This window comes from Paenibacillus barengoltzii G22, assembly GCF_000403375.2.
Taxonomy (GTDB): Bacteria; Bacillota; Bacilli; order Paenibacillales; family Paenibacillaceae; genus Fontibacillus; species Fontibacillus barengoltzii.
On the sequence record NZ_KE159652.1, the window covers coordinates 824,476 to 939,818 of the forward strand.

Annotated in this window: 107 protein-coding genes, 1 tRNA gene, 1 other RNA gene, 1 riboswitch and 1 other annotated feature (1 of these 111 running past the window's edge); of the genes, 85 read left to right on the forward strand and 24 right to left on the reverse strand. The window is 53.4% G+C overall.

Annotated features, from left to right (window positions below; translation table 11 throughout):
- The 12 genes from C812_RS03825 to C812_RS03880 form a co-directional block, all read left to right on the forward strand.
- Nucleotides 1-230, forward strand: partial view of a DUF58 domain-containing protein gene (locus C812_RS03825; RefSeq protein WP_016311369.1) — the 3' portion only. It extends 1,045 nt beyond the left edge of the window; only the last 230 of its 1,275 coding nucleotides appear in the window; the start codon falls outside the window, past its left edge; it ends in the stop codon at nt 228-230.
- Nucleotides 227-2,491, forward strand: coding sequence for a DUF4129 domain-containing transglutaminase family protein (locus tag C812_RS03830; protein WP_016311370.1), 2,265 nt, complete (start codon nt 227-229; stop codon nt 2,489-2,491). The genes C812_RS03825 and C812_RS03830 overlap by 4 nt, the downstream gene beginning before the upstream one ends.
- 142 nt (nt 2,492-2,633) lie before the next feature.
- Nucleotides 2,634-3,161, forward strand: a complete 528-nt coding sequence (locus C812_RS03835) for a YqeG family HAD IIIA-type phosphatase (protein WP_016311371.1) — start codon at nt 2,634-2,636, stop codon at nt 3,159-3,161.
- Nucleotides 3,158-4,285 carry a ribosome biogenesis GTPase YqeH gene (gene yqeH, locus C812_RS03840; protein WP_016311372.1) on the forward strand — a complete coding sequence of 376 codons (1,128 nt, stop codon included), beginning with the start codon at nt 3,158-3,160 and terminating at the stop codon, nt 4,283-4,285. Before C812_RS03835 ends, yqeH begins: the two co-directional genes overlap by 4 nt.
- 298 nt (nt 4,286-4,583) lie before the next feature.
- Nucleotides 4,584-5,489 (forward strand): shikimate dehydrogenase, encoded by a 906-nt coding sequence (aroE, locus tag C812_RS03845; protein ID WP_016311373.1) that lies wholly within the window; start codon nt 4,584-4,586, stop codon nt 5,487-5,489.
- 45 nt (nt 5,490-5,534) lie between these two features.
- Nucleotides 5,535-5,825, forward strand: a complete 291-nt coding sequence (gene yhbY / locus C812_RS03850; protein ID WP_016311374.1) for a ribosome assembly RNA-binding protein YhbY — start codon at nt 5,535-5,537, stop codon at nt 5,823-5,825.
- Between the two features lie 89 nt (nt 5,826-5,914).
- Entirely contained in the window at nt 5,915-6,508 is a 594-nt protein-coding gene (locus C812_RS03855; RefSeq protein WP_016311375.1) for a nicotinate-nucleotide adenylyltransferase, read from the forward strand.
- A complete protein-coding gene (yqeK, locus tag C812_RS03860) occupies nt 6,492-7,079 on the forward strand; it encodes a bis(5'-nucleosyl)-tetraphosphatase (symmetrical) YqeK (protein ID WP_016311376.1) in 588 nt (195 codons plus the stop codon). The genes C812_RS03855 and yqeK overlap by 17 nt, the downstream gene beginning before the upstream one ends.
- Nucleotides 7,080-7,427 (forward strand): ribosome silencing factor, encoded by a 348-nt coding sequence (rsfS, locus tag C812_RS03865; protein WP_016311377.1) that lies wholly within the window; start codon nt 7,080-7,082, stop codon nt 7,425-7,427.
- On the forward strand, nt 7,424-8,341 hold the full coding sequence (locus C812_RS03870; RefSeq protein WP_016311378.1) for a CvfB family protein: 918 nt from the start codon (nt 7,424-7,426) through the stop codon (nt 8,339-8,341). The genes rsfS and C812_RS03870 overlap by 4 nt, the downstream gene beginning before the upstream one ends.
- Before the next feature lie 39 nt (nt 8,342-8,380).
- Nucleotides 8,381-9,154: a class I SAM-dependent DNA methyltransferase gene (locus C812_RS03875; RefSeq protein WP_016311379.1), complete on the forward strand. Its 774-nt coding sequence runs from the start codon at nt 8,381-8,383 to the stop codon at nt 9,152-9,154.
- A gap of 247 nt (nt 9,155-9,401) precedes the next feature.
- The gene (locus C812_RS03880; RefSeq protein WP_016311380.1) at nt 9,402-10,052 is read left to right on the forward strand and encodes an SGNH/GDSL hydrolase family protein; all 651 of its coding nucleotides are present in this window, start codon (nt 9,402-9,404) and stop codon (nt 10,050-10,052) included.
- Nucleotides 10,053-10,103: 51 nt separating this feature from the next.
- Here C812_RS03880 and C812_RS03885 read toward each other — a convergent pair whose 3' ends face one another.
- Complete coding sequence (locus tag C812_RS03885; RefSeq protein WP_016311381.1) at nt 10,104-10,433, reverse strand: helix-turn-helix domain-containing protein; 330 nt, start codon at nt 10,431-10,433, stop codon at nt 10,104-10,106.
- Between the two features lie 315 nt (nt 10,434-10,748).
- Between C812_RS03885 and C812_RS03890 the strand changes: the two genes are divergently transcribed.
- The 4 genes from C812_RS03890 (at nt 10,749) to C812_RS03905 (ending at nt 16,771) form a co-directional block, all read left to right on the forward strand.
- Complete coding sequence (locus tag C812_RS03890) at nt 10,749-12,113, forward strand: helix-turn-helix domain-containing protein (RefSeq protein ID WP_016311382.1); 1,365 nt, start codon at nt 10,749-10,751, stop codon at nt 12,111-12,113.
- 223 nt (nt 12,114-12,336) lie between these two features.
- Nucleotides 12,337-14,046 carry a ribonuclease J1 gene (gene rnjA / locus C812_RS03895; protein ID WP_016311383.1) on the forward strand — a complete coding sequence of 570 codons (1,710 nt, stop codon included), beginning with the start codon at nt 12,337-12,339 and terminating at the stop codon, nt 14,044-14,046.
- A gap of 115 nt (nt 14,047-14,161) precedes the next feature.
- On the forward strand, nt 14,162-15,556 hold the full coding sequence (locus tag C812_RS03900) for a helix-turn-helix domain-containing protein (RefSeq protein ID WP_016311384.1): 1,395 nt from the start codon (nt 14,162-14,164) through the stop codon (nt 15,554-15,556).
- A gap of 234 nt (nt 15,557-15,790) precedes the next feature.
- A complete protein-coding gene (locus tag C812_RS03905; RefSeq protein WP_036624304.1) occupies nt 15,791-16,771 on the forward strand; it encodes a sugar kinase in 981 nt (326 codons plus the stop codon).
- A 111-nt stretch (nt 16,772-16,882) separates the two neighbouring features.
- On the opposite strand, the gene C812_RS03910 is transcribed toward C812_RS03905, so the two are convergent.
- From C812_RS03910 to kduI, 6 genes are all read right to left on the reverse strand, one after another.
- Entirely contained in the window at nt 16,883-17,719 is an 837-nt protein-coding gene (locus C812_RS03910) for an SPL family radical SAM protein (RefSeq protein ID WP_016311386.1), read from the reverse strand.
- Nucleotides 17,716-18,261, reverse strand: coding sequence for a methylated-DNA--[protein]-cysteine S-methyltransferase (locus C812_RS03915; protein ID WP_016311387.1), 546 nt, complete (start codon nt 18,259-18,261; stop codon nt 17,716-17,718). The genes C812_RS03910 and C812_RS03915 overlap by 4 nt, the downstream gene beginning before the upstream one ends.
- Before the next feature lie 5 nt (nt 18,262-18,266).
- A complete protein-coding gene (locus C812_RS03920) occupies nt 18,267-18,854 on the reverse strand; it encodes a bifunctional transcriptional activator/DNA repair enzyme AdaA (RefSeq protein WP_016311388.1) in 588 nt (195 codons plus the stop codon).
- Between the two features lie 130 nt (nt 18,855-18,984).
- On the reverse strand, nt 18,985-19,740 hold the full coding sequence (gene kduD / locus C812_RS03925) for a 2-dehydro-3-deoxy-D-gluconate 5-dehydrogenase KduD (RefSeq protein ID WP_016311389.1): 756 nt from the start codon (nt 19,738-19,740) through the stop codon (nt 18,985-18,987).
- 33 nt (nt 19,741-19,773) lie between these two features.
- Nucleotides 19,774-20,535, reverse strand: a complete 762-nt coding sequence (locus C812_RS03930) for a DeoR/GlpR family DNA-binding transcription regulator (protein ID WP_016311390.1) — start codon at nt 20,533-20,535, stop codon at nt 19,774-19,776.
- An 18-nt stretch (nt 20,536-20,553) separates the two neighbouring features.
- Entirely contained in the window at nt 20,554-21,387 is an 834-nt protein-coding gene (gene kduI / locus C812_RS03935) for a 5-dehydro-4-deoxy-D-glucuronate isomerase (RefSeq protein ID WP_016311391.1), read from the reverse strand.
- 233 nt (nt 21,388-21,620) lie between these two features.
- Here kduI and C812_RS03940 point away from each other — a divergent pair, with 233 nt between their 5' ends.
- The 3 genes from C812_RS03940 to C812_RS03950 are packed head-to-tail and all read left to right on the forward strand — an operon-like array spanning nt 21,621 to nt 24,806.
- Complete coding sequence (locus C812_RS03940) at nt 21,621-23,261, forward strand: hypothetical protein (RefSeq protein ID WP_244268271.1); 1,641 nt, start codon at nt 21,621-21,623, stop codon at nt 23,259-23,261.
- A 39-nt stretch (nt 23,262-23,300) separates the two neighbouring features.
- Nucleotides 23,301-23,969, forward strand: a complete 669-nt coding sequence (locus C812_RS03945) for a bifunctional 2-keto-4-hydroxyglutarate aldolase/2-keto-3-deoxy-6-phosphogluconate aldolase (protein WP_016311393.1) — start codon at nt 23,301-23,303, stop codon at nt 23,967-23,969.
- Nucleotides 23,970-24,023: 54 nt separating this feature from the next.
- On the forward strand, nt 24,024-24,806 hold the full coding sequence (locus C812_RS03950) for an SDR family NAD(P)-dependent oxidoreductase (protein ID WP_016311394.1): 783 nt from the start codon (nt 24,024-24,026) through the stop codon (nt 24,804-24,806).
- A 132-nt stretch (nt 24,807-24,938) separates the two neighbouring features.
- Here C812_RS03950 and C812_RS22760 read toward each other — a convergent pair whose 3' ends face one another.
- The 5 genes from C812_RS22760 to C812_RS03975 form a co-directional block, all read right to left on the reverse strand.
- Nucleotides 24,939-25,226 (reverse strand): hypothetical protein, encoded by a 288-nt coding sequence (locus C812_RS22760; protein ID WP_016311395.1) that lies wholly within the window; start codon nt 25,224-25,226, stop codon nt 24,939-24,941.
- 97 nt (nt 25,227-25,323) lie between these two features.
- Nucleotides 25,324-26,430 (reverse strand): Gfo/Idh/MocA family protein, encoded by a 1,107-nt coding sequence (locus tag C812_RS03960; RefSeq protein WP_016311396.1) that lies wholly within the window; start codon nt 26,428-26,430, stop codon nt 25,324-25,326.
- On the reverse strand, nt 26,430-27,161 hold the full coding sequence (locus tag C812_RS03965; RefSeq protein ID WP_016311397.1) for a ThuA domain-containing protein: 732 nt from the start codon (nt 27,159-27,161) through the stop codon (nt 26,430-26,432). Before C812_RS03965 ends, C812_RS03960 begins: the two co-directional genes overlap by 1 nt.
- A 238-nt stretch (nt 27,162-27,399) precedes the next feature.
- On the reverse strand, nt 27,400-28,560 hold the full coding sequence (locus C812_RS03970) for a Gfo/Idh/MocA family protein (RefSeq protein ID WP_016311398.1): 1,161 nt from the start codon (nt 28,558-28,560) through the stop codon (nt 27,400-27,402).
- A 150-nt stretch (nt 28,561-28,710) separates the two neighbouring features.
- Nucleotides 28,711-29,535: an AraC family transcriptional regulator gene (locus C812_RS03975; protein WP_016311400.1), complete on the reverse strand. Its 825-nt coding sequence runs from the start codon at nt 29,533-29,535 to the stop codon at nt 28,711-28,713.
- A gap of 153 nt (nt 29,536-29,688) precedes the next feature.
- On the opposite strand from C812_RS03975, the gene C812_RS03980 reads away from it, so the two are divergent.
- Both C812_RS03980 and C812_RS03985 read left to right on the forward strand, forming a co-directional pair.
- Nucleotides 29,689-30,732 (forward strand): YkvI family membrane protein, encoded by a 1,044-nt coding sequence (locus C812_RS03980; RefSeq protein ID WP_016311401.1) that lies wholly within the window; start codon nt 29,689-29,691, stop codon nt 30,730-30,732.
- A 163-nt stretch (nt 30,733-30,895) separates the two neighbouring features.
- A complete protein-coding gene (locus C812_RS03985) occupies nt 30,896-31,687 on the forward strand; it encodes a helix-turn-helix domain-containing protein (protein ID WP_016311402.1) in 792 nt (263 codons plus the stop codon).
- A gap of 68 nt (nt 31,688-31,755) precedes the next feature.
- On the opposite strand, the gene thiH is transcribed toward C812_RS03985, so the two are convergent.
- Genes thiH through C812_RS04005 form a run of 4 tightly spaced genes read right to left on the reverse strand, consistent with a single transcriptional unit; the run spans nt 31,756 to nt 34,512 of the window.
- Complete coding sequence (thiH, locus tag C812_RS03990; RefSeq protein WP_016311403.1) at nt 31,756-32,871, reverse strand: 2-iminoacetate synthase ThiH; 1,116 nt, start codon at nt 32,869-32,871, stop codon at nt 31,756-31,758.
- A 3-nt stretch (nt 32,872-32,874) separates the two neighbouring features.
- Complete coding sequence (locus C812_RS03995; RefSeq protein WP_016311404.1) at nt 32,875-33,654, reverse strand: thiazole synthase; 780 nt, start codon at nt 33,652-33,654, stop codon at nt 32,875-32,877.
- Nucleotides 33,655-33,658: 4 nt separating this feature from the next.
- Complete coding sequence (gene thiS, locus C812_RS04000) at nt 33,659-33,862, reverse strand: sulfur carrier protein ThiS (RefSeq protein ID WP_016311405.1); 204 nt, start codon at nt 33,860-33,862, stop codon at nt 33,659-33,661.
- A 5-nt stretch (nt 33,863-33,867) separates the two neighbouring features.
- Nucleotides 33,868-34,512, reverse strand: coding sequence for a thiamine phosphate synthase (locus C812_RS04005; protein WP_016311406.1), 645 nt, complete (start codon nt 34,510-34,512; stop codon nt 33,868-33,870).
- Between the two features lie 112 nt (nt 34,513-34,624).
- Nucleotides 34,625-34,727, reverse strand: a riboswitch (TPP riboswitch).
- A gap of 216 nt (nt 34,728-34,943) precedes the next feature.
- Between C812_RS04005 and C812_RS04010 the strand changes: the two genes are divergently transcribed.
- Both C812_RS04010 and C812_RS04015 read left to right on the forward strand, forming a co-directional pair.
- Nucleotides 34,944-35,873 (forward strand): FUSC family protein, encoded by a 930-nt coding sequence (locus C812_RS04010; protein WP_016311407.1) that lies wholly within the window; start codon nt 34,944-34,946, stop codon nt 35,871-35,873.
- A 182-nt stretch (nt 35,874-36,055) separates the two neighbouring features.
- Nucleotides 36,056-36,322, forward strand: a complete 267-nt coding sequence (locus C812_RS04015) for a MerR family DNA-binding protein (RefSeq protein WP_016311408.1) — start codon at nt 36,056-36,058, stop codon at nt 36,320-36,322.
- A 21-nt stretch (nt 36,323-36,343) separates the two neighbouring features.
- Here C812_RS04015 and C812_RS04020 read toward each other — a convergent pair whose 3' ends face one another.
- Complete coding sequence (locus tag C812_RS04020; protein ID WP_016311409.1) at nt 36,344-36,529, reverse strand: hypothetical protein; 186 nt, start codon at nt 36,527-36,529, stop codon at nt 36,344-36,346.
- 98 nt (nt 36,530-36,627) lie between these two features.
- On the opposite strand from C812_RS04020, the gene C812_RS04025 reads away from it, so the two are divergent.
- A complete protein-coding gene (locus C812_RS04025; protein WP_016311410.1) occupies nt 36,628-37,017 on the forward strand; it encodes a hypothetical protein in 390 nt (129 codons plus the stop codon).
- A 50-nt stretch (nt 37,018-37,067) separates the two neighbouring features.
- On the opposite strand, the gene C812_RS04030 is transcribed toward C812_RS04025, so the two are convergent.
- Nucleotides 37,068-37,141, reverse strand: a tRNA-Pro gene (locus C812_RS04030).
- A 164-nt stretch (nt 37,142-37,305) separates the two neighbouring features.
- Nucleotides 37,306-37,522: a binding site (T-box leader), on the forward strand.
- Nucleotides 37,523-37,633: 111 nt separating this feature from the next.
- Here C812_RS04030 and leuS point away from each other — a divergent pair.
- Nucleotides 37,634-40,075 carry a leucine--tRNA ligase gene (gene leuS, locus C812_RS04035; RefSeq protein ID WP_016311411.1) on the forward strand — a complete coding sequence of 814 codons (2,442 nt, stop codon included), beginning with the start codon at nt 37,634-37,636 and terminating at the stop codon, nt 40,073-40,075.
- Nucleotides 40,076-40,105: 30 nt separating this feature from the next.
- Here the strand turns inward: leuS and comER are convergent, their stop codons facing one another.
- Nucleotides 40,106-41,041, reverse strand: coding sequence for a late competence protein ComER (gene comER, locus C812_RS04040; protein WP_016311412.1), 936 nt, complete (start codon nt 41,039-41,041; stop codon nt 40,106-40,108).
- Between the two features lie 241 nt (nt 41,042-41,282).
- Between comER and C812_RS04045 the strand changes: the two genes are divergently transcribed.
- From C812_RS04045 to holA, 6 genes are all read left to right on the forward strand, one after another.
- A complete protein-coding gene (locus C812_RS04045; protein WP_244268272.1) occupies nt 41,283-41,849 on the forward strand; it encodes a ComEA family DNA-binding protein in 567 nt (188 codons plus the stop codon).
- A gap of 42 nt (nt 41,850-41,891) precedes the next feature.
- The gene (locus C812_RS04050; protein ID WP_016311414.1) at nt 41,892-42,410 is read left to right on the forward strand and encodes a deoxycytidylate deaminase; all 519 of its coding nucleotides are present in this window, start codon (nt 41,892-41,894) and stop codon (nt 42,408-42,410) included.
- Nucleotides 42,411-42,508: 98 nt separating this feature from the next.
- Entirely contained in the window at nt 42,509-45,307 is a 2,799-nt protein-coding gene (locus C812_RS04055) for a ComEC/Rec2 family competence protein (RefSeq protein WP_016311415.1), read from the forward strand.
- 171 nt (nt 45,308-45,478) lie between these two features.
- A complete protein-coding gene (locus tag C812_RS04060) occupies nt 45,479-46,027 on the forward strand; it encodes an RNA polymerase sigma factor (RefSeq protein ID WP_016311416.1) in 549 nt (182 codons plus the stop codon).
- Nucleotides 46,024-47,238: an anti-sigma factor family protein gene (locus C812_RS04065; RefSeq protein WP_016311417.1), complete on the forward strand. Its 1,215-nt coding sequence runs from the start codon at nt 46,024-46,026 to the stop codon at nt 47,236-47,238. The genes C812_RS04060 and C812_RS04065 overlap by 4 nt, the downstream gene beginning before the upstream one ends.
- Nucleotides 47,239-47,759: 521 nt before the next feature.
- Entirely contained in the window at nt 47,760-48,788 is a 1,029-nt protein-coding gene (gene holA / locus C812_RS04070) for a DNA polymerase III subunit delta (RefSeq protein WP_016311418.1), read from the forward strand.
- 86 nt (nt 48,789-48,874) lie between these two features.
- Here holA and rpsT read toward each other — a convergent pair whose 3' ends face one another.
- The gene (gene rpsT / locus C812_RS04075; protein WP_016311419.1) at nt 48,875-49,147 is read right to left on the reverse strand and encodes a 30S ribosomal protein S20; all 273 of its coding nucleotides are present in this window, start codon (nt 49,145-49,147) and stop codon (nt 48,875-48,877) included.
- Nucleotides 49,148-49,352: 205 nt separating this feature from the next.
- Between rpsT and gpr the strand changes: the two genes are divergently transcribed.
- From gpr to dnaJ, 11 genes are all read left to right on the forward strand, one after another.
- Nucleotides 49,353-50,366: a GPR endopeptidase gene (gpr, locus tag C812_RS04080; protein ID WP_016311420.1), complete on the forward strand. Its 1,014-nt coding sequence runs from the start codon at nt 49,353-49,355 to the stop codon at nt 50,364-50,366.
- A 158-nt stretch (nt 50,367-50,524) separates the two neighbouring features.
- A complete protein-coding gene (locus C812_RS04085; protein WP_016311421.1) occupies nt 50,525-51,919 on the forward strand; it encodes a stage II sporulation protein P in 1,395 nt (464 codons plus the stop codon).
- A 30-nt stretch (nt 51,920-51,949) separates the two neighbouring features.
- Nucleotides 51,950-52,483, forward strand: coding sequence for a hypothetical protein (locus C812_RS21470; RefSeq protein WP_016311422.1), 534 nt, complete (start codon nt 51,950-51,952; stop codon nt 52,481-52,483).
- Between the two features lie 89 nt (nt 52,484-52,572).
- Nucleotides 52,573-53,643, forward strand: a complete 1,071-nt coding sequence (locus C812_RS04095) for a LacI family DNA-binding transcriptional regulator (protein ID WP_016311423.1) — start codon at nt 52,573-52,575, stop codon at nt 53,641-53,643.
- Nucleotides 53,644-53,837: 194 nt separating this feature from the next.
- Nucleotides 53,838-55,655, forward strand: coding sequence for a translation elongation factor 4 (gene lepA, locus C812_RS04100; RefSeq protein WP_016311424.1), 1,818 nt, complete (start codon nt 53,838-53,840; stop codon nt 55,653-55,655).
- A 115-nt stretch (nt 55,656-55,770) separates the two neighbouring features.
- Nucleotides 55,771-56,976, forward strand: coding sequence for a radical SAM family heme chaperone HemW (gene hemW, locus C812_RS04105; RefSeq protein WP_036624660.1), 1,206 nt, complete (start codon nt 55,771-55,773; stop codon nt 56,974-56,976).
- A gap of 171 nt (nt 56,977-57,147) precedes the next feature.
- Nucleotides 57,148-57,615, forward strand: a complete 468-nt coding sequence (locus C812_RS04110; protein ID WP_016311426.1) for an N-acetyltransferase — start codon at nt 57,148-57,150, stop codon at nt 57,613-57,615.
- A 107-nt stretch (nt 57,616-57,722) separates the two neighbouring features.
- Nucleotides 57,723-58,751: a heat-inducible transcriptional repressor HrcA gene (hrcA, locus tag C812_RS04115; RefSeq protein WP_016311427.1), complete on the forward strand. Its 1,029-nt coding sequence runs from the start codon at nt 57,723-57,725 to the stop codon at nt 58,749-58,751.
- 103 nt (nt 58,752-58,854) lie between these two features.
- The gene (gene grpE / locus C812_RS04120) at nt 58,855-59,457 is read left to right on the forward strand and encodes a nucleotide exchange factor GrpE (RefSeq protein WP_051134924.1); all 603 of its coding nucleotides are present in this window, start codon (nt 58,855-58,857) and stop codon (nt 59,455-59,457) included.
- A 58-nt stretch (nt 59,458-59,515) separates the two neighbouring features.
- Nucleotides 59,516-61,351, forward strand: coding sequence for a molecular chaperone DnaK (gene dnaK, locus C812_RS04125; protein WP_016311429.1), 1,836 nt, complete (start codon nt 59,516-59,518; stop codon nt 61,349-61,351).
- Between the two features lie 308 nt (nt 61,352-61,659).
- Nucleotides 61,660-62,778 (forward strand): molecular chaperone DnaJ, encoded by a 1,119-nt coding sequence (gene dnaJ, locus C812_RS04130; protein WP_016311430.1) that lies wholly within the window; start codon nt 61,660-61,662, stop codon nt 62,776-62,778.
- A 70-nt stretch (nt 62,779-62,848) separates the two neighbouring features.
- On the opposite strand, the gene C812_RS04135 is transcribed toward dnaJ, so the two are convergent.
- The gene (locus C812_RS04135) at nt 62,849-63,133 is read right to left on the reverse strand and encodes a YxcD family protein (RefSeq protein WP_016311431.1); all 285 of its coding nucleotides are present in this window, start codon (nt 63,131-63,133) and stop codon (nt 62,849-62,851) included.
- A gap of 3 nt (nt 63,134-63,136) precedes the next feature.
- Nucleotides 63,137-63,571: a hypothetical protein gene (locus C812_RS04140; RefSeq protein WP_016311432.1), complete on the reverse strand. Its 435-nt coding sequence runs from the start codon at nt 63,569-63,571 to the stop codon at nt 63,137-63,139.
- Between the two features lie 218 nt (nt 63,572-63,789).
- Between C812_RS04140 and C812_RS04145 the strand changes: the two genes are divergently transcribed.
- From C812_RS04145 to C812_RS04180, 8 genes are all read left to right on the forward strand, one after another.
- Entirely contained in the window at nt 63,790-64,158 is a 369-nt protein-coding gene (locus C812_RS04145; RefSeq protein WP_016311433.1) for a hypothetical protein, read from the forward strand.
- Between the two features lie 65 nt (nt 64,159-64,223).
- Nucleotides 64,224-64,403, forward strand: coding sequence for a YfhD family protein (locus C812_RS04150; protein ID WP_016311434.1), 180 nt, complete (start codon nt 64,224-64,226; stop codon nt 64,401-64,403).
- 186 nt (nt 64,404-64,589) lie between these two features.
- Nucleotides 64,590-65,063, forward strand: a complete 474-nt coding sequence (tnpA, locus tag C812_RS04155) for an IS200/IS605 family transposase (RefSeq protein ID WP_016311435.1) — start codon at nt 64,590-64,592, stop codon at nt 65,061-65,063.
- 207 nt (nt 65,064-65,270) lie between these two features.
- Nucleotides 65,271-66,239 carry a 50S ribosomal protein L11 methyltransferase gene (gene prmA / locus C812_RS04160; RefSeq protein WP_016311436.1) on the forward strand — a complete coding sequence of 323 codons (969 nt, stop codon included), beginning with the start codon at nt 65,271-65,273 and terminating at the stop codon, nt 66,237-66,239.
- Between the two features lie 6 nt (nt 66,240-66,245).
- Entirely contained in the window at nt 66,246-66,929 is a 684-nt protein-coding gene (locus tag C812_RS04165) for a site-2 protease family protein (RefSeq protein ID WP_016311437.1), read from the forward strand.
- An 89-nt stretch (nt 66,930-67,018) separates the two neighbouring features.
- On the forward strand, nt 67,019-67,783 hold the full coding sequence (locus tag C812_RS04170) for a 16S rRNA (uracil(1498)-N(3))-methyltransferase (RefSeq protein ID WP_016311438.1): 765 nt from the start codon (nt 67,019-67,021) through the stop codon (nt 67,781-67,783).
- A gap of 3 nt (nt 67,784-67,786) precedes the next feature.
- Nucleotides 67,787-69,130: a tRNA (N(6)-L-threonylcarbamoyladenosine(37)-C(2))-methylthiotransferase MtaB gene (gene mtaB, locus C812_RS04175; RefSeq protein ID WP_016311439.1), complete on the forward strand. Its 1,344-nt coding sequence runs from the start codon at nt 67,787-67,789 to the stop codon at nt 69,128-69,130.
- Between the two features lie 239 nt (nt 69,131-69,369).
- The gene (locus C812_RS04180) at nt 69,370-69,807 is read left to right on the forward strand and encodes an NUDIX hydrolase (RefSeq protein WP_016311440.1); all 438 of its coding nucleotides are present in this window, start codon (nt 69,370-69,372) and stop codon (nt 69,805-69,807) included.
- 71 nt (nt 69,808-69,878) lie between these two features.
- On the opposite strand, the gene C812_RS04185 is transcribed toward C812_RS04180, so the two are convergent.
- The gene (locus C812_RS04185; protein ID WP_016311441.1) at nt 69,879-70,904 is read right to left on the reverse strand and encodes a Na/Pi cotransporter family protein; all 1,026 of its coding nucleotides are present in this window, start codon (nt 70,902-70,904) and stop codon (nt 69,879-69,881) included.
- Nucleotides 70,905-71,077: 173 nt separating this feature from the next.
- Between C812_RS04185 and C812_RS04190 the strand changes: the two genes are divergently transcribed.
- The 31 genes from C812_RS04190 to rnpB all read left to right on the forward strand — a co-directional run bounded on the left by C812_RS04190 (nt 71,078) and on the right by rnpB (nt 110,001).
- Nucleotides 71,078-72,451 carry a class I SAM-dependent rRNA methyltransferase gene (locus C812_RS04190; RefSeq protein ID WP_016311442.1) on the forward strand — a complete coding sequence of 458 codons (1,374 nt, stop codon included), beginning with the start codon at nt 71,078-71,080 and terminating at the stop codon, nt 72,449-72,451.
- 143 nt (nt 72,452-72,594) lie between these two features.
- A complete protein-coding gene (gene addB / locus C812_RS04195; RefSeq protein ID WP_016311443.1) occupies nt 72,595-76,137 on the forward strand; it encodes a helicase-exonuclease AddAB subunit AddB in 3,543 nt (1,180 codons plus the stop codon).
- Nucleotides 76,134-80,153 (forward strand): helicase-exonuclease AddAB subunit AddA, encoded by a 4,020-nt coding sequence (gene addA / locus C812_RS04200; RefSeq protein WP_016311444.1) that lies wholly within the window; start codon nt 76,134-76,136, stop codon nt 80,151-80,153. The genes addB and addA overlap by 4 nt, the downstream gene beginning before the upstream one ends.
- 105 nt (nt 80,154-80,258) lie before the next feature.
- A complete protein-coding gene (locus C812_RS04205) occupies nt 80,259-81,458 on the forward strand; it encodes an exonuclease SbcCD subunit D (RefSeq protein WP_036624667.1) in 1,200 nt (399 codons plus the stop codon).
- The gene (locus tag C812_RS04210; protein ID WP_016311446.1) at nt 81,455-84,931 is read left to right on the forward strand and encodes an AAA family ATPase; all 3,477 of its coding nucleotides are present in this window, start codon (nt 81,455-81,457) and stop codon (nt 84,929-84,931) included. Before C812_RS04205 ends, C812_RS04210 begins: the two co-directional genes overlap by 4 nt.
- A gap of 34 nt (nt 84,932-84,965) precedes the next feature.
- Nucleotides 84,966-85,709: a response regulator transcription factor gene (locus C812_RS04215; protein WP_016311447.1), complete on the forward strand. Its 744-nt coding sequence runs from the start codon at nt 84,966-84,968 to the stop codon at nt 85,707-85,709.
- Between the two features lie 3 nt (nt 85,710-85,712).
- Nucleotides 85,713-86,825 carry a sensor histidine kinase gene (locus C812_RS04220; RefSeq protein WP_016311448.1) on the forward strand — a complete coding sequence of 371 codons (1,113 nt, stop codon included), beginning with the start codon at nt 85,713-85,715 and terminating at the stop codon, nt 86,823-86,825.
- Between the two features lie 137 nt (nt 86,826-86,962).
- The gene (locus C812_RS04225) at nt 86,963-87,898 is read left to right on the forward strand and encodes an ABC transporter ATP-binding protein (RefSeq protein WP_016311449.1); all 936 of its coding nucleotides are present in this window, start codon (nt 86,963-86,965) and stop codon (nt 87,896-87,898) included.
- Nucleotides 87,899-87,941: 43 nt separating this feature from the next.
- The gene (locus C812_RS04230; protein ID WP_016311450.1) at nt 87,942-89,066 is read left to right on the forward strand and encodes an ABC transporter permease; all 1,125 of its coding nucleotides are present in this window, start codon (nt 87,942-87,944) and stop codon (nt 89,064-89,066) included.
- A gap of 1 nt (nt 89,067) precedes the next feature.
- Nucleotides 89,068-90,222 (forward strand): ABC transporter permease, encoded by a 1,155-nt coding sequence (locus C812_RS04235; protein WP_016311451.1) that lies wholly within the window; start codon nt 89,068-89,070, stop codon nt 90,220-90,222.
- Nucleotides 90,223-90,470: 248 nt separating this feature from the next.
- Nucleotides 90,471-90,836, forward strand: coding sequence for a histidine triad nucleotide-binding protein (locus C812_RS04240; RefSeq protein ID WP_016311452.1), 366 nt, complete (start codon nt 90,471-90,473; stop codon nt 90,834-90,836).
- A 131-nt stretch (nt 90,837-90,967) separates the two neighbouring features.
- Entirely contained in the window at nt 90,968-91,141 is a 174-nt protein-coding gene (rpsU, locus tag C812_RS04245; RefSeq protein ID WP_005547957.1) for a 30S ribosomal protein S21, read from the forward strand.
- Between the two features lie 16 nt (nt 91,142-91,157).
- Nucleotides 91,158-91,601, forward strand: a complete 444-nt coding sequence (locus tag C812_RS04250) for a GatB/YqeY domain-containing protein (protein WP_009225545.1) — start codon at nt 91,158-91,160, stop codon at nt 91,599-91,601.
- A 180-nt stretch (nt 91,602-91,781) separates the two neighbouring features.
- A complete protein-coding gene (gene yqfC / locus C812_RS04255; RefSeq protein WP_016311453.1) occupies nt 91,782-92,069 on the forward strand; it encodes a sporulation protein YqfC in 288 nt (95 codons plus the stop codon).
- A 3-nt stretch (nt 92,070-92,072) separates the two neighbouring features.
- Nucleotides 92,073-93,254 (forward strand): sporulation protein YqfD, encoded by a 1,182-nt coding sequence (gene yqfD / locus C812_RS04260; protein WP_016311454.1) that lies wholly within the window; start codon nt 92,073-92,075, stop codon nt 93,252-93,254.
- Nucleotides 93,255-93,260: 6 nt separating this feature from the next.
- The gene (locus C812_RS04265) at nt 93,261-94,232 is read left to right on the forward strand and encodes a PhoH family protein (RefSeq protein WP_016311455.1); all 972 of its coding nucleotides are present in this window, start codon (nt 93,261-93,263) and stop codon (nt 94,230-94,232) included.
- Between the two features lie 49 nt (nt 94,233-94,281).
- Nucleotides 94,282-96,573: an HD family phosphohydrolase gene (locus tag C812_RS04270; RefSeq protein ID WP_016311456.1), complete on the forward strand. Its 2,292-nt coding sequence runs from the start codon at nt 94,282-94,284 to the stop codon at nt 96,571-96,573.
- Complete coding sequence (ybeY, locus tag C812_RS04275; RefSeq protein ID WP_016311457.1) at nt 96,545-97,042, forward strand: rRNA maturation RNase YbeY; 498 nt, start codon at nt 96,545-96,547, stop codon at nt 97,040-97,042. Before C812_RS04270 ends, ybeY begins: the two co-directional genes overlap by 29 nt.
- Nucleotides 97,042-97,416: a diacylglycerol kinase family protein gene (locus C812_RS04280; protein WP_016311458.1), complete on the forward strand. Its 375-nt coding sequence runs from the start codon at nt 97,042-97,044 to the stop codon at nt 97,414-97,416. The genes ybeY and C812_RS04280 overlap by 1 nt, the downstream gene beginning before the upstream one ends.
- Nucleotides 97,417-97,502: 86 nt before the next feature.
- Nucleotides 97,503-97,913, forward strand: coding sequence for a cytidine deaminase (gene cdd, locus C812_RS04285; protein ID WP_016311459.1), 411 nt, complete (start codon nt 97,503-97,505; stop codon nt 97,911-97,913).
- A gap of 368 nt (nt 97,914-98,281) precedes the next feature.
- Complete coding sequence (gene era / locus C812_RS04290; protein WP_016311460.1) at nt 98,282-99,184, forward strand: GTPase Era; 903 nt, start codon at nt 98,282-98,284, stop codon at nt 99,182-99,184.
- Nucleotides 99,185-99,301: 117 nt separating this feature from the next.
- Complete coding sequence (locus tag C812_RS21785; RefSeq protein ID WP_016311461.1) at nt 99,302-99,439, forward strand: YqzL family protein; 138 nt, start codon at nt 99,302-99,304, stop codon at nt 99,437-99,439.
- Between the two features lie 39 nt (nt 99,440-99,478).
- Nucleotides 99,479-100,228: a DNA repair protein RecO gene (recO, locus tag C812_RS04295; protein ID WP_016311462.1), complete on the forward strand. Its 750-nt coding sequence runs from the start codon at nt 99,479-99,481 to the stop codon at nt 100,226-100,228.
- A gap of 415 nt (nt 100,229-100,643) precedes the next feature.
- Entirely contained in the window at nt 100,644-101,531 is an 888-nt protein-coding gene (gene glyQ / locus C812_RS04300; RefSeq protein ID WP_028537914.1) for a glycine--tRNA ligase subunit alpha, read from the forward strand.
- Nucleotides 101,524-103,605 (forward strand): glycine--tRNA ligase subunit beta, encoded by a 2,082-nt coding sequence (gene glyS / locus C812_RS04305; protein ID WP_016311464.1) that lies wholly within the window; start codon nt 101,524-101,526, stop codon nt 103,603-103,605. Before glyQ ends, glyS begins: the two co-directional genes overlap by 8 nt.
- 153 nt (nt 103,606-103,758) lie before the next feature.
- Nucleotides 103,759-104,208: a YaiI/YqxD family protein gene (locus tag C812_RS04310; RefSeq protein ID WP_016311465.1), complete on the forward strand. Its 450-nt coding sequence runs from the start codon at nt 103,759-103,761 to the stop codon at nt 104,206-104,208.
- 101 nt (nt 104,209-104,309) lie between these two features.
- Nucleotides 104,310-106,133 carry a DNA primase gene (gene dnaG, locus C812_RS04315; RefSeq protein ID WP_016311466.1) on the forward strand — a complete coding sequence of 608 codons (1,824 nt, stop codon included), beginning with the start codon at nt 104,310-104,312 and terminating at the stop codon, nt 106,131-106,133.
- A 46-nt stretch (nt 106,134-106,179) separates the two neighbouring features.
- Nucleotides 106,180-107,304 carry an RNA polymerase sigma factor RpoD gene (gene rpoD / locus C812_RS04320; protein ID WP_016311467.1) on the forward strand — a complete coding sequence of 375 codons (1,125 nt, stop codon included), beginning with the start codon at nt 106,180-106,182 and terminating at the stop codon, nt 107,302-107,304.
- Between the two features lie 311 nt (nt 107,305-107,615).
- Complete coding sequence (locus tag C812_RS04325) at nt 107,616-108,377, forward strand: tRNA (adenine(22)-N(1))-methyltransferase (protein WP_016311468.1); 762 nt, start codon at nt 107,616-107,618, stop codon at nt 108,375-108,377.
- A complete protein-coding gene (locus C812_RS04330; RefSeq protein ID WP_016311469.1) occupies nt 108,353-109,468 on the forward strand; it encodes a Nif3-like dinuclear metal center hexameric protein in 1,116 nt (371 codons plus the stop codon). Before C812_RS04325 ends, C812_RS04330 begins: the two co-directional genes overlap by 25 nt.
- Nucleotides 109,469-109,589: 121 nt before the next feature.
- Nucleotides 109,590-110,001: RNase P RNA component class A (gene rnpB, locus C812_RS21490), an RNA gene on the forward strand.
- A gap of 87 nt (nt 110,002-110,088) precedes the next feature.
- On the opposite strand, the gene C812_RS04335 is transcribed toward rnpB, so the two are convergent.
- Nucleotides 110,089-112,041, reverse strand: a complete 1,953-nt coding sequence (locus C812_RS04335; protein ID WP_016311470.1) for a S8 family peptidase — start codon at nt 112,039-112,041, stop codon at nt 110,089-110,091.
- Nucleotides 112,042-112,446: 405 nt separating this feature from the next.
- On the opposite strand from C812_RS04335, the gene C812_RS04340 reads away from it, so the two are divergent.
- The 4 genes from C812_RS04340 (at nt 112,447) to C812_RS04355 (ending at nt 115,292) form a co-directional block, all read left to right on the forward strand.
- Nucleotides 112,447-113,691, forward strand: a complete 1,245-nt coding sequence (locus tag C812_RS04340; RefSeq protein ID WP_016310842.1) for an IS110 family RNA-guided transposase — start codon at nt 112,447-112,449, stop codon at nt 113,689-113,691.
- Between the two features lie 314 nt (nt 113,692-114,005).
- Nucleotides 114,006-114,509 (forward strand): YpuI family protein, encoded by a 504-nt coding sequence (locus C812_RS04345; RefSeq protein WP_016311472.1) that lies wholly within the window; start codon nt 114,006-114,008, stop codon nt 114,507-114,509.
- Nucleotides 114,510-114,702: 193 nt separating this feature from the next.
- A complete protein-coding gene (locus C812_RS04350; protein WP_316010343.1) occupies nt 114,703-114,867 on the forward strand; it encodes a DUF1540 domain-containing protein in 165 nt (54 codons plus the stop codon).
- Nucleotides 114,868-114,896: 29 nt separating this feature from the next.
- Nucleotides 114,897-115,292 (forward strand): hypothetical protein, encoded by a 396-nt coding sequence (locus C812_RS04355; RefSeq protein WP_016311474.1) that lies wholly within the window; start codon nt 114,897-114,899, stop codon nt 115,290-115,292.
- Nucleotides 115,293-115,343 lie beyond the last annotated feature (51 nt).

A 115,343-nucleotide genomic window follows, 5' to 3' on the forward strand; every position in this document is an offset into this window, starting at 1 on the left:
CGCTGGCAGACGATAAAGTGTTGGCTATGCTTAGGTTAGCCAAATCCCGTCAGATGATCCCGTATCATATCCAAATCGGGGAAGAGGCTGTGGCCGCAGGTGCGTCTAACAGCTATCAAACCGTGAAACGTTCCGCATGGCAGGCAACCCTGCAGGAGCGGGGACTTCGCGGGATATATGTCACCTCTCTGCACGAGCTTCCTGCAGCGATGGGGGGTGCAAAGCAGTGAAACTATTGGCCAATTCTCAGCTTCCGAAGTCTTATCAGAACTTAACCCTGCTGTGGATCGTGATCATTGCGATGCAATGGATTGATTTTACGGAACCGCTGTGGTTCTCGGTCACGACCACTTTGGTGACGGTCACGATCATCTTGATGGCTCTGATTGAATGGCTGCTTCCGGTACAGGCAGCGTGGAAATGGACGATTAAGATCATCGCGCTGCTGCTCATTTGGAGGTTCATCCTCACCACTTACGGGGTTTATGTTCCGTTTGGCCCGTTATTTCCCGATCAGATTCGCGGTATGGCGTTAACCTTTACGCCGTATATCTGGTTTTCCTTAGTCGCTTGGGTGCTGCTTGAAGCGGCGCTGCGGCTGGTTGTTACTCGACTGAGAATTTTGGTGTTTCTGGCTGCCCATCTGGTTGCGTTTACGATTTTGGACTCTTTTACACGTTATTATTTATGGCAAAACGTAGCCTGGATTGTGTTCGCCGGTCTCGGATGGCTGGTTAGCGCCAATTTCTACGAGTATCGTCGGAAATATCCACAGGGCTGGCAACGATTGCGGCAAAGCCCATTCAAGATCGCAGTGAATGTCTTTATTGTCTCTGCCTGCGTGCTGTTGATCGGGATTAGCATGCCGTCGGTGTCGCCTACGCTGACCGATCCGTATACGGCTTGGATCAAGCGAAGCGGGGGAGGTGGCAGCGGTCCTTCCGCCTTGACCAGCGCGTTGGGGAATAGCCCAGCTGCTGTTCAGGAAGAAATCGTCTCCGGCTACAGCCGCGATGACAAAACGCTAGGCGACGGGTTCGAATTCAGTTACAGCCCGGTCATGTCCATTGAAACCCCGGTGAGATCCTATTGGCGCGGTGAGACCCGGCGCATCTACTCCGGGAAGGGATGGGCTGACCTGGAGCAGGAAGGCCGGGATACGGAGCGTTATCGCGGCGGACCGGAAGCCGAGCCGCTCGAGCATGAGCAGCCTGGCAAGGTGGAAACGATGCGGGTCGAACAGATCGTGACAATGAATACCGACAAGGAGTACCCGGTGTTGTTTGGCGGTTACGCTATCGAAAGCGTGGAATTACTGGACGAACGCCAGCAGGCAGATATGCGCTGGTCTGCCAAACAGGCGGAACTATTCTGGAACGGCTATCGTGATCCCGGGGATTTGCCGAACTATCCGAGGAAATATAAAGTGGTCGCCAATATCCCTCTGATCCCGCTTAAGGAGCTGGAGCGGGCCAGTTACGATACCTTGTATCCAGAAGGGGCGCCGGAGGAATATTTGCAGATTCCCAACAATCTGCCGCAGCGGGTCAAAGATCTGGCTGCGGAAATTACCGCAGAAGGCGAGACGCCCTATGCGAAAATGGATTTGCTGCAGCAGTACCTTCGGCAAAATTACGAATATACAAACAAGCCGGATTTGACTCGCAGACGCAGCGATGATTTCGTTGACAGCTTCCTGTTTGAAATTCGGCAGGGGTACTGCGACTACTATTCCACGGCGATGGTTGTGATGGCCCGCTCGCTGGGCATCCCTGCACGTTGGGTTAAAGGGTACGCTCCAGGCAGTCAGCCAAGCGACGAGATGATGATGCGCAATCCGGAGCTGGGGCGGGCATATAATGTAAGCAATGCGGATGCCCACTCTTGGGCGGAGCTCTACTTCGGCGATTACGGCTGGATACCGTTCGAGGCGACGCCGGGCTTTGTTTCCCCGATTATGGAGGCACCGGAAGAGAGTGAAGATACGCTTACGGTTGATACGAACACCGATACGGAGGTTGCGGCTGCCGAAGAGAGCTTCTTCTCGAAGCTGGATCCGGTGGTGATGCAGCGGATTTTTGTCTCGGCCGTCAGCGTCCTGTTGCTCTGGACCCTGTACCAACTGCGCTCAGAATTGTATTTCCTCTGGCTCCGGTTGCGGCTGGGCCGCCCGCTGACGCCAGAGGAAAAGACGGTATACGAAACGCTGCGACTCGTAAGACGGATGCAGCGGAGAGGCTTTACCCGCGGTGACCAGGAGACGCTAAGGGAAGCGTTTGAGCGCTGGAAGCTTGAACGTCCGCAGCTGGCGGAAGTGCTGGACCCGCTGCTTCTCTTATACGAGCAGGCGATGTACAGCTCGAGTCCAAGCCCGGCTGCTGCGAATTGGCGCGCCGCGCGGGAGCTGTCCCGAAGGGCAACCCGATTGGTTGGCGGGCACGGTTGGAAGCAGGCTTGGCCGCTCGGTCCTAAACGAACCTTAGGCCAATAATCCAATCGTAGAGCGATCGATTGATCTCTGATTAACGTCAACGCCCCCGTGCTTGCGCGGGAGGCGTTTTCTTTTTTAAAATAGAAGCATGTCGGGGGAATAATATGGTATAGTTTGTCGTATGAAACCGAGGTGAACGTATTTGTTTGAGAAGTTTATACCGAATATGCGCGTGGACAGCGTATTCGATATCGATCTGGAAGGACTCTATGCCCAAGGCTACCGCGGCATCATCACCGACCTCGACAACACTCTGGTCGGAGCCAAAGCGCCGCTGGCCACTCCCGAACTGATCGAATGGTTTGAGAAAGTGAAGAAATGCGGGTTTAAACTCGTGATTGTGTCAAACAATAATTTGGATCGGGTGTCGGTATTCGCCAACCCCTTAAATATTGAGTTTGTACACGCAGCCAGAAAACCGTCCGGCGCAGCTTTTCACCGAGCGATGGAAATGATGGGGCTTGGTCCGAAGGAGACGATCGTGGTAGGCGACCAAATGATGACCGACGTCTTTGGCGGGAACCGGCAAGGGTTGTTTACCGTGCTCGTACTCCCGATCGCCGTCCAGGATGAAGGGTTCGGTACGAAAATTAATCGGATGTTGGAACGCATCGTGAAGCGGCGGCTGGGCAAGGTTGGATTATGGCTCGAGGAGGACAAGAGGAAATGACGGAAGTACGGAGCGCAGAAGGCGCTCTTCGTTGCAGCGGGTGCGGCGCTGTGCTGCAAACGCAGGATTCAAGTAAACCGGGGTACGTCCCGGAGCAAGCTTTATCGAAAGAACCGGTGATTTGCCAACGCTGTTTCCGGATCAAGAACTATAACGAATCTTCATCGGTGACGGTGGAGCAGGACGAGTTCCTGCGGCTGTTGTCGCAGATCGGAAGCAAGGAAGCGCTGGTGATCCATATCGTGGATCTGTTTGATTTTCACGGCAGTGTGATTACCGGCTTGCAGCGGTTTGTGGGGAACAATCCTGTGCTGCTGGCGGTAAACAAAATCGATCTGCTGCCGAAAGTAACGAATTGGAACAAAGTTCGCAACTGGGTGCAGAAGGAAGCCAAGGACTTGGGGCTGAAAGTCGAAGATATCGTGCTGTGCAGCGCGAAGCAGAACAGCGGGTTCGACCGGCTGCTGGATGCAGTGGCGGCACGCCGCGGCGATCGGGACGTCTATGTCGTTGGCGCAACGAATGTGGGCAAATCAACGCTGATCAATCGGTTGATTCGGGACTACAGCGATCTGGATCAGGAGTTGACCGTTTCGCGTTATCCAGGCACGACGCTGGATATGGTGCACATTCCGTTGGATGATGGCCGGGCGATTATCGACACGCCGGGGATTGTGTATCCGTCTCGCTACAGCGAGCTGGTGGCTCCATCTGATTTAGGGGTGATCATGCCTGACAAGCCGTTAAAGCCGGCGGTGTACCAGCTGAATGAGGGGCAGACACTCTTTTTTGGCGGCTTTGGCCGGTTTGATTTCATTCAAGGGGAGCGTCAATCGTTCACCTGCTTTGTCGGCGGCCGGGTACCCATTCACCGCACGAAGCTGGCGCGGGCAGACGAGCTGTTCGCAGAGCATGCCGGGGAGTTGTTGTCACCGCCGAGCAAGGAGCATATTGAAGCGCTGCCGGAATGGACGCGCCATGAATTCCGGATTCCGAAGGGCAGCCGGAGCGATGTCTTTATTTCCGGCCTAGGCTGGATCAAAATCAATAACGATGCTGGTGCGGTCGTCGCGATGCATGTGCCGAAAGGCGTGAAGGTGCTCGTTCGGCCGTCGTTGATCTAGGGTTACATGGTAGAGCGGACGCTGGCATTGCGGGCAGGCAGGGCTAGCTTTTTGCTTTGCGACACAGATAAGGGTAATTAATGGCGCTATTTCATGGAAAACGTAAGGATGAAGCAAAATAGCGGACATTATGGGTGTTATTTTTGAGGCATGGCCTGAAGTCGGGGCGATTGTGGTGATTTCAGGTGGAATAAAGCCATAATTTACCGCTATTTTTGAGTGAAAACGGACTTAAGAGGACATAAGGCCCATTTGGACCGTTATGATTCGAAAAGTCTGGTGAGCAGGAGGAGAACCGATGGGAGATCGAGAGCAGACGAATCACGAAAAACGGGGAGAGGCACAGGCAAGTGAGTACGGAAGCGCGAAGCAACCGTTGCTGCTCGGCGTTATCGGCGATCCGATCCAGCATTCCAAATCTCCGGTGATGCATACCGCCGCCTTGCAAGCCTGCGGGCTTATTGGGGCTTACCTTCCGTTTCATGTCAAAGGGAACCGGTTAGAGGAAGCTATTCGGGGCATTCGCGCATTGGGGTTCCGAGGCATCAATGTCACGGTTCCGCATAAGGTGGAAGTGATGAACTACTTGGACCACATCGACGAAGGCGCGCGGCTGATCGGGGCGGTAAACACGATCGTCAATGATGGCGGCGTACTTACCGGTTACAATACTGACGGCATCGGGTATATCCGCTCGCTGAAGGAGGAGGCAGCTCCTGAGCTAAAGGGCAAGCGCGTGCTGGTGTTGGGCTGCGGCGGTGCCGCCCGAGGCATTGTGTACGCGCTGCTTCAGGAGGCGCCGGGGCGGGTGACGATCGCCAACCGTACGGCGGCGAAAGCACAGGAACTGGCCGCAGAATGGTCCCAGCTTGGCAACTTAACCGGCTGCAGCATGGAGGAACTGGCTGAGGTGCTGCCGGAAGTGGACCTGATCATTAACACCACCTCCGTTGGCATGCATCCGCACGTGAGCGATTGTCCGTTGGATATGCGACTCATCCCGGAAGGGATCGTGGTCAGCGATCTCATCTACAATCCGCTAAAGACCGAGCTGCTGGTGCAAGCTGAGGCGAAAGGCTGCACGATTCACAGCGGGCTGGGGATGTTCATTTACCAGGGGGCTTACGCATTTGAGCATTGGACTGGCTTGACAGCGCCGGTGGATGCGATGCGGGCAGCGGTCTTGGAGAGCATGAATCAATAACGCAAGTTATCGCATAATTGAATGTTAAGGGGTCTTGAATACGACATGTTAACCGGAAAGCAAAAACGTTATTTGCGCAGTTTAGCGCACGGACTGCAGCCGATTTTTCAAGTGGGCAAAGGCGGTACCAACGAGCATATGATTAAACAAATCTCGGAAGCACTGGAGCGCCGGGAACTCATCAAAATCTCCGTGCTCAACAATAACTTGGACGATCCGCAGGAAATCGCGGAGGAGCTGGCGGCAGGCGCCGGAGCTGAGCTGGTGCAGCTGATCGGCCGGACGATTGTTTTATATAAGGAGTCTCGGGAGTATAAGCAAATCGAGCTGCCTTAAGTCTAAGATGAGGCTGAAGCAGATTGTGCACATGAGAAAACTAACCTTTAGAAAAGGCTTCATGTAAAGGTTGTTGGAGGCAACGGATAATGAAGAAAGTCGGAATTATGGGCGGGGCGTTTGACCCGATTCACCTCGGCCATCTATTGGCGGCGGAGGCGGCCAGAGAACAATACCATCTGGAAGAGGTCTGGTTTATGCCCTCCCATATCCCTCCGCATAAGCATCAGGCCGGCGTGAGCGGCCAGCAGCGGCTGGAGATGGTCGAGGCGGCGATAGGCAGCAATCCTGCCTTTAAGCCGCTGGATATCGAGCTGCGCCGCGGCGGTGTGTCCTACACGGTAGATACGATCCGGGAGTTGCGCGCATTGCACCCCGATCTTGAGTTTTACTTTATTATCGGGGCCGATATGGTGAATTACCTTCCGAAGTGGGAAGGGATTGAGGATTTGGCCGGGATGATCTCGTTTATCGGGCTGCAGCGCCCCGGAAGCTTCCTGGAGCTGGACGCGCTGCCTCCGTTTATTCAGGAGGCGGTACAGCTCGCGGAGATGCCGCTTGTTGATATTTCTTCAAGCCTGATTCGCAGCCGATTATCTGCCGGACGTTCGGTCAGATATATGGTTCCGGATGCCGTGTATGAATATATGACAAGGAGCGGATTGTATGGGTTACAGCCGTGAAGAACTGATCGCCTCCGTCTCGGCAGGGATGCCCGCCAAGCGCTGGAAGCATGTTGAGGGCGTGATGGAGAGCGCAGTCATCCTGGCGAAGAGGTACGGAGCAGACCCGGTCAAGGCGGATTTAGCCGCGCTGCTTCATGACTTGGCCAAGTTTTGGCCAATCGAGGAGCAGGAAGCGATCATCCGCGACAACGGCCTAAATGCCGAGCTGCTAAACCACGACAAACAGCTGCTGCATGCCGAGGTTGGGGCGTTCATCTCCCGGCGGGATTACGGGATCGAGGATGAAGAGGTGCTGAACGCGATTCGTTATCACACCTCCGGCCGAGTTGGCATGACGCTGCTGGACAAAATCGTCTGTCTGGCCGATTACATCGAACCGGGGCGCGAATTCCCGGGTGTGGAGCGGATTCGCGAGCTGGCGAAAACGAGTTTGGATGATGCGCTGATCGCAGGGTTTGACTCAACGATATCTTTTTTGCTGGAGAAGGGGAAGCCGATCTTTCCTTTGACGGTATTGGCACGTAATGATTTGATCGTAAACCGAAGAAAAACTAAGGAGGCTGAATGAATGGCGATTAGTTCCAATGAATTGATGAACTTGGCAGTGCAAGCTGCAGACGATAAAAAAGCAATGAACATCGTGGCGCTCGATTTGAAAGGGATTTCCTTAATCGCGGACTATTTTGTGATTTGTCACGGGAACTCGGATACGCAGGTGCAGGCGATTGCCACTGAGATTCGCAAAAGAGCGCATGAGGTGGGGGCCCAAATTCGCGGCATTGAAGGCCTGGATTCTGCTCGCTGGGTACTGATGGATCTGGGCGATGTTGTTGTGCACGTGTTCCATCGCGATGAGCGTGAGTATTACAACATTGAACGGCTTTGGTCGGATGCCAAGGTCGTGGAGACGGTATGAGTCTGGTTGCGGGAACCATCGTCTCTTTACCGATCGATCGCGAGGTATCGCCGTATGGGTATTTTCTGAGTGCAGGCGGGCAAGATGTACTGCTCCATTACTCCGAGCTGACCCGCCAGGTGAAGCCGGGGGAAACGGTTGAGGTGTTTCTGTTCTACGATACGGAGGATCGTTTGGCGGCTACGATGAAGAAGCCGTATCTCACGCTGGGCGAGCTGGCGCTGCTTGAGGTGGCTGATGTGCATCCGCGGCTTGGCTGCTTCCTGGAGATGGGGCTGGGCCGTCAGCTGCTGCTGCCGATCCGTGAGCTGCCCGAAATGAAGGAGCTGCATCCACAGGTAGGCGACCACGTGTACGTCATCATGGAGCATGACAAACAAGGTCGGCTCAAAGCGAAGCTGGCCGGTGAGCAGGATTTGGCTCCCCATGCTTTCCATGCGCCATCCTCGTGGAAAAACCAATGGCTTGATGCCATCGTCTACAAACCGCTGCAGATGGGGACGTTTGTCGTCGTCCAAGGCGGCGTGCTGGGATTCGGAGCAATTGGCATGATCCACGCCTCGGAACGCACCCGCTTGCTGCGTCTGGGCGAACGCGTGCAGGTACGGGTGGCCCATATCCGTGAGGACGGCCGCGTGAACCTGTCGATGGCGCCGCGCAAGGAAATCGGCATGGGCCAGGATGCGGAGCGCATACTCGCTTATCTGGAGAGTCGGCCAGGCGGAGGTATGCCGTATTCTGACGCAACGCCCCCAGATCTGATCAAGCAGCGGTTTGCGATCAGCAAGTCTGCGTTCAAGCGGGCGCTTGGCAAGCTGATGAAGGAAGGCAAGGTAGTCCAGAAAGAGAACTGGACGTATTTGGTGCAGTCCCCAGCTGCCGGTGCGAATGATCGCGGGCAGCCGGAAGCTTAAGAAAGCAGCAGCAACTAGATAGAAGGCGGTGACGAGCCCATGGCATCATATCGGAAATTTGCTTACGTGTACGACGAATTGATGGAGGACATGCCTTACCCGGACTGGATCCGGTTCGCCCGTACAGCTTGGGATCGGTACGGTATGCCAAAGACGGTTGTGGATCTCGGCTGCGGGACCGGCAGCATTACGATTCCGCTGGTGAATGCCGGGTTCGAGGTGATCGGCATCGATTTGTCTGCCGACATGCTGGCGGTAGCCCGCCGTAAAATGGAAACCACGCCCCAAGGCGCTCGGTTGTTCCGCGAGGGCAGCGTGCGCTGGGTGCAACAGGATATGACGGAGTGGTCCGTGCCGGAGCCGGTCGACGCCGTCATTTCTTTTTGCGATTGCTTGAACTACTTATTGGAAGAGGAAGACATCATTCGGACCTTCCGCCGTACATACGAAGGGTTGAAGCCCGGAGGGACGTTCCTGTTTGATGTGCATCATCCCAACACGTTGATCCGGTATGAGGAGGAGCAGCCGTTTATTTGGGATGAGCCGAGTGTGTCGTATATCTGGACTTGCGAGCGAGATGCGTATCGGAACGAAATCGAGCATCATTTGACGATTTTCGCCCGGGAAGAGGAGCAGGGGCCGGGACTGTACCGTCGGTTCGAAGAAACGCATATCCAACGGGCGTACGACCCGGCATGGATGAAGAGCGAGCTGCTGCGTTGCGGCTTCCGCGAGGTCAACATCTATGCCGATTTTGAGTGGGTCGAGGCGGTAGACGATGCGGCTAGGCTCTTTTTTGTGGCGGTGAAGTAGACGGCTCAGGCTGTGGCTGCCCATCGTTGTCCTAAGTGCAATACCTGCAAAAGTGCAATTTTATTGGGGATTATCCGCTTGATTCGCAAAATAAATGTAAACGTGCAGGTTTTGCACGGATTAATCAAAAATCGGCTAAAGTTCGAGAAGAAAACTGTATTTTTGCACTAATTTCTTCATGGAGGCCCGTTGTCTCTCAAAGCTATAATGAGAAACGGAAATCATCGAAGGGAAGAGGGGTAATCGCATGAAAAAGCAGTTGACCGTGTTGTTCCAGGGGGATTCCATTACAGACGGAAATCGGGATCGCGGTACGGATTTGAACCATATTCTGGGCCACAGCTATGCCTATATTATCGCGGCGAAGCTAGGTCATGAATATGCCCATTTGCAACCGAAGTTCATAAACCGGGGCGTGAGTGGAGATCGGGTCTCCGATGTTTACGCAAGATGGAATGAGGATGCGATCAGCCTGAAGCCGGATGTGATTAGCCTGTTGATCGGCGTTAATGACGCTTGGCGGCAAATGAGCGGCGAACCTAGCGGGGCAACGGATCGGTTTGAGCGGGTGTATCGTCACTTGCTGGAGGAGACGAAGGAAGTATTGCCGAACACCAAACTGGTGTTATGCGAGCCGTTTATTTTGAATACCGGAGCTACCGCGGAAAAGTGGACCGAGTGGAAGCGCCTGATAAGCAGGTACCAGGATATCGTGCGCCAATTGGCTGAGGAGTTTGGTGCGGTGCATGTTCCGTTGCAGGACGCGTTTGATGCCGCGACGGAGAAGGCTGAGGCCGCTTATTGGATCTGGGACGGCGTCCATCCGACGGCCGCAGGCCATGATGTCATCGCCACACGGTGGCTGGAGGTCGCAGAGCGCAGCGGATTGTGGAACTAAAGTGAACATAAATAAAGGGTTTAAAGCGGATTGATTCCGTTTTAAACCCTTTTATTTTTGACGAAACATTTCCTTCAGCACACGGTACGCGCGCGCTTGCTCCTCGGCTGGCTGCTCCTGCAACAATTGCACGATCTGCCAAATCCAAGTTTGGTCCTGGAGCTCGTCGTACCCTGGATTGCGAAATAGAGCATATACGCTGATCTGCAGGGCATCGGCAATTTTATGCAGCGTTTCGAGCTGCACGTTCTGCTCCCCGCGTTCCAACCGTCCGATATAGGAGCCGTACGTTTCCGTCGACTCGGCCAGCTGTTCCTGGGTCAGCCCTTTGAGCTTGCGATAGTATCTGACGTTCTTCCCGACTTGCTTAGCTACTTCCATAGAAGCCACCTCTCGTATTAAGTTTAGTTCAAGCGGAGGGGCGAACTGCAGAGCATCTTAAGTTCAAATTTTTATCAAAAAGAATTTATAAGTTCTTTACTGCATATTATTGACAAATTTCGAGGGGAATATTAGATTGAAGATAGAAATCTGAACCATTCCTTTGTGATGGTTGATTTTATCTCATTTCGAGTGGTGAGGAGTGGTCTTGTTGAACGGATCGGGGTTGCAGATATTTCCATTTTATTCGAATTAGACATAATCCCCTAAAATCATGGATGAATAGTTTTTTTTGCAAATTAGAGGGGGATTCCATTGAAATCGCGTGCCACTATTGTTGCTGCCATAGAAGAATATATGGTGCGACAGAATCTAAATCTCACTCAATTGGCCAAGCAGTTTGAACTAAACCCGGGGACGTTAAGCTCCATATTGAACGGAAACCGTCCGCTGGCGGTAGATCAATTAGAACGGATTACTATGGTGCTGGGATATCCGAGAGGCTATTTCTATAAAACTTACATCAGCGAGTATCTGCATGAAAAGGACCCGGATTGGCGCAGAGTCAAACCATTAATCCATAACTGTGCGGAGTTAGGCCAGCTGGATCGCATTCGGGAAATCGTCGGATTATTGTTGGACAACCCGCTTTACGCTCAGCTTTTATTTGATTTAGCTGAAGAACTGTACGAGAAGGGCCAATATGAAGCCGCTGGAATCTTATACGAAAATGTAGCGATGACTGAGCGGAAACAGCACTCCGAGCGGTTAGCTCTTTGTCAATACCGCCTCTTCCTGATCGGTCAAGGGACGAATCAGGATCAAAACTACCAGGCGGCGATCCAATTCGAGCCGTATGTCGAGCGTCTGGATGAAGCCAGTCAACTCGATGCGTTAAGGGATCTGGCGAATACCTATCGTGCCCTAAACCGCTGGGATCGGGTGAAGAGCATTGTGCAACGATTGGAGCAAAAGGCCAAAGTGTACTATTTCTCGGAGCATAAGCGTAGAATCTTGCATCGGAAGACGACGCGACCTTTATTTTACTATTTGGCGTATTCCTATTTGCTGCTTGGAAATGTACATAACGTACGTGGGGAATATGACCAAGCATTGTTGGATATCCAACACTACCGAGATCTCAGTTGGGTGCAGGAGAATGATGCAGAGACGTTGCGTTGGAAGAAGTTATTTAGTGAGTGGGCCTATGCCAACACGCTTCTTACCCGGCTTTCTTCCGGGGATATTACGGTACTCGATGAGTATGTCACCTACTGCCACAGCAGAGAAGAAGACAAGATTCTCATGATCTTCAATCTGGTGAGGAACGCCAACCAATATGACTTCTCGATTGATCATATCCTTGAACAGTTTCAAGAAGATTTAGCGGCTTTAGATCATCCGCCCTTGAATACGGGAATGTATAGCCCGCAGCTTATTCTGGATCGGATATCTCAACTTTATCTCGAGTTAGCCGACTATCATCTCTGCCGAGGTAAGTACCCGGAGGGGTTTAGCTGCTTAATCAAAAGTTTGGAACAGTTTAATCAATTAAACAATTCGCATCGCGCCGTGATGGTCCGATATGTAGAGTTATTCGAGCGGTACCGAAGCTTTGCATCGCCCCAAGTTATCGATACATATGAGGATTTAATCAGCAAGCTAAAGAAGAGCATATAAATCATATGGATGAAGTCCAAGACAGAAGAGGCCATGTTTGATCCACGGTCTCTTTTTTGTTATCTAGAATTTTTTATGCAATGTTCTCTATTTTGTTAACGTTTTGCAGTAAATTCATTGGTTAAATGGAGAATTGTAAAAATTAAATAGTTATTGTGCTCATAATTCAGTATAATTCTTATGAACCCATTGAACGAACTCTTCAGAGAGGATTATCGACCTAATGAATGTAGCAGCAACTAAACCAGTTAAGACAAACCGGCGTTCGAAGCCGTCACCTCCACCTGTTCGGATCTTTTCACTCGGCGGGATCGGGGAAATCGGAAAAAATATGTATGGCATCGAGTTCAGAGACGAAATTATTTTAATTGACGCGGGGCTTAAGTTCCCGGATTCCCGTTTGACGGGCATTGATTGCATTATTCCGGACATCAGTTATCTGATTGAGAACAAGCATAAAATGAAAGGGCTTTTCCTGACTCACGGTCATGAGGATCATATCGGTGCGATCCCGTATGTGTTGCGCCAACTGCAGCTGCCGATTTACGGCGGCCCGTTAACAATTGGCTTAGTGAAGGCCAAATTGGAGGAGCATCGGTTGCTTGGGCAAGCAGAGCTGCATGTGTTCCACGAAAATGATCGGTATGCCTTTAAGCATCTGGCCGTGCATTTCTTCCGGACGACTCACAGCATTCCCGATGCCTTCGGCATTGTCGTGGATACTCCTTACGGATCTATCGTTCATACCGGTGACTTCAAATTCGACTTCACCCCGGAGGACCGTCCGGCGGATCTATTTAAGATGGCTAGCGTCGGGGGAGAAGGCGTGTTGGCATTGCTTGCTGACAGCACCAACAGTGAGAAAGAAGGCTTTACCCCTTCGGAGCGCCGGGTTGGTGACGCCATCCTGGAGTCATTCCGCGGCTGCCGGGGGCGGATCTTGTTCGCCACCTTCGCCTCGAACGTGCATCGGCTTCAACAGGTGGTAGAAGCGGCCACGATCGTCAACCGCAAAATTGCAGTTATCGGCCGCAGCATGGAGAAAGTATTCGCCATCGGTCAGGATTTGGGCTATATCCGCGTTCCGGAAGGGATGCTGATCGATGTGAAGCACATCGACCGTTACCCGGAGGAGCAGATCCTTATTGTCTGCACCGGCAGCCAAGGCGAACCTAACGCGGCGCTCAGCCGAATCGCCTCGGGTGCGCATCGGAATGTGCAGGTTTATCCGGGGGATACGGTGATTTACTCATCCTCGCCGATTCCTGGCAATGCGCAAAATATTAACCGCAGCATCGACCTGCTGCTTCGCGCAGGTGCCAACGTCATTTACGGCTCGATCTTCGATATCCATACGTCCGGGCACGGCTGTCGGGAGGACCTGAAGCTGATGCTCAGCTTTATTAGGCCTAAATATTTCATTCCGATCCACGGCGAGTACCGGATGCTGCTCAGCCATCGCGATTTGGCGCTGCAAACGGGAATTCCTGAGGATCGCATCTTCATCATGAACATCGGGGATACGTTGTCGGTGTACCGGAACCGAGCCAAACGCGGGCGCACGATTCCTTCAGGACAAGTGCTCATCAGTAACGGGGAAATGCGTCCTACCCATGAAGACACCCTGTTGCTCGAACGGATGGAGCTGGCTCAGGAAGGGATTGTCATCGTCGTCATGACAGTCGACCGTAAGACACGGCAAATTTTGGCTGGACCAGACATCGTCTCGCGCGGTTTCGTTTATATGCAAGATGCCAGACCGTTGCTGCGGCGGGCGGAGGCGCTGTTGAAGCGGAACCTGAACCGCCTTGGCGAGAAGGAGCCTTACGATCATAACGCCTGGCTGCGCGCGACGCAGCAGCAACTTCGGCGGTATTTTGCCAAAGAAGTGGGCCGGACGCCGCATATTATGCCTTCCATCTTGGAAGTCTAGCATCGACAGTGGGAGCTTCCCGATCACGGGAGGCTCTTCTCTTTGAATTGACCGCTTGTTCGGAGTTCCGTATAATGTGTAAAAATAAAAGGAGATCGCAAAGGAGGGAGATTCCATGAAAGAACCCACGATTCGTTCCGTGATCAGCGATCAGCTGGAAAGGAAGGGCTATTCCTTGCACAGCTTCTCTCGCTGTTCGGGAATTAACCGGGGAACGCTCAGCGCCATCTTGAACGGAAATCCCCCTAAACCGATCTCTATCGGTCAGTTGGACCTGATCACCCAAGCGCTGGAACAGCCGATCGGGTCGTATTATCCCTTGTATGTGGAGGAATGTATCGATTCAGACCATCCCAACCGTCGAAGGTTAAAAGCGTTTCTGCATCGCTGCGCGGAGATCGGCGAATTGGCTTGCATTGATCAAGTGTTATCTCGCTTAACCGAGGACTTATCGTATCTTCCGATGATTTTTGATCTGGGGGAGGAGCTTTACGAAGAAGGATACCGCGATGCTGCAAAGCTCTTCTACCATTCCGTCTGCGAAAACGAGAAGTACCAGCACTCAGAACGACTGGCAATCAGCCAATACCGCCTGTTCCGGATGAATCTGGGGGATGACGCGGAATCCAACCTGCGGACTGCCACCTGGTTCGAGCCCTATCGCAACCGACTTCCTGAGGATCTTCAGCTCGATGGGCTGCTGCAATTAGGGAACACCTATTACGCATTGCAAAAATGGATGTATGTCGTGAGATTTGCCGAGGAGCTGCAAACGCTGGCCCGCCGAATCTATGAAACGAGCTGGAAGGCCTCCTCTGCTCAATGGGATCGGGAGCTGCGTTGTGAGCGTCACCTGGTGGTTTACTATGGCCAAGGATATCTGCTGAAGGGCGCGGCATTGGAGCATCTGGGCAGGTATGAGGAAGCGCTGCAGTGTGTTGCTGAATACGCGGATTTAAGCTGGTTTGAGGGCTTGGACGAAACGGGCTTCAAAGAAGTGGAGAAATTTAAAGTCTGGGCCAGAGCGAACCGCTACAATCTGGAGATTTTAAATGGGAACCAAGCGATTCTTCCGGAATATATCCAGATGCTCAGAGAGCATCCGTATGAAGTGCTGCCGAGCCTGAGGATCATTGTCGAAGCCGCCAACATCAACGGTTTTCTAATTGACGACGTATTAAAAGAGTTTCCGATGAATACGGATTTATATAGCCTTTATCCCAATCACTATGTTTCCGCTATAAATAAAGACCGCTTCTTGGACCTTAACTATCAGCTGGCGATTTATCTGCTGCGCAAACAGGAGATTGAGGAAGGTTTGGAGAAGTTGATTTACGCGCTCCAATACGCGGTTTCTCTGAATAACAAGGAATTTTTCATAAAAATGGTTCCGCTATTCGAGCAACATCGAAGCTTCGCGACACAAGTGCAACTCCAGCAGTACGAATCTTTGATGAGGGAGGTGTTGAAGGTTGCGGAAGTGGGCAGTGGCGTTCGCTTTGTTGATTAGTTTAGGTTCTGGAGTATTCGGCAGCATCAGTCACAACGGCCCTATTACAGTGTACGAAAATGGAGTAGGGGGTTAATAAGACACCAGAACATAAGATGCAGCTTGGCAGGGACCAAGTCAATTCATCCGGGGGAACCCGTATCGATGGATTGGCTTTTTTTTTGATAGTTTTCCGATCCCGGACATGAGATAATGGTAATAAAATTGACTCCAAAAGAAGGTGTGGATCTGAACATGCAGCAGTTAAGTGAAACTCGCCCGAACCTGGGAAGCCCCGAAGTGGTCACCTTTGGCGAAAGCATGGCTTTATTGATCGCGGAGGGGGGCAAAGGGCTCGAATATGCAAGCGCTCTCTCGCCATCCTTTGGGGGGGCGGAGTCCAACGTAGCGATCGGATTAGCCCGACTGGGCCAAACCTCCGGATGGTGCGGCCGCTTGGGGGACGATCCGTTTGGCCGGCGTATTCTGAAGGCCATCCGCGGCGAAGGCGTTGACGTGTCCCGTGCGATGTTGACGGACGAAGCCCCGACGGGCATGATGGTACGGGAAAATGTGGCAGGCAAAAGCTCGGTCTATTACTACCGCAAGTTATCGGCGGCCAGCTTCATGCGCCCGGAGCATCTGGACGAATCGTACATTGCCGGAGCTAAGGTTCTGCATCTGACCGGCATTACGCCGGCACTTAGCGCTTCTTGCGTGGAAACGGCCCATGCGGCGATGGATATCGCCAAGCGGCATGGGGTGAAGGTGAGCTTCGATCCGAATTTGCGATTAAAGCTGTGGAGCATTGAGGACGCACGGAAGGTATTACTGCCGTTGGCGATGAAAGCGGATTATTTCCTGCCCGGGCTGGATGAGTTAAAGCTGTTGTACGAGACCGATTCGATGGATACGATGATCGGCAAGCTGCAGGAGTTGCCTGCGATCAGTATTATCAAAGGCGGGGATGATTGTACCTATGTGCTGGAGCAAGGGCAGCTGAACGCGGTGCCGTATTTTAAGGTGGAACAGGTGATTGATACGGTAGGAGCGGGCGACGGATTTTGCGCCGGATTTCTGGCTGGAGTCGTACGCGGGTACAGCATGGTAGAAGCCGTTCGTCTCGGGAATCTGGTTGGCGCTCAGGTCATTCAGGCCGTAGGCGATTGGGAAGGGTTGCCGAGCGCGGCGGAGATTGAACGTCTCTTGTCCGGCAAAGGGCATGTGGAGCGGTAGAGAGCTCATTTCTTTACTGTGAACGGTGTCGTTTGGGCCTTAATGTTAACGTGATCATTTATACGGTAATAGAAAACCGCAGGAGCTTTGTCTCCGGCGGTTTTGCTGTCATTAGGGGGCGAACCCCTCCTGACTAAGAAACACTTGATGTTTGGGAAAAACCTGCAGCAGACGCTCATGCACGATTCGGTAGGCGTCCGGTGAATACCACGATGCGAGGCCCAGCTGTTGATAGATCGAGTGAATGCCCAGCTTGGCGGTGCGGGTGCCTCCACTTCCATCTCCCATAAAATAGTCGTCCAGGCACACCCGATCGGCCCATAGACGCAGCTTGGACGGGAATTGCTCGGTGCTGGGGAGCACTGGAGCAAGGGTGGCTTGAACCGGCACTCCAGCCTCGGCCAGCTGCTGTCCGGCGCGCAGACGCGCGGCAATCGGCGGAGCATATGGCGTAAACGCCCGGCGAATGTCCTCCCGGTCCGTCTCAATCGTTAAGCTGACGCGCACCCGATGCTTGAGCTGCAGCAGCAGATCGATATCCCGAGTGACGAGGGGACTACGGGTTTGTACCAGCAGAAAGTCGGGGGGTTCGCTTACCATCACCTCGAGCAACGATCGGGTGATTTGCTCCTTCGCTTCTACAGGTTGGTAAGGATCGGTGCTGGAGGACATAAAGATCGTAACCGGCCCTTTAGCTTTGGCTTTGCGCAGTTCTTTGCGGAGAAGCTCAGCCGCGTGATGCTTGATGTCCACCCACGATCCCCATTCCCGCTTGCGAAATAAGGCCACCGGCAGCTGACGTACATAGCAATAGGAGCAACCGAAGGCACATCCGGCATAAGGGTTCAGCGAATGGGAGTAGTGGGAGAGAAATCCGGTCCCTTTGTTTAACAACGTTTTGGGCGTTGTATAGGCGGCAGCTACCCGCGGATGGTCGTTGGGATTCACCGGCTGCCTCCAACAAATGCGGCCTGTTCCAGCTCCAGCAGTCGCAGCTTCATCTCCAGACCCCCGCGGTAGCCGGTAAGCGCCCCGTTCTTGCCGATCACGCGGTGGCATGGAACTGTGATGAGCAGCGGATTTGCGCCAATCGCGGCTCCCACGGCGCGGACGGCATTCGGCTTCCCAAGCGATGCGGCAATATCGGAATAGGAGCGGGTCTGCCCGAACGGAATAGCGCATAACGCCTGCCAGACGTCCTGTTGGAACGGGGTTCCGTGCAAGTCGTAAGGGAGGGTAAAACGCTGCAGTTCGCCGCGTAAATAGGCGGCCAGTTCGTCGGCATAGGGAGCCAGTCTGCGATCATCTTGCGTAAAGAGACATCCGGGAAAACGACGGTTCGCCCAGGCGGTCAACTCCTCTAAAGAGCCGCCGGACGAGCCCACAAACGCCAGCCCTTGTTCGGTAGCAGCGAGATAAAGGCTCCATGCGGGTTCCTGAAGCCGTGACCAGTATAACGGTGAGGTTTGAACGGCTGTAACGGTTGTCATGGCGCTTACACCTCCGTTTGCATTTTGCGGTATTCATTCGGCGTAATGCCGGTCATTTTCTTGAATAGGGTGATCAAATAAGCGGAGCTGCCAATCCCGACTTCCCGGGCGATTTCAGCCACGGTCCGCGGTGATTCAGCATCAACCAAAGCGCGCTTCGCCTCATCGATTCGCCGCCGCACCAGGTATTCCGTTGGTGTCATCTGCATGACTCGTTTGAAGGTTCGTTGCAAATGATACGGGCTGCCATGGCATTCTTCAGCCAGCATTTCCAGGGTGAGCTTGTTTGGATAGTGGCGGTCGATGTAATCCGCGATCTGTTCGACCCACTCTTGATCCGGCAACCGCAGTCCCTCCGGCTTGCAGCGCTTGCAGGGGCGGAAATGGGCCGCTCGTGCTTGCTCTGCAGTCGCAAAGACGAGAACATTCTCCCGCTTAGGCGGCCTTGATTTGCAGGACGGTCGGCAGAAGATGCGAGTAGTTACCACCGCGTAGAAGAAATGGCCGTCCTGCGACGCATCATTGGCGAGAATCGCTTGCCACTGCGCCTCGTTAGCAGTTTGGTATGTCGGAGACCCGGTATGGCTGGTCATGGCTTCACCCCCAGCCTTAGTATACCTTGGTCAAGATGACGATGCCATGGGAAGCGAAAGGAAAAGCAAGATTACGAAATCCCGATTCATAGAAAAAGCCTGCCAATATGGCAGGCGAATTTTCTAGATATTACCGCGCCATCCATCCTCCATCGACGCAAAGGATGTGGCCGTTCATATAGTCTGAGGCGGCAGAGGCGAGGAAGACGGCAGGCCCTTTAAGATCCTCCGGCGTTCCCCAGCGTCCGGCTGGAATCCGATCGGTGATCGAAGCTTTCCGGTTCTCGTCGGCGCGAATTTGCGCGGTATTGTCCGTGACCATGTAGCCGGGGGCGATGCCGTTGACCTGGACCCCATAGGCAGCCCATTCGTTGGCAAATGCTTTCGTTAAGCCGGCAACCCCATGCTTGCTGGCTGTATAGCCGGGCACGTTGATCCCGCCTTGGTAGGAGAGCATCGAGCAGATGTTAATGATTTTGCCGCTGCCGCGTTCAATCATATGGCGTCCAGCGATCTGCGAGAGCAAGAACACGGTGTTCAGGTTCAGCTGGATGACGTCGATCCAATCCTGTTCACTATGATCTTTCGCTGGCGTCCGGCGGATGATCCCGGCGTTGTTTACCAGAATGTCGACCGCACCCGTTAATTTGATTGCTTCGTCAAAGGTATGCTGCAGCTTGTCATGCTCGCTGAGGTCAACCACGACTTCCGTCGCATTCCGGCCTAAGGCTGTAATTTGGCTGACCGTTTCCGCACTGCTGGTGCGCGAGACGCAAACGACGTCGGCCCCCGCTTCGGCTAGTCCGACTGCAATCCCCTGGCCTAGTCCGCCGGAAGCCCCGGTGACCAGGGCAGTTTTGCCCGTTAAGTCAAAAAGATGATGCATAAGTTTACGTTCCTCCCATCAATCCGCTTTCGTTTATTTCGTTGCGTATTCGATCGTTACGCCGGCACGTTCATACGGCAGCGCGGACTCGGCGGGCAGTCCCCGATCGGTAAGGATCCGCGAGATTTCGCTCAACGAGGCGAAGGTGCGGAGCGCCGTCTGCCCGAACTTTTGATGATTTAAGACGGCGATCGCCTCGCGAGATGTTTCGATCAACGCCCGCTTGAAGTCAATCAAATCCCCGGTGTAAATCGACAGTCCGTGTTCCGGATGAATGCCGGTAGCCGAGATAAAGGCTTTCTGGATATTCAACTGACGCACGTACGCCGCCGATTCGGGTCCGGCCAGCATGTTGCGGACGCGGTAGCCTCCGGGTACGACCAGACGAATCTGGTCTTTGGCCGCCAGCTCGCTGATGATATATACGTCGTTGGTGATGACGGTAAGCGGACGATTCTCCAGCCGCCGGGCGATTTCCAGCGTAGTGCTCCCCCCGTCCAGTGCGATGATATCGCCTTCTTGGATATGATGGAGGGCGAGGAGGGCGATGTCCTTCTTCTCATCCGCATGCTTGGTCAGCGGCTCTTTGGACGGCAGAATCCCATACTGATCGCTTTGGGCGAGCACGGCTCCGCCATGTACACGAACCAGGAGCCCTTGTTCTTCCAGCTTGGCGAGATCCTCCCGGATCGTCTTGCCGGTCACGCCCAAGCTTTCGCTTAGTTGCGCTACCGTGACTTCCTTTTGCGTCAGCAGAACCTCCATAATTTTTTCATAACGTCGAATCGGATTCATGCAAGCTTTCACTCTTTCTTATCTCAAGTCTTTCATCGGAACGGCGTCCATATCGGCATAAGCTTTGTTGTCGCCGGCCATCCCCCAAATGAACGTATAATTGCTGGTTCCTACCCCGCTGTGAATCGACCAACTTGGCGAGATGACCGCTTGCTCGTTACGCACAACGAGATGACGAGTTTCGTTCGGCTCACCCATCAGGTGGAAGACCACAGCGTCTTCTGCCAAATCAAAATACATATAAGCCTCCATCCGGCGAGGGTGAACATGGGCAGGCATCGTGTTCCACATGTTGCCGGTCTTGAGTTGGGTCATCCCCATCACGAGTTGGGAGCTTTGAATGCCGTTCTCGTGGATAAACCGGTGGATCGTGCGCTCATTGGAGTTTTCGATCGAGCCCAGCGCTCCGGATTCCGCTTCAGCCAGCGTTGTTTTTGCTGTAGGGAACTCTTTATGCGCCGGTGCCGAATTCAAATAGAACTTCGCTGGCTTCGAAGCATCCTTGCTGCGGAAAATCACTTCACGCGAGCCCTTGCCGACGTACAAGCAATCCTTGTTGTTCAGCTCGTATTCCGTTCCGTCGACAATAATCGATCCTGGTCCGCCTACATTAATGGCACCAAGCTCACGACGTTCGAGGAAGTAGGAGACGCCCAGCTCTTTGAGATCCGTCTCCAGTTTGACATCCTGCCGTACCGGATTCGCGCCTCCGATAATCAGCCGGTCTTCGTGTGTCAACACCAGCTCTAATCGATCCGGCGTAAACAAGGTGGGAATGTGGAATTCCTTGCGCAGACGGTCGGTATCAAATTGCTTGACCTCTTGGGGATGCGAAGCGTAACGACGTTCCATGTAAAATCTCTCCTTTTCACGTTCATTTTGGTGTATAATGTTCATATAGGTTCAGATTAATCCATTTAGGTTCATTTGGCAAGAGGTCGCACCCTATTGCACCATTTCGAATGAAGATGCGAATTTCAGATGTTTACCGTAGGAAATCGTGGATTCATCGGCTTTAGCCACGATGGAAACCATGGTAGGATGTGGGGGAAGGGGTACGTTTGATGAATCTGTATCAAGCTCGAATGAAGACAATCGTTCGAAAAGTCGCAACGACCGCTTGGCGGCAACCACTTCGGGAAAGCGGGCTGTGGTTTCATGGTGATATCCGGGACAACTATTATTACGCCTCCTATTTATTTGCCGCTGCCGTAGATCCGGACGAAACGCTGCCATTTGATCGGACGGAAGGTAAGCGGCTCGCTGAGCGGGTGTTGCTGCGCGTGCTTCAACTCCAGGATCAGGCGGCGTCCAGCCCGACGTACGGACACTGGCCGCTGGGACTGGATCCAACACCGGAGCAGGCTAAGCCGCATGTACTCCCGGTCGAGCTCATGGGCAGTTTGATGGTGTATTTCATGCACCGCTATGGGGTAGAGCTAAGCCCGGAATTGGCAGCCCGCTTCGAGGACGCGCTGTCGCATGTCTATCGAAGCGACTTCTATCGCAAGCCTTTGCGGGAATATAACCATCATGAGGCGAAGTACACGGCTGCGAAGCTGATCTTGGGGCAGTGTTATGGAGATGCGGCGTTGTTTGCCGACGGAAAGGAATGTTTACGGCAAACGTTGGCTCGTTTGCGCCTTGACGGGATGGCGGAATACGGCGCGTTGCCGTGGTTTTGGCACTGGATTCAGGCGTACACCTGCGCTTGGGTGCTGATGGAGGATGCGGAGGTAAAGGCCGAGCTGGCTGAGATGTTAGACCATCTATGGACGATTCGGGCTACTTATTATTTCATGGGAGCATGGGTTGGCGCCCATGCCCGTGGTTGGCCGCATGATGCACCGCGGGACGCCAACGTGCTGCACGACTATGTGCAGTTCGGCGATTTCGAGCTGCCGGAAGCGATGCCGCGCACCGAGTATGCCGGGCTTCTATTCTATGAGGCTCCTGCATCAGCTCGCGTGCGAGCGTTGGCGCGTGACAAGCCTGCCGAAACCATGGCAGCCTTCCTCAAGGAGATCGGCGGCGTTAAGCAGCGGCTCCATTCTTATGCCTACCTGACCGATCACTTCGCGGTAGGCGGACTGTGGGAGAGAGTCGAAGAATTCGACAATGAGCAGCTGAGATGGCTGTACAGCTTGCCGGTCCGCGGCGAGAAGGGCAATCAGCTGTACTTTTTCCATCCCGGCAAAGGATATGATCCCAGCGGTAACGACCCGCGCCATCAGAGCGAATGGACGGAAGTCCTGTATCATCATAATGTCGTAATGGCAGTCTACTCGCTGCCAGAGAAGGTACCCGGGCAGGTTAATGGCGTGCTTCCGGAAGGAGAATGGCGATTTACCGCGAATGGTATATTCGGAAAGGTTGAAGAGACGTTTTTTGCTGTATATGTGTCGGGAGATTATCAGGTGAGAGAGCGGAGCGGCTATCTCCAGGTCGAGGTGGAAGGCTGCTGCGTGGGCATTGTGGTGGAGGCGATAGGCCTTCCGGAAGCAGGCGAGCGGGGAATTAAGAGCCTGGATGATTTCATATTAACGATGAAGTCCCATGCCCCACGCTTTACAGCAGATGTTCGCACGGGCAGGATAGATGCCTCCTATACCACCTATGCCGAAGGAATCCAGCTTACGTTAAGCGTCAAAGGTCCCGGGCTTCCAGGGGATCGGTGGATAAACGGCGAGCGTGTGAATTTGGAGTCGTATTCTTATTCGATGTAAGGTATAAAGATCAATGTTGATGGGAAAGAGGGTTAAGGAATGAAGAAGCTGCAGCTTGTGCAAAAAATCGTACAGGAAGGCGTTGTCGCCGTCCTTCGCGGAGAAACCCCGGAGGAAGTCGTGCAAATGGCCGAGCAGGCCATTGCCGGCGGCATTAAAGTCATCGAAGTGACGATGACGGTTCCGTTTGCTTTGCGGGCGATTGAGGAATTGGCGCGAAAATACAGCTGGGACACCCAGGACGAATCACGATACGCGATTATCGGCGTAGGTACGGTGCTGGATCCTGAAACGGCGCGGGCTGCGATCTTAAGCGGCGCTCAGTTCGTTGTCGGGCCATCTTTGAACCGTGACACGGTGACGCTGTGTAACCGGTACCGCATCCCGGTGATGCCTGGATGTATGACGATCAAGGAAATCCAGGAGGCATTGGAGCTGGGGGCGGACATCGTGAAGCTGTTCCCGGGCAACTTGTACGATCCGTCTATGATCAAGGCGATCAAAGGACCGTTGCCGCAGGCGAATATTATGCCAACCGGCGGGGTTTCGCTGGCGAACCTCGGCGAATGGATCCAAGCGGGTGCGGTCGCTGTGGGAATCGGCTCGGATTTGACGAACGAAGCGGTGAAGCGGGGAGATTTCTCCTTGATTGCCCAGAAAGCCGCTGCCTATAAAGCGGAGTACCTGAAGGCCAAAGATTTATCATAATTTCGAATCATCACCTTCATCCATCATAAAAAATGTTGTCGAGGAGGGATTCACTTGGATCTTGGATTGAGAGGAAAACGGGCCATTATTACCGGCGGCAGCAAAGGGATTGGGCTGGCAACCGCCATCACGTTGGCTGCGGAAGGTGCCCAGGTCGCTATCGTGGCGCGGAACGCAGGGCCGTTGCAGGAAGCGGCTAAGGCGATCCGTGAGAAGACGGGGACGGAGCCGCTTGTCCTTGTCGCTGACGCCACTTCGGGTGATGATGCCCGCCGGGTCGTCGAGCAGGCAGCCCAGCATTTTGGCGGACTTGATATTCTCGTCAACAATGCAGGTACCTCAGCGGCGGCTCCGTTTGAGAAGGTGGAGGCCGAAGCTTGGGGGGCGGATTTGGATCTGAAGCTGCTGGGCGCGGTGAATTTCGCCCGGGCCGCACTGCCCCATCTGCGTAAAGCAGGGGGCGGGGCGATTTTGAACGTCACGGCGATTGGCGGTAAAACTCCGGGCGCTTCCTCGTTGCCAACATCGGTCAGCCGAGCTGCTGGTCTGGCCTTAACGAAGGCGATGAGCAAGGATTTGGCAGCTGACAAGATCCGCGTGAACGCGGTATGCATTGGGCTTGTCCGCAGCGATCAGATCGAACGGAAATGGCGTCAAGCTGCACCGGAGCTGACCTGGGAGCAGTTTGCAACCGATCCGCGCCATGGCATCCCGCTGGGCCGAATTGGCCAAGCGGAGGAGGCGGCGAAGGTCATCACCTTCCTGGTGTCCGAAGCGGCATCCTATGTGACGGGTACCGCCGTGAACATCGACGGCGGCACGTCGGCAGTGTTGTAATTCGCGGCGAGGTGGAACCCGCCGGATGAAAAAAGGCGGATCGCCGGGGTATCGGCGGTCAGCCTTTTTTTAAGATATCAGAAAGTACAAACTCCGGGGATTGGCATCCTGATATCGCAAGAAAAACATCCGCTAAACGCGGTCTGTCGACTTAGAATGTACGTCGATTGATTTTTTTCTTACAGGCAAGATGCTGCGATTTTTGTGAAACAACCTTATCACACGAATTCGCTTCATCACCTCCGTTCCGACAGCACTTCCCATCGAGCCGAGCAGCACGCTGGCAGTTGCCACTTTGATCAGGTAGTACAGCCCCGTTCCGGTGATCAAATCCAGGATAATGAAATTCCGAATCGTTGATGCCCGAATCGACACAAAAATAAATGGACGTTGTTTCCGCTCCACCATCGTTCTCCCCATTCCTCTCCATCCTTGCTGTTCAACTATATGGGGGGCAGAGTTTGGACTATTCGTAAAAAAAGAACCCCCGAACTTGTATGAAGTCGGGGGTTCTTCGCTATTCGTCGAGATGATACGGCTTCAGATTCAGAGGCAACGCTGCCGGCGGAGTGCAGGTGCTTTGCATTTGATAGAAGGTGCCCGTATCGGAAGCATCATGGAAGCCCCACATGGCCTCCAGCACATGATAGGCAAGCTCGCCGGTGGCGCGGTGCGGCCGCCCGTGCAGTAAAGCGCTGGCCATATCCGCTGGGCCGATGCCGCGGCTGTTCTCGGCGTAGCCCGGGAGTAAAGGCACTTCGGTCCAGGCTTCTTCGCCGATCCTGCGGAACTTCACCGGGCCGCCAAAAGTGTTAGGATCCGGCACAAGTAGGGTGCCTTCTGTCCCGTGAATTTCGATTGGCGGAAGTGTACTGCCGCCAAAGATGTCAAAGCTGGTCGTGAGCGTAGCGATCGCGCCTTGCGCAAACTCCAGCGTGCCGGTGACATGGGTCGGGACTTCGACCGGGATCTTTTGCCCATACTTTTTCTCGCTGGTGATGGTACGCTGTTCCAGCGCTTTGCCGGTCATGCCGGCGATCCGCTTAATCGGCCCCAGCAGTTGAATAAGTGCGGTCAAATAGTAGGGGCCCATATCAAACATCGGGCCGCCGCCTTTGGCATAATAAAATTCCGGATCCGGATGCCAGAACTCATGGCCGCGGCTCATCATAAATGCCGCCGCTGAGACCGGCCGGCCAATCGCCCCGTCCTGGATGAGCTTCAGGGCTGTTTGGATGCCGGCGCCAAAGAACGTTTCCGGCGCGCTGCCGACCATCAGTCCGCGTTCGCGGGCCGCGGCGAGAACGGCCAAGCCTTCCTCGCGGGTGACAGCCAGCGGCTTCTCCACGTATACATGTTTGCCGGCTTCCAGCACCTTTAGGCAAACCTCGGCATGGGCTGCCGGAATCGTTAAGTTAATGACGATCTGGATGTCAGGATCCTGCAGCAGCTCGTCAACTGTGCAAGCACGGGGGACGTTATATTGCTTGGCTTGCTCCTGCGCCCGGTTCAAGTCGAGGTCGGCGCAGGCGACGAGATCAAGCGCTTCGAACTTAGCACAATTCTCCATGTAGATGCCGCTGATTTTGCCGCAGCCGATAATTCCTACTTTGATTTTGTCCATTATTGGCTGTCCCCCATGCCCGTGTAATTGCTGTCAATCCGTGCATTCTCGCCAAGAGACTCGACCGCAAGGCGTTTGCCTTCTGCCGCCCAAAGCATCCCGCGGGTCATCATTTCCTTCACTGGAGGCAGGTCGACGATGTCGGCGTGATGTCCCAGCGAGTTATAGTACACGCGTCCAACTCCCCAGCGCTTGGTCCAGACCACCGGCATATCCACCGGCTTGTTCAGGCGATGAGGTCCGTCAACGACCGGGAAACGCGTCGTGGCCAGCACTTCAACGGCAGGATCGACATGCAGGTAATATTGCTCCGTTTTCACATAAAAGTCTTCGATTCCCTCCACCAGCGGGCTGGAATTGGCGATAATCTCCACCTTGTACTCGACGCCGTCATTCCCCGGGTGGGCAACCCATTGTCCGCCGGTCATAAATTGCCAGTCGACATTGTTCCGGAACGAATCACACATTCCGCCATGGCAGCCAGCCAATCCGGTTCCGGCTTGTACCGCTGCGGATACGTTATTGACGAACTTTTGTTCAATTGTTCCCATCGTCCACACCGGGACAATCAGATCAAGACCGAGGAGCTTCTCCGCATCGGCAAAAGCCTCCAGTGTATCGGAGACCTCCACCTCAAAGGCGTGCTCCCGCAAAGCGCCGGCAAAGATGCTGGCAACCTGCTCCGGCTCATGTCCGTCCCAGCCGCCCCAGACGATTAATGCTTTTTTCATTTCTCTATTCCTTCTCTCCTGATTAGTTGTTGGTTCAAAGCTAACGGACACCAATGGCGTTATCAACTTACACATGCACCGCCGCGATTTCTAACGGACCGAGGAGATCTTATTTCGAAAAAAAACAGCCCCATGTTCGCCGCAATCGTCCGATAAGGTCACTGGAGTCCGTTACAGTGGGAAATCGCCGGGAAATCGGCAAATAAGGTCCCTGTGGTCCGTTAAAGTAACGTGTCGATCACATTTCAGAAATTGCGACCCAGCGCCGATCTTCAATCGAGCGTTCTACCGCTTCCAGCACAGCCTGGCATTGCACGCCTTCACGGAAGCTTGGCACCGGCTGACGTCCTTCCCGAATGGCCGAAGTCAGCTCCAGCACCTCGTGCGTAAACGTATGTTCGAACCCGATCGTGTGCCCTGGCGGCCACCAAGCTTCGGCATAAGCGTGAACCGGATCGGTAGCGAGCACGCGCCGGAAGCCTTGGACATCCGCATCGTCGGAGGTGAAGTATACCTCAAGCTCATTCATCCGCTCGAAGTCGAATTTTACGCTGCCCAAGCTGCCGTTGATTTCAAATGCATTCGTCGAACGATGACCCGCGGCAAACCGCGTGGCCTCAAAGCTGCCCAATGCACCGTTGGTGAAGCGGGCTAGGAACAGCGTAGCGTCATCGACCGTGACCGGTCCCTTCGGCGCATCGGCGCTGCTCTTGGCGCTAAGGCCGGTCATATTCTCCGCGAGCGGCCGTTCCTTAATAAATGTCTCGCTCATGCCAATCACTTCCTGGATGTCCCCAACCAGATAGTGAGCCAGATCGATCAGATGCGCCCCTAAATCGCCATGGGACCCTGATCCGGCAATATCCTTCTGCAGCCGCCAAACCAGCGGGAAGGACGGATCCATAACCCAATCCTGCAGGAACCAGGCCCGGAAATGGTAGATCCGGCCGAGTCGGCCGCTCTGTACCAGCTCCTTCGCTAACCGGACGGCCGGCGAGAAACGGTAGTTGAAGCCGACCATATGAGCGACGCCTGCGGCTTCAGCCGCAGCCAGCATCTCCCGGGCATCCTGCAATGTAAGCGCTAACGGTTTCTCGCAAAAAATATGCTTACCTGCCTTCGCTGCCGCCAACGCGATTTCCTTATGGGCGTCGCTGGGGGCATTGATGTCGATCAGGTCGATATCGTCTCTGGCGACTAGCTCTCGCCAATCCGTCGTCGTTTCGCGCCATCCCAGCTGATTTGCTGCCTCTTGCACCGCTTTTTCGTTCCGGCCGCATAATACAGCCATCTCCGGCTTTAAGGCGTCAGGGAAAAACATCGGCAGCGCCCGGTAGGCGTTGCTGTGGGCTTTGCCCATAAACTTATAACCGATCATTCCAACTCGCAGCGGGTTCATCGAATTCCTCCGTTTCGCGGGTATAGTCAAAGTTTTTAAAATTTAACTTTTTCAAACCCATTATAATTAGATTTCCTTGCAATCTCTCGCCAGTTTATGCGTATATCTGGACAAAATATGCGTTTTCCCATTCCCCGCATTGCCGTTCGACTATCGAGAGGGACGCAGGCTGGATGGGACATAGCCCCGCAGCTCCTTAAACACGCGGTTAAACGTGCGAATGCTGCTGAAGCCGCACTCAAGGGCGATTTCCATAATGCTGAGATCGCTGGTCAACAGCTGATGCTCCGCGCTGAGGACGCGAACTGTGTTAAGGTAAGTTTTGAAATTCATGCCGATGGCAGCTTTGAAGGAACGGCTGAAATGGGAGGGCTCCATGGAAAAACGCTTCGCCATCACCTCCACATTTAATTCCTCCCGGTAATGGTCCTCGATATAGGACAAAATTTGCTGCATCCGCGCCCGGCGGGACTCATACTTCTCCTTCGTGGTGCGGTCCATCGGCAGCGTGTCCAACGTCCTTTGCAGGCTGCCGCACAGCTTTAAGATTCCAGCTTTCAGCAGCAGGGGGTAGCCGGGTTTCTTTTCGGCTTTTTCCTGGATCAGCTCGTCCAAGATCGTTTCTACGGTTTCAAGCCCTGGAGTACCTGCCGGAATATAAGGGGAGGTGAAGCGGAAGTCGGACGGCCAGCTTTTGGTCATCGTAATCCACTCCGGTTTACAGATCAGAATAATGATTTCCGACTCCAACTCCCGGCTGTCAAAATAGTGGATATCGTTGCTGCCGCAGATGACCATGTCGCCTTGCCGAAGCAAGCGGATCTCTTCATTCACCCCAATCCGAATGGCGCCGGAGCGGACATAAATAAACTCGATTTCAGCATGGAAATGGGGATAAAACGTAATATTCTTGCTTTGGTAAATGTCCATCGGAAGCTCGGGATCCAATTTCCAATTTTGATAGAACGATTTCACTTAGATCCCTCCGTGTCATTAAAATTACCTTCCCTCCTAAATGTACTGCATGATGGCGGAAGATTCCTCTTTTTTTCTTAGAAGAATAGATGGAGGAGCTTGGACATAGGATGAAATTGGAACAATTCAAAAAATGGAAATGATGGTGGCAATATGAAGCATCGATGGGTCAAAATATTTCAAATTGCCGTAACTTACATCGGTACGGTGGTTGGCGCCGGTTTTGCTTCGGGACAATCGATTATGCAATTTTTTACCCTATATGGTTCGGTTGGCGCTGCCGGGATTATTGTTTCGACGCTGCTGTTCATGTGGTTAGGGACAAAAATGATGATCTATGCCCATCGAATCCAGGCATTTTCGTACCAAGAGTTTAATGATCATTTGTTTGGCTCCTTGTTCGGCAAGGTTGCTAACTTCCTGACCCTGCTGATCTTGCTGGGGGTTACCGCCGTCATGTTGTCCGGCACCGGTTCAATCTTTGCTGAGCAGCTTCAGCTGCCTTATCAGCTTGGAATCATCGTGAGTATCGTCCTGAGCTATCTGGTGATGACACGGGGGATGAACGGTATCGTCGTGGTGAATGCGCTGGTCGTGCCGATGATTCTTCTATTTACGAGCTTAATCGCGTTTCGCGCAATTGAACCGGAAGGACTGTTTGGGATCACAGGCTTCCAGCTACAACAACTGGAAAGCTATAAGTGGGTGCTGAGTCCATTTGTGTATGCTGCGCTTAACTTTGCTTTTATCCAGGCTGTGTTGATTCCGCTGGGGAGCGAGATTCAAGAGGAGAGTACCTTAAAATGGGGCGGCTTCTGGGGCGGTATCGGGCTTGGCTCTATGCTGCTGATCTACCATATCGCATTGAATTCCCGTATGCCAGAAATGCTTGGCTACGACATTCCGATGGCCGAAATCGTCCAGGACCTCGGCCCGTTTCTGCATGTGCTGTTTCTGTTAGTGCTCTATGGCGAAATATTTACGACCCTGATCGGCAATGTCTTTGGCGTCACAAGACAGCTGCATAGCCTCTATAAGGTGCCTGAAAACATGACCATGGTGATGATCCTGCTTGCTTGCTTTGTGATCAGCCAGGCTGGTTTTACTTCTTTATTGACCTACCTGTATCCCATGTTTGGGTATATCGGGATGCTGCTGCTTTTTTTATTGGCGTTCCGACGGTTACCTCTCCGTTAACTTCCTCACGGAACCGATTTCCCGGCTCGTTTATACTTAGGAAAATCGACTATTTCCCGAGCAATAAAGCTGGTATTTAGCGATTCGCAACCTGTAGTTGACAGATTGCCAACTTCGCTTGGTCGATCGGTGACGGAGGAGCAGCTATGATGGAGGCGGGGTGATGAAGAATATGGATTTTGCAGATAAGCTGCAGAACTATCGGAGACAAAAAGGAATGTCCCAGGAAAAACTGGCGGAAGCGATCGGCGTATCACGCCAAGCGGTTTCGAAGTGGGAGTCGGGTCAGTCATACCCGGAAACGGATAAACTGATCGCATTATGCGAATTGTTTGAGGTTAGCATGGATCATTTGGTCCGGGGAGTGCCAACGGAAAAAAGGGAGCTTCCTCCGGAATCAAATGGATCGGCGATGTTCCGCTATCGATATCACTATGAATATAAAAGTGAAAGAACCTGGTTTGGCTTACCGCTTCTGCACATCAATGTGGGGCGCGGGATGTACGTCGCCAAAGGGATCATCGCGATCGGCAATATTTCCATCGGCGCTGTCTCCCTGGGGCTCATTGCGCTTGGCGGTTTAAGTCTGGGTGTGTTGGCGGCGGGGGTGATAAGTCTGGCTGCGATTGCCTTAGCCTTGATTCTAGCGTTGGGCGGCTTTGCGGCCGGTTTCATCGCAGCTGGAGGGGCCGCTGTTGGTGTGTTGGCTTTTGGCGGATTCGCCGTGGGCGTGTATTCCTTTGGCGGCCTAGCGATCGCATCGAGGATAGCCGTCGGAGGTTATGCCAGCGGGCACATTGCCATTGGGGATGCCGTCAGCGGAACGTATTCTCTGGCGATCCCAGACGGCGACTTTACCGGTGTTCCTGCTGAACAGGTGAGGGTTTTGATCAACCAGGAATATCCAAAGTTGTGGAAACCGCTGACAGAATGGATCGTTTCATTATTCCATTGATAGGATAAGTAGATGAGCCGGACATTTCCCTGGATATTAGGGAAGGTCCGGCTCGATTGATGTTTACCTTAGCCTTCAATAGGGACTAAGATATCCCAGTCTTTAAACACGGGCTGCAGCCCGTTTTGATAGAGCATTTCCCGAATCTCAGCCACGCTGCGCTCATCGGAAATTTCAAATTGCGGGGTGCCGCCCCCTTGGGAGTGGCCCCCAACGGCCGTGGATACACCAGCTGACATCTTGGTCACCCCAAGGCGAACCAGTCTGTCACGTAACCGGGCAGGCTCCCGGCTGGATAAGGTGATCCCGGCCCGCGGTAGAAAGAGACGGTAGGCGAGCATCACCTGTACCAAAGCCCGATCGGTCACCTGGGCATCCGGTTCGTAATCTCCGAGAAAAGGGCGGAAGCGCGGAATCGATAAGCTGATCTCACAACCTGGATACTTGGTTTGCAAATAATCCGCGTGCATGGCGGCAAAGAAGGCTTCCTGTCTCCAATCGTACAAGCCAAGTAATGCCCCGATATTCACGGCCCGGTAACCTGCAGCACATCCGCGTTCCGGGGCATCCAGCCGATTTCGATAATTGCGCTTGGGGCCTTTGATATGGAGTTTGGCATACGTTTCCCGGTGGTAGACCTCTTGGAATACCGTCAGGCTGTCTACGCCTGCCGCAGCTAGCTCCTGATATTCGGAGACAGACAGCGGGTTCACCTCAATGCCGATGGATGAAAAATAATTGCGCAGCACCTTCACGCAGTCTCTTAAGTATTCGACCGGGGAATCTTTGCGGGATTCACCGGTTAACAGCAGGATATGACGGATCCCGGTTGCCGCAATCGCTTCAGCTTCCCGTTCGACCTCTTGCATGTCTAATTTTTTTCGCGGAAAATCATAGATCGAACTAAAGCTGCAATACTCACAGTGGTTCACACAATAATCGGACACATACATCGGGGTAAACAATTGGATTACGTTCCCGAACTGGCTTTGGGTGATCTGCTGTGCCCGTTGGGCCATCTCCTCCAAATGTCGATCAGCCGCTGGTGACAGCAAGGCTAACAGATCCTCCGCATCAAGCTTAGGCCTGCTAAGCGCCCGCCTTACATCTGCATCGCTGTAACCTTGAAGCCGCTGTGGAAAGGGGAAGCCTTCCCAGGATTGGATTTTGTCATAGAAGCTCATCCCTTAGGCCTCCACTTCATCCAGAAATCCGGTTAGCGGGGAAGAGGCTACCGCGTTTTGCTCCACCGGTCCCAGCCCGGCCAGATGGGCTAATCTGCCGGCTATAACGGCTGCGCGGAACGCTTCAGCCATGCCCAGCGGATCGCGGGCGGTTGCAATCGCCGTATTTAAGAGGACAGCCGCTGCGCCCATTTCCATCGCTTCCGCTGCCTCTGACGGCTTGCCGATCCCGGCGTCTACGATCACCGGCAGGCCTGATTCCTCGATCAGGATCTGAATCAATTCCTTCGTCCGCAGGCCGCGGTTGCTGCCAATCGGTGAACCGAGCGGCATGACGGCAGCGGCTCCAGCATCCCTTAACCGGAGCGCGGCCGATAGATCCGGGCTCATATAAGGAAGGACTACGAAGCCTTCTGCGGCCAGTACCTCGGTTGCTTTAATGGTTTCCACGTTGTCTGGCAGCAGATAACGTTGATCCTGAATGACCTCCAGTTTAATCCAATTGCCCATATCCGCCGCTCTGGCCAGCCTTGCGATGCGGATTGCTTCTTCTGCGTTGCGGGCACCGGAAGTGTTCGGCAGCAGCGTCATATGTGGAGGAATATGATGCAGCAGATTTTCCTCCTCCCAATCGGGATTCACTCTTCTTAAAGCGACCGTGATGACTTCTGCTCCTGAACGTTCGATCACTTCGGGAATTAAGGTGTTGCGGTTATATTTGCCAGTACCGATAAAGAGACGGCTGGACAACGCCTTGCCGCCTATATGGAATAAGTCCTGCATAGGATCAACCTCCCCCAACAAAATGGACTAGCTCAATACGATCCCCATCCGATAACGGGGTCACGTCATAGTCTTCCTTTCGTACAACTGTACCGTTTAGTTCAACCAACAGCTTTCGGTCCTTCCATGGGGGCTCTGCTAATAAATCGGCCAGTGTGACACAGCTTTCGTTGATCGTCGTCTCTTTCCCATTCAGACGAACCTGCACGGGGTTCACCTCCTTTCCAGCCAAGCTGCCTGTATTGCCTTGCGATATGCTTGGGCCTCTTCCGCCGGGTCTGGTGCATGGAACAGGCTTGTCATGACGGCAACCCCTTGGGCGCCGCAGCGGATGACCTCTCCCGCATGGTCCGGACGGATGCCTCCTATGGCGATCACCGGAACCGGGCAAGCTTGAGCCGTTGCCGTGAGTGCTGCCAGTCCTCTGCCGGGAAGTCCAGGTTTGCTGAACGTATCGTATACATGACCGAACAGGCAATAATCCGCTCCATCTGCGGCGGCTTGCATCGCTTCTTCCGCCGAATGAACCGACCTGCCCAAGCGCATCCCAGTGGCTAACGGACGAGCGGCATCCACTGGAAGACTGTGGCCGGCTAAGTGGACATTCATGGCCCGAGCAGCCAAGGCGACGTCCAGCCGATCGTTCACGACAATTTGGGACAGCGGAATGCCGGCTTCCAGCATCTGTTGAATGACCTCCAGCTGACCTTTCGCCGTGAGCTGCTTATCCCGTACATGGATGTAATCCAGGTAGGGCAGGGCTCTGAGGGACACCCTGAGCAGTTCGGATATGTGAATGGGAGAGATAGAGATCAGATGCAGTTCGGGTGTGGTCAGTGTGATTTTTTGGCTCGTCATGTTCACCCCTCTGAGGTTCGATATGCAATGCAAAAAAGCCCCCTCCGCAAGGAGGGGGCTAGTTCAGCAACAGAAGGAATAAGCCTAAATAGACTTATGTTCTGGTTCATACATGCTTTACGCTCCACTTCCCTACGCAGGTCTTAACCCGTTCAGGTTCAAAGGGTCCGAATCTTGCGATTCATCTCAGCCTTGCGGCTCCCCTAGTGTCGATCGATATCCATTTGTCATGTTTACTATACACGGGGATCCAAATAATTACAACCGTTGAATTGGAATGGGTTATGCTGGCTGCTTTACCTCGTTTCCAAGAAATTTTCATGAAAATGTCACGATTTATCGCAAAAATAGCTGGTTTGTGATGTTTAATGAAATTGAAGCGAAACAAAAACATTCTCTATAATACGGTCGGAGTTTGATTGGGGGGAGTGATGAGATTGAAATGGACGATTGGTTTACGCAATCTCAAGACGGGGCTAGCCATCTGTTTGTGTGTGATCGTTGCAGCGTTATTGCGCCTGGAATATCCTTTTTACGCTGCGATCGCCACGACCATTTCCATGGAAAATTCAGTTGCCAACTCCTTTACGGCCGGGAAACATCGGACGATGGGGACGTTTGTTGGGGCGATTGTGGGTGCAGGCTTCGCCATGATTGAACCTGGGAACGCCATATATTGTGCGTTAGGGGTCATCGTCGTAATCTATGTCTGCAATCTGTTGAATTGGAATAAGTCGATATCCATCGGCTGTATCGTTTTTTTAGCCATTATGTTAAATCTTCAGCCGGGGGAAAGTCCGATTTTTTATGGGATTAACCGGATCACGGACACCCTGGTTGGGATTGCTGTTGCGGTGATCGTCAATTTGGTCGTCTTTCCTCCAAAACATGAGGCGGATTTGGAAAAGGCGCGTAAATCTGTCGCCAAGCGAATGGCTGACTTATATGGGCAGATTACTTCGTGTCGGGAAGCCGTCGATTTGAAGAGTTTTCGTGCGGAGCTGGCTTGTCTGGAGAAATATTATCAGCTCTGCAAAGAGGAATTCCATCTGACTCGAGATCTCAGTGAATCGATGGAGCACATCGGCAAAGAAATTGAATCCTATCGCCACATCTATGAGCATTTGGTGATTTTGCAGCAGCTGCTTGCCGAGCATCGACAGTTACTGGTCGAGGCTGATCTTGAACGGAGTGATTCCGTTGAGGCAAGAACCAGCAACGCAGAACAGCAGTACAGAATTGAAACCGTCTATGAGTACCACGCGGATTGGATTTACGCTGAGCTGCAGAACATGGGCTTGCCGCTTCCGATTAAGGAGCGAGGACGTTTTCAGGCGACGGCGGAGCTTAAAATGTCGTAAAAAGGGGATGTCCCAAGAGCCGTGAAGGGCTAGTGGGGCATCCTTATTTTTTATGCAAAATAGTGTCCTGACTCAAGATCAGCGATCAGCCCGGGTTGCACCGGTTTCCAGCCGAGAAGCTCCCGCGTCGCTGGGCCCACCTGCGCCGTGTTGTACAAGCTTGTGATGTCGAGAGATTGAGGATGATTAAGAAATTCCAATCTATCGGCTGTTCGCTGGCTGAATTGAAGGATGTGCTGCAGGAGCACGATGCCCATACGAGCACGAACGAACAAACCATCGAATGGATCCGAAGCAAGATGAAGGAGATTGAGGACAAAAAGAAAGAGTACGATCAAATGCTGGACACTCTACGCAAAATGCTGGAGTATCGGACCTTGCTCAAGGTCGATCCGCAAAAAGCCGAAGCATTTCTGAAGAATTGGAAGGCCGAAGCAGGATGGAACTGATAAAATCAGTGCGGAATGCTGTTAGAATCTAAAGGAGAAGAAGAGAAGGAGTCCGACGAGGATGACGAGGGTGGTCCAAACACCGCCTTTTGCTAAAGCGTTCCAATCTCCGATTTCAGCACGATTCATCGAATCCGCCAAATTGATGAAAGGCTTGCGTTGATACTCTTTAAGCTGATCTTTCTCTTGTTTCTCCCACATATTCACTGGAATCCCTCCTAATGGGTACTTCTTAACATATAGTATACTTGGAACATCGCTGGAGAGCATTTATTTTTTGAATTCTGGTTAAGGAGCCGATCTCTATGAACAAACTCCCCCCAAATCAATCCACAAATTCTTCTCTTCAAGAAGTTGAGAAGTTCCTGATTCAAACCTATTCAGCCAAGAAAATTCCCGTTTCGAACCTTGAGGAACTTAGGTGTGACCCTCAGGTAAAATTTGATCGGATTGCGGTGTGCTTTGAAATGGATCATCCGGAAGTTCTTAAGGGCCTCTTTAATGAAGATGAGAAGAAGATGCACGAGGACTACAGGAATCATCATAGAAATGCGACATTTACAACTCCTTGGCAGAAGATCAATGCGGGGCAGCTTCTGAGAGTTGTTTTAGAAAGCGAGGATGGGGTTAGTTTAAGTAACTTCACTGTTCAGGGGTTGTGCATGAGGTTGGTTCATGATCTCTCAGCCCTATAAGGGCAATAAAAAAATCGCGGCCCATGTCCGCGATGTTGGTGTCATAAGTATCGAGACGACAGGATTTGAACCTGCGACCTCTTGCTCCCGAAGCAAGCGCTCTACCAAGCTGAGCCACGTCTCGTCAGCAATATTATTAATTTGGGGGAAACATTAATACATTATACACTTTTAGGCGAAGCTGTAAAGGGGGGGACGGATGAAAAATTTTTGAACGCAAGGAATCGGAACCAACGTTGACGATATGTGGCATTATTTTATATAATAATTGATAATTCAATTCTATATTGTGGAACTTTGAAGAGGAATAGTAATTTGGATTCCGCCATCCAGAGAGCCGGCGTTTGGTGCAAGCCGGTTGGGGAATGCAGATGAACTCGCCTTGGAGTTATGATGCGCAAATCATCATCGTCTTGCCCGCGTTAAGGGTGCAAAGGGAGCTAGGACAAAGCATGTCCGATGCTAACTAGGGTGGTACCACGGGAAATCTCCTCTCGTCCCTAGCGATCATAACGCTACGGGTCGGGAGGTTTTTTGATTTTAGGGAGTTCACCTCGTCGGCTTATGACGTGGATCCCGCATTTCAAATTGTTGTTTTCAAGGAGGATTTTGAATTATGGCGGACCAAAATGTGCCCCATGACGTTTACCGGGCCCAGGCCATTGAACCGAAATGGCAGGCTTATTGGGAAAAGCATCAAACTTTTAAAACACGGGAAGAGGCGGGGAAACCGAAGTTTTACGCGCTTGACATGTTCCCTTATCCATCGGGAGCAGGCCTCCATGTAGGCCATCCGGAGGGGTATACAGCTACAGACATCGTCTCTCGCTTCAAACGGATGCGCGGCTATAACGTACTTCATCCGATGGGTTGGGATGCTTTCGGGTTGCCAGCAGAGCAGCATGCGCTCGATACGGGCGAACATCCGCGTGACATCACGGTGAAGAACATCAACAACTTCCGGCGCCAAATCAAGTCGCTGGGCTTCTCTTACGATTGGGACCGCGAGATCAGTACAACTGATCCGAATTATTATAAATGGACGCAGTGGATTTTTCTCCAACTGTATAAAAAAGGTCTGGCCTATGTGGCCGAAGTTCCAGTGAACTGGTGCCCGGCATTGGGTACGGTGCTGGCGAACGAAGAGGTCATTGACGGCAAGAGTGAGCGCGGCGGCCATCCGGTCATCCGCAAGCCGATGCGTCAATGGGTGCTGAAAATTACCGAATACGCTGAACGGCTGCTGGAAGACCTGGAGGAACTGGATTGGTCGGAAAGCATCAAGGATATGCAACGCAACTGGATTGGGAAATCCGAAGGTGCGGAAGTCGTATTCGAAATCGAAGGTCATGATGCGTCTCTGACGGTCTTTACGACTCGTCCGGATACGCTGTTTGGAGCGACGTATGCGGTGCTTGCTCCAGAACATGAACTGGTTAAGAAGATCACGACCGATGCTCAACGCCAAGCGGTTGAAGCTTACCAAGACCAAGCGGCGCGGAAGAGCGATCTGGAACGTACCGACCTGGCTAAGGAGAAAACTGGGGTATTCACCGGCGCGTACGCGATCAATCCGGTCAATGGAGAGAAGCTGCCGATCTGGATTGCCGACTACGTGCTGGCGGGTTACGGAACCGGTGCGATCATGGCTGTACCAGGGCATGATGAGCGCGACTATGAATTCGCCAAACAGTATGATCTGCCGATCATCGAGGTGGTTGAGGGCGGCGATCTGTCGAAAGAGGCTTATACGGGCGACGGAGCCCATGTGAACTCCGGCTTCTTGAACGGCCTGGGCAAAGAGGAAGCCATTAAGAAGATGATTTCCTGGCTGGAGGAGAACGGCAAAGGCCGCGGTAAAGTGACTTACCGTCTGCGCGACTGGCTGTTCAGCCGTCAACGGTATTGGGGGGAGCCGATCCCGATTCTGCATCTGGAAGACGGCACGATGAAGCCGGTACCGGAAGATCAGCTGCCGCTGGTTCTGCCGGATGTAGATGCCATCAAACCGTCGGGTACCGGGGAATCGCCGCTGGCGAACGTGACCGAATGGGTGAACACCGTGGATCCGGAAACGGGAATGCCGGCTCGCCGCGAGACGAACACGATGCCGCAATGGGCCGGAAGCTGCTGGTATTACCTGCGCTATATCGACCCGCACAACGACAAGGAGCTGTGCTCGAAGGAGAAGCAGCAGGAATGGCTGCCGGTTGACCTGTACATCGGCGGGGCCGAGCATGCGGTGCTTCACCTGCTCTACGCTCGCTTCTGGCATAAGGTGCTCTACGATCTTGGGGTTGTAACTACCAAAGAACCGTTCCAAAAGCTGGTCAACCAAGGGATGATTCTCGGTACCAACAATGAGAAGATGAGTAAATCCCGCGGCAACGTCATCAATCCGGACGAAATTGTCAACCAATACGGGGCGGATACGTTGCGCGTGTATGAAATGTTCATGGGGCCGTTGGAAGCAACGAAACCATGGAATGAAAGTGGCGTTGAAGGTATTCACCGCTTCCTGTCTCGCGTATGGCGTCTGTTCATTGCGGAAGACGGCAGCCTGAATCCGAAAATTACGGCGGACGGTGGAAGCGATGATTTCAAACGTACATGGCACAAGACGATCAAGAAAGTGACCGAGGATTTTGAAAACCTGCGCTTTAACACCGCGATTAGCCAGTTGATGATTTTCGTGAACGATGCTTACAAAACGGACGCAGTGCCGAAAGCGGCGGCGGAAAACTTCGTGCAGATGCTGTCCCCGCTGGCACCGCATTTGGCGGAGGAGCTGTGGGAACGTCTTGGTCATACCGATACGATTACGTATGAACCATGGCCAACGTATGATGAGGCTTGGACGGTAGAATCCGAAGTTGAAATCGTCGTGCAAGTGAACGGAAAAATCGTAGAACGCACGAAGGTTTCCAAAGACTTGGATCAAGCAGCGATGCAAGAACATAGCTTAAGCCTGCCGAATGTTCAGCAGGCTGTGGCTGGAAAGACGATCCGCAAAGTGATTGCGGTGCCAGGCAAACTGGTGAATATCGTCGTCGGATAAGCTCATTTCCTTGTGAGGAAGTAGGTATGTTCAGGAAATGGAGGCGGCCCCTGATCCATCCGGCGGTTTGACATTGGCCAAGGGGGCTTCCTTTTCCGGACATGACGGAGCTTGATCCGAAGACGACGGAGATTCATCCAGTGTGGCCGGATGAAACAACGTATGCAGCTTGCTGATATCATCGTCGTATTTACGATGAGTCGTATCGATCAGTCGGGCAAATACTTCCCGCAGACAGGAATCCAGCACAGCGATCCCTTCAGCGGTCACGCCTCCGGGTACGGCAACCCGTTCGATCAGTTGTTCGGGATTCAGACCGCCTTCGGTGAGCAGCTTGCCTGTGCCTGACAGCATTTCCGAGCCGAGCGCAATCGCCTCCTCATAACTGATTCCAGTTCGTTCAGCGGCGGACTCGGCCCACAGCTGCAGCATATGAGCTACAAATGCTGGCCCGCAACTGGATAAATCGGATGCGATTCGAGTCTCGCTCTCTTTGAGGGTGATTGGCGTACTGATCGAGGACATCAGCTGCTCTAGGAGTAGACGATCTTCGGGGCGAATCCGCCCGCCGTAGATGCAGAGCGAAGCACCGCTGTGAACGGAATGCGTGATGCTGGGAATGATTTTGGCAATTTTTGAGGGAATGGCAGCTTCTAAGGTTTCAATCTGAACGGGGCTCGTGATCGACACGACGATCTGTTTATCATCGAGCACGTCCCGGATTTCCGCGATAACATCGGGGTAATCCAGGGGTTTGATGCACAAGAAGACGATTTTGCTTCCCTGGGCGGCTTCAGCATTGCTGCTGTACGCCCGCAGTCCAGGATGGCGCTGGGCCAGCCATTTCGCTTTCGAGGGAGAGCGGTTGCTGGCACAAATATTTTGCGGGAGCAGCGCGCCGGAACGCAAAAACGCGTCAATGAGCAGGCTTCCCATGGCTCCGGTTCCGATGAAGGCGACTTTCATCCGGCTTCCCCTTTCCGTGCTTCACGCACTGTATTGGTAAAACGTTAAAGTGATTGCACTCATTCATGTGTTGTTGTATTGAGGGATTCATCTTACGTTTAGTTATTGCGAACCTACTTCTGCCGTTTCTACTTCACTTGTATAGATTGTATGCAGCTTGATTGGATCTTCATGACTACTGGCAGATTCTTTTGAGATGTTGAAAGAGGAGTGGAGATACGATATGCGGAGGGAACTCGTCTTGACGGCTATCGTTTCGGCAGTGATTGGCGCCGGATTGATGCTTCTGGCAACAGGCGGTCGCTCGCCTGCAGGTATCGAAGGCTGGACGCCGATAAATGCTGAGGTTAAGGCGGCTATGGCTGCAGAGGGCGCGGCTGTGGATCGAAGCGAGCTAAAGGCTGCAAATCCTTCAGAAACTGGGTCAGCCGTGGACAAGCCTGACGATGAGGTGACTGGGACAACCGCAGCCGGGAAAACGGACTTAAAGGGTATCTCAGAAGAGACAGCAACGCATGTGAATGCCGCAGGTCAGAACGCAGGATCTACTACAGAGGCCGAAGCGGTTAGCGGAGTTGCAGCCTCTAAGGAAGAAGCCGGGAAATCCACGGATTCGGGAAAAATCAGCATTAATCGCGCCGGATTGGCCGAGCTGCAGGAAATCCCCGGGATCGGCGAGAAGAAAGCCCAAGCCATTCTCGATTACCGAAATGCGCATGGTCCTTTTACCTCCATAGAAGCGTTGACCGAGGTGAAAGGCATCGGAGACAAAATGCTGGAGAAAATGAAGCCTTATATCGGGCTGTAATTCTTGTGATCGAAACATGACTTGCGAGGGTGATGATGGAATATGAATCCGGACAAACGCAAAGATTGGGATACGTATTTTATGGATATCGCTTATATGGTATCGACGCGGTCGCGGTGTAACCGACGTCATGTCGGCGCTGTGCTCGTTCAGGGCAAGAAGCTGCTAGGTACAGCTTATAACGGCGCCCCTTCCGGTGTTCCGGACTGCTCGGAGGCCGGTTGTATGATTGCGGAAGAATACGAGCTGGTGGTAGAGGATGGACAGGAGAAAATGGTGAAGAAACAGCGCTGCGTCCGTACGATCCATGCCGAACAGAACCTGCTGTTGTTCACGGACCGGATCGACCGGGAAGGCTCCAGTGTCTATGTGACGGACGAGCCATGTTGGACTTGCGCGAATATGCTGGCGAACAGCGGCATTACGGAAATCGTATTCCATCGGCCCTATCCGAAGGATACCGGTAAAGTGACAGCTATGATGGCGCAAAAAGGCATCACTTTCCGACGTCTGGAAGGGTATCAACCGCCGCAGGAAACGATTGCACACGTGGAAGAATAATTGACATTTTTTTGATCGATCATCGAATGTGGAAGCACCCCATTCGCCTTAGGGCGGGTGGGGTGTTTTTTGTTGAGGTGGATCAGGGAGGGATGTCCATGAACCGAAGACCGTTAATTGCGATAACTTGCGGTTGGATCGCTGGCAGCGGCTTCGCGGCAGCTTATACCGGCTGGCGTTTTTGGTTGTTTGGGCTGGGATTGTTGTTGGTCTGTACAGCCATCGCCATCATTTGGCGTCAGACTTGGCGAAGTCTCGCCTTGGCAGGGTTGGCTTTGTTGCTTGGGGGCAGCTATTGGCTGTATAACGAAGCGGGCAATGTGAGCCGAATCGGACCGATAGTGGCCGGTATGGAAGCAGAAAAAGAAGCAGGAACGGGGACAAGCCCTACAAAGGAGGGGGCTCAGGCGTTAGATGGTCAAGCCAGCCGTTTGGAGGGTACGATCGTATCCACGGTCAAGGTTGACGGGGATCGGGCTGATTTTACGCTGAAGGTCAGCGGCCTATCGCTGATTTCACCGGGTGGGACAGCGTCGGCGATGCAGGAAATTCCCCGCGGAGAGAAGGTCGCTGTCCAGCTGCGGCTCGCATCGCAAAGCGAACAGCAGACGGCAGCCACCTGGCATCGCGGGCTACGGGTTACGCTGAATGGGACGCTGGAGTTACCGCAGCCTGCCCGCAATTTTGGCGCATTTGATTACCGTCGGTATTTACATTTGCAGCGGATCCATTGGCTGGTCAAAGCGTCGGGTGCATCATCGCTTAAGGCGGGACAGCCATCCCGAGGTGTCGCCGCTGCCTTAGGATCTATCGATGCTTTACGCGAACGCCTTGGCGAGCGCATTGAGCGAATGTTTCCGGACTGGCAAGCCGGTTATATGAAGGGGCTGCTGATTGGCTTGCAGAATGAGCTCGACCCGGATAAATACGCGGAGTTTACACAGCTTGGGCTCACGCATATCCTCGCCATTTCCGGCAGCCATGTTGCGATTAACGTGGCGCTTGTTCTGGGATTACTCCGGCTTTGCCAGGTGACGCGGGAGACCGCAAACACGGTTGCTATTGTTTTCGTTCCGGGATATATGCTGCTTACCGGTTTATCTCCATCGGTCATTCGGGCTGGGTTGATGACGATATTGGGATTGTATTTGCTAAGGCGCGGGCTGCTAAAAGACAGCCTGAACGTATTAGCCGCTGTTGCGATGCTGATGCTGATCTGGGAGCCGTATTATTTGCTGAATGTCAGCTTCCAGCTCTCGTTTGCTGTGACGGCAGGGCTGATCGTTTTCGTCCCGCGATTAACCCCGTATCTAAGGTGGCTGCCGGGCAAAATCGGAAATGCGGTGGCGATTACGTTGGCGGCGCAGCTGGTGTCTTTTCCATTAACGATCGTCTATTTCAACCAATTCTCCTTCCTGTCCATTCCTGCTAATCTGCTGCTGGTCCCGGTGATCGGCACCTTGGCGCTTCCCCTAGGAACAGGGGCGTTGCTGTTAAGTTTGTTGTCGATCAAGCTGGGCTCATGGGCAGCTCTGCCGGTACGTTGGCTGAATACGGCCACGTTTGAAGCAACCAACTGGTTGAGCACGCGCAGCGGGTTTATGACGTATTGGAAGTCTCCTTCGCTGCTTTGGATCGCAGCTTTTTATGCTGGTTGCTATCTGTTGGTGGATTGGGGACAACGCCGTGAACGCTTTGCTGCCGAGGCCTTAGCTGTCAGTGGGCAGGATGACGATACTGTGCCTCTCAATCCAGCTAAACGAGAGGTAGCTTTCGCTCATATCAACTGGCGGGAGTGGTCTCAGGACGTGCCTGGAAATCAGGCTAGGCTAGGGGTACTTGATAGACTGGCAGCGGTTAAAACCGCCTGGACCCAACAGGGTTACGGATGGGGGACGATCGCAAACGCGCTTAGCCGATGGGGATGGTCGAAACGAATGGATTTTCTGCGTTTGGGCATCGCCATAGGCCTTATGCTGCTGCTGATCACCGGATATCAACCGGCCTACAGCCAAGGGACCGGCTATATCGAGTTCATCGATGTGGGTCAAGGTGACTGTGCCTTGATTACTACGCCATCTGGCAAGCATATTTTGGTGGACGGCGGGGGGACGGTATCGTTTCGCAAAGCGAAGGATGCGTGGCGGGAGCGGCGTGAACCTTTCGAGGTCGGGGCCAAAACGGTGGTTCCGCTGCTCAAGAAGCGTGGGATCCATCGCTTGGATGCGGTTATTTTAACGCACGGGGACCAGGATCATATCGGCGGACTGCAGGCGGTCATTGACTCCATTCCTGTGGAAGCAGTGGTGATCAACGGCAGCTTGGCCGAGTCCAAGACGATGACGACCTTAATGGAAACGGCGCTGACTAAGCGTATTCCGGTATATGCGGCAAGCCGCGGCATGAAGTTGCAACCGGATGACGCCACCCGCTTGGAGGTGCTTTATCCCTTGATGCCTGAGGAGGCGCTTCACCCAATCCCCATCGTGAAAGAACAAAATCACCGCTCGATCGTCTTTCGTTTAGATATGAATGGAGCTTCCTTTTTATTTACAGGTGATATGGATGAGACGGCGGAGAAGGAAGTATTAAGCCTTGAACGATTGACCTCTTCGGGAACGACAACACCGCAGCTCTTCTCAATCGATGTCATGAAAGTCGCCCACCACGGCAGTAAAACCTCTACCTCTGCAGATTGGCTGGACTATTGGCAGCCGGAAGCGGCAGTTATTTCGGTTGGGGCTTCAAACCTTTATGGTCATCCGCATCCTACGGTCGTTGATCGGCTCAGCGCTCAACAGATTCGAATCTATCGAACCGACAACCAAGGCGAGGTCCAAATGAGAGTTCGAGAGGGAAGAATTGAGGTTAGATATAAGTTGCTCCCAATCCCATAAAACCGGGCCCTTTCGCTGTTTGTAAAGATGACGGGGCCTTTTTTTTCTGGTATCCTTAGGTCAGATTGCTTAGAGGGTAGACTTCTAAAATATTTTTTATAAATAGTAACAACATTGCAACATCCTGTCGGACATTAGCGTCTGTAAGGATGCAAGGAAGGGGGAGCCTTAGTGGTAGAGCAGGGACTCATCAGAGCCGCTCAAACGGGCGATCGCGACGCTCTAATCACCCTATTGCGAGAAATTGAAAGCCATGTGTACCGGACGGCCTATTATATTCTAAACAACGAACAGGATGCACATGATGCTGCTCAGGAAGCACTTATTCGCATTTATACGAAAATCGGTTCCTATGAAGAAAAAGCTCAGTTCAAAACCTGGGTCCAGCGGATTGTGACCAACATCTGTATCGACAAATTTCGCAGAAATAAGCCAACCGTATCGATCGAGGAGCACGAAATGGTGTTTCAGGGGAATGATAGCGTAGAACGGGAAGTGATGTCAGGCTACTTGGCCGAGGACATCCGAAGCGCAATTGAACAATTGCCGGAACACCATCGGTCGGTGGTTGTGCTGAGGTATTTGCAAGATTTTTCGTATAACGAAATTGCTGAGAGCTTGAATTTGCCGCTGAATACGGTGAAATCCTATTTATTTAGGGCAAGGCAACAGCTGCAACACTTACTCCAAGATTATCAGAAAGGTGGTGTATCAGGATGAAATGCCCAGAGGCGGTGGAATGGATGCATCGTTATCTAGACCATGACTTAAATGAAGAGGAGACCTCTCTTCTCTTTGAGCATATGCGCAGTTGTGAAGAGTGCGCCGAGACGTTTGCGCTGCTTCGCAAGTTATCTGCGCAATTGGAGGATCTGCCGAAGGTAGTTCCGAACTACAGTCTTGTGGACGCGATTCTTCCGCAGTTGGATGAAATCGACCGGGCTCGCCGTGAAGGCGGCAGTACGGCTGAGGACATCGTACTGCCGATGACAGCGGTGCAACGTGATGCGGATGCCGGTCAAGGCGGCATGCTGCCGAGCCGGCGCAGTCTTCGTCGTCCTGATGCGGGAACAGGAATGCGTCGGAGCCGGATTTACCGTTACGGGGCGCTTGGTGTGGCGGCGGTATTGATCTTGGGCGTATTCATTTATCAATACGAACCGCGTACTGTATCCGATGCCGAGATCGCCATGGACACTGCGTTGGAATCGGCGAACAAGCAATCCTCGGCGACCAACTCGGCGGACGATGCAGCGAGCGACGCTCAGTTGTTCAGTGACGACACCAACACGGGGGCGCCTGGGGCCGGAGATTTGGATACGCCAGTGTCCAAGGATGTGGTTCCTCCGGCGGAAGATTCGAATACTGACGGTACCCAAGAGCGAATCGCACCCGGCGATACATCGGATTCCGGTTCTCCAGCGGTGACGCCGGGTAATTCAGGTACAAGCGATAAAGCTCCTAGTGAGCCAAATCAAGGGAACCACGGTTCTTCCGGCAGCCCCTCGGTTCCGAATGGCGGTAGCAACGGGGCTCCTGCACAAGGGCCGACATCGCCTGGAGCAGGAAATTCGGACTCTGCGGGCGATCTAGAAACTCCGGATATTCTAGAGAACTCAATTGTAGATCAGCAAGTGACCTTCGATAATCCAAGAGAGAAGTATGGCATCGCAAGCTTTAATATTTGGACTTCTCCAGATGGGGCATTTGAAGCTGAGTTCAAGGACGGACATCTGTATGTCTATCGTCTTGAAGCCCAGGAACGGAAACTGGTGGCTAATCAAGTGATCGATGGGAATTGGGTTGACGGTTCGTGGTCGGAATCAGGCCATATATTTACGTACGAGACAGAAATCGAGGGAACCCCAGTGGTTCATACCCTTTATGCTGAGCAGGCGGCTGCGGATGCTGCAAAAAGTACACAGCCCTAAATAGCATGGAATAACGGACAAATTTGGGCGTTTTTTTGAACTTGCAGCAGTCACCTTTTCAGGAGATATGGAATAGGTTATATGTATAGTAGAGATAACGGATTAAACCCTGATCGTCGTATGACCGCAGGCGGGAGAGTTTCTAGAGCTCTTTAGCCCGCGTTTATATAGATGTTCCGGGACAGAGGGATCTTTCGCCACGAGGCAGAGGTCCCTCTGTTGCGTTTAAAAGGTAGCCGGACATAAGGACTCCAGAACCGCTATTTTCACATATTGAAGGATTAGCGACTTCTAACGGACCGAGAAGACCTTATTCTGGTCAAATCGAGCTAAAAGGGTGCAGGTAGTACCAATATAAGGTCTCAGGTGTCTGTTATAACGGGAAATAGCCGGGAAATGGACAAATAAGGGCTGCACGGTCCGTTACGCGACGTATCGGTATAACAATAAACAGGGCTTGGACGAATACGTGAAATCGAAGTATGATGGAAGAAGGCAACAAAGTCGAAAGGGAGATACCGATGGACGCAAAGCAGAAACAAGCGATAAAAGACATAAAGCAGGGGCGGGTCTCCCCGTTGTACGTATGTTACGGTACGGAGAAGTATCAAATTCAGGAGTTTGTAGGATTACTTCAGGATCAGCTGGTGGATCCGGATCAGAAGGATTTTGCCATCGCGACCTTTGATTTGGCGGAGACGCCGATTGAAGTGGTCGTTGAGGAAGCGGAGACGATGCCGTTTCTCGTTGAGCGCAAGCTGATCGTTGTACGCGACTCCACTCTGCTTGTCGCAGGGGGCAAGGAAGGCGGCAAGATTGAGCATAAAGTCGAAGCGTTGCTGACGTATATCGGCAACCCGGCAGATCATAGCGTCATTGTGTTTGTTGTGAACGGGGAAAAGCTGGACGAGCGGAAGAAGGTCGTTAAAGCGATCAAATCGGCGGGTACGGTGCTGTCCTTTTTACCGCTTGGCGGCGGCGAGCTCGTTCAGTGGGTCGTGCAAGAGGTAGAGAAGCGCGGCTGCCGTATCGGGCGGGATGCCGCGGAAGCCTTGATTGCCGCAAGCGGGGTGCAGATGGCCGTACTGGCTGCAGAAATGGACAAGCTCTGCTTGTACGCCGGAGCCGGCGGCATAATCGATACTGCTGCCGTGGATCAGTTAGTGGCGCGCAGCACGGAGCAGAACGTGTTCGTGATGGTCGAGCATATCGCCGCGATACGGCTGGAGCAGGCGCTGGGCATTTTCTATGAGCTGTTAAAGCAGCGTGAAGAACCGATCAAAATTGCGGCGCTCATCGCTCGCCAGTTCCGGATTATGCTGCAGGTGAAGGAGCTCGCCCGCCAAAGCTATTCGCAGCAGCAGATTGCTTCCCAGTTGAGCCTGCATCCGTACGTTGTCAAGCTGGCCGGCGACCAGGCCCGGAAGTTTGAAACCGGCCGTTTGAAGGCGATTTTATCCGAGCTGGCCGAACTGGATTACCGGATGAAAAGCGGGCAAATCGACAAAGTCCTGGGGCTGGAGCTGTTTCTGCTAAAACTCGCAGCTTGAAACCAGAGGCTCGGCCCAAACAACAACCAAAAAGACCTGAACGAAATCGTTCAGGTCTTTTTGAGCTTCGTATCATTTAACGAGTCTTACGCTTGGGACGTAAGTTCGTTTAATTTTTTAGCCAAGCGGGATTTCTTACGGGCAGCTGCGTTCTTATGGATCAGACCTTTAGTAACGGCTTTGTCCAATTTTTTGGTAGCAGCCACGAAAGCAGCTTTAGCTGCTTCAACTTCGTTGTTCGCCAGAGCAGTGTCAACTGTTTTCACAGCTGTACGCAGGGCGGATTTTTGCGAAGCGTTCAACGCGCGGCGTTTGTCGCTCGTTTTTACGCGTTTGATTGCGGATTTAATGTTAGGCATTGCATTCACCTCCTGTAAAGCATATATCAACCCAGATGATTCACAACTTAAAATATTTTATCACGCAAGATACCAAAAAGCAATAAATTCATCATACCGAATCTCTTGATTTCGCGCAAGTTTTTTAGCCTTGCAGAAGGGATGTATAAACCCATTCCCTCTCCCGCACAATAAAGGCAATCAGAGGAAATGGAGGTCTTATGGCATGAACTTGGACTTGCGGGAATATTCCGTACGCACTGACTTGGCCGTTGAATCGAAGGAAATTGCGGAGACGATCCATGGCGGCCCGGTCCCCGGGCTCAATGAGCAGGTCGAGGAACAGGACGGGATCAAGGTTACCCGTTTGGATGTGACCAATGAGGCAGCCTCGCGGCAAATTGGACGAATTCAGGGGCATTATGTAACGCTGGAGGTTCCCGGTCTTCGCAATCAAGATACCGAGCTGCAAGAGAAGGTGGCTGCGGTGTTCGCCAAGGAGTTTACCGCATTTTTAAATAAAATCGGGGTTGGCCCGGAGGCTAAGACGTTGATCGTCGGCCTCGGTAACTGGAACGTCACACCGGATGCGCTGGGACCGATTGTGGTGGAGAATGTGATGGTTACTCGGCATTACTTCGAGCTGACGCCGGACCAGGTTGCGCCAGGTTACCGCGAGGTCAGTGCGATTGCCCCCGGGGTGCTTGGTATTACCGGCATTGAATCCAGCGAAGTGGTGCAAGGGATCGTGGAACGAACGAAACCGGATCTGATCATCGCCATCGATGCGCTCGCTTCGCGCTCCTTGGAGCGGGTGAATACGACGATTCAGATCGCCGATATCGGCATCCATCCCGGTTCAGGAATCGGCAATAAGCGCCGAGGGTTAACGAAGGAAATTTTAGGCGTGCCTTGTATCGCTATCGGCGTTCCAACGGTGTGCTACGCATCGACGATCGTCAATAATGTATTGGATCTGATGAAAAATCATTTTAATCAGGAGAGCGACGACGGGAACGCTCCGACGAAGCAAATCATGGGCATGCTGAACGACTTGAATGAAAACGAGCGTCTGGGTCTCGTCAAAGAGGTGCTTGAACCACTTGGCCATGATCTGATCGTCACGCCGAAGGAGATTGATGAATTCATCGAGGACGTAGCTAACGTGATTGCTAGCGGACTTAATATTTCGCTGCATGAGGCAGTTACGCCGGATAACGTGGCGTCCTACACGCATTAACAATCGCACGCCCCTTCTAGCTCCTTCTCCGAAAATCTCAAGGAAATCCGCGAATCTAGCGGATTTCTTTTTTTGTGTGAGAATTTGAGGTTCTAGTCGTTCAACTAGGTTCATAGATTTGGAATATAGTTTGAAAGCGGCTGGAGGAGGACATGCATATGAAATTCAAGGCTTGGAATCTAGGAAAAATAAGAAGGAATCTGCTTCATGTGTTGGCGATGGGACGCACCTTTTTGCTGCTATCGGTCATGTCGGTAATCTTCTTCGTCATGCTCGGGGTGCTGGGGATTGCTGAGAAACAGCTGAACACCTCCCCTGTCTCCTCGATGAAAGGACTGGCTGCCTCGCTGTCGAGCGGATTCTTCATGGATATGGTTGGTATGGAGCTACCGCATGTGGCTAGCGAGAAGCAGACCCCGGCGATTTCCGGGAAGCAGGTGACGAACTTCGTCTTTCAGCTATTAACGGACGTGAATCCGTCCGATCCGAAGAGCTTGGTTGCGCGGGAAGTCCCGGGGTTAGGGGCTGACAGTCCAATCCTGCTACGCACCGGATCCGGCAACGGGACGGCCCAAGCTCCGGAAGACTATCGACCGGGCGCAGGAGCGGATGGAAGTGCGCCGGACCACCCGGAACCGGATGTCCCCGATGACGGAAGTAACGCGGATCCCGGGCAGGAAGGCAACGACTCGGACACAGCACAGCCGCCAGCAGAGGAACCGGGGAAGACGGACGGCTCGACCGGGGATCAAGAGGAGCCTTCCATCAAGCCGGGCAACAAAAATATCGTGATGATCTATCATTCCCATCCGCAAGAATCTTTTAATCCCGTGCTTGGTACAAATGTAGATAATCCGAGCTCGGCGGAGGATAAGAAGAACGTAGGCTTAGTTGGAGAAGCCTTAGCGAAAGAGCTGGAGCGCAGAGGGGTCGCAGCGTTACACAAGTTCGAAAATTATGCGGCCAAGGTGAGCAATTACAACTATAACTACTCATATAAATATTCCCGAGAGACGGTCAAACAAGCGATGGCCGAAAACGGTCAGCTGCAATATTTTATCGATATTCACCGCGACTCGCAGCGCCACGACAAAACAACGACGACCATCAATGGCGTGAATTATGCCCAGGTCTATTTCATTATCGGACATGGGAACAAGAATTGGCGTGAGAATGAGAAATTCGCAAGCTCCATTCATGAACGGTTGGAGAAGGCGTATCCCGGGATATCTAGAGGCATCTGGGGCAAGACATCTTCCCAAGGCAACGGGGAATATAACCAATCGCTGTCGCCGAACAGCGTGCTGATCGAAATCGGCGGCATCGACAACAGCCAGGAAGAACTGGAGCGTACCGCCAAAGTGCTGGCTGGAATTTTGGCTGATCTGTATTGGGAAAGTCAGGACGCGGAGAAGGCAGGCAAGCTGTCGAAGAGCAGTACGAACGGCGTCGCCAACGGCAACGCAAAGAGTACCAACAAGTCCACAGGCACTGCGAACAAAGGTGCGGGCAGTTCCAATAAGTCTTCGGATACCACAAACAAGAAATCTTGATTTGAGACAACGAAGCAATGGGGGATGGACATGGCAAAAATGCTGCGAAAAACATTAGTATACGGTCTATTGCTGGCGACTGGGGTCACGCTGGGAATGCAGCTTGCCGAAAGTGGCACCAGCTCGATCCTGGGCTCCGGATTCCAAACCGGAGGGACGACTGCGGTCATGAACGGGCAATCCATGACCTATCCGCAATCGCAGCAATCACACCAGCAATTACAACAGCAAATACAGCAGTTGCAACAGCAATTGCAGCAATACAACAACGGTTGGACCGCCGGCTCCACCCCCACTTGGACCACCGATCAAGGCAATATTGTGACGCAGGGAACGACAGGAGGGTATCCCCAGGTTTCTGGCAATGGAACCGCCCCCTCCGGGACCGATGGGTCAAATACGACGGGGAGCGGTCAGGCGCTGCAGACGCCAGCTGACCTGCTGATGCCGCCGCCCTCGCCGCCAGCTATCGATCGATTTGCTGACAAAGCAGCTCACCTGCTGCAGCAAGCGTCGCAAAAGAGCATTCATTGGGTCGCCTCCTGGTTTGGTCCCGGCGAATGAAATAACGATTTATAACGAATGACGAGTTTGTTATACTGTTGTTATCTTGTTATGGACCGTTCGTTATACGTTATTTCGGAGGTTAGAGTTTGAAAAAAGTTACGATGCAGCAAATCGCCGACCATCTCGGCGTTTCGAAATTCGTTGTCTCCAAAGCTTTATCCGGCAAGGGAGGGGTCAGCGAGCAGACCCGGGAGCGGGTCATCCAGGCCGCTTCCCAGCTTGGTTATTTTAATCAGAAGAACGGCTATATGAAGAACATCATTCCGTCCGGAACTGCGCTGCCGGCACTAGCCGGCAAGCAATCGGTGCTGGTACTGATGCCAAATATCCGGTTTCAGAACAAGGAATCGCTGTATTGGGGCAGGCTGCTGGAAGGGATCTCCCGGGAGCTGGAGGCGCTGGAGCTGGGGATGATTATCGTATCCGATCCTCGCGGCGACAACTTCATGAGCGTCCTAAATCCTGATGGGATTCTGGGGATGATCGGGGTGGGGCAGATCGCCACCCCATTCCTGCTGGAGGTACACCGGATTGGACTGCCGATTGTGTTGGTCGATCACGAGGATCCGTTGATTCCAAGCGACACGGTGTTCGCAAATAACGTCGATGGGATGGCCCGTTTGACTAACCATCTGATTGGCCTGGGGCATCGAAAGCTGCACTTCTTAGGCAGTTTAACGTTTTCCCGCAGCTTTCGAGACCGCTGGATAGGTTACCGCAGCGCCTTGGAGGAGAACGGCTTGACCCCGCAGTCCCTGGGAGATCCCATGCTGGAGCTGGAAGGCGTTGACACTGGGGCTTACGGCAACATGCTGCGCGAGTGGCTGGAGCGGCAACAAGCAACTGGAGAGCTCCCAACCGCACTGGTGTGCGCGAATGACTCCATCGCCATGCATGCCTGCTCTGTCCTGGGTGAGATTGGCCTTCACGTGCCTGGAGATGTCGCGGTCAGCGGGTTTGACAATATTGACGATGCAGCTCGGCAAACGCCGGCCATGACCACCATTAACGTTCCGAAGGAGAGCCTTGGTCAACGGGCGGTGAGGAAGCTGCTGGAACGACTGGCCCAACTGGATGCACCGCGGGAGAAGATCATGATCTCTGTCGAGGCGGTATATCGGGATTCCACTGCAGAGCCACGTCGGAAGGTCGAATAAGGAAGTCCATTTAAACAAGCGAGCTGTCAGAGATCATCTCATGGCAACTCGCTTCTTCATTAAATATATAGGAACATTTTTCTGGAGATTTTGAACCTGTCAACGTTAAATCGCTCTCCGTGATTGCTGCTTGCCCCGGCAACTGCTATAATAAATTGATTGCATTACTTCGATGATTTGTGGTGGGGGTAAGGATGACAGATATCAAGGCTAGACAAGCGAAAATTCGCAATTTCTGTATTATTGCACATATAGACCATGGCAAATCGACTTTGGCTGACCGGATTTTGGAGTATACCGGGGCGCTAAGCTCCCGGGAAATGCAGGATCAGGTTCTTGACCAGATGGACTTGGAACGGGAGCGCGGAATTACGATCAAGCTTCAAGCCGTTCGTCTGAGCTACCGCGCCGACGACGGTGAGGAGTATATACTGAACCTCATCGATACTCCAGGGCACGTCGACTTCACCTACGAGGTTTCCCGCAGCTTGGCGGCTTGTGAAGGCGCTTTGCTAGTGGTGGATGCCGCTCAGGGAATTGAAGCACAGACATTGGCTAACGTGTATCTTGCGCTGGATAACAACCTGGAGATTTTGCCGGTCATCAACAAAATTGACTTGCCGAGCGCAGATCCTGATCGGGTGAAACAGGAGATTGAAGATGTCATCGGCTTGGATGCCAGTGAAGCGGTGCATGCTTCGGCCAAGGCTGGAATTGGGATTAAGGAAATTTTGGAACAGGTCGTTCAGAAGGTGCCAGCACCGACGGGAGATCCGGATAAACCGCTGAAGGCGCTCATCTTCGACTCCCACTATGACCCATACAAGGGCGTTATCGTTTATGTGCGCGTCATTGACGGCAAGATCAAAGCCGGTTCTAAAATAAAAATGATGGCGACGGACAAAACGTTTGAAGTCATCGAGGTCGGCGCGTTCAAACCGCGGATGACGATTGTGGACGAGCTTAATGTCGGCGATGTTGGCTTTATCGTGGCCGGGATCAAGACGGTTGGCGATACCCGTGTCGGGGATACCGTGACGGATGCGAAGAATCCGACACCAGAGCCGCTGCCGGGTTATCGGAAGATCAATCCGATGGTGTACTGCGGCTTGTACCCGATTGAAACGTCGGATTACAATGACCTGCGTGAAGCGCTGGAGAAGCTGCAGCTGAACGACGCTTCGCTAAGCTTCGAACCGGAAACTTCCAGCGCGCTGGGTTTTGGCTTCCGCTGCGGCTTCTTGGGATTGCTGCACATGGACGTCATCCAGGAGCGGATTGAACGGGAATTTAACATTCCGCTGATTACAACGGCACCAAGCGTTATCTACAATGTAACGCTGACGAACGGTGAGACGATTTCCATCGACAACCCGTCGAACTATCCGGAAGTCGGCAAAATCGACTACGTTGAGGAGCCTTACGTCAAAGCCTCCATCATCGTGCCTAACGATTATGTCGGTACCGTGATGGAGCTGTGCCAAAGCAAACGCGGCGAGTTCGTGAATATGGAGTACCTTGATACGACGCGTGTTACGATTACGTACCAGGTTCCGTTGTCGGAGATCGTGTACGATTTCTTTGATCAGTTAAAATCGAGCACCAAAGGCTATGCTTCGTTTGACTACGAGCTGTCCGGTTACCGCAGATCCAATCTCGTGAAGATGGATATCTTGCTGAACGGAGAGCAGGTGGACGCCTTGTCCTTTATCGTGCACCGTGACCGTGCGTACCATCGCGGCCGGATTATCTGCGAGAAGCTGCGCGAGCTGATTCCGCGCCAAATGTTCGAGGTGCCGATTCAGGCTTCGATCGGAACGAAGGTCATCGCCCGCGAAACCGTAAAGGCGATGCGCAAGAACGTCCTCGCCAAATGCTACGGCGGCGACATCTCGCGGAAGCGGAAATTGCTGGAGAAGCAAAAGGAAGGCAAGAAGCGGATGAAGCAGGTCGGCAGCGTCGAGGTGCCGCAGGAAGCGTTCATGGCGGTGCTGAAGATCGACGACAATTAAGAAGCAGGTTAGTTGACGAAGGAAAGCCGTCGGGCTTTCCTTTCTACTATTATTTAAGAGAAACTTGGAGGAGGGCATGACCATGGACCAAACAATGAAGCATCCGGGGCAGGGAATGCCGATCTCAAACCTTGCGGCAGGCGGCGCAGCCTCATCCGGACCATCCGGCGCACCGCATGCGGTATATATTCATATCCCATTTTGCACGAACAAGTGCTTCTATTGTGATTTCAACTCTTACGTATTGAAAGATCAACCGGTAATGGACTATCTGCGCGCCTTGGATCGGGAGATGGAGCTGACGGTCCAGCAAACCCCGCCAGGTGAAATCCGCAGCATCTTTGTGGGCGGCGGGACGCCTACCGTGCTGACTCCGCAGGAGATGGAGTTCTTCTTGGCATCGGTTAGACGTCATTTTCCACATTGGGCGAGTGATATCGAATTTACGATGGAGGCAAACCCGGGCACGACAGACCGAGACAAGCTGACCGTTATGAAAGACGGCGGAGTTAACCGAGTCAGCTTCGGCGTCCAGGCGTTCCAAAATGAGCTGCTTAGCGGTATCGGGCGGATCCATAACACTGACGATGTCTACCGGAGCCTGGAGAATGCTAGAGCTGTTGGCCTAGATAATCTGTCCATCGATTTGATGTTTGGCCTGCCTAACCAAACGGTTGAGATGCTGGACTATAGTGTCTCACGGGCATTGGAGCTTGGGCTACCGCATTATTCGATCTACAGCCTGAAGGTTGAGGAGAACACGTTGTTCCATACGCTGTACCACAAGAACCAGCTGCCGCTTCCTAGCGAGGAAGAAGAGCTGAATATGTACCTGCTATTAATGGAACGAATGGACAAAGCCGGGTACAAGCAATACGAGATTAGTAATTTTGCCAAACCCGGTTTCGCCAGCCGGCACAACATCACGTATTGGAAGAACGAGGATTACTACGGGTTGGGTGCCGGTGCTCACGGGTATGTCGGCCGCACGCGTCACGTGAACATTAAGGGTGTGAACCCTTATGTGGAAGCAACGAAGACAGGACTGCCTCGTTTGGAGCAATTCGGCGTGTCCCGGGAAGAGGCAATGGAGGACTTCGTGATGGTTGGACTTCGGATGCTGGACGGCATTCGTAAAGCGGATTTCCGAGGCCAATTTGGCGAAGATCTGGATGACGTATTTAACCGACAGCTTACGAAGATGTTAAGCGCTGGTCTGCTGGAGCCTCATAGCGACGGGGAAGGCTATCGGCTCAGCAAGCAAGGCGTGCTGTTCGGAAACGAAGTGTTTGCCGAATTTATCGGCGTTTTAACCGAATAAAGAATGAACTGATAAGCAGCTTGCGCTTCTTGATTTGAAGTGCAAAGCTGCTTTTTTGCATTCCGCGGAATATCTTGGGAAGATGACATAACCATGAAACATTTCTCTTGAAGTTTTATACCGTATATTGTATATTTATTCATATTATTTGTGAACGAGGGGGAAGTCAGCATGCCAGCGGTAGCCGTTTGCAGACAGGCGAATTTAGCGGACGTCGAGCCATTATATAACATCATTGAGGGGTATGCCCGGCGTGGCATTATGCTGCCGCGTTCACGGAAGGTACTGGAGCGTCAGATCCAGGATTTCGTCGTGGCGGAAGTGGATGGTGAAGTCGTCGGCTGTGGTTCGCTGTGCAAGCTGGGGGAGGAACTTGTTGAAATCCGTTCCCTTGGGATCGCCGAGGGCCATAAGGGAAAGGGACTTGGTTCCATGCTGGTGGAGCAGCTGGTGGAAGAGGCCCGGAGACAAGCGATCCCTAAAGTAATGGCCCTCACCTATGAGGTTTCCTTCTTCCTTAAAAATGGGTTTGCAGTTGTAGAGAAAGAGATCTTTCCGGAGAAAGTTTGGACCGACTGCGTCAATTGTGCAAAGCAGCATTGCTGCGATGAAATCGCCGTTCTTAAGATACTGGACTGACTTGACAATCGTCAGGTCGGTTTGGTATTTTTGTATTAGCGATTAGCACTCTATGACATTGAGTGCTAACGATTCGGAAAAATCGAGTTAATCCGGGAGGGATTGCCATGTTGACGGAACGCCAAAGAATGATATTGACCGCTATTGTTGATGACTATATTCGCTCGGCGGAGCCTGTGGGATCCCGAAGCATTTCGAAACGGGGGGATGTCGGGTACAGTCCGGCAACAATCCGGAACGAAATGGCCGACTTGGAGGAGCTCGGTTTTTTGGAGCAGCCGCATACGTCAGCGGGGCGGATTCCTTCTCATAAGGGCTACCGTTACTATGTGGATCACCTAACGCCGTTGAACTTACTTTCGAATGAAGAAGTTACGACGTTAAAAGCATTTTTCGCAGAAAAATTAAACGAAACTGAACAAGTGATTCAACATGCCGGGACCATTCTTTCCCAAATGACCAATTACACTTCCATCCTGTTGGGGCCGGAAGTTTTTCATACGTCTTTGCGTCACTTCCAGCTATTGCCGCTAAACGAAACGAAGGCGGTGGCGATCGTCGTGACGAACACAGGACAAGTGGAGAACAAGACCGTCGTGATTCCGCCGGGCGTATCCGTATCCGAAATGGAACGGGTGGTCAACTTGTTGAACCGCAAGCTTGCTGGGGTGCCGATCTATAAGCTCAAGACTGCCTTGTATAATGAAATTGCACAAGAGATGCAGCGGCATATTGAGCATTTTGAAGATCTAATGAAGGTATTGGATCAAGCGCTTGACCCAGGCACAGAGGGACAACGCCTCTTCCTGAGTGGAGCGACGAACATGTTGACGCAACCGGAATTCCGCGATGTCGAGAAGGTCAAAGGGATTCTTGATGTCCTAGAAGAGACTCCAACCTTAACGAAAATGATCTCTTCCGCATCCGGGTCTGGCATTCAAGTGCGTATTGGCACCGAAAATGGGCATGAAGCCTTCGCCAACTGCAGCCTCATCACGGCAACCTATCAAGTCGAGGGTGAAGCGGTTGGTACGATCGGCATTTTGGGACCTACACGGATGGAATATGCCCGGGTGATCCGGATTTTGGAAATTTTATCGAAGGATTTAAGCCATTTCCTGAGCCGGATGCAATAACATGCATGATCTACGAGTCTAGCTGCATGTTAAGGAGGTGAGCATCTTGAAGGAATCACAGCCGATTCAGGACAACAATCACACTGTAGAGGAAGAAATGAATATGAACGATAACGTGAAAGAGGACTTGCAAAACACCCCTGAACCCGATGAGAGGCAAGATGAAGTAACGTCTCAAGAACCGCAGGATACTCAGAACGCTGCCGGTGCAGAGGGTGCAACTGAAGCCGTCAACGAAGCAAATAACGCGGATGTGACTGCTGAGCTGGAGAAGCTGCGTGCGGAGAACGAGGAATATCAGCAACGCTTGCTGCGTGCTCAGGCGGATTTCGATAACTTCCGGCGCCGTACGGTGAAGGAAAAGGAAGAACTGGGCAAGTACGCATCCGCCAAGCTGATTACCGAGTTGCTTCCGGTGATCGACAACTTTGAACGGGCACTAAACACAACCGGGGATATCTCGGATGCCGCCTCCTATATCAAAGGGGTGGAAATGATCTTCCGCCAACTGGAAGGCGTGCTGAAGTCGGAAGGCCTTACTGCGATGGAAGTGGAGGGCCAGCCGTTTAATCCTGAATTCCATCAGGCGATTATGCAGGTGGAATCCGAGGAGCATGAAGAGGGCATCGTCGTGGAAGTTGTGCAGAAAGGCTATATGCTGAAAGATAAGGTGCTGCGTCCGGCGATGGTCAAAGTCAGCGGCTAACCAGCAGCTAACCACGAATCCCAAAGACGATTCAACCTATTAAGGAGGACATAACGTAATGAGCAAAGTAATCGGTATTGACCTTGGTACAACTAACTCCTGCGTTGCGGTAATGGAGGGCGGCGAAGCGGTCGTCATTCCTAACCCGGAAGGAGCGCGCACAACCCCTTCCGTCGTAGGTTTTAAGAAAGACGGCGAACGGATCGTCGGTGAAACGGCGAAACGTCAAGCGATCACCAATCCGGATCGGACAATCATTTCGATCAAACGTCATATGGGGACGAACCACAAAGAAGTGATCGATGGCAAAGAATATACGCCGCAAGAAATTTCCGCTATCATTTTGCAGAAGCTGAAAGCTGACGCAGAAGCGTATTTGGGACAACCGGTCACCCAAGCGGTAATCACGGTTCCGGCTTATTTTAACGACAGCCAACGTCAAGCGACGAAGGATGCCGGGAAAATCGCTGGTTTGGAAGTGCTGCGGATCGTCAACGAACCAACGGCTGCTGCACTGGCTTACGGTTTGGAGAAAGCTGAAGATCAAACGATTCTTGTATATGACCTGGGCGGCGGTACCTTTGACGTATCGATCCTCGAACTGGGCGATGGCTTCTTCGAAGTTAAAGCGACCAGCGGGGACAACCATCTGGGCGGCGACGACTTCGACCAGAAGATCATCGACTACCTCGTAGCCGAGTTCAAGAAGGACCAAGGCGTTGACTTGAGCAAGGACAAAGCAGCGGTACAACGTTTGAAAGATGCTGCAGAAAAAGCGAAAAAAGAACTGTCCGGCGTGTTGACGACGACGATTTCTCTGCCATTCATCACGGTTGTTGACGGCGTGCCGCAACACCTTGAAGTGAACCTGACCCGCGCGAAATTCGAAGAGTTGACTGCGGATCTCGTTGAACGCACCCTTGGACCAACTCGCCGGGCTTTGAGCGATGCTGGTTTGACTCCAGCCGACATCGACAAAGTCGTGCTTGTTGGTGGTTCTACACGGATTCCTGCCGTACAAGAAGCCATCAAGAAACTGACGGGCAAAGAGCCGCATAAAGGCGTCAACCCGGACGAAGTCGTTGCGCTTGGCGCTGCGGTGCAAGCTGGCGTATTGACTGGCGATGTCAAAGACGTAGTCCTGCTTGACGTTACTCCGCTGTCGCTGGGGATCGAAACGGCTGGCGGCGTATTCACAAAGATGATCGAACGGAATACAACGATTCCGACGAGCAAGTCGCAAATCTTCTCGACCTTTGCCGACAATCAGCCAAGCGTAGAAATCCACGTCCTGCAAGGGGAACGGGAAATGGCAGCCGGCAACAAAACGCTGGGCCGCTTTATCTTGGGCGATATTCCACCAGCACCACGCGGCGTACCGCAAATCGAAGTTACCTTCGACATTGACGCGAACGGGATCGTTAACGTATCGGCAACCGATAAAGGGACCGGTAAGAGCCAAAAAATTACGATTACTTCCTCCAGCGGCTTGAGCGACGAAGAAATCGAACGGATGATGAAGGACGCCGAGCTGCATGCGGAAGAAGATAAAAAACGCAAAGAGCTGGTTGAAGCGAAAAACAATGCTGACCAACTGATCTACACCGTTGACAAAACGTTGAAGGATCTGGGCGACAAAGTTGACGCTGCTGAAGTTGAGAAAGCAAACGCTGCGAAAGAAGAGCTGAAGAAAGTGCTGGAAAGCGACAATCTGGAGCAAATCAAAGCGGCATCGGAGAAATTGACCGAGGTTGTTCAGCAGTTGTCCGTGAAGCTGTATGAGCAAGCTTCGCAAGCAGCAGGCGCGCAAGACAACGCTGAAGCTTCCGGCAGCCAGAACCGCGAGAATGTCGTTGACGCTGACTACGAAGTGGTTGACGAAGATAAGAAATAAAGCTAAGATGGCTCACAGAGCAGTTTGAGTCTGGTGAATAGACTTTGGCAACCGGGAAGGTCAAAGTGCGGGCTGCTACCGCGCTTTGACTTTCCTTTTGCTGATAAGGGATATTAAATAGGTTACTTCGTGATGAAAAGATATGTCAGGTTTTAAGCACCGAGAAGGTTGGATGAAGCTGGGACTGAGTAGCGGAGCGTACATGAGGGTACGTGAGCAACGGAAGGCCCAGCTGAATTCAAGATTCGATGTCGAATCAGCTTCTTGGGTTACTTCGTGATGAAAAGTTGACCGATGGGGGTGGAAGGATGGCAGAGAAGCGCGATTACTACGAGGTGCTGGGCCTCAGTAAAAATGCGTCCGAAGACGAAATCAAAAAAGCGTACCGCAAGCTGGCCCGGCAATATCACCCGGACGTCAATAAAGCGGCGGATGCGGAAGCGAAGTTTAAAGAAGTCAAGGAAGCCTATGACGTCTTAAGTGATCCTGCAAAACGGTCGCGTTATGACCAGTATGGCCATATCGATCCGAATCAGGGCATGGGCGGCGGCTTCTCTGGCGCGGATTTTGGCGGCTTCGGGGATATTTTCGATATGTTCTTCGGCGGCGGCAGCCGGCGTGATCCGAATGCGCCGCAGCGCGGTAATGATTTGCAATACACGATGACGATCGAATTTAAGGAAGCGGTGTTCGGGAAAGAAACGGACATCACCATTCCGCGTACGGAAAACTGCGACACCTGCTTTGGGACTGGAGCCAAACCTGGTACTAAACCGGTGACCTGTTCGGTGTGTCACGGCACCGGTCAGCAGGAAGTCGTTCAAAATACACCATTTGGCCGTATGGTGAACCGGCGTACTTGTACGAATTGCGGCGGCAGAGGGCAAATTATCAAGGAGAAATGTCCGACTTGCGCCGGCAGCGGCAAGGTAAAGAAACAGCGTAAAATTCATGTGCGCATTCCAGCAGGGGTTGACGACGGAGCGCAACTGCGGATGTCCGGTGAAGGTGAAGGCGGGTTGCGCGGCGGCCCAGCTGGCGATTTGTACATCGTAATCCGCGTCAAACCGCATGATTTCTTCGACCGTGAAGGCGATGATATCTATTGCGAAGTTCCGTTGACGTTTGCCCAAGCTGCATTGGGCGATGAGATTGAAATTCCTACGTTGACGGAGAAAGTGAAGCTGAAAATTCCAGCAGGCACGCAGACCGGAACCTATTTCCGCTTGAAAGGAAAAGGGGTGCCGCGCCTGCGCGGAATCGGCCAAGGCGACCAGCATGTGAAAGTGGTTGTCGTGACGCCAAGCAAGCTCAGTGATGAGCAGAAGGAGCTGCTGCGTCAATTTGCTGCGTTGGACGGCGAGCATACGCATGAGCATGAGCAGTCGTTTTTTGACCGAATGAAACGGGCGTTTCGTGGAGACTAATCGCTCCAACATAAAAGCGCGAGCTAAGGAGAAGTAACTCCCTAGTTCGCGCTTTTTTTGGTATTGAATATTAACCTGCCGTTTGGATTTCCGCTAAAATTTCATCCTCCAGCATCAGCCGGATATCTTCCCGAAAGACCCGCATGCCGTATTCCCGATGTACGTACACCATGATCGCTTCCATGATGTTCGATTCAACGATGTACCAGCTGCGGCCGCCAACCCATACTTCACCGGTATAGCCAGTATCTTCATCCCAGCTGAGCTCAACCGTCACATCGGTGGGGCGGACGCCTCTCCGTTCAGCGGTATGCAGGCAAATCGCGTTAATGATTTCGTCCATCCCGAGGATCATGGCTTAATAACGGCCTCCATTACGATAATCGTCGTGGCGCGGCTGTTTTTTGAATCGGCGGTACAGGGCCGCAACTGCAACAACAATTACATAGATCGCTAACAGATTCACAGCTAATCCGAGCAGATTGCCGAAGAAGCCCATACTGCTAAATATGCCGCCGAACAGCAAACCTGCAAGACCGCCGATCATCATGCCGCGCATAAAGCTGCCGCCGCTGAAGAATCCGCGGTTTGTCGTCGGAGTTCCTGCTTGGGTTTTATTCCGATTGCCCGTCGTATTCTGATATTCGCTTTGCGACGGCTTCTTCGGGGTTGGATTGTACGACCGCGGGCCGGATTTGAATCCGCCGCCGCGTCTTGCGTCGGCAAAGTCAGGGGCAGTGAAGGTGAAGAAGACGGTGAAGACCATCATCAGAAGCATCATTTTTTTTAACATCGTCTATAAACTCCTCCTATGATTGTAAGTAAAGTATGTTCGCTTCCCCAATGAGTAATACGGACGAGCCAAGGAAACGTTTCAAATTTAAATGAATCATACCAAGTCGGGAATCGGACAAATTTGTATAAAGCCATGGCCAAAATTACATCCTACCGGATAATGGGCTGTGCGCGTGCAGCTTCATTGAAGCCTATAACGAAAGGCAGGGAGGAAGGATGGCTGAAAAGAACATTTTGGCCTATTTCAAAAGCCCGGAACAGGCCGAAGGAGTTGCCCGCAAATTAAGTGCGCTGCGGGTGGAAGATATATCGATAGATCGATTCAGCCGTTATGCCGGCGAGGGCTATAATCCGATGAATCCCGTGACGGGAAGCATCTCCAGCCTGGCGGCGGTCACCCAAGATGCGTCGATTACGAACCATTCGGCGGGGATATTGGCAGCAGCGGATCCGGCAGCCAGTGGACTTAGCCATGGGGGGCAAGGTGGGCCGACCGGCCATGACATTTTACTAACCGCTGTCGTTGACGAATCGATTCACCATCGGGCGCTGCGCATCATTGAAGAGGCGGGCGGCTTGATTTAATCCTTAAAGAAGAATGATTTCATCATGCCAATTGGAGAGTATATGGAAAGGAGCTGAAGCACAAAATGAGTCAAAGTCAGGAGGATCGGCGAACTAAACGGATCTCTGCCAAAGGAAAAAATCTGCCGATCGGACACTATACGGATGTAGAGTTTTCCGAAGAGATGGCTGACCAAGAGGATTGGGAAGCACTGGAGCGCAGCGAACGGGCGGATGCACGCCAGCAGGGGCAATACAAGCTGTAAGTCGTAAGCACCTACAGGGGACCCAAAGGTTCCCTGTTTTGTTATGGCTTTAGCCAGTTGAGCTCGCGAAGCGTGCGAAACAAAAAACCACCCGCTATGCGGGTGGAGGAACGAAGGTTTGACCAACTAGACCATTCCCATAAAATTGAGATGTTCAGGCTCAATAAAAGAAAGGAATGGTCTTAGATGGCAAACAAGAGCTATAGTTTAGCTCACACGAAGTGGATGTGCAAATACCATATCGTGTTCACCCCGAAGTATAGACGGAAAGAGATCTATAATCAAGTGAGGAGAGATTTGATCGAAATATTTAAGCGTCTGTGCAAATACAAGGGAGTGGAGATCATAGAAGGCCACATGATGCCGGATCATGTACACATGCTGGTAGCGATACCACCCAAAATCTCAGTATCCTCATTTATGGGGTATCTGAAGGGAAAGAGCTCACTAATGATATTCGAAAAGCATGCCACCCTAAAGTATAAATATGGAAATCGGAAATTTTGGGCGGAGGGATACTACGTGAGCACAGTGGGCTTGAATGAGGCCACTGTCGCAAAGTATATCCGCGAGCAGGAAGCACATGACCAGGCAATCGATAAACTGAGCGTCAAAGAGTATGAAGATCCATTTAGCAGAAACGGTAGCAAGAAAAAGTAAACCAGTTTAACTGGTAAGTGAAAGTGACAAAAACACTGAGCCTGAACAATTTTATTGTCAGGCTAGCGTCTTTAGGCGCAGTTTGGCAACAAGGGGTTATACCCCAAGAGCAAACCACCCGTTGGACGGGTGGTTATGATTTTGTCACGTTCCTGAATCTATAGTACAATAAATCTTATGCATGTAAGTCAAGGAGGAAATCATACGATGATCTGGAAAGAATTAACTATACATACGACGGAAGAAGCGGTGGAGATGGTTTCCAACTTCCTGCACGAGGCAGGCGCAGGCGGAGTAACCATTGAAGAGCACGTCGATAACGATAAACCTCGGGATACCTCCCTGGGACAATGGTTTGAAATTCCGCCTAACGACATTCCTGAAGGAGAAGCGAAGATCAGCGGGTATTTTCCAGAAGGGCTGGATATCGATGAAGTGATTGCGGAAGTTCGCGCACGCATCGAGGAACTGAAGAGCTTTGATATTGATCCTGGAGCGGCGGAGATCTCCGTGCGGGATGTCAGCGAGGACGATTGGGCGAACAATTGGAAGCAATATTTCAAGCCGCTAAGGGTGTCCGAGAGACTGACGATCAAACCAACGTGGGAGGAATATGTACCGGTTACGCCGAATGAGCAAATTATTGAGCTGGACCCTGGCATGGCGTTTGGGACAGGTACGCATCCTACCACCTCTCTTTGCCTACGCACACTTGAGAGCATTATCCAAGAAGGGGACGAAGTGATTGATGTCGGCACGGGCTCAGGGATTCTCGCCATCGGAGCGTGTCGGCTTGGCGCCTCTAAAGTGCTGGCGCTGGATCTGGATCCGGTCGCCGTATCTAGTGCGAAGGAGAACACGCGTCTGAATGGCTTGGAAGACCGGATTCAAGTCGTGGAAAGCGACCTGTTATCCGTTCTGAAAGGCGAGGGCAGCACGAATGTAGAGATCAAGCTGCCAGTACGGGTGGTCGTGGCGAACATTTTGGCAGAGATCATTTTGCTGTTTATCGAGGATGTCTATCAGGCATTGACGCCTGGCGGTTATTATATCGCCTCGGGAATTTATAAGAATAAAGAACAAGCCGTACAAGAAGCGCTGATTGCCGCGGGTTTCGAACTGGAACGGACGGCCCGGGAAGAAGATTGGGTCGCTTTTGTGGCGAGAAAGAGGTAATTCAATATGGATTTTCTAGACCGAATATTGCGGGTTCCGTTGGACCAGCTCCCCTTTTATTTGATCACCCTGGTGATCGCCTTTACGCTGCATGAATTTTCGCATGCCTATTTTGCTAATAAATTCGGGGACCCGACGGCCAAACTGCTGGGGCGCGTGACGTTGAACCCGGCAGTTCATTTTGATCTATTGGGCATTATCCTGCTCCTGCTTGCCGGGTTCGGTTGGGCCCGGCCGGTTCCGGTGAACCGTGACAATTTCAGCAAACCGCGCCTGATGGGTGTGATCGTATCGGTTGCCGGACCGCTCAGCAACTTGCTGCTGGGTGTCCTGGGGACGCTGATTTACGTGATGCTGGCCCGTTTTGGCGTGCTGGATGCAATTACGAACGAGAAGTTATTTCAAGCCGTTCTTATTTTCTTTAATCTATTTACAGTCATGAACTTCTTCTTATTTTTATTTAACCTGATTCCTTTACCGCCGCTTGACGGCTATCGAATTTTGGAGGATGTGGTGCCGCGCCGCATGTTAGGCAAATTGCAGCAATATGAGCAGTGGTCGGTGCTGATCTTCTTAGTGATCCTGATCCTCCCGGGCATGCAGAAATATACGATCATGCCGCTATATAATGCAGCCGAAACGATCTATTACCAGTTTGCCCATCTTTTCCTAGCTTTGTTTGGCGTATAAGCCGGAGAAGAGGACTGGAAACAGGAGTTCAAAAGTTGTATGATGTAGTTTGGTGATTTTTGACCTTATGGAACGGTGAGGATGATGGCATGCAGCGATATTTTGTGGATCCCGCGCAATTTGGCGATCGGGAAGTGACGATTGCCGGTGAAGATGCCCGTCATATCGGTAGGGTGATGCGTTCCAAACCCGGCGATAAGCTGATCGTGAGCGACGGGATATCCCGGGAAGTCCTCGCGGAGATTACAATCATCGAGCCGCAGCAAGTGACCGCGGCTATTATAGAGGAGCTGGCGGCGTCGGGCGAACCGTGGCTTCAAGTGACGGTAGCCCAAAGCTTGCCCAAAGGCGACAAAATGGAAACCGTCATTCAGAAGTGTACGGAGATTGGTGCGGCTTCTTTCCTTCCTTTTTTATCTGAGCGTACGGTGGTACAGTATGACAGCAAGAAGGAGGAGAAGCGGCTCACCCGCTGGCAGAAAATCGCCAAGGAAGCCGCCGAGCAAGCGCATCGCAGCAAAATTCCGACGGTTAAGCTTCCCGTCAAATGGGACAAGCTGCTTGTAGAGCTGAACAACTACGATTTGGTATGTTTATGTTATGAAAAAGAGGACGGCCGGCAGCTGCGAGACGTGCTGAAGCCTTTCGTTATCGGGTTGACACCTGAAAGAACGGTGAAAGTCGCTGTGGTCGTTGGACCGGAAGGCGGCTTTACCGAAGCGGAAGTAGAGGAAGCCGAAGCTGCGGGAGCGGTATCCGTTGGTTTAGGCCGGCGCATTTTGCGTACCGAGACCGCTGCCATGGCCGCCCTGACTTGCATCATGTATGAATCCGGAGAAATGGGGGGGGAATGAGCGATGCCTACTGTCGCCTTTTACACCTTGGGCTGTAAAGTGAATTTCTATGATACTGAAGCCATTTGGCAACTCTTTAAAAACGAAGGCTATGAACAGGTTGATTTCGAGGAATCAGCTGCCGACGTTTATTTGATTAACACTTGTACGGTGACGAATACCGGTGACAAGAAGAGCCGTCAGATTATTCGGCGGGCGGTGCGCCGTAACCCCGACGCGATCATTGCGGTAACTGGCTGCTACGCGCAGACATCACCTGCGGAGATTTTGGATATTCCGGGCGTAGATCTCGTCATCGGTACACAGGATCGGGACAAAATTATCCCTTACGTGAAGCAGCTTCAAGAGCAACGTAAGCCGATTAACGCTGTGCGCAACATTATGAAGACTCGGGAGTTCGAAGAGCTGGACGTACCAAGCTTTGCCGATCATACCCGCGCTTTTCTGAAAATCCAAGAGGGCTGCAACAACTTCTGCACCTTCTGCATTATCCCTTGGTCGCGTGGTTTGTCGCGCAGCCGCGACCCGCAAAGCGTCATTCAGCAAGCGCGTCAACTGGTCGCTGCAGGATATAAGGAAATTGTTCTGACTGGCATCCATACGGGCGGCTATGGGGATGATTTGGAGAACTACCGTTTGTCCGATCTGCTGTGGGACTTGGATAAAGTCGAAGGGCTGGGACGTATCCGGATCAGCTCGATTGAAGCAAGCCAGATCGATGAACGGATGCTGGATGTGTTGAAGAACTCCTCGAAGATGTGCCGTCACTTTCATATTCCGCTGCAAGCAGGCAGCAATGAAGTGCTGAAGCGGATGAGAAGAAAGTACACGATCGAAGAATTCGAGCATAAAATCAAAATGATCCGCGATTTCATGCCGGACGTTGCGATTACAACTGACATCATTGTCGGCTTCCCTGGAGAAACTGACGAGCTGTTCCGCGAAGGCTTCGAAGCGATCAAACGCATCGGCTTCTCGGAAATGCACGTGTTCCCGTATTCCAAGCGGAGCGGTACGCCGGCAGCGCGGATGGAGGACCAGGTCGACGAAGAAGTGAAACATGCTCGCGTGCATGAACTGATCGACTTGTCCGAGCAAATGCAGCTGGCTTATGCGGAGAAATTCGTGGGTCAGGTGCTGGATGTCATTCCAGAGAAGGATGAGAAGGGCACTGCCGGAGACGGCTTCGTGACGGGCTTCAGCGACAACTACCTGCAAATTCGCTTCCCGGGCACACCGGACTTGACCGGCAAAATCTGCCGCGTGAAGCTGACCAAAGCGGATGCGAACACCTGCGAAGGACAGTTAGTTCGAGTTCTGGACGATGCCACTCAAGCCTTAGCTTAATAAGGTCGCCCGCCATCGGGCATAGGTCAAGGATTTCACCCTGATTGGGGTTGAAATCCTTGTTGTTACATATGGGTAATTTGGAAGTATGAGTGCGATGCGCCTGTAATTAACAAATAACAACGGGCGTCAACAATTTCCCGCCCAGCGCCGAAGACGCGTATTCCCCAAGGGAACAGCGAACAGAAGCGCCTCAGTCCATTGGGAGGCTTGGGTAAAATAAAGGAGGTACAGCCAGAATGCCATTCAAAGAAATCTCTGCTGGAGGCGTCGTTTATCGCATCCAAGACGGACGGCTGCAAGTGCAACTGATTACCGATCGTTATGGCAAGATATCGTTTCCGAAAGGGAAGAGGGAACCAGGCGAAACCGTGGAACAAACGGCGCTGCGCGAAATTTTGGAAGAAACCGGCATTGTGGGCCGGATCAATAAATTGATTGATATCATCGCATATACTTACCATCATCCCAAACTCGGCTACGTGGATAAAGAAGTCCATTATTACCTGGTAGAATGGCAAAGCGGTGCCCTCCGTCCTCAGCTTGAGGAGATCCGCAGCGTGTCCTGGTACGAGCCGCAGGAGGCTTGGCGTCAGCAACGCAAGGCGGGATATGACAATAACGACTTCATCTTAGAGAAGGCCTTGCAAATGCTGGGGATCGAGCCGGAGAACTAATACGGTGCAGTTGTTTTCTGCGATATTGAGGAGAATGGAGAATATCGGGGAAAATAACTGCATTTTTGCGGCTATTTAGATGCCTTCGCATTCGGAAGGAGGGGGCCGGCGTGATGATCCAGGTCTTCAGGCGGGTCCAGCTTGGACCAGATTGGCAAATAGCAGAACGGCAGCGCCAGCAAGGAGCAGACCACATTAAAAATCGTCTGCGTGTGAGCGATTTGCGCTGAAAGATCGCTGGTTAACCAGGCTGCCGCCCCTTGCAGCAGCGGAACTAGCGGCAAGAACAAGACTGCTCCCAATACGTTGAGCGTTACATGCGACCATGCGACGAAGCGGCCAGCTCGGGTGCCGCTGATGGCGGCGATGACCGCCGTGACACAGGTGCCTACGTTGGAGCCGATAACCATGGCGATGCCAAATTCGACCGGCAAGGCACCACTAGCGGCGAGTCCCATCGTCATGGCGACGACGGCAGCACTGCTATGAATGATCGCCGTCAGGATAGCGCCGGCAAAGGCGCCCCACAACAGGCTGCCGGTGGCATGCTCCAGCAGCCAGGAGATCACGCCGCGCTCTTCCAGCGCCGGACCAATCGACTGCATAAAACGGATGGCGATCATAACGAGGCTGAAGCCGGCGATAGCCAGGGCAGCATACTGCAAGGGCAGCAACCAGGGGATGCGGCGTTGGATATAGTTTGGCAACATTTCGCCTGCCAGCACGGCGGCGGCCCATAACGTGAACGAAACGATCAGCATGGGGACTCCCAGCTTGGCTATATTAAGGGCAAGCAGTTCTGTGGTCAGGCAGGTTCCGATATTCCCTCCCAGAATAATGCCGAGCGTCCGTGCATAGGACAACAGGCGGGCGTTAACCAGGCCAATTGTCATGACGGTTACAGCGGTGCTGCTCTGTAAGACGGCCGTGATGAAGGTGCTCGATACAAGGCCGGTCCAAGGTGTCCGCGTCGTCCGGTGAAGAACACCAATCAGTCGTGGACCTGCCCATGCGTGCAGGGCCGCCTCCATGACCTTCATGCCGAACAGGAACAGGGCGAAGCCAAACGTCACAGGAAACAAAATCTCATGAAACATGCTGGCAACCTCCCTCCCCGGATGATCTGTCAAATGCAGACAAGCGATAATCGTACAAGTTACATATATGACGGTCGGACAACTTCCATGCCAGTCAGGCTGACGAACCGTCCCGGTCGCAGCGGTGCTTTAGGCGTCGTGAGTCATATTTAAAATGAGGAGTGAAGGATTAAGTGGCAAGGGTCATATTGCAACGCAGCCGCAAGAAACGGGTGGAAAAAGGACATCCTTGGATCTTCAAAAATGAAATCGAACGATTGGAAGGAGAGGTGAAACCGGGCGATTTGGTTGAGGTGGTTGATCACCGGAACCGTTATCTGGCCACCGGGTATTACAACCCGGCTTCACAAATTACTGTCCGCATCGTGTCGTATACACCGTTGGAGACGATGGACAAGGCCTTTTTTGTCCGTAGGTTTCAGGAATGCTTGAAGCATCGGGAACGGTTCGTGAAGGAGGACGCTTACCGTTTCGTATACGGAGAGGCCGACTTTTTGCCGGGGCTGATTGTGGACAAATTTGGTGACGTGTTGGTAGTACAACTGCTTACACTGGGGATGGACCGCTGTCGGGAGCAGATCGTAGAGGCGTTGTCCGAAGTGATGCACCCCGTTGGCATCTATGAACGCAGTGATGTCGGTGTCCGGGAAATGGAAGGCTTGGAGCAGGTGAAAGGGTCGATCTTTGGCCAGCCTCCGCGCCATGTGATCGTTTCAGAGAACGGGCTTAAGATCGAGGTGGATATCGAGCAGGGGCAAAAAACCGGGTATTTCTTCGACCAGCGGGAAAACCGGGCGTCCATCAAGCCGTTGATGACCGGCTGGGGTGGCCGCAGCGGCATTTCGCTGCAGGAGCTGCCCACGGAAGACGGCGGTGTGCGTCTCGCACCGGTTAACCGGAACGGTAAAGAAGTCACCTTCCCGTACTGGGATGGAGCTACCGTGCTGGAATGCTTCTCGCATACCGGAAGCTTCACCTTGCATGCTTGCAAATATGGAGCCAAAAAGGTCACTTGCCTTGACATCTCCGAGCATGCGATAGAAAGTGCGAAGCGGAACGTGGAACTGAATGGGTTCACCGATCGCGTCGAATTTGTGGTGGCTGATGCGTTTGACTATCTGCGCAGCCAGGTAAAGGGCTTGGAGGAACGGGCACGGCGGGCTGCCCAGGACGCTAAGGTCGATACTTCCGTGCCTTTGACCGCCGGCGGCGGGCGGACGTGGGACGTCGTGATCCTCGATCCACCGGCGTTCGCCAAGACGAAAGCGGCGGTCAAAGGCGCCGTTCGCGGCTATAAAGACATTAACCTGCACGGCATGAAGCTGGTAAATGAAGGCGGCTATTTGGTCACGGCCAGCTGCTCTTACCATATGCGTCCGGATCTGTTCCTGGAGACGATTCTTGAGGCAGCGGAGGATGCGGGCAAAGTACTGCGTCTTGTGGAATGGCGGGCAGCCGGTAAGGACCACCCGCAAATTCTTGGGGTGGACGAAGGACATTACCTGAAATTTGCCATTTTCGAAGTGCGCAGCAAACACGCGTTATAAAATTGAATATAATTGAATTACAGCCTCGTTTCGCGAGCTTTCGCGGTGCGAGGCTGTTTTTGTGACGGAAGAAGATGCGAATGTTTGATCGTATTTATGCTATACTGGAACTTAACGAATTGTCCGTCGTAGGAGGGATTTCCATGTCTTTACAGTTTATACTCGGCCGCTCCGGCAGCGGCAAAACGAGCCTCATTCTTGACCGGGTGACCTCCAAGCTGCGGGAGCAACCGATGGGTCCGCCGCTCATTATTTTAACCCCGGAGCAAGGCACGTTTCAGATCGAGCAGCGGATCGCTACGGCCCCGGGACTGCACGGTACAGTACGCACTCAGGTGTTAGGATTTCGTCGATTGGCGCTGCGCGTCATGCAGGAAACCGGAGGTGCGGCACTGGTGCCGATCGATGATGAAGGCAAGAAAATGCTGCTGTACAAGCTCATGCGCCGCCGCAAAGACGAGTTGAAGCTGTTTGGACACGGCGGAGACCAGCTCGGATTAATTGACCGGATCGCCGGGCTGTATACGGAAATGAAGAAATATAACGTGGATTTCTCCGCTTTGCAGGAGCATTATCATCTTCTGGAGCAGATCGAAGGGGAGTCTCCTTTATTAAAAGATAAAATGCACGATTTGAGCCTCCTGTTCGCGGAGTATGACGAAGAACTGTCCCGCTTGTACATCGACAACGAGGACCATGTCGTCAAGCTGGCGCAGGGGGCCAGCGAGTCGGCTTATTTGCGCGGGGCGGAAATTTGGATTGACGGGTTTCATACGTTTACCCCTCAGGAATATACTGCGATTCTCGCGCTGCTGAAAACGGCGGCTTCGGTTACGGTCTCACTGACATTAGACCGAGTATACAACGATGGAAATCAGCCGCATGAACTTAACCTGTTCTATACCCCTGCATCTGCCTTCGTGAAGCTGAGCCGACTGGCTGCAGAAGAGGGGATTGAGGTGCTGCCGCCGGAGCTGCTGGAAGCTCGCCCGTTCCCGCGGTTTCGGGAGAGCGAGACGCTTTCATACTTGGAGTCGGCTTACGAGCGACGTTCGCCATGGCCGAAGTCTGAGCCGCCTAAAGATTTAGAGAAGGCCTTGTCTCTGCACCGGGCGGCCAGCCGGCGAGCCGAGGTCGAAGGGGCGGCACGTGAGATGGTGCGTCTCGCCCGGGAAGAAGGTGTGCGCTGGCGGGACATGGCGCTCTTGGTGCGCAACTTAGGGGATTATGAAGAACTGCTTGCTCCAACGATGGAAGCATACGGGATCCCTTATTTCCTTGACCAGAAAACAAGCATGCTGTATCACCCCATGATCGAGTTTATTCGGGCGGCGCTGGACGTTGTGCTTGGGTTTTGGAGATACGAAGACGTATTTCGCTGCGTGAAAAGCGAATTTCTTCTGCCGCTGGACGGCAGCCTGACGCGTGAACATATGGATGTGCTGGAGAATTATGCTCTGGCGAGCGGAATCCAAGGTTATCGATGGTTTGACGGCCGTCCTTGGAAATCGGCGCCCAGCCTGTCGCTGGAGCAGGAGGATCAAACGTCGGCATCCACGAAAGCCATGGAGCAGCTGCAGCTGTTGGAGCGGTGCCGCGCTGCGGTCGCCGGCCCTTTGACCGCTTTTGAGAAAGAAATCCGTAAGGCGAAGAACGCAGAAGATATGTGTGCGGCAGTGTACCATTTGCTGGAGCGGGTGGAAGCCGCCCAGCGCCTGGATGTGTTGGCACACCAAATGGTTCGCGAAGGTAAGCCGCGTCAGGCGATGGAGCATCGCCAATTATGGGGCGCGGTATTGGACGTGCTTGACCAGATCGTAGAGATGATGGGGGACGAGCCGTTGGAGCTGGAGCTCTTTGCCGGCGTGCTGGAGACCGGGCTCAAGGAGCTGAAGGTGTCGCTGGTGCCGCCTTCGCTCGACCAGGTGCTGATCGGGAGTACGGAGCGGACGCGTTCGGGGCAGGTCAAGCATCTGTTCTTGCTTGGCATTAATGAAGGAATCATGCCAGCCAATCTGCAAGAGGAGGGGGTGCTCAGCGAGCAGGAGCGGGAGCGACTGGCGGAGCTTGGCTTGGAGCTGGCTCCGGGGCTGGCCCGCAAGCTGTTGGATGAACGTTTCCTCATCTACGAAGCGTTGTCCGGGGCAAGCCGTTCGCTCTGGCTAAGCTACCCCGCTGCCGATGGTGAGGGGGGTGCACTTTTACCATCGGAGGTGATCCGGCATGTGAAGCGGATCTTCCCGGGACTAAAGGAGCAGCCGCTGCTATTAGCGCCGGGGCCTGTCAGCAGCTCCACCGATCCGTTCGCTTCTCAGCTTGAATACGTCTCTCATCCGGGTCCGACGCTAAACGCCTTAATCGGTCAGCTGCGACTGTGGAAGACGGGAGAGTCCATTTCGCCGCTGTGGTGGCGTGTGCTGGAATGGTACAAGTCCCGACCGGAATGGGAAAGCAAAACGGCTCGCCTGCTGACCTCGCTGGATTATCGTAACCGGGTGCGCGGTTTGACGCCGGCAACGAGCCGACGGCTTTACGGCAAACGGCTGCGGACAAGCGTATCGCGGATGGAACAGTTCTCGGCTTGTCCGTTCGCGCACTTCGCTTCACATGGGCTGAAGCTGAAGGAACGCCAGCTTTACCGGCTGCTAGCGCCGGATATCGGACAGCTGTTCCATGCGACGCTCAGTCAGATGGCGATCACCTTCAAGGCGCAAAACCGCAGCTGGGGCAGCCTTACGCCAGAGGAAGCGATTCAGGCCGCCAATTCGGCTGTTGATGAGTTGGCACCTAAGCTGCAGGGCGAAATCCTGCTTAGCTCCAAGCGCTACGGTTATATTTCCCGCAAGCTGAAAGCGATCGTTGGTCGGGCTTCGTTAATCCTTGGCGAGCAAGCGCGTCGCGGCAGCTTCGAGCCGGTTGGCCTGGAGCTGGATTTTGGACCAGGGCGGCCCTTGCCTCCGCTGACGTTTGAGCTGCCCAACGGCTGCGTGATGGAAATCGTCGGCCGGATTGACCGTGTGGATATGGCGGAAGGCGAACAAGGCCTGCTCTTGCGGGTCATCGACTACAAGTCGAGTCAGACCGACCTAAAGCTGCACGAAGTGTATTACGGCTTATCTCTACAAATGCTCACCTATCTGGACGTTCTGCTGTCCTCGGCGGAAGCCTGGCTGGGGCAGCCCGCCCTTCCTGCCGGCACGTTGTATTTCCATGTGCATAACCCGCTGCTGCAAAGCAGCAACGGCATGAGTGCGGAGCAGGCGCAGCAGGAGCTGCTAAAGCGATTCAAGATGAAGGGCTTGCTGCTCGCAGACCGGGATGTGATCGCGAAGATGGATGCCCAACTGGAAAAAGGCTATTCCGATATCATTCCGGTGGCCATTAAGGCGGATGGCGGCTTCTACAGCAGCGCCTCGGTTGCAACGCCGGAGCAGTGGGATACGCTGCTGGGTTCTGTACGGAGGACGATTACGGAAATCGGCACGCGCATCACCGACGGTGACGTGCAGATTGCCCCATATCGACTTGGCCTGGAGACGGCTTGTACGTTCTGTCCCTACAAACCGGTGTGCCGCTTTGAGGAAGCATTGGACGGCAACGCATATCACGTCCTCGGCAAACCGGGCAAAAACGAAATTTGGCAGCTCCTCGGACAGGAGCGCGGAAAGGAGGCGAACCCTTCATGACCATCCCGACGAAACCAAAACCAGCTGGAAGTTACTGGAGTGATGACCAATGGCGGGCGATCGCCTTGTCCGGCGGTGACATGCTGGTGGCCGCAGCCGCTGGGTCCGGCAAGACAGCGGTGCTCGTCGAGCGGATTATCCGCAAGCTGACGGACCGCGAACAGCCGCTGAGCGTGGAGCGGCTGCTGGTGGCTACGTTTACCAAAGCCGCCGCTGCGGAGATGCGGGGTCGGATCACGGAAGCGCTGGAGAAGGAATTAGCCAAGGACCCGGGCAACGAGTACTTGAACCATCAGCTGGCCATGTTAGGGCGCGCTTCGATCACGACGCTCCACTCGTTTTGTATGGAAGTTATTCAACGCTATTACACGCTGATCCCGCTCGATCCAGGCTTTCGGATTGCCTCGGAAAGTGAGACAGCGCTGCTGCGTCAAGAGGTGCTGGAGGAGCTGCTAGAGGATAAATACGGAAGTGAACCGGCGGACAGCCCGTTCTTGAAGCTGGTGGATCTGTTTGGCGGAGAGCGCACCGATGCGGCGGTCTTTACGCTGGTGCAGCGGCTTTATGACTTCTCGCGCAGCCATCCTTGGCCAGATCACTGGCTTCAGGAAGCGTCTTCCGCTTTTATGGCTCCAGATCTCGCTGCCCTAGAGAAGAGCGCATGGGTCCAAAGCCTATTGGCCGATACGAAGTTGGCGCTGGGAGGCGCGATCAGCTTGCTGACGCAAGCAAAGGCGCTGGCGTTATCTCCGGGAGGGCCGGAGCCGTATGCCGTCACGCTGGAGGATGATCTGAACGTGGTCCGCTCGCTGCAGGAAGCGGTGGCAGGCGGAGCTTGGGCTTCGTTGTATGACGCGTTTCAAGGGGGGAACTTTGGCAAGCTGAAGCCGGTCAAGAAAGACCAGACCGATCCGGAGGTACAGGAGCGGGTAAAAGCGCTGCGAGAAGAAGCGAAGAAGACAGTCACCGATTTGCGGACGCAGCTGTATGGTCGACCGGCGGAGGCGTTTTTGCGGGAGATGCATGACATGGCTCCACTGCTTGGTGCATTATCGGAGCTCGTGAGTGAATTTGGAGAACGTTACCGGCTGCAAAAAGTGTCCAAGGGCTGGCTCGACTTCTCCGACCTGGAGCATTATTGCCTGCAAATTCTGCGGCATCCGGATTCGGAGCCGGGCGAGCTGCGACCGTCTGATGCGGCCTTGGAATACCGCCGGCAATTCGATGAGGTGCTGCTGGACGAGTATCAGGACACCAATACGGTGCAGGAGACGATTGTACGCTTAATTTCCCGGGAGAACCCGGGCAATCGGTTTATGGTTGGCGATGTGAAGCAGAGCATCTATCGTTTCCGCTTGGCGGAACCCGGGCTGTTCCTGGAGAAATATCGAACCTATGGCGACGATTTTGACGGAGCCGGGCTGCGCATCGATTTGGCGCGGAACTTCCGCAGCCGGCGCGAGGTCGTTGACGCGGTGAATTTACTGTTCCGACAGATCATGAACGAGAGTGTAGCGGAAATATCGTACGATACACGGGCCGAGCTGGTGTATGGGGAAGGCTTTCCACCGCAGGGAACCGAGGATTATCGCCCAGAGCTCTTGCTGATTGATCGTGACAACGGATCAAGCAGCGGTTCAGACTCGTTCGATAGCAGAGACAGCGAACCCTTGGACGGCGAAGGCGGGGACGAGGAAGATGAGGCTGCGTTGATTGAGGCGGTGCGGCTGGAAGCCCGCGCCATTGCAGCTCGTATTCGCGGGATGTTGGGCGAAGGCGGTGAACCGCTGCGCATCTACGACAAGCAGCTGCAGACGATGCGTCCGGTCGCTTTCCGAGATATGGTGATTTTGCTGCGGTCGACGTTGACCTGGGCGCCGGCAATGATCGAGGAGCTTCGAGTGGAAGGAATTCCGGCGTACGGGGAGTTAAGCCAAGGTTATTTTCAGGCGTCCGAGGTTGAAACGATGCTGTCGCTTCTGCAGGTGATCGACAATCCGCTGCAGGATATTCCGCTGGCAGCGGTGTTACGTTCGCCGCTGTACGATTTCTCTGAGGAGGAGCTGGCGGACATACGCCTAGCTTCCCCAAGCGGCCGTTACTATGAGGCGGTTCTGGCACGAGCAGCTGTTGGGAATGCGGAGTTGGCGCGAAGCGACAGCAGAGAGGGAGGCAATGGAGAAGCCTCCGTGTACCAGCCGGAGACGGACCCGGTTGAAACGGCTAACGATGCATTAGCGCTGAAGCTGCAGGCGTTCTTGCGGCAACTGGAAGCGTGGCGAAGCATGGCACGGATTGGACAGCTGAGCGACCTGATCCGCGAGATTTACCGGGAAACCGGTTATCTGGAATGGGTTGGCGGCTTGCCGGGCGGAACCCAGCGTCAGAGCAACCTGCAGGCGCTGCTGGATCGGGCGAGACAATACGAGGTATCGTCTTCGGCGCCCGGGTTGTTCCGCTTCTTGCGTTACGTTACTCGACTGCGCGAGAACGGCGGCGACCTTGGGGCTCCGGGCGATGCCGGGGAACAGGGCGACGGCGTGCGCATCATGACGATTCACAAAAGTAAAGGCTTGGAGTTTCCGGTTGTGTTCGTCGCCGGATTGTCCAAGCAATTTAACCGTCAGGATCTGAACGCACCGTTTCTGATGCACAAGGAGCTTGGCTTTGGTCCGAAGTACGTTGACGCGAACACACGCGTCAGCTACCCGACGTTGCCGAACCTGGCGATCCGGCGGCGGGCACAGATGGAGTTGTTGGCGGAGGAGATGCGCGTTCTGTACGTGGCGCTTACCCGCCCGAAGGACAAGCTTGTACTCGTCTCTTCGGTCAAAAATCTCACCAAGTCCGTCGAAGCTTGGGGCGGTGCGCTGGAGGCGAGTGAGCAGCAACTGCCGGATTATTTGCTGGCGCGGGGACGCTGCTATCTCGACTGGATTGGCCCAGCGCTGATCCGCCATCCAAGCGCACGGGAGCTGCGACAGTTCGCCGGGCTGCCGGAGGTTGGTCCTGCCGTGTTGGCGGACAGCCCTTCCGACTGGCAGATCGCGTTTCTTTCCGCCCGCACGGCGGGACAGAACGGAGCGGTGGCAGAAGCGGCTGTCACTGCGGAGACTGCGGCAGTGGATTCGGCGCAAATCAAGGCGTTGCTGTCTGGTCAGCCGACAGCGGTCCTGCCGGAAGAGGCAGAAGACGTCGAGGCGGCTGAGATGAGAGTTATGGTGGAGTCACGGCTCAACTGGACGTATCCTTATGCGGCAGCAAGCCGAGTCGCGGCCAAAACCTCAGTGACGGAGATGAAGGCGCTGTTGTCGCTGCAGGAGGAACCGGCTCGTGACGTCTTCGTAGAAGCGGAGCTATTGCGCGAGCGAGAACAGGCAGAGGCGGAAGAGCAGCCGGAGTTCAAGCTGCATCTGCGCCGTCCGCGGTTCATGGAGCAGCGCAAGCTGACTCCAACCGAACGTGGGGTCGCCTACCATACGCTGATGCAGCACCTGCCGTTTGACGCAGAGCCGGGAATCGCAGTCGTTCAAGCGACGCTGAATCGGTTGATCGAGCGGAAAATTATGACCGCGGAGCAGGCGGCGGCCATTGAGGTGGATAGCATCTCAAGATTGCTGCAGAGCCCGCTTGGCGAACTGCTGCGGCAGGCGGACTGGGTGAAACGCGAGATGCCGTTCAGCTACGGGCTGCCTGCAGCGGAAGCCTCGCCGCAGCTGAGCGGATTGGAAACGATGCAAGATGGATCGCCAAGCGCTGCATTCCAGGAGCTGGACGGGGAAACGGTCCTGATCCAGGGGATTGTGGACTGCCTGTTCGCAGTAGGCGGCAAAGTGTACCTACTAGATTACAAAAGCGACCGAGTGCTGGAGCATCGCGGGGGGGCGGAAGCGCTGGCGGAATCGTACCGGTTCCAGCTGGAGTTGTACGCCCAAGCGGTTGAGGATATCACCGGTTCGACCGTGGATGAGAAATGGTTGTATTTCTTTGACGGCGGCCAAGCGGTGAGATTGTAATCTCCATGGATGCGGGCAGCCAATAAAGGCTGCCCGCCATCTATCCGAAATAGAGTGAGTGCTAGAATGTCGGCGTACTTTGCCGGGATCAAGGGGGAGAAAGGGATGCGCATTTTACATACGGGCGATTGGCATTTGGGGCGCACGCTGGAGGGACGCAGTCGGCTCACAGAGCAGGAGGCGTTTCTGGACGAGCTAGTGCAGATAGTCAAGGATCAGCAAGTAGATCTCGTCTTGATGGCGGGCGACGTGTATGACAGTGTGAATCCGCCGGCTGCGGCGGAAGCGATGTTCTACGATGCGGCGGCACGGCTGACGGAGACCGGCTGCCATCTGGCGGTGATCGCCGGGAACCATGACCAGCCGGAGCGGGTGGCTGCGGTATCGCCGCTGGTGGCGCGCCGGGGCATTTCGTTGGTGGGGCTGCCGGTGCCTGAGGCGATCACCGTTCCTGTGCCGCGCACCGGGGAGACGGCGGTCATCGCTGCGTTGCCGTATCCTTCCGAAGCCCGGTTGTCCGAGCTGCTGGCCGGCGATGCGGATGAATCCGAACTGCGGCTGGCTTACAGCGCCAAGGTAGGGATGTTGATGCGCCAGCTGGCCGGGGCGTTTCGCCCGGACACCGTGAACCTCGCGATGAGCCATATCTATGTGCTTGGCGGCGTGGAATCGGACTCCGAACGGCCGATTCAGGTTGGCGGCGCTTATACCGTGGACCCGTCGGCGCTGGACATCGGCGCGCAATACACGGCGCTGGGGCATCTGCACCGGCCGCAAGCGGTAAAGGGAGCCGGATTAACCCGGTATAGCGGGTCGCCGCTGGCGTATTCTTTTTCCGAGGCAGGACAAGCCAAATCAGTGATGCTCCTGGATGCGGTACCTGGGAAGGAGCCGATCTTGGAGGAGCTGTACTTGAGCAGCGGGAGGCCGCTGGTACGCTGGAGCTGCCGGGGCGGGCTGGCAGAGGCGTACCGTTGGTTGGAAGAGGGAAGGGACGCGAACGCGTTTATCGACCTCGAAATCAGCCTAACCGAAGCGATGGCGCTCAGCGACATCCAGGCGCTGCGTAAGGCTCATGACGGGATCGTCCATATTCGCCCGGTCTATCCGGGACGGGAGCTGCAGGAGGAGCTCGCCTCCCGCGAGAGCGTGCCGGTGCATGAGCTGTTCCGCAAGTTTTACCAGCGACAAACCGGTGGAGCTGAGCCGGAGGAAGAGTTGGTCGAGCTGTTTATGTCCCTCGTCTCCGAAGAAGAGGATGAAAGCGCGGCAGCGGATGGTGCTGTGGAGGGGGGAAGTCGATGAAGCCGATTACGCTAAAATTAGCCGGGCTGCAAAGCTACCGGGAAATGCAGACGATCGATTTTACCGAGCTGTGTGAGACAGGGTTGTTTGGCATTTTTGGGCCGACGGGCAGCGGGAAGTCGACGATTCTGGATGCGATCACGTTGGCCCTTTACGGCAAAGTTGGCCGTGCATCCGGCGGAACCCAAGGGATTATGAACCATTTGGAGGACGCGCTGTTTGTGGCGTTTACGTTCGAGCTGACTTCTGCGGCCGGGACGGAGCGTTACCGGGTGGAGCGGCGGTTTAAGCGCCAGGGCGAGCTGTCGGTCAGCAATACGATCAGTCGGTTTATCGAAATTTTGCCGGATGATGAGGAAAAAGTCATCGCCGACAAGCTGGCTGATGTGACACGTTGTGTGGAGCAGAAGCTCGGTCTCAAAATGGATGATTTCACCCGTGCGGTTGTTTTGCCTCAGGGAAAATTTGCCGAGTTCCTGTCCCTGAAGGGGGCGGACCGACGGGCGATGCTGCAGCGGCTGTTCCACTTGGAAAAATACGGTGACCTGCTAGGGCAGAAGCTGACCCGCAAGGTCAGAGCAAACGAGCAGCGCCGCGCCGAGGTGGCCGCCGAGCAGCAAGGGCTCGGCAATGCCTCCGCCGAGGCGCTGGAGCAAGCGGCGGCAGCGGTGCAAGAGGCGGCGGCGCTCGCCGCCGAGCGGCGCCGCGAGCTGCTGCACGCGCAGCAGCGCTATGACCAGCTCGCCAAAGTGCGCGAGCTGGCGGTAGAGCGCGCCGAGCGAGCGGCGCAGCTGGAGGCGCTGCGCGCGCAAGGCGGCGAGATCGCCGCGCTGGAGGCGAAGCTGGCGCGCGGGAGCGCCGCCGAGGCGCTCAGGCCGGTGCTGACGGCCTGGCAAGAGGCGCAGCGCGCCGCCGCCGCCCGCGCGCTAGCCGCGGCCGAGGCCGAGCAGGCCGCCCGGGCTGCGGCTGCGGCGGCCGCCGAGGCCAGTGCGGCTGCGGAAGCCGCAGCGGCGGCGCTCGGCCGCGAGGAGCCGGCGCTGCTCGTACGGCTCGAGCAGCTGGAGCAGGCGCGCAGCCTGCAGGAGGAGGCCGCGCGCCTTGGCGCCGAGCTGCAGCGGATCGCGGCGCAGCGCGCGGAGGGCGCGCAGCGTAAGCAGCTCCTCGCCGAGCAGACGGCGAAGGAGGAGCAGCTGCTGGCCAAGGCGCAGACACGCCAGCGCGAGCTGGAGCAGCAGCTGAAGGCGACGGAAGTGAAGGCCGAGGAGCGTCAGCAGGCGCAAGCTGCCGTACGGCTGGCCCAGCAGTTGGCCGCATTGCAGGAGCAGCTCGCGCAAGCGGAGCAGGAGGAAGCGGCTGCTCGGACAAGCTTGCAGCAGGCAGAGGGTAAGCTGGAGCAAATCGTTCGTGAAGTTGCCGAGGTGCAGCTATCCAGCCAAACGCTTGCCGGACAGCTTGCGGAAGCTGCTTTGGAGCTGACGATGTTGGAGAAAGAACTGCAGCAGCATGCTGCTGAGCTCACCGGATCCGAACAGTCGCTGCGTCAGGCGCTAAAGGTGCGCGAACGCCATCTGTGGGCAACCCGGTTAGCGGAGCAGCTGCAGGACGGCGAACCGTGCCCAGTGTGCGGCTCCGCGCATCATCCGGCTCCGGCTGAGGCCGAGGACGACGGCGTCACCGGCGGGGAGGCGGAGCTTGAGACGCTCGCCGCCCTGATCGCGGAGGCCCGCGAGCTGCAGTTCGCCGTCGCCCGCGACCGCGACGCGTGCAGCGCGCTGCTGCAGGCGCTGGCCCCGGCTGGCGGCGCCACCAGCGACAGCGGCGGCGAAGCGGCCGCTGCGCCAGGCGCGTTTGCTGCGGGCGAGGCGGCCGCCAGCGCCGAAGTCGCCGCCACCGCAGCTGCGCTCGCCGCGCCGTCTGCAGCTGCGCCTGCCGGCCTCGCGGCCCTGCAGCGCCAGGCAGCGGCGCTAGCCGAGCGGCACGCCGCGTGCCGCCGCCGGCTGGAGGCGCTGCAGCGGGACGGCCGCGCAGCGCAAAGCGCACTGGCGGTCCTGCAGCCGCAGCGTGCCGCTGCCGAAGCGGCGGAAGCCGCGGCTTCCGGCCAGCTGAAGCAGGCGGCCGCCCGCAGCGCGCAGCATCGTGAGGCCCTCGCGGCCAAGCAGCGCGAGTGGGCCGAGCTGTACCCGGGCCTCTCGCCGGAGGAAGCCGCCCGGCAAATGGAGGCGTATGCCGCCAAGGATCGGCTGGCCGAAGATTTGCGGGGGCGGCTGGCTGTCAGCGTGCCGTTTATCGAGGAGAAGACGGCCAAGCTGCAGGCATTAACCGGCGAAATAATCGAGCTGGACAAAACGCTCGTGCAATGGGAAGTACAGGAGCAGGGAAAACAGGAGCTGCTTCGGGAGAAACAGGAGAGATTGCACGCCGTGGCCGGGGAACGACCGGTCGATGAGCTGCTTGCCGAAGCCCGGGAGAAGCTGGCAACCCTTCGTCAGCAGGCGGAACGCAGCCGGGCGATGCAGACCGAAACCGCGGCCCGCAGCCATGAGCTCGCCAAAGCGGAAGCGTTGGCGGCTCAAGCCGCTGCAGCGGCCCGGGACCAGGAAGCCGAGCTTCAGGTCCGCTGGGTTCAGGCGCTGGAGGCTTCGCCTTTTGAGGAGGAAGCTTCCGTATTAAATAACCTGCTGGCCCCGGGCGAAGCGGAATTGCTCGTGGAGACAGTGCAGCAACACCGCAGCCGGGAGCAGGAGCTTGTCATCAGCCTAAGCGAACTGGATGCCAAGCTGTCGGGGCAAACGGTCAGCGACGAGGAATGGCAGTACATTGGAGCGGCCCTCGCTGCGGCAAAAGAGCAGGATGAAGCGGCACTGCAGCTCAAGGCCCGGGCCGAGCGGGACTGGGAGGACCTGCAGGTGCGGCATGTCCGCTGGCAGGAGCTGGAGCAGGTCCGCAGCCAGCTGGAGCATGAAGCCGGGTTGCTCGCTAAGCTGCAATCGGCATTGCGCGGGAACGCGTTCGTTGAGTATGTCGCGGAGGAGCAGTTGATGAACGTCAGTCATGCCGCTTCCCAACGCTTGCGGTTTCTCACGAAGCAGCGGTATGCGCTGGAAACCGACTCTGGCGGCGGCTTTGTCATCCGCGACGATGCAAGCGGCGGCGTGAAGCGCCCGGTGGCGACATTGTCCGGCGGGGAGACCTTCCTCGCTTCCCTGGCGCTGGCGCTGGCCTTGTCGGCACAGATTCAGCTTCGCGGCCAATATCCGCTGCAATTCTTTTTCCTGGACGAAGGCTTTGGAACGCTGGATCCTGAGCTGCTGGATACGGTCATCACCTCACTGGAGCATCTGCATCATGACCATCTCTCGGTGGGGATCATCAGCCACGTTGCCGAGCTGCAGACCCGGTTGGCCCGCAAACTGGTGGTCATTCCAGCGGAGAGCGGCGGGGCAGGTTCCCAAATTAAGCTGGAACGGCTGTAGCTGCCTGAGTAAGGACACGAAACGGAGGAGCAGGATGAAGATACGGGTGCTGATCGCAGATGACAACTCGTTTATCCGTGAGGGAATGCGAATTATTTTAAACAGTTTTGAGGAATTTGAGGTAGCGGAGACCGTAGAGGACGGACAACAGGCGGTCGACTACTGCCGCGCTAATCCGGTAGATGTAGCGCTGCTGGACGTTCGGATGCCCAATATGAACGGGGTGGAAGCAACTCGGCTGCTGACGGAGGAAGGGCTGGCGAAGCCGCTGATTCTGACCACCTTTGACGATGATGAATACATCATGGACGCGATCCGCTTCGGCGCCAAAGGCTATTTGCTGAAAAACAACGACCCGGAACGTATCCGTGACGCGATCAAAAGCGTGTATTACGGCCACAACGTCTTGCAGGACGTGGTGCTGGATAAGCTGAAGCAGACGCTTGCTTCTGGCGGGGCTTCGCAGGATACAGCTGTATCGCCTCCGCCGGAATCGGCGAGCGCGCAATCCAGTACGGCTGCTTCACCGGCGGCCCCTTCCGCTGCGATAACTCCGGAAGGTACCGGTCTGTCGCCAAGCGATCTGGCGCGGTTCACCGAACGGGAGCTGGAAGTCATGTCCCGCATTGCCAAGGGCTTGTCCAACAAGGAAATCGCCAAGGACATTTTTATTTCGGAGGGAACCGTAGCCAACTACATCACCTCGATTCTGAACAAAACCGGGCTGGAGCATCGAACGCAAATCGCCATTTATTACTTGACCGGGAGGGTCCGCTAACTTATGGAACGGTGGAGCATCGGCAATAAGTGGCTCGTGCTGGGCCTGGCCATTGCTTTGATTTATATCAGGGAAGCCTCCCCGTCCTCTTGGCTGATCTTGTTCGCTTTACTTTATTTGGCTCTGGACCTCACGGCGCTGCTGCTTCCCAAAATGGCGTATCGAAATGCGCTGTATGGAGCAATGCTGATCTACTGCGTCTGTTGCGCGGTATACTTCTCTCCGGAGTTCGCGCTGTTGTTGCCGCCAACCTCCTATGAAATGGTCAAGGGAAAGAGCCCGCTCGTCTTAGCTGCGGCGTTGCTTGCGATCCCGCTGCTCTTCCTGAAAGGGACGCTGGCAGTGGTTTATGCGTTTATCGTGATCATCAGTTGGTTTAATCGATATCTTTTTTATCGTCTGTTGCTGAGGTTAAACCGGCAGGAGGAGCAGCTGGACAAGCTGCGTTTGAAGCAGGATAAGCTAAGGAAGCAGTTGAATGACAATGAGGACTTCATTCGGGCTTCGGAATACACGTATAAGTTGGAAGAGCGAAATCGCCTCTCTCAGGAAATTCATGATGGCGTCGGCCACTCGATGACCGGGGCGCTGATCCAGATGGAGGCCGCCAAGCGTGTGCTGCACACTGACCCGGCCGGGGCGGAGAAGCTGCTGCAGAATGCGATTGGCATCGCTCAGGAATCGATTGAACGGATCCGACAAACGTTGAAGAACCTGAAGCCTCCGGTGGAGCAGTTAGGGATCCATCGGCTGAAGAGCGCTGTCGAAGCGTTTGGCAACCGTTCCGGCCTCCAGACCTTGGTCGTCCATAGCGGCGATCTGGAGAAAATTACGCCGCTGTATTGGAAAATCATTTATGACAACGTGACGGAGGCGCTGACCAATACAGCCAAGTACAGTGGAGCAACCTTCGTACAGGTTGAGGTGCGGGTTCTCGGGCAATGGATTCAAGCCGTTGTAACGGATAATGGACGTGGTCAAGACAAGATCGTTAAAGGCATGGGGCTGATCGGCATGGAAGAGCGCGCGGCCTCGGTGAACGGCACGGTCATTGCGGACGGCACGCAAGGGTTTAAGGTGACTACTTTAATCCCCTACGCACCTCCCAAACCATGAAGAACCTCATTGACAGGGGTTCGTCCCCAAGACAATATGAATTTTCTCATGCACAAAGGATGAACTTATGCACTGACATAAGGGCATCCTTTTTTTCTACAATAGGGTCAAGAACGAAGCAGAATGGAGAGGTTGCAATGAACGTTTTAGAGATTCGCGGACTCACGAAAAAATTCGGCGACTTTATCGCAGTTGATAATATGTCCTTATCCGTGCGGGAAGGGGAAATCTTTGGGTTTCTAGGATCCAACGGCGCCGGCAAGAGCACTACGATTAATCTGGTTGCATCGCTGCTGCGACCAACGAGTGGGGAGATTCGCATTTTGGAGAAAGACATTAGCAAGCACAACCGTTTCGCCAAAATGAACCTAGGGATTGTTCCGCAGGATTTGGCGATTTACCAAGATATGACCGCTTACGAAAATGTGAAGTTCTTCGCAGGATTGTACGGCTTGCGGGGAACGGAGCTGAAGGAACGGGTAGAGGAAGCGCTGCGATTTGTCGGTCTGGCGGATAAGGCGAAGAGCTTTCCAAAGAACTTTTCCGGCGGGATGAAACGGCGGCTGAACATCGCTTGTGCCATCGCGCATCGGCCAAAGCTGATCATCATGGATGAACCTACGGTCGGCATTGATCCGCAGTCGCGTAACTATATTCTCACCTCTGTCCGGAAGCTGAATCAAATGGGCTGCACGATCATTTATACGAGCCATTACATGGAGGAAGTTGAAGAAATCTGCTCCCGGATCGCCATTATCGATCATGGCAAAATTATCGCGGACGGCACGAAAGAGCAGTTGATCGCCACGATCACCGACATGAAGGAAGTGCGCATTGAACTGAAACAGGATGGCGAGGCGTTCTTGGGGCTGATCCGACGCTTGCCAGGGGTAAGGACGGTAACGGCGCATGAATCCGAAATTCGCATACACAGCGACCTGTCGGTGGATAACTTGAGCGGCATCCTGAAGCAGCTGATCGACGGCGGGGCGGTCATTCGTTCCGTCGAGGAGCAGGAGCCAAATCTGGAAACGGTGTTCTTGACGCTGACTGGACGCAACTTGCGTGACTAGGGCTGCGATCGTAAACCGATCGCTTTGGGAGGAGATTTGAGAAATGAATACGATATCGATTGCACTTAAGGAGCTCAAGCAGGAGGTCCGCAACCGTTGGACGTTGGTGTTTATGCTCGCTTTTCCGATTGTGCTGATCTTAATTCTAGGCACTGCCCTGACAAATGCCTTTGAGAGTACGGCCCAGATTGGGGATATTCGGGTGTTGGTGAAGGACAACGGTGAGAATCCGGCTTTAACGCAAGCCTTCAAGGCGTTTACCCAAGAGACGGCCGGTATGGGATTAACGTTCGAGCAATTGGCTCCGGGCGCAGACGCTCGGAAAGAGGTTGAAGCCGACCATTACGATGAGTACGTAGAACTGAGTGATCAAGGTGTGTTGCTCTATTTAAGCGGCCGGGATCCGATTCAAGGCAACGTCGTGCAAGGAATGCTGACAGCCTTTGCCCAGCAATACAACGCGATCATGGCCATTGAGAAGAACGCTCCCGGCCAGGCGGAAGGGGCGCTGGCAGCAGGTGCGGCGAATCAGCGGGAATATATCAAAGAGACTTCAATTGCAGCTGACCGTCAGCCGGGCTCCATCGATTATTACGCGATGGCGATGACCTCGATGATCGCTTTGTGGAGCTCGCTATCTGCCAGCCGGCTGATTACCGGGGAGATTCGCCAAGGGACCAGCATGCGGCTAGCAGCCTCTCCGGTTGCCAAGGGTGAGATTTTCGCCGGTAAAGTACTTGGTAACATGGTGACGAACCTGTTGTGCGTCATCCTCCTGATTCTCTTTAGTAAATTTGCCTTTAATGCTTATTGGGGAGAGCATTCGGGCGCGGTGATGGCAGTGCTAAGCTCGGAAGTAATCATGGCCGTTAGTCTGGGTCTCGCAGTAAGCTATGTGCTGAAAGAGGCGGCGACGCAAGGCGTGATCTTGATTTTTACTCAAGTCGCGGCATTCTTAGGAGGAGCGTACTTTCCGATGGGGGAACTTGGTCCGCTGGCGGCGGCAGCCAACTTGTCACCGGTTCGATGGGCGAACGTAGCGATTACGCAAATTATTTATAACAATCAAGTTTCGGCGATGTGGCCGGTCGTAGCTTTAAATTTAAGTTTAGGTATCGTGCTGTTGGCAGCGGCAGCCTGGATGATGCGGCGCAAGGAGGGCCTGTAACATGATTAAGGATATTTGGTGGTTGACGTCCCAAACGCTGCGGAAGACATTCCGCAAACGCAGTAATCTTATTTTATATGTAGCCTTGCCGCTGGCCGGAATCTTATTATCGTTGATGATTTATGGCAACGGGGGAGATGCCGGACTGCGAGTTGGCGTAGTGAATCAAGATGGGGATAAACCAATTGCAACGGATACGATTCGGTTTCTGGAAGGACTGGATCAAATTCGGTTGACGGAAGTGACGGAGGCGGAGCTTCGCGAGCAACTGGCCGCCGGTCAGCTGGACAGCGGTTTGGTCCTGGGTGTCGGTTACTCCGATAGCATCCTTGCCGGGGAGCCTGACCATATCGGAATTCAATCGGTCAAAGGCACAACGGTCACTGCTTACATGAAAGCGATGCTCTACAATTACACTGGGAATTTGGCAGCCCTAAGCCGGGTGGCTCAGGGAGACGAGGCGAAATTCGCCCAGCTTTACGAAGATTATCAACAATCCGGGATTACGTTCACCGTTCATTCGGCTGACAGTTCTGTCGAGCAAAAGCAGGCGATGACGTATCAAACGATTGGCTTTCTCATAATGTTGATGATGATGTCGGCCGTGAATTTGTCGGAGTTGATTCTGAAAAGTCGGGAGGACCGCACTTTCTTCCGCATCATTTCTTCTCCAATCAACGCCAAGCAGTTTGTCATTTCCATCTTAATAGTCAATCTCATTGTGATGGCGGTACAGATTGTGGTTACCTTGTTCTTCCTGGAAGTTGTATTCCACATCGATACCGGGGTGCCGTTTGGACGGATGGCGCTGCTTCTGATGCTGTTTGCGCTCGTATCGATCGGCCTGTCGCTCGTCATCGTCGTGTTCTCCAAGAACAGCGGCATCTCCAGCGCGCTGCAAAATATCATCGTTACGCCAACCTGCTTGCTGGCAGGCTGCTTCTTCCCGAGCGAGATCATGCCGGAAGCAGTGCGGAGAATCTCTGAGTTCATGCCCCAGCACTGGGTGCTTCAGTCGATTGAAAACCTGCAGCAAGGCGAAAGCTTAGCTCAGATCTGGTTTAACCTATCCGTTCTGGCCGCGTTCGCTCTAGTTTTCTTCCTGCTGGCAGCTTACAAGATCGCACGGAACAACGACACGCGTAATTTCGTTTAAAATATTTGTTTTCCCGTGATGCACATCACAGTAACAGTATCAACCTGCTGTTATACTACAGTTAGCCGACATCCTATTTACAAGCACCCCGCCGGACGTATTGGTTACAGAAAGAGTCGACAGCTGTTTCCGTCCAATACGTCCGTGCGTCAAGCCAACTCATTCTGTGAGGCGGCAGGGTGCTTCTTTTTTTTGCCTGTTTTCGGTAAAATGAAAGCTATCACAGATTCTGTTTAGGAGGCTTTCTGATGGACAACTGTTTGTTTTGTAAAATCGTTGAAGGATCGATCCCATCGAACAAGGTGTACGAGGATGATCGCGTTCTCGTTTTTCACGATATCCAACCCGCTGCGCCGGTGCATGTGCTGGTCATTCCGAAGAAGCATATCGCTTCCATGAATGACGTGGCTTCTGAAGATTTTGGTCTGATCGGTGAGATGCATCGCGTTGCACAGGAAGTCGCGAAGAAGCTAGGCGTGGCAGAGAGCGGATACCGGCTGATCAATAACTGCGGACCCGACAGCGGACAAGCGGTCGCACATTTGCATTATCATCTGATTGGAGGCGCCAAGCTGGGCGCATTGGTACAATCCTCTAGCTCCCACGCGCTATAAAACTCCTTTTAGAATTTGGAAGAGAAAAAAGCCGGTGCTCAGGTTGACACCCTATTTCTCTTTCCCCTATAATGAAGTTTGATGAACCGTGTTATGCTCTTGGACGGTCTGGTCGGAGGGAGGGAAAACTGGTGTCTGAAACTAAAGTTCGCAAAAACGAGACAATTGATGCTGCACTTCGTCGCTTTAAACGTTCCATCGCGAAAGATGGAGTATTGGCTGAGGTGAAGAAACGTAAGCATTATGAAAAGCCAAGCGTAAAGCGCAAGAAAAAGTCCGAGGCTGCTCGTAAGAGAAAGTTTTAGGAGGATTTAATCAACGATGAATCTTAGCGAGCGATTGAACGAAGATATGAAGCAAGCGATGAAGAGTCAAGACAAGTTCAAGCTCTCCACCATTCGAATGGTTCGTGCTACGATCAAGAATCTTGAGATAGATTTGAAAAGAACTTTGAACGATAATGAAGTGCTTGATATCCTAAGTCGTGAAATCAAACAGCGCAAAGATGCCCTCCAAGAATTTGAGAAAGCGGGTCGTGACGATCTTGCCGAGCAAGTGAAAGCGGAAGCGGAGATCCTTGCTGAGTACCTTCCCGAACAGCTAAGCGAAGAAGAAATTAAAGTCATTGTACAGCAGACCATCCAGGAAACCGGTGCTTCTTCGAAAGCCGATCTCGGGAAAGTGATGAGTGCACTGATGCCCAAGGTAAAAGGCCGGGCAGACGGTAAGCTCGTAAACCAGACGGTTCAACAGCTTTTGCCATAACTTCGAGAGACAAACACCTTTTACGATGTATTCGTAGAAGGTGTTTTTTCATTTTATATGCCCTATGCAAGCCAAGGTTGCCGTCCTATGCAGCCTTGGCTTTTGCTTTCCCTTTTCCCTTCTCATAAATCCAAGCCGGGCCGCATAATTTGTACAGTAGGGGAAGGAGGATTGCCTCATATGAGCCGGTTTGTCCGCAAAATTCGCAAATGGACGGTCGATGCGCTCGACCTGCCCAGTGATCTTGTATTCGATTTGCCGAGGCTCACCTTAATTGGAGGTCAGCAGCTGTATATAGAAAATCATCGGGGCGTGGTCCACTTCTCTCCCGAAGCGCTGCATCTGGCGCTGAGTGAAGGAACGCTGGAAGTTGAGGGAAGCGGCTTGGTTATTAAAGCTATCATGCCTGAAGAAGTGGTCGTGGAGGGCCGGATCTTCGGCATTAAATATCGTGGAACGGAGGAATGAAGCGTGAAATCACCGGCTTTAAACCAGCTGAGAGGCATCGTTACCGTCACGGTCCGCGGAGGATCGATCGAACAGCTTGTGAATGAGTTATCTCACCAGGGCATCGACATTTGGGATGTCCAGCCCTTGCCTGGGGGGCAAATGAACATGAAGATCGCGCTGCCCGATTTCTTCCGGCTGCGGCCGCTCTTGAAACGGACAGGCTGCCGATTGTCGGTTCAGGGCCGCTCCGGGGTCCCGTTTGTGTTAGGCCGCGTGTGGAAGCGGAAGGGGTTTATCGCCGGATTCGCTTTATTTATTGCGGCGATTTTTTGCTTATCTTCGCTAGTCTGGGATGTCGAGGTGGTGGGCAACAAGGAGATTGCCTCCCAAGACATTCTCCAAGCGGCGCGACAGGAGGGGATTTATCCGTTTCAATGGATTTTTCGTTTGCCTGAGCAGGACAAGCTGTCTGCCGAGCTGAGCCGCAAGCTGCCGGGTACGTCCTGGGTTGGGGTAACTCGTACGGGGACCAAAATTACGATCCAAGTGGTGGAGGCAACGAAGCCTAAGGATCAGAAGCTGGTCAGCCCAAGCCATTTGGTCAGCAAGCATGACGCGGTGATCACCCATATTTATGCGGAGAGAGGTCAGCCGGAGGTCAGGAAAAACGACCGGGTGAAGAAAGGACAAGTGCTGGTGTCGGGATTCCAGGGCGGCAAGCCGATCATGCCCGTAGCGAAGATTCGCGGTATCGTCTGGCACGAGTATAATATCCAAGTGCCGCTGGTATATAAGCAGAAGGTTTATACAGGAGAGCGCAAGCAACGGGGGTATTTATATTTTGGCGATACTGCAATTCAGTTCACCGGTTATGGGAAAGTGAGCTATGCGCAATCCGAGACGATGACGGATCAGGATCCGCTGACATGGCGCGGTTGGAAGCTCCCGATTGGCTGGATGACCGAGAAGGTGATGGAAACGACGGAGCTTGAGCTGAAACGGACGGAAGAACAGGCGAAACAAGAGGGGATTGAGCGAGCAAAACGCGATATTCTGGCGAAATACGGCACAGATAGCGTCATTCTCGATCAAAAAATTTTGCATGAGAAGGCGGACAATGGTAAAGTTTATATAAAAGTGCATTTCGAAGTAGAACAGAACATTGCGGAAGAAGTGCCGATAGTACAAGATCAAGGAGAATGAGGCTATTTGTCGGAACAACTGGTGAACATCAAACTACCGCTTCACAGTGCGGCTGAAGGACTTTCTTTATTTGGCCCTCAGGATTCGTTCCTGAAGTTAATTGAACAGCATTTACCAGCAAGCATTGTTTTGCGAGAATCCGAAATTACCATCCGCGGGGAACAACGCGAAGCGGAGAAGGTAGAGCAGTTGTTTGAGGTATTACTGGAACTGATTCGGAACGGGTATATCTTGACCGAAAGGGACGTTTTATATGCCGTCGATTTGGCCAAGGATTTCCGCGCGGATCAGCTGCTTGATTTATATAAAGGTGAAATTGCGATCACGTATCGCGGCAAGCCCATTCGGGTGAAGACGATCGGGCAGAAGCACTACGTTACGACGATTAAGAAACGGGACGTTGTGTTTGGTGTCGGCCCAGCTGGGACAGGCAAAACATATTTGGCCGTTGTTCTTGCGATTAGCGCGCTGAAGGAAGGCTCGGTGAAACGGATTATTTTGACCCGGCCGGCGGTGGAAGCAGGGGAGAGCCTGGGATTCTTGCCGGGGGACTTGCAGGAGAAGGTGGATCCTTATCTACGTCCGCTGTATGATGCATTGTACGATGTCATGGGACCGGAGCAGACCGCTAAGGCGTTGGAGCGCGGCTTAATCGAGATCGCGCCGCTTGCCTATATGCGGGGCCGGACGCTGGATGATTCCTTTATTATTTTGGACGAAGCTCAAAATACGACACCGGAGCAAATGAAGATGTTCCTGACGCGGCTTGGCTTTGGTTCCAAAATGGTCATTACCGGGGACGTGACGCAAATCGACCTTCCCAAAGGGAAGAAATCCGGTTTGGTCGAAGCGAAGGCAATTTTGAGCGGGATCGAAGAGATCGGGTTCGTCCAATTTGCCGAGTCCGACGTCGTTCGTCATTCGCTGGTCCAGAAGATCATTATGGCGTACGACCGCGCTGCCGAAAACTTAGGGTAAGCTTCTGGGATGTTGTTAGGGTTTACCATGTTCAGGAGGGCTGTCTAATATGACTAATGACGATCAGCAAAAGAAAAGCGCGTTACAATCCAGGTTTGCAGGATGGAAGTATAGCACCAGCGTGCGTTATGTTCTGTTCGCGCTGCTTGTCGTTATGTTCTACGTCAGCTTGGCGCCCAAACTGTTGCCCGAAACGTATGACATTGCGGTAGGTTTGCCAAGCGAGAAGGAAATCTTGGCGCCGATGGACATTCCGGATACGAAGGCGACGCTGAAAGCGCAAGAAGAGGCGGCTGAGAAGGTAGGACAGGTCTATACCATTCTGCCGCTCCGCAATGAAACGCTTGTCGCGCAAATGCTTGACCGGATCTTTCGGTTGAACCAGGACGACCAGGTTTCAGAGGAAGATAAGATCAAGATCTACCGCGAGGAACTGCCGCAGCGGGTGAAGGATCATGTGCAGAATTTCATCATGAACAATCGGAATTCCAGCGTTTATTCGGCGACCTTATTTGAGGAAGTAACTCAGCGCATTGATGAACAGCAATATCACATCTCGGAAGAGACGTTTATCAAAATTCCTCGTTTAACCTCAGAGGATATCAACGCGATGAAGCCGGTTGCTGCGGATATTGTAGCCCGGCTGACGGCGGATCCAATCGTTGAAGCGCAGACCGCACGGGCAAAAGTTGCGGAAATGGTCAGCACCAGCTCCTTAAGCAAACGGACGGCACGCGAGGTCGTACAGGAGCTTGCTCGTCTGTCTATCACCGCAAATAAGTTCTATGATGAAGAGGCAACGAAGGCGGCGAAGGTGGAAGCGCGCGAGAATACGCCTACGGTATATATCAAGCAAGGGGACGTGCTCGTACATAAGGGCGAAAGAATTACCCAGGAAATGTACACGTTGCTTGAGAAGAACGGCCTTCTTAAGGATGAGGTCGATTACTCACCGCAATTGGGGCTTCTTTTGTTGTCATTGCTGATGGCGACCGGGCTGATTATGTTTATTCGTCAATCGGAAGGCGCCAGCCGGTTCAAATACAACAACGCGCAGTTCGTTATGCTGCTGCTTATTATTTTTATCACGATTGCTTCGATGCATGTTATCAACATTCTGCAAAGCGAACAGCAGGCTTTTGTCGGGTATTTAGCCCCGATTGCTACTGGCGCGATGCTGATTACGCTGCTATTGGATTTGCCGCTTGCGTATCTCTGCTCGTTTTTGTTTAGCGTCCTGGCTAGCATCATTTTGAATCAGCGGCAAAGCGAAATTTTTGATTTCCAATTTGGGTTCTTCGCATTGGTGACTTCGTTTGCAGCGATTTTTGCGATTCACCGGGCCAGCCAACGCTCCACCCTGCTCAAGGCGGGGATTATGATCTGCTTGTTTGGCGCGCTGTCGATCTTTGCCCTGCAGCTAATTGATAATCAGGACTGGACGCAAACCAGCACGTTATATGCGCTTGGATTTTCTGTGGCGGGGGGATTGTTGACTACGATTTTGGTCATCGGCTTGATGCCGTTCTTCGAGGTCACCTTCGGCATCCTCTCAGCGCTTAAGCTGGTGGAGTTGTCGAACCCCAACCACCCGCTCTTGCGCAAGCTGTTGACGGAGACGCCGGGGACGTACCATCACAGCGTGATGGTCGGCAACCTGTCGGAAGCGGCCGCCGAAGCGATTGGTGCCAACGGACTGCTGTGCCGTGTCGGCTCGTATTATCACGATATCGGGAAGACGAAGCGGCCGAGCTATTTTATCGAAAACCAGAACAACATGGAAAATCCGCACGACTTTATCGATCCGAAGTTAAGCAAATCGATTATTATCGCCCATGCCCGAGATGGGGTGGAGATGCAAAAGGAATATAAGCTGCCGAAACCGATTCGGGATATTGCCGAGCAGCATCATGGAACGACGTTTTTGCATTATTTCTACCACAAGGCGCTGCGATTAGCGGAGGAGCAAGGCGTCGAGCCGGACTTCACGGAAGATGATTTCCGATATCCGGGGCCGAAGGCTCAATCGAAGGAAGCGGCTGTGGTTGGGATTGCCGACAGTGTTGAGGCAGCGGTACGCTCTCTGCGCAAACCAACAGTAGAGCAAGTGGAGTCCATGATCGAGAAAATTATTAAGAGCCGCTTGGACGATCACCAGTTTAACGAATGTGATCTGACGATGCGGGAGCTCGATATCATCGCCCAAACGTTAAAGGAAACGGTCATGGGCATCTTCCATTCGCGGATTGAGTATCCGGAGGAAGTGAAGAAGAGTAAAGAGAACGAGGAGAAAGACAGGGGGCAAAACGTCAATGGGCCTACAGCTGGCTTGGAGCAATGAGCAAGATAAAATGGAGATCCGTCAGGAGTTGATTGATCTCTTAGAGCGGGTGCTGCAGATCGCAGGACAAGCGGAGGGCATCACGGAAGGCGAAGTGGCACTTACATTCGTGGACGATGAGGCGATCCACGAATTAAACCGCGATTATCGCGGCATCGACCGGCCGACCGATGTGTTGTCGTTTGCGATGAACGAATCGCTGGAGGAAGAGCCGGAAATCGTCTATGAATTGGAAGAAGACGAAGAACTGGACGATATGACCGAAATGCTTGGAGATATCATCATCTCCGTGGAACGAGCCAAAGCGCAAAGCGAGGAGTACGGTCATTCGCTGGAGCGGGAAATCGGATTTCTGTTTGTGCACGGGTTCCTGCATCTGCTGGGTTATGACCATCAAGATAAGGTCAGCGAAGCGGAAATGATGGGTAAACAGGAAGCGGCGCTCGCCGAGGTAGGGCTTGTTCGCTAATGAAGCCGTCGCATCGCTGGAGTTCATCCTTTCGCTATGCGTGGGAGGGAATCGCCACCTCGTTTCGGACTCAACGTCATGTGCGATTCCATTGCGTCGCGGCGGTCATTGTGATTGCCGCGGCGATTGCGTTATCCCTCCCCGCGAGAGACGTAGCCTTATTGTTGCTCGTCATCGCCTTAGTTATTTCTCTTGAGCTCGTTAATACGGCGATTGAAGCCGTCGTAGATCTCGCAGCCCCTGAGTGGCATCGACTTGGCAAGATCGCCAAGGATGCCGCAGCCGGGGCTGTACTGGTCGCTGCGGTTGTTGCCGTAGTGATCGGGATCTTAATTTTTTATGAGCCATTGATGCGTTGGTTGGGGCAGCTGTAAGGTTGGTGCTCCCGATAACGGGCAAATGGACTGTTGAAATTCCCCCGTAACTTATTTTTGCTATGGTTGAAGGAGATGATAGGGTTATGGATTACGGTCAACTCATGAAAGAAGCGATCGAAGCCCGCAAAGCAGCATATATTCCATATTCGGGGTTTGGCGTTGGGGCAGCTCTGCTGGATAGCAAAGGACAGGTTCATCACGGCTGCAATATCGAGAATGCGGCTTATTCCCCGGGAAACTGCGCGGAGCGTACCGCGATGTTCCGGGCGATTGCCGACGGGCATCAACCCGGAACGTTTCAAGCCATCGCCGTGGTTGCCGACACAGAAGAACCGGTTGCGCCTTGCGGGGTCTGCCGCCAAGTGCTGTTTGAGCTATGCGGGCCGGACATGCCTGTCATCCTAGGCAATCTGAAGGGCGACATCCGTCAGACCACGGTACGGGAGTTGTTGCCCTACGCCTTCGGTCCTTCCCATCTGGAGGAACAGAAGTAAGCGGCGGGAGTATCTCTAACGGAACGGAGAGACGTTATTTAGCTGTATAGAGGCGTTTTGGATTTCTAACGGAACGAGGAGACGTTATTACGGACCTTTCGCGGGAATTGGTTGTTGTGAGCGCCGAATAAGAGCTCTGAGTTCCGTTAGCGCGGGAAATTGCCGAGAAATAGGCAAATAAGGTCTCTACGTTCCGTTACGCACGGACGGGTGGAACCAACTGTCGAACCCCAAAATGAACCACTACAGAAACCCGCACAGAATCCAGTACAGATTCTACAGATTCTCACGCAACATGACTTCACAGAACCAACACGGACCGATTCCGACTGAAGAACGGATTAGGTCACATGAAAGGAACTCACGATATGGCAAAAGCAAAATTCAAATCCGGTTTTGTGGCGATTGTGGGACGCCCGAATGTGGGGAAATCCACGCTGATGAATCAGATCATCGGGCAGAAGATCGCCATTATGTCCGATAAACCGCAAACGACGCGGAATAAAATCCATGGCGTCTATACTTCGGAAGAGATGCAGATCGTCTTTCTGGATACGCCAGGGATTCACAAACGGCAATCGAAGCTTGGCGACTACATGAATACGACGGCGCTCAACACCCTTGGCGAAGTTGAAGCCGTATTGTTCCTCGTGGATGCGGCGGAAGGATTGGGCGGCGGAGACCGTTATATCATCGAACGGCTGAAGGATGTACGGACACCGGTCATTCTGGTGCTGAACAAAATCGACCGCGTAGAGCCAGAACAATTGCTGCCGTTGATTGAAGAGTATAGTCAGCTTTATCCATTTAGCGAAATCGTACCGATTTCCGCCATGCTGGGGAACAACGTGAACCGGCTGCTGGAGCAGATCGGCAAATACCTGCCGGAAGGGCCGCAGTATTATCCGGAGGATCAGGTTACGGACCATCCGGAGCAGTTTGTCTGTGCTGAGCTGATCCGCGAGAAAATCTTGCATCTCACCCGCGAGGAAGTGCCGCACTCCATCGCTGTCACGATTGAAGATATGCGCGTACAGGAGAACGGTGTCGTGTACATTTCCGCGGTCATTTTCGTTGAACGCGATTCCCAGAAGGGCATCATTATCGGAAAGCAAGGGGCGCTGCTGAAGGAAGTAGGCAAGCTGGCCCGGCAAGATATCGAGAACTTGCTTGGATCGAAGATTTTTCTTGAGCTATGGGTGAAGGTGAAGAAAGACTGGCGGAACCAAGAACGGATCTTGAAGGACCTCGGGTTCCATAAGGACGCTTAAGGCTAACGTCTAGTTCTAGCTTTATACTGGGAGTTATTGCAACGCATAGATCCCGTTCATGCGCACATCCTATCTTTGTAGATGCAGGCGTCATTTCCGAAGAAAGGGTGAATACGAATGCGAGATTTTTCGTGGAAGTATTTTGCGATGACTGGAGATGTCGATGCTTACTTGCTTTACAAAGAAGCCAGCAGCGCGTATGAGGAGGAGGCTAAGGCTGCTGAAGAGCTGATTCTAGAGGAAGAAGCCGAGTAGTACGGATTTGGTGGGAGAGGCGAGTTTGGGGGAAACGAAATGCTCTACAGGGTGGAAGGAATTGTCATCCGCAGTATGGACTATGGGGAAGGCAATAAAATAATTACATTATGTACCGAAACGAGCGGCAAAATCGGGGTACTGGTGCGCGGCGCCAAAAAGGTGAAGAGCCGCCACGGGGCCCTGACTCAGCCTTTTACACATGGAGAATATGTGTTCTTCCGCCAAAACGGCGGTTTGGGCACCTTAAACCAGGGTGAGATGATTGAGTCTCACTTTTCTTTGCGTGAGGACATTTTTCTCGCGGCCTATGCTTCGTATGCCTGTGAGTTGTTGGACAAGACCCTGCAGGATGAAGAGGTGGGCAGCTTCTGGTTCACTCAGTTGAAGGCTTGCCTGGACGGGTTATCGTCGGGCAAGGACCCGCAGATCGTCATCCATCTCTTCGAAATGAAAATCTTGCAGGCCGCAGGCTACGGACCTTCATTTGAAAGCTGTGTCTCCTGCGGGCGGGTCGACGATTCGCCGTATGTTAGCCCGCGTCTAGGCGGGAGACTTTGCCGATCGTGCCGTCACCAAGATCCGGCCGCGATGCAGGTCACACCGGGCGTGCTTAAATTGCTCATGTTATTTGAGAAAATGGACCTGCGCCGGCTCGGAAACGTCGAGGTAAAGGACGAGACGAAACGGGAGCTAAAGACTGTGATGCGTGCCTTCATGGATATGCAGCTTGGGCTGAAGCTGAAATCCCGTCATTTTCTCGATCAACTGGACAAGTATGAAATTTGACGAACGAGATAAAATTAGTTAATATATAAAAGACTTTCTCCCTCAAAGTGTTATATTCAAGAGGGAGAATTGTGCGTTGAACGGGAAGAGTAGCAAGAAGAAGTCTATGAACCCCTTTTTCTGAGTGATGTTATGGATCAGGAGAGGGAATAAGCGACCGGGGAGGGTGGGAGCCCGGATAGATGGTCTTGTGAAGCGGCAGCCCGGGAGCACAAACCGATCGTGAAAAGCGGATTTGCAGCGATGGTCTCCGATAGGAGGCGGCGGCAAATCAAGTAGGGTGGAACCGCGGGAACTTACAGCTCTCGTCCCTACGTCTGACAGCAGGCGTAGAGGCGGGGGCTTTTTATTTTTCCCTTCTAGCCCATGCTTGCTGAACAAACCTGAAGGTTAGGAGATGAGGTTCGCCATGAGTATCAACTTTCAACAAATGATCTTGACGCTGCAGCAATTCTGGGCAGAACAGAATTGCATCATCGTGCAGCCGTATGACGTGGAGAAAGGGGCCGGTACGCTGAATCCGATGACGTTCCTGCGTTCGATTGGCCCGGAGCCGTGGAATGTGGCTTACGTGGAGCCTTCCCGTCGTCCAGCGGACGGCCGTTACGGGGAGAATCCAAATCGGTTGTACCAGCACCATCAGTTCCAGGTGATCATGAAGCCGTCGCCGGACAATATCCAGGAGATTTACCTGGAAAGCTTGAAGCGGCTGGGCATTAACCCGCTGGAGCATGACATCCGGTTTGTCGAAGACAACTGGGAGCATCCGGGCTTGGGCGCATGGGGCCTTGGCTGGGAAGTTTGGCTGGACGGTATGGAAGTCACGCAGTTTACTTACTTCCAGCAAGTCGGAGGGATCGAAACGAACCCGGTTGCCGTAGAAATCACCTATGGGATGGAACGCCTGGCCTCCTACATTCAAGATAAGGAGAACGTGTTCGAGCTGGAATGGGTGGACGGCACGACATACGGTGATGTTTTCCATCAGGCGGAATATGAGCATTCTAAGTACACGTTTGAAATCTCCGATGTGAAAATGCTGTTTACGCTGTTTAACATGTACGAGCAAGAAGCGAACAAAGCAATGGAGCAGCATTTGGTGTACCCGGCTTACGATTATGTGTTGAAATGCTCGCATACGTTTAACCTGCTGGATGCCCGTGGGGCGATCAGTGTCACCGAACGGACAGGATATATTACGCGGGTGCGGAATTTGGCTCGTCAAGTTGCTGCAACTTATTTGGAGGAACGTGAGAAGCTTGGATTCCCGATGCTTCAGAAAGGGGGTGCTGCACGTGGCTAAGGATCTGCTGTTTGAAGTTGGACTGGAAGAAATGCCGGCCCGGTTCATCCGCGCCGCGATGGAGCAATTAAAGGAGCGGACGGAGAAATGGCTGGAGGAATCAGTCATTCAACACGGAGCCGTTGAAGCTTATGCAACCCCTCGCCGACTGGCTGTCCTCGTCAAAGATGTGGCAGAGAAGCAAGAGGATGTGCATGAGGAAGTTAAAGGGCCTTCGCGTAAAATCGCCCTGGATGAAAACGGGCAGTGGAGTAAAGCAGCACTTGGCTTTGCCCGCAGCCAGGGAGCCAGCCCGGAGCAATTTACGTTCCGTGAGGTTGGCGGTACGGAGTATGTTTATGTCAGCAAAAGCAAAATTGGTGTAGAGACATCGAGTCTTCTTGCTGACGGATTGCTGGGCATTTTGCAGGCGATGAATTTTCCTAAGAACATGCGTTGGGGCAATTACGACTTTAAGTTTGTGCGCCCGATTCGCTGGCTGGTGGCGTTGTTCGGCAAAGACGTCATCGAGCTTGAAATCGCTGGAGTGAAATCCGGTAACGTGACGCGGGGACACCGGTTCCTTGGAACGGAAACCGTCATCGAAGAGCCTGCTGTCTATGTGGAAACACTGCGCAGTCAGCACGTGATCGCAGACGTTAATGAACGTCAAGCTTTGATCCAGAACCAAATCAACGCCTTGGCTAAAGAAAAAGGCTGGCACATCGCCGTGAAGGAAGATTTGCTGGAGGAAGTCCTGTTCTTGGTCGAGACGCCAACGGTGCTGTACGGTACGTTCGAAGAATCGTTCCTGAACATTCCGCAGGAAGTGCTCATTACCTCGATGCGCGAACATCAGCGCTACTTCCCGGTGCTGAATGCGCAAGGCAACCTGCTTCCTTACTTCGTCACCGTGCGTAACGGGAACAACACGTCGCTGGACGTGATTGCCCGCGGGAACGAGAAGGTGCTTCGTGCTCGGTTGTCCGACGCGAAATTCTTCTATGAGGAAGATCAAAAGTTGGCGATTAAAGACGCGCTGTCCAAACTGGAAAGCATCGTATTCCATGATGAGCTTGGCACGATCGGGGACAAAGTGCGCCGCATCCGTCGCAATACCGAGAAGTTATCGGCGATGCTGGGGACGGATACCGGAACAGCAGAAGCTGCCGCGCGTACGGCGGAAATTTGTAAGTTTGACCTCGTAACTCAGATGGTTTACGAGTTCCCTGAATTGCAAGGGGTGATGGGGGAAGATTATGCCCGTAAAGCCGGCGAACCCGAAGCGGTGGCAAGAGGGATCTTTGAGCATTATCAGCCGCGGTTTGCCGATGATGCCGTTCCTGCTTCAACCGTTGGCTCGATTGTCAGCATCGCGGATAAGATTGACACGATTGTTGGCTGTTTCTCGATTGGGATCATTCCAACCGGCTCCCAGGATCCGTACGGCCTGCGCCGTCAGGCTGCCGGCATCGTGCAAATCATCGTGGATCATGAGCTGTCCGTTTCACTTACGGAGATTTTCAAGCTGGCGCTGGAGACGCATCAACAATTCCGCGGGCTGAAACGCAGCGAAGATGAAATCATGAAGGATCTGCTGGATTTCTTTGGCTTGCGAGTCAGAAAGACGCTTTCGGACGAAAACCTCCGCTATGACGTTGTCGACGCCGTTCTGTCGGCGGGCTATGATGATGTTGTCTCGACGGTAGCACGCGGCAAGGCGCTGATGGAAGCGGTAGATGCGAAGGACGAGTTCAAAGCAACCGTTGAATCGTTTGGACGGGTCAACAATCTGGCGGCCAAAGCCACCGGTGAGAAGGTTCGCTCCGATCTGCTCTCTGAACCTGCAGAACAAGCGCTGTACGAGGCATGGCGTTCGGTCTCGGATAAATACCGGGAGACGCTGGCTGCCCGCGACGCGGTTGGTGCGCTGGAACTGATCAGCGGATTAAAAGATGCGATTACCGTGTTCTTTGATGCCGTCATGGTTATGGCGGAGGATGATGCGATCCGGACGAACCGGTTGGCCTTGCTGGCGGCGATTGATGAAGATCTCAAAGCTTTTGCCGATTTCGGCAAACTGGTTTGGGCATAATAGAAGGCAATGAAGCAAAAGTTTGGCTGACGGCTAGCGATGGGCTTGCCGTCAGCCATCCATCGCTATTCAGCAAAAAACGAGAGTTTCACCTGAGTCTTGTTTAGATTCAGGTATTTCGAGGTTATATTGTATTACATGGAGGCGTGGTGGATGCGGATCGTCGTCGATGGGGATTCCTGTCCGGTTAAGGCGGAAATTGCCGAAACGGCTGGCAGATTTGGTGTACCTGTGATTATGGTGGCCTCATATGATCATGTTCTGCAGCCGGAACCGGGCGTGACGGTTGTCCAGGTGGATCGCAGCGGACAAAGCGCGGATATGTACATTGCCGCCCATGTAGAGAAGGGCGATATCGTTGTGACCCAGGACTACGGGCTGGCGGCATTGATCATCGCAAGAGACTGCCATGGGATTTCGCCGCGCGGTGATATCTATCATCCGGGAAATATCGACTATTTGCTCGAACGCCGTCATCACCATGCGAAAGCTAGACGGGCAGGGCATCGCGCTAAGGGGCCCAAGCCTTTTACCATCGAGGATCGTGAGCGGTTTGCCGACGCTTTGTCAAAACTTTTGCTTCGTTTGCAGGAGAATGTATAGTTTTAGCGAATTACTATTTACGTGTCACCCGAGAGCAGCAAAATGTCGGTGTTTTTGACATTTTGAGCAATACTCACGCGTGAAAGATGAAGGTGATTTGGATGAGTACCGGGCGTGGCATTCCGGAGGAAGTCATCGAGGCGGTTCTGCGTCAGCACGATATCGTCGATACGGTCAGCAAGCACGTTCATCTAACGAAGCAGGGGAAGTACTTGAAGGGGTTATGTCCGTTCCATTCGGAGAAGACCCCATCGTTTACAGTCACACCCGAACGCCAAATTTTCCATTGCTATGGCTGCGGCAAAGGCGGAAATGCCATCAAATTCAGGATGGAAATCGAAGGATTAACCTTTCCCGAAGCTGTCAGAATCATGGCGGACGAGGCGCATATCCCTTACGAGGATAAAGGCAGAAGTTACGCCGATACTCCGCGTAACCGGGAGTTGGAAGAGCTGTTGCAGGCCCATGAGTGGTCCTCCAAGCTTTATCATTATTTGCTCAAGAACACCGAATACGGGAAGCCGGCGATGGAATATTTGAAATCCCGCGGCTTTACCGACAAGGCCATCGATACATTCCAGATTGGTTACGCACCCGCCAGATGGGATACGCTCGTCCAGTTTTTGGACAAGAGATCATTTAATTTGGAAACGATGGAGAAGGGCGGATTGCTGTCAGCGAAGCAGGACGGTACCGGTTATGTGGACCGCTTCCGCGATCGGGTCATCTTCCCATTACACAACCGAAACGGCAAAGTCATTGCGTTTGCGGGCAGAGTGCTCGGCGACGGGCAACCGAAATACTTAAATTCGCCGGAAAGCAAGCTGTTTACAAAGAGCCGAGTTCTTTACAATTTGCATCAAGCCAAGAACGAGATCCGCAAGACAGGCCAAATCGTCCTGTTTGAGGGTTACGGCGATGTCATCAGCGCATGGGAAGCCGGAGTTCACAACGGTGTTGCTACCATGGGGACCGCTTTGACGGAACACCATGCGGCGATCATGCGGAGCCTTGCCGATGAGGTGTTGGTCTGCTATGACGGAGACTCCGCCGGTCAGGCTGCAGCCTTAAAGAGCATTCCGATCCTTGAAGGTGCAGGTTTTTCCCAAGTGAAAATTGCAATGCTCAGCGAAGGGTTGGACCCTGATGAATTTATCCAAAAGTACGGAGCCGAGCGGTTCCGTCATCAAGTTTTGGAAGGTGCGGTATCTTCCGTTAAATTTAGGCTTATATATCTGAGAAAAAACCATATACTGCTAGAAGAAGACGGAAAGATCGCTTATATCAAAGAGGCGATGCCGATTATTGCGGCGCTCTCCTCCCCAAGCGAACGCGAAATTTATTTGAAGGAGCTCTCCGCCGAATTGCAGGTGTCCTTCGACAGCTTGAAGCAAGAGTGCAACGAGCTGAGAACAGCTATGCAAAAAAAGGCAAATGCCGGGGATAATAAGCCCGAAAGGTGGAATAATGGTAGGCATAAAAAAGGGCAGGCATCCATGCCGACGTTGCTGCCCGCTTTTCATGTGGCGGAACGGAGACTGCTTTCATTCATGCTTCAGGACGAAGAGGTGTCCCGCTATGTAGGCGAACGCCTTGGGACGAACTTTAACATCGAAGATCATGTGGCGATTGCCGCTTATCTATACGCCTATTATGCGCAAGGGAAACCCCCGGATGCCAGTCGGTTCATTTCCTCGCTTCAGGATGAACGGCTTGAGCAGACGGTCATCTCGATCGCGATGATGGATACACCGGCTGAATGGACCACACAGGAGTTGGACGATTGTATCCGTGAAATTCAAAAGGTGCCGCTGCTGGAGCAGATCAAACGCAAGAAAGAGGAAATGGTATCGGCCGAACGGGCCGGTGACTATTTGCGTGCGGCGCAAATTGCAAGTGAGATTATTGCCCTAGAGAGACAGTAAGACGAACGGACTTTCGATGATGTTTCTAGGGAGGAGGGAGCCAGAAATGACGAATGATCAACATACTGAACTAGAAACGGAACTTACCTTAGAGCAGGTAAGGGATCAATTGATCGAACAAGGGAAGAAAAGATCATCCTTAACTTATAAAGAAATTATGGAGAAGCTTTCGCCTTTCGATCAGGATCCCGAGCAAATGGACGAGTTTTTTGAACAATTGGCCGATCTCGGCATCGACATCACCGGTGACGGCGACGACGATCATCGCAGTCGCGGCGATGGAGACGACTCGCATGACGATGATTTTAATTACGACGACGACCTCTCGCTTCCTCCGGGAATCAAAATTAACGATCCAGTTCGGATGTATCTGAAGGAAATCGGACGCGTCCCGCTGTTGTCGGCGGACGACGAAATGGAACTGGCCAAACGGATCGAGAACGGGGATGAAGAGGCGAAGCGGCGTTTGGCTGAAGCCAACCTGCGGTTGGTTGTCAGCATCGCCAAACGTTATGTTGGTCGCGGCATGCTGTTCTTGGATCTGATCCAAGAAGGAAATATGGGCTTGATTAAAGCCGTGGAGAAATTCGACCACAAGAAAGGCTTCAAATTTAGTACCTATGCCACCTGGTGGATTCGTCAGGCCATTACCCGTGCGATTGCCGACCAGGCCCGTACGATTCGGATTCCGGTTCATATGGTCGAAACGATTAACAAGCTGATTCGGGTATCCCGGCAGCTGCTGCAAGAGCTGGGACGCGAACCAGCACCGGAAGAAATCGCGGCGGAGATGGATCTTAGCGTGGAGAAGGTCCGGGAGATCATGAAGATCGCCCAAGAGCCGGTATCGCTGGAAACGCCGATTGGGGAAGAGGACGATTCCCATCTTGGCGACTTTATTGAAGATCAGGAAGCCTTGGCGCCAGCCGACGCAGCGGCTTACGAGCTGCTGAAAGAACAGCTGGAGGATGTACTGGACACGCTCACTGAACGCGAAGAGAACGTGCTTCGTTTACGGTTTGGACTGGACGACGGACGTACGAGAACCCTTGAGGAAGTGGGGAAAGTCTTCGGCGTCACGCGGGAGCGTATTCGGCAAATCGAAGCGAAGGCGCTCCGTAAGCTGCGCCATCCGAGCCGCAGCAAGCGGTTGAAGGACTTCCTCGAATAGGTGTTAACGCCTGCAATCTTGACCTTCTGCAGCCAAGCAGCAAGGTCATTTTTGTTAAAGCGGCGCTTTATGGACCTTATACTGTCGTGAACGGCTCTGAGTCTGCGAAGCGTCGCCCCTTACTTTTGGAATAATTTCCTTCTTTTTCTTTATTGGTTTTTATTTTACCGTTTTTCCCTGGGCAATGCAAATCGTTGTGCGTTGCTAGATGATGCGATTTGAGATGCCTCGGCACTTGAAGATCGCTTGCTCTTTGGCAGATCTGCTATTATCTATGGGTTAAGAAAAAATGGGTGGTGTAGAGAATCGACATGAATTTGTCAGCTAGATTGCAGCTCATTGCCGACTGGCTTCCGGCGGGATGCCGGTTTGCCGATATCGGATCAGATCACGCGCTGTTGCCCGTGGCTGCCGTGCGCAGCGGACAGGCGGTCTTCGCCGTTGCTGGCGAAGTGAATGACGGCCCGTTGGAAGCGGCCCGCCGCCAGGTGGCTGAGGCCGGGGAGACGGCGCGCATCTCAGTCCGCAAAGGAGACGGACTTGCTGTCATTACCCCCGGGGAGGTGGACGTGATTACCATCGCCGGCATGGGCGGGGCGCTGATCTCCTCCATTCTCGATGCGGGTCAAGCGAAGCTGGCCGGTGTCAAGCGACTCGTGCTCCAGCCGAATGTTGGCGGAGAATTTGTCCGCCGCTGGCTACTTGAGCACGATTGGTATTTGGCGGAAGAGGCGATCCTGGAGGAGGACGGCAAAATTTACGAAGTGCTGATGGCCGAAGCCACGGCGGATGCCGAAGCCCGAAATGCGGAGCTCTACCGGGAACGCCAGCTGGCAGGAGGCCGAGTCAGCTTAACTCGCGAGCTCCTGCTCATGATGGGGCCTCGGTTAACGGCAGCCCCGAATGAAGTCTTTTTCAAGAAATGGAAATCAGAGCTTCGTAAGCTGGAGGGGATTCGCCGGTCGGTGGCTTCTTCGACGTTGGAGGCTTCCCGTCAGAAGGAAGCGGAGCTCACTCGGTTATCGGAGCAGTTAAAGGAGGTGCTGGCATGTTTGCCAAAGGACAAACAGTAGTGCAATACATGGAGCAACTAGCTCCCAAGCATGTGGCGATGGAGGGGGACAAAATTGGCCTCCAACTAGGCAGTCTGCAGAAGGAAATTCGCAATGTGCTTGTGGCATTGGATGTAAATGAGGAGGTTGTGGACGAGGCAATTGCTTTGGAAGCGGATCTGATTGTTGCCCATCACGCCATCATTTACCGTCCGCTGGCTCATTTGCAGAGCGACACGCCGATGGGAAAGGTGTACGAGAAGCTGATCAAAAACGATATTGCGGTATATATCGCGCATACGAACCTCGACGTCACCGACGGCGGGATGAACGACTGGATGGCGGAAGCCTTGGGCATTGAAAGTGCTGATTCGCTTGAAGATGTACATACGGACAACTTGTATAAGCTTGTCGTGTTTGTGCCGAAGGATCATCACGAGCCGGTGCTTCAGGCGATGTTGAATGCTGGAGCAGGTCATATCGGCAACTACAGCCACTGCAGCTTCAATATCGAAGGCTTTGGCACGTTTAAACCCGGAGAGGGGACCGACCCATACATCGGCAGCCAAGGCAAGCTGGAGAGGGTTGAGGAGCTGCGCATTGAAACCGTTGTGCCGCACAGCCTGCGCGGCAAGGTCATTCAAGCGATGCTGAAGCAGCATCCGTATGAAGAGGTAGCCTATGACCTATACCCGATGGATCTGAAGGGGCGCACTTTTGGACTCGGACGGGTCGGGAAGCTCACAGAGCCGGTTACGCTTCGCGACTTCGTGCAGCGCGTCAAGGAACGGCTGGATGTGCCGATGGTTCGTGTTGTTGGAGATTTGAACCGGCCGATTCGCAAGGCCGCGGTCTTGGGCGGTTCCGGCGGGCGGTATTGGAAGAGTGCTCAATTCCGCGGGGCGGACGTACTTGTCACCGGGGACGTCGATTACCATACCGCGCAGGATGCTTGGATGGCCGGAGTTGCCATCATCGATCCGGGGCATAATGCGGAGAAAATCATGAAGCCTCGCGTTGCGGCCTGGCTGACAGAGAAATTAAACGAAGGCAAATATGCGACCCGGGTACATGCTTCTCAGGTTAATACTGAGCCGTTTCGATTCATGTAAACAGGCGGCTAACATTACGAAAACAACGGTCTCCAAAGCTGGCAGGAAACGTAAGGTTTACCGGCAAATCGCTCTTGTCAGCGGACATCAATGTCTGTATACTAACTAGTGTTGCCTTACGAAAGTTTGACAGACAATCGCCGGCGGCTGCAAAGCCGCGGGAGGAAAGTCCGGGCTCCACAGGGCAGGGTGCTGGATAACGTCCAGTCAGCGCGAGCTGAAGGATAGTGCCACAGAAATGGACCGCCGATGGATTTCTCCACTTCGTGGAGGGTCACAGGCAAGGATGGAACCGAGGTGTAAGAGACCCCGAGGAACGCTGGCGACTTCGTTCCTGGTAAACCCCACCTGGAGCAAGACCTAATGGGACGCAGCTTCTTCGCGAAGCGGCCTTTGCCCGAGGCGCGTCCGGGTTGGTTGCTGGAGCCGCTCAGTAATGTGCGGCCTAGATAGATGATTGTCACTCAAGGCGGGAGGGTGGTTCCCGTTATACCGCAACGAGTACAGAACCCGGCTTATGGCAAACTTTCATCACTAAAGGGAACATGACCTATATCAATGTTAAAGCCTCCGCATCGCTTGGGTGTATCCAGCGATGCGGAGGCTTTTGGTTTAGAAAGTTATTTCGCGCGCTCTACTGCGCGATCCATTTTTTGTTGGACCGACTGCGGCCAGAACTGCAGCGGAGCTGCACTGCCGCCAGCAGCCTGCAACGCGGCATAGACGTCGATTTGCCCATATCCATAATATTTGTCCCGTCCTTTGTCCCCTAAATCGATCACGTTCTTCCGGATGATGTCCATGACCTCGGTGTTCTTCAGGTCCGGATTGACCGATCGGATCAGAGCGGCAAGGGCTGCGACGTGCGGGCTCGCCATCGATGTCCCAGATAACGCGGCATACTGATTATCCGGATAGGTGCTGGCAATGCTTTCTCCTGGCGCCATCACGTCGATATAATCGCCGTAGTTGGAGAAGGAAGCTTTTTGCATATTATAGTCGGTTGCTGACACGGACAACACTTCCGGATAAGCTGCAGGGTAACCCGGCCGTTCGGTGTTATCGTTGCCCGTAGCCGCAATCAACACTACATCCCGCTCATAGGCGTATTTAATCGCTTCATGCAAAAATTGAGCGTCGGCGTAGTTGCCCAGGCTCATATTAATCACTTTGGCGCCGTGGTCGGTCGCCCAGATGATGCCTTGAGCCACCGAATAGGTTGTGCCTGAGCCGGATTGATCGAGCGCCTTGACCGGCAAGATTTTACCGCCCCACATCATGCCGGCGATCCCTTCGCCGTTGTTCACATTGGCGGAAATAATGCCCGCCACATGCGTGCCATGACCTACATCATCGGTGGGCTCTTGGTCCGGGTTAATCACATTGTAGCCCTTCAGCAACCGCCCCTGCAGGTCGGGATGCTTTAAATCCACGCCGGTATCTACAACTGCTACAATCACGTCATTGCTGCCCTTGGATAATTTCCAGCCGCGATTCGTTTCAATAATTGGCAGGTTCCATTGGTATTCGGAGAACAGCAGATCGTTTGGAATCTCGGGGGTTTCTTCGGCACCTTTAGGATCGGATACCGGATCGTCCTCATAATAATAGCTTCCGGGGTCGTCCCAAATGCTGTCGCCGGTTTCATTGGTCAGATACAGATAATGCGGCTCGATATACTTCGGCTTCCATTTATTCTGAAAATATTGCTTCAACTGCTGCATGCTCATTGTATCCGAACGGAAAATGTAGGTGCTGTTCAGCTTCCGCGGCGGTTTGCCGGAGATGTCCGCCAACATCTGCTTCATTTGCTCGTCCGTAGGCTTGCTATGGAACGTCACCACGATTTCGTTTTCATAATAATGGCTTGCTTTTTCGTTGTCATGTCCTGTTTTCACCGTGATGTCTTTCAGTGTGTCCGCATGCACCGATTCCACCTTGAACTTGCCTTCCTTCGGATAAGGGATCAACCGCAGGTTTTTATTCTGATGATCTTGCACCCGACCTAAGATCCCGATGTCCATCACCGCGATAATCCCTTGCTTTTTCCCTTTTACCGGCTCTGCGGCAATGAAATATTTTGGCTGCTTCTCCGGGAACGATGGCGATTCATAACTGCTTGATTTGCTTAACGCCTTTTTCGCGTACCCCAAATAGGTGTTGAGTTGCTTGCTTACAGCCGGGTCCGGTTTAAAATCCTCTCGCCGAAACTGCCGGGTTTGCCCTTTCGTGGCATCGTACCAGAGGATCGCCTGAAAATGCTTATGATCCTTCTGCAATTCCCGCGCAGCACGTTGCAGCTTGTCACCTATACTGCCGCCGGAAGAGCTTGCCGCAAGCGAACGAAGATGGCCCCGTGCGTCCATGCGAGATAACCGTTCGGTAGCGGTCATATCTCGCTTCAGCATGCTTTGCTTTAATTTCTGCTCCTCCGCCGGCTTTGGCACGGATAGTTGAGTTACGGAATTCCGCGGAGTCGTCTTGTCATTGTCCGAGGATGGGAAGAGAAGCGAAACCGCAGCTACTGCCGCGGCCCCCGTCAACCCCCAAGCGGCCCATCTGCGCCAGTTCATCAGTAAACCTCCTCGTATAGTATCTTTAAAAAGCTCTTTTAGGTTCATTTCCATCCCCCCGGGGGATGGAAAACAGCCTCCAAATTTCCAGCTTGTTCTTTGAAAATTCCATCAGGGACTGGACTTTCCGGTATGCCTCTGGACAATGGAACGTAGGGTCCATTCGGGGAAATCCTTCTGCCTCCAGTAGCATCGTCTACTCCTTAAGTCTGTTTCTCCGGTACGCGTCTGAGCTTCTTACCCGCTGGCTGTTCCCTTCGGCATCCCATGCCCGGTTTTAGCAGATCCGGGGCAGCTCATGGCCCGAAGTGTGTCCTCATACGCGAGGGTGATAGATCTGCGCGTGCGCCGGAGGCATCCCGGAGCGTCCATTCCCTGAATCCCTAGCGAAAGGAGGAATTTCACTTGAAGCTTTTTGTCGGTATTGACGTGAGCTCGCAAGAGCTCGAAGCGTGTTTCATGAACGCTGACGGTGACAAGCTTGAGACACTCACCGTCAAAAACAATTTGAATGGCGCCTCGCACTTGCGTGACCAAATCGTCGCTGCAGCGGACAAGTTGGCCGTCACCGAGATTCACATCGGCTTGGAAGCCACTTCCGTCTACAGCTGGCACCCTGCCATGTACCTGCATCAGGATCCAGCGCTTCGAGAGCGCAAGGCCAAGGTGTTCACCTTGAACCCCAAGCTCATCAGCAAGTTCAGAGAAGCCTATGCGGATATGGACAAGACCGACCGGCTCGACGCCTGGGTCATTGCGGATCGCCTGCGCTTCGGCCGCCTGACGACCACCATCGTCATGCAGGAGCAGTATGTCGCCCTTCAACGCCTCACGCGCATGCGTTTCCACTTGGTCCATAACTTGGCTCGCGAGAAGCAGTACTTCTTGCAGAACCTGTTCTACAAGTGCAATGCGTTTACAACCGAGGTCGACAGCTCCGTGTTTGGCCATGCGCTCATGGAGATGCTCTCCGAGAAGTTCAGCCTCGATGACATCGCCGAGATGGACGTGGCCGATCTGGCCGACTATCTGCGGGACAAGGGACGCAATCGTTTCCCCGATCCCGAGCGGGTCGCCCGCTGCATTCAGCAAGCTGCCCGCGCCTCCTATCGGCTGTCCAAGGTCGTGGAGGATTCGATTGACCTGGTGCTCGGCACCTCCATCGAATCCATCCGCAGCATCCAGAAGCAGCTCAAGGATCTCGACAAAGCGATCGAGCGGGTCCTCGACGGCATTCAAGGCGCTCAGTGCTTGCTGTCAGTGCCCGGCATCGGCAAAGTCTACGCAGCCGGTCTGCTCGGCGAACTCGGCGATATTGAACGGTTCAAGGATCAAGCCGCCGTCGCCAAGTACGCGGGTCTGACGTGGCGCAGGCACCAGTCCGGCGTCTTCGAGGCGGAGGACACCGCCCGCATCAAATCCGGCAACCGATTCCTGCGCTACTACCTCGTTGAAGCTGCCAACTCGGTTAGGATGCGCGATGAAGAATTCGGTGAATATTACCGGAAGAAGTATCACGAAGTGCCCAAGAATCAACACAAACGCGCCCTCGTCTTAACGGCAAGAAAACTCGTGCGTTTGGTCGATGTGCTGCTACGCAGCGGCCAACTCTACACGCCTCGAAGGAAGGTGAATAGCGCCAAGGATTAACGCCTCCTTTGCCTTAGTCCTTCACGAATTCCCAGTAAAAATCTGGTATCTGACATGGTTTTTGGCTGGGTTTGGTTTGATGCGCCCTTTTTTCGTGACTCCGCGCTCAACAGGCACGGGAAATTTCCAATTCGATTAAATCAACAGCTTGACATCATACCGCTGGACTTTATTATATGTCCAATGTCCATAGCCATAGCGTGAGGTGATGACCCTGATTTTATTCTTGAGGGATACCGTATTCTGTAAAATTGTGTTACGATAATTTCGTTAATGACTATACCGATCATTACAGGTGAAGGAGAATTGTTCGCATGCCACAAGCCAATAACATCAGGCAGTTGTGTGAAGCCACTCGAGAGAAATTAAAACAAGCGGTGGAGAAGCTTGAAACGTTCTTAAACCATCATTCTCTGCCGCAGCTAATGGAAGGCCAAGACGAAGACAGAGTATTGTTTTACCAAGGGTTTTTGTCAGATCTGCGTCACCTGCTTGTGTTCAGTGAGGTTTGCTACGAGAAGCTAGGCGTTGCCCTCCGTCGCGGTACCTTTGACGAGGAAGCTGCTGAGAAAGTGCTGTACCATGTGTATCATGATTGCGTTAATAACTTCTTCTATCCTAAAAATGAAAGCTATTCCGAAGATGGCAGATACGCCTATACGGGTCAGGATGCCATTCGATTCCGTAAGAAACCGGTTCGCGCGGCGCGTGACATCGTGCTGGATATCACCGGAATTTTTGAGGAATTGCGGGACGATCTCAATTATTATGAGAGCGATTATTTAACCCAATTACGATTAAACCGTTCCGCCAAATAAAAATGAAAATGAAACGACAAGATGCCGTGATGACGGCATCTTTTTATTTTTGGGAACGATTTGCTAATCGCGCAGCGCATAAGGGAATCAGACCGGGGAGAAAATGATACGCGAGGTGATCAATATGCCAAATGGGGAAAAACCCATAGTTAAATGTAGCGTATCCAACTGCACCTATTGGGGAGAGAAAAACGTGTGCAATGCCGACGTCATTATGATCGATGTCGACCAGCATGCGAAGAACCATTATTCGGCGGAGTTCGCTGGTGAATCGTTTGATACGGAACACCAAGATGCTGCTGCATCGTCCGCTTCCACTTGCTGCCATACGTTTAAACCGAAGTCCAAATCGTCGTAAGGAAAACACATTTCACGGAGGTGCTTCAGATGACGGATACCAAATCAGACAAACCGCACAAAAAGTCGGCCGAAAAGAGCCGCACCGACTACCCGCGTAAAGTGAACCGTGAGCACCGTGAGGAGTATGCGGCCGAGGTTACCCCGGCCGGGACGTACAGCGGTAACGTGATCCGCAGTGAAAGATCCGAAGAATCTCACGATGCTGTAGGTAACAACGATACGGCAGGACGCACCGTTGGTTATGTCGGCGTGGGTTTAGGGATCGCCTCATTGTTCTTTTGGTCGATTATTCTGGGGCCGCTGGCTGCGGTTATGGGCTTCTATGCCTACAGCCAAGGCAACAAAACATCCGGGGCTTGGGCGATCGGCCTGGGGCTCGTATCCACGTTAAGCTACTTTGTACTGATGCCATTTACTCGCTAACCGACGTCCGATGGGGCTGCGGAAGCGCTGGAATCATGACCGTCATACTAA

Excerpts from the sequence above, each read along its gene's own strand:
- yqeH (WP_016311372.1), top strand. The coding sequence starts at position 3,158 with ATGACGGAAGTACGGAGCGCAGAAGGCGCTCTTCGTTGCAGCGGGTGC.
- aroE (WP_016311373.1), top strand. The coding sequence starts at position 4,584 with ATGGGAGATCGAGAGCAGACGAATCACGAAAAACGGGGAGAGGCACAG.
- yhbY (WP_016311374.1), top strand. The coding sequence starts at position 5,535 with ATGTTAACCGGAAAGCAAAAACGTTATTTGCGCAGTTTAGCGCACGGA.
- C812_RS03855 (WP_016311375.1), top strand. The coding sequence starts at position 5,915 with ATGAAGAAAGTCGGAATTATGGGCGGGGCGTTTGACCCGATTCACCTC.
- yqeK (WP_016311376.1), top strand. The coding sequence starts at position 6,492 with ATGGGTTACAGCCGTGAAGAACTGATCGCCTCCGTCTCGGCAGGGATG.
- rsfS (WP_016311377.1), top strand. The coding sequence starts at position 7,080 with ATGGCGATTAGTTCCAATGAATTGATGAACTTGGCAGTGCAAGCTGCA.
- C812_RS03870 (WP_016311378.1), top strand. The coding sequence starts at position 7,424 with ATGAGTCTGGTTGCGGGAACCATCGTCTCTTTACCGATCGATCGCGAG.
- C812_RS03875 (WP_016311379.1), top strand. The coding sequence starts at position 8,381 with ATGGCATCATATCGGAAATTTGCTTACGTGTACGACGAATTGATGGAG.
- C812_RS03880 (WP_016311380.1), top strand. The coding sequence starts at position 9,402 with ATGAAAAAGCAGTTGACCGTGTTGTTCCAGGGGGATTCCATTACAGAC.
- C812_RS03885 (WP_016311381.1), bottom strand. The coding sequence starts at position 10,433 with ATGGAAGTAGCTAAGCAAGTCGGGAAGAACGTCAGATACTATCGCAAG.
- rnjA (WP_016311383.1), top strand. The coding sequence starts at position 12,337 with ATGAATGTAGCAGCAACTAAACCAGTTAAGACAAACCGGCGTTCGAAG.
- C812_RS03900 (WP_016311384.1), top strand. The coding sequence starts at position 14,162 with ATGAAAGAACCCACGATTCGTTCCGTGATCAGCGATCAGCTGGAAAGG.
- C812_RS03905 (WP_036624304.1), top strand. The coding sequence starts at position 15,791 with ATGCAGCAGTTAAGTGAAACTCGCCCGAACCTGGGAAGCCCCGAAGTG.
- C812_RS03915 (WP_016311387.1), bottom strand. The coding sequence starts at position 18,261 with ATGACAACCGTTACAGCCGTTCAAACCTCACCGTTATACTGGTCACGG.
- C812_RS03920 (WP_016311388.1), bottom strand. The coding sequence starts at position 18,854 with ATGACCAGCCATACCGGGTCTCCGACATACCAAACTGCTAACGAGGCG.
- kduD (WP_016311389.1), bottom strand. The coding sequence starts at position 19,740 with ATGCATCATCTTTTTGACTTAACGGGCAAAACTGCCCTGGTCACCGGG.
- C812_RS03930 (WP_016311390.1), bottom strand. The coding sequence starts at position 20,535 with ATGAATCCGATTCGACGTTATGAAAAAATTATGGAGGTTCTGCTGACG.
- kduI (WP_016311391.1), bottom strand. The coding sequence starts at position 21,387 with ATGGAACGTCGTTACGCTTCGCATCCCCAAGAGGTCAAGCAATTTGAT.
- C812_RS03940 (WP_244268271.1), top strand. The coding sequence starts at position 21,621 with ATGAAGACAATCGTTCGAAAAGTCGCAACGACCGCTTGGCGGCAACCA.
- C812_RS03945 (WP_016311393.1), top strand. The coding sequence starts at position 23,301 with ATGAAGAAGCTGCAGCTTGTGCAAAAAATCGTACAGGAAGGCGTTGTC.
- C812_RS22760 (WP_016311395.1), bottom strand. The coding sequence starts at position 25,226 with ATGGGGAGAACGATGGTGGAGCGGAAACAACGTCCATTTATTTTTGTG.
- C812_RS03960 (WP_016311396.1), bottom strand. The coding sequence starts at position 26,430 with ATGGACAAAATCAAAGTAGGAATTATCGGCTGCGGCAAAATCAGCGGC.
- C812_RS03965 (WP_016311397.1), bottom strand. The coding sequence starts at position 27,161 with ATGAAAAAAGCATTAATCGTCTGGGGCGGCTGGGACGGACATGAGCCG.
- C812_RS03970 (WP_016311398.1), bottom strand. The coding sequence starts at position 28,560 with ATGAACCCGCTGCGAGTTGGAATGATCGGTTATAAGTTTATGGGCAAA.
- C812_RS03980 (WP_016311401.1), top strand. The coding sequence starts at position 29,689 with ATGAAGCATCGATGGGTCAAAATATTTCAAATTGCCGTAACTTACATC.
- C812_RS03985 (WP_016311402.1), top strand. The coding sequence starts at position 30,896 with ATGAAGAATATGGATTTTGCAGATAAGCTGCAGAACTATCGGAGACAA.
- thiH (WP_016311403.1), bottom strand. The coding sequence starts at position 32,871 with ATGAGCTTCTATGACAAAATCCAATCCTGGGAAGGCTTCCCCTTTCCA.
- C812_RS03995 (WP_016311404.1), bottom strand. The coding sequence starts at position 33,654 with ATGCAGGACTTATTCCATATAGGCGGCAAGGCGTTGTCCAGCCGTCTC.
- C812_RS04005 (WP_016311406.1), bottom strand. The coding sequence starts at position 34,512 with ATGACGAGCCAAAAAATCACACTGACCACACCCGAACTGCATCTGATC.
- C812_RS04010 (WP_016311407.1), top strand. The coding sequence starts at position 34,944 with ATGAGATTGAAATGGACGATTGGTTTACGCAATCTCAAGACGGGGCTA.
- C812_RS04015 (WP_016311408.1), top strand. The coding sequence starts at position 36,056 with ATGATTAAGAAATTCCAATCTATCGGCTGTTCGCTGGCTGAATTGAAG.
- C812_RS04025 (WP_016311410.1), top strand. The coding sequence starts at position 36,628 with ATGAACAAACTCCCCCCAAATCAATCCACAAATTCTTCTCTTCAAGAA.
- leuS (WP_016311411.1), top strand. The coding sequence starts at position 37,634 with ATGGCGGACCAAAATGTGCCCCATGACGTTTACCGGGCCCAGGCCATT.
- comER (WP_016311412.1), bottom strand. The coding sequence starts at position 41,041 with ATGAAAGTCGCCTTCATCGGAACCGGAGCCATGGGAAGCCTGCTCATT.
- C812_RS04050 (WP_016311414.1), top strand. The coding sequence starts at position 41,892 with ATGAATCCGGACAAACGCAAAGATTGGGATACGTATTTTATGGATATC.
- C812_RS04055 (WP_016311415.1), top strand. The coding sequence starts at position 42,509 with ATGAACCGAAGACCGTTAATTGCGATAACTTGCGGTTGGATCGCTGGC.
- C812_RS04065 (WP_016311417.1), top strand. The coding sequence starts at position 46,024 with ATGAAATGCCCAGAGGCGGTGGAATGGATGCATCGTTATCTAGACCAT.
- holA (WP_016311418.1), top strand. The coding sequence starts at position 47,760 with ATGGACGCAAAGCAGAAACAAGCGATAAAAGACATAAAGCAGGGGCGG.
- rpsT (WP_016311419.1), bottom strand. The coding sequence starts at position 49,147 with ATGCCTAACATTAAATCCGCAATCAAACGCGTAAAAACGAGCGACAAA.
- gpr (WP_016311420.1), top strand. The coding sequence starts at position 49,353 with ATGAACTTGGACTTGCGGGAATATTCCGTACGCACTGACTTGGCCGTT.
- C812_RS04085 (WP_016311421.1), top strand. The coding sequence starts at position 50,525 with ATGAAATTCAAGGCTTGGAATCTAGGAAAAATAAGAAGGAATCTGCTT.
- C812_RS21470 (WP_016311422.1), top strand. The coding sequence starts at position 51,950 with ATGGCAAAAATGCTGCGAAAAACATTAGTATACGGTCTATTGCTGGCG.
- lepA (WP_016311424.1), top strand. The coding sequence starts at position 53,838 with ATGACAGATATCAAGGCTAGACAAGCGAAAATTCGCAATTTCTGTATT.
- hemW (WP_036624660.1), top strand. The coding sequence starts at position 55,771 with ATGCCGATCTCAAACCTTGCGGCAGGCGGCGCAGCCTCATCCGGACCA.
- C812_RS04110 (WP_016311426.1), top strand. The coding sequence starts at position 57,148 with ATGCCAGCGGTAGCCGTTTGCAGACAGGCGAATTTAGCGGACGTCGAG.
- hrcA (WP_016311427.1), top strand. The coding sequence starts at position 57,723 with ATGTTGACGGAACGCCAAAGAATGATATTGACCGCTATTGTTGATGAC.
- grpE (WP_051134924.1), top strand. The coding sequence starts at position 58,855 with ATGAACGATAACGTGAAAGAGGACTTGCAAAACACCCCTGAACCCGAT.
- dnaK (WP_016311429.1), top strand. The coding sequence starts at position 59,516 with ATGAGCAAAGTAATCGGTATTGACCTTGGTACAACTAACTCCTGCGTT.
- dnaJ (WP_016311430.1), top strand. The coding sequence starts at position 61,660 with ATGGCAGAGAAGCGCGATTACTACGAGGTGCTGGGCCTCAGTAAAAAT.
- C812_RS04135 (WP_016311431.1), bottom strand. The coding sequence starts at position 63,133 with ATGATCCTCGGGATGGACGAAATCATTAACGCGATTTGCCTGCATACC.
- C812_RS04140 (WP_016311432.1), bottom strand. The coding sequence starts at position 63,571 with ATGTTAAAAAAAATGATGCTTCTGATGATGGTCTTCACCGTCTTCTTC.
- C812_RS04145 (WP_016311433.1), top strand. The coding sequence starts at position 63,790 with ATGGCTGAAAAGAACATTTTGGCCTATTTCAAAAGCCCGGAACAGGCC.
- C812_RS04150 (WP_016311434.1), top strand. The coding sequence starts at position 64,224 with ATGAGTCAAAGTCAGGAGGATCGGCGAACTAAACGGATCTCTGCCAAA.
- tnpA (WP_016311435.1), top strand. The coding sequence starts at position 64,590 with ATGGCAAACAAGAGCTATAGTTTAGCTCACACGAAGTGGATGTGCAAA.
- prmA (WP_016311436.1), top strand. The coding sequence starts at position 65,271 with ATGATCTGGAAAGAATTAACTATACATACGACGGAAGAAGCGGTGGAG.
- C812_RS04165 (WP_016311437.1), top strand. The coding sequence starts at position 66,246 with ATGGATTTTCTAGACCGAATATTGCGGGTTCCGTTGGACCAGCTCCCC.
- C812_RS04170 (WP_016311438.1), top strand. The coding sequence starts at position 67,019 with ATGCAGCGATATTTTGTGGATCCCGCGCAATTTGGCGATCGGGAAGTG.
- mtaB (WP_016311439.1), top strand. The coding sequence starts at position 67,787 with ATGCCTACTGTCGCCTTTTACACCTTGGGCTGTAAAGTGAATTTCTAT.
- C812_RS04180 (WP_016311440.1), top strand. The coding sequence starts at position 69,370 with ATGCCATTCAAAGAAATCTCTGCTGGAGGCGTCGTTTATCGCATCCAA.
- C812_RS04185 (WP_016311441.1), bottom strand. The coding sequence starts at position 70,904 with ATGTTTCATGAGATTTTGTTTCCTGTGACGTTTGGCTTCGCCCTGTTC.
- addB (WP_016311443.1), top strand. The coding sequence starts at position 72,595 with ATGTCTTTACAGTTTATACTCGGCCGCTCCGGCAGCGGCAAAACGAGC.
- addA (WP_016311444.1), top strand. The coding sequence starts at position 76,134 with ATGACCATCCCGACGAAACCAAAACCAGCTGGAAGTTACTGGAGTGAT.
- C812_RS04205 (WP_036624667.1), top strand. The coding sequence starts at position 80,259 with ATGCGCATTTTACATACGGGCGATTGGCATTTGGGGCGCACGCTGGAG.
- C812_RS04210 (WP_016311446.1), top strand. The coding sequence starts at position 81,455 with ATGAAGCCGATTACGCTAAAATTAGCCGGGCTGCAAAGCTACCGGGAA.
- C812_RS04215 (WP_016311447.1), top strand. The coding sequence starts at position 84,966 with ATGAAGATACGGGTGCTGATCGCAGATGACAACTCGTTTATCCGTGAG.
- C812_RS04220 (WP_016311448.1), top strand. The coding sequence starts at position 85,713 with ATGGAACGGTGGAGCATCGGCAATAAGTGGCTCGTGCTGGGCCTGGCC.
- C812_RS04225 (WP_016311449.1), top strand. The coding sequence starts at position 86,963 with ATGAACGTTTTAGAGATTCGCGGACTCACGAAAAAATTCGGCGACTTT.
- C812_RS04230 (WP_016311450.1), top strand. The coding sequence starts at position 87,942 with ATGAATACGATATCGATTGCACTTAAGGAGCTCAAGCAGGAGGTCCGC.
- C812_RS04235 (WP_016311451.1), top strand. The coding sequence starts at position 89,068 with ATGATTAAGGATATTTGGTGGTTGACGTCCCAAACGCTGCGGAAGACA.
- C812_RS04240 (WP_016311452.1), top strand. The coding sequence starts at position 90,471 with ATGGACAACTGTTTGTTTTGTAAAATCGTTGAAGGATCGATCCCATCG.
- C812_RS04250 (WP_009225545.1), top strand. The coding sequence starts at position 91,158 with ATGAATCTTAGCGAGCGATTGAACGAAGATATGAAGCAAGCGATGAAG.
- yqfC (WP_016311453.1), top strand. The coding sequence starts at position 91,782 with ATGAGCCGGTTTGTCCGCAAAATTCGCAAATGGACGGTCGATGCGCTC.
- C812_RS04270 (WP_016311456.1), top strand. The coding sequence starts at position 94,282 with ATGACTAATGACGATCAGCAAAAGAAAAGCGCGTTACAATCCAGGTTT.
- ybeY (WP_016311457.1), top strand. The coding sequence starts at position 96,545 with ATGGGCCTACAGCTGGCTTGGAGCAATGAGCAAGATAAAATGGAGATC.
- C812_RS04280 (WP_016311458.1), top strand. The coding sequence starts at position 97,042 with ATGAAGCCGTCGCATCGCTGGAGTTCATCCTTTCGCTATGCGTGGGAG.
- cdd (WP_016311459.1), top strand. The coding sequence starts at position 97,503 with ATGGATTACGGTCAACTCATGAAAGAAGCGATCGAAGCCCGCAAAGCA.
- era (WP_016311460.1), top strand. The coding sequence starts at position 98,282 with ATGGCAAAAGCAAAATTCAAATCCGGTTTTGTGGCGATTGTGGGACGC.
- C812_RS21785 (WP_016311461.1), top strand. The coding sequence starts at position 99,302 with ATGCGAGATTTTTCGTGGAAGTATTTTGCGATGACTGGAGATGTCGAT.
- recO (WP_016311462.1), top strand. The coding sequence starts at position 99,479 with ATGCTCTACAGGGTGGAAGGAATTGTCATCCGCAGTATGGACTATGGG.
- C812_RS04310 (WP_016311465.1), top strand. The coding sequence starts at position 103,759 with ATGCGGATCGTCGTCGATGGGGATTCCTGTCCGGTTAAGGCGGAAATT.
- dnaG (WP_016311466.1), top strand. The coding sequence starts at position 104,310 with ATGAGTACCGGGCGTGGCATTCCGGAGGAAGTCATCGAGGCGGTTCTG.
- rpoD (WP_016311467.1), top strand. The coding sequence starts at position 106,180 with ATGACGAATGATCAACATACTGAACTAGAAACGGAACTTACCTTAGAG.
- C812_RS04325 (WP_016311468.1), top strand. The coding sequence starts at position 107,616 with ATGAATTTGTCAGCTAGATTGCAGCTCATTGCCGACTGGCTTCCGGCG.
- C812_RS04330 (WP_016311469.1), top strand. The coding sequence starts at position 108,353 with ATGTTTGCCAAAGGACAAACAGTAGTGCAATACATGGAGCAACTAGCT.
- C812_RS04335 (WP_016311470.1), bottom strand. The coding sequence starts at position 112,041 with ATGAACTGGCGCAGATGGGCCGCTTGGGGGTTGACGGGGGCCGCGGCA.
- C812_RS04345 (WP_016311472.1), top strand. The coding sequence starts at position 114,006 with ATGCCACAAGCCAATAACATCAGGCAGTTGTGTGAAGCCACTCGAGAG.
- C812_RS04355 (WP_016311474.1), top strand. The coding sequence starts at position 114,897 with ATGACGGATACCAAATCAGACAAACCGCACAAAAAGTCGGCCGAAAAG.